This window comes from Streptomyces sp. NPDC087270 (assembly GCF_044744625.1).
Classification (GTDB): Bacteria; Actinomycetota; Actinomycetes; order Streptomycetales; family Streptomycetaceae; genus Actinacidiphila.
This window is the reverse complement of the sequence record NZ_JBIUYR010000021.1, coordinates 1-113,667: the sequence shown is the minus strand read 5'-3', so window position 1 is coordinate 113,667 and position 113,667 is coordinate 1. Positions and strand designations below refer to the sequence as shown.

General features: G+C 73.1%; 93 protein-coding genes, 2 pseudogenes and 1 riboswitch (1 of these 96 only partly in view). Of the genes and pseudogenes, 58 read left to right on the top strand and 37 right to left on the bottom strand.

The features are described from left to right. Window positions 1-906, bottom strand: the 5' portion of a protein-coding gene (locus ACIPAE_RS33050; protein WP_402450337.1) for a trehalose-6-phosphate synthase. The gene continues 519 nt to the left of window position 1, outside the view; the window shows 906 of its 1,425 coding nt (coding positions 1-906); the start codon lies at window positions 904-906; its stop codon lies beyond the left edge, outside the window. 71 nt (window positions 907-977) lie between these two features. After that, on the bottom strand, window positions 978-1,943 hold the full coding sequence (locus tag ACIPAE_RS33045) for a glucosyl-3-phosphoglycerate synthase (protein ID WP_402450334.1): 966 nt from the start codon (window positions 1,941-1,943) through the stop codon (window positions 978-980). A 184-nt stretch (window positions 1,944-2,127) separates the two neighbouring features. Next, a riboswitch (SAM riboswitch) is annotated at window positions 2,128-2,259 on the top strand. Window positions 2,260-2,277: 18 nt separating this feature from the next. On the opposite strand from ACIPAE_RS33045, the gene thrC reads away from it, so the two are divergent. The 4 genes from thrC (at window position 2,278) to groL (ending at window position 6,789) form a co-directional block, all read left to right on the top strand. Continuing rightward, a complete protein-coding gene (thrC, locus tag ACIPAE_RS33040) occupies window positions 2,278-3,606 on the top strand; it encodes a threonine synthase (RefSeq protein ID WP_328465218.1) in 1,329 nt (442 codons plus the stop codon). Beyond that, window positions 3,603-3,878, top strand: coding sequence for a MoaD/ThiS family protein (locus ACIPAE_RS33035; RefSeq protein ID WP_329368185.1), 276 nt, complete (start codon window positions 3,603-3,605; stop codon window positions 3,876-3,878). Before thrC ends, ACIPAE_RS33035 begins: the two co-directional genes overlap by 4 nt. Before the next feature lie 501 nt (window positions 3,879-4,379). Continuing rightward, window positions 4,380-4,583 (top strand): cold-shock protein, encoded by a 204-nt coding sequence (locus ACIPAE_RS33030; RefSeq protein ID WP_009339379.1) that lies wholly within the window; start codon window positions 4,380-4,382, stop codon window positions 4,581-4,583. 580 nt (window positions 4,584-5,163) lie between these two features. Continuing rightward, window positions 5,164-6,789, top strand: a complete 1,626-nt coding sequence (groL, locus tag ACIPAE_RS33025; protein WP_328465213.1) for a chaperonin GroEL — start codon at window positions 5,164-5,166, stop codon at window positions 6,787-6,789. Between the two features lie 96 nt (window positions 6,790-6,885). On the opposite strand, the gene ACIPAE_RS33020 is transcribed toward groL, so the two are convergent. The 3 genes from ACIPAE_RS33020 to ACIPAE_RS33010 form a co-directional block, all read right to left on the bottom strand. Beyond that, window positions 6,886-7,380 carry a glutathione peroxidase gene (locus ACIPAE_RS33020; RefSeq protein WP_328465211.1) on the bottom strand — a complete coding sequence of 165 codons (495 nt, stop codon included), beginning with the start codon at window positions 7,378-7,380 and terminating at the stop codon, window positions 6,886-6,888. 245 nt (window positions 7,381-7,625) lie between these two features. After that, window positions 7,626-8,555 (bottom strand): N-acetylmuramic acid 6-phosphate etherase, encoded by a 930-nt coding sequence (gene murQ, locus ACIPAE_RS33015; RefSeq protein ID WP_329368188.1) that lies wholly within the window; start codon window positions 8,553-8,555, stop codon window positions 7,626-7,628. A gap of 168 nt (window positions 8,556-8,723) precedes the next feature. Continuing rightward, window positions 8,724-9,692 carry a MurR/RpiR family transcriptional regulator gene (locus ACIPAE_RS33010; RefSeq protein ID WP_402450328.1) on the bottom strand — a complete coding sequence of 323 codons (969 nt, stop codon included), beginning with the start codon at window positions 9,690-9,692 and terminating at the stop codon, window positions 8,724-8,726. Between the two features lie 177 nt (window positions 9,693-9,869). On the opposite strand from ACIPAE_RS33010, the gene ACIPAE_RS33005 reads away from it, so the two are divergent. The 3 genes from ACIPAE_RS33005 to ACIPAE_RS32995 all read left to right on the top strand — a co-directional run bounded on the left by ACIPAE_RS33005 (window position 9,870) and on the right by ACIPAE_RS32995 (window position 11,500). Beyond that, window positions 9,870-10,214, top strand: coding sequence for a hypothetical protein (locus ACIPAE_RS33005; RefSeq protein ID WP_402450325.1), 345 nt, complete (start codon window positions 9,870-9,872; stop codon window positions 10,212-10,214). Window positions 10,215-10,221: 7 nt separating this feature from the next. Next, the gene (locus tag ACIPAE_RS33000; protein ID WP_329368193.1) at window positions 10,222-10,506 is read left to right on the top strand and encodes a DUF4031 domain-containing protein; all 285 of its coding nucleotides are present in this window, start codon (window positions 10,222-10,224) and stop codon (window positions 10,504-10,506) included. Window positions 10,507-10,840: 334 nt separating this feature from the next. Further along, a complete protein-coding gene (locus ACIPAE_RS32995; protein ID WP_402450322.1) occupies window positions 10,841-11,500 on the top strand; it encodes a hemerythrin domain-containing protein in 660 nt (219 codons plus the stop codon). 232 nt (window positions 11,501-11,732) lie between these two features. Here the strand turns inward: ACIPAE_RS32995 and ACIPAE_RS32990 are convergent, their stop codons facing one another. From ACIPAE_RS32990 to ACIPAE_RS32980, 3 genes are all read right to left on the bottom strand, one after another. Then, window positions 11,733-14,339: an ABC transporter gene (locus ACIPAE_RS32990; protein ID WP_402450319.1), complete on the bottom strand. Its 2,607-nt coding sequence runs from the start codon at window positions 14,337-14,339 to the stop codon at window positions 11,733-11,735. 27 nt (window positions 14,340-14,366) lie between these two features. Next, entirely contained in the window at window positions 14,367-14,804 is a 438-nt protein-coding gene (locus ACIPAE_RS32985) for a nuclear transport factor 2 family protein (RefSeq protein WP_402450317.1), read from the bottom strand. 88 nt (window positions 14,805-14,892) lie between these two features. After that, window positions 14,893-16,095: an MFS transporter gene (locus tag ACIPAE_RS32980; protein ID WP_402450315.1), complete on the bottom strand. Its 1,203-nt coding sequence runs from the start codon at window positions 16,093-16,095 to the stop codon at window positions 14,893-14,895. Between the two features lie 54 nt (window positions 16,096-16,149). On the opposite strand from ACIPAE_RS32980, the gene ACIPAE_RS32975 reads away from it, so the two are divergent. From ACIPAE_RS32975 to ACIPAE_RS32965, 3 genes are all read left to right on the top strand, one after another. Then, complete coding sequence (locus ACIPAE_RS32975) at window positions 16,150-16,974, top strand: helix-turn-helix transcriptional regulator (protein ID WP_366409822.1); 825 nt, start codon at window positions 16,150-16,152, stop codon at window positions 16,972-16,974. Between the two features lie 252 nt (window positions 16,975-17,226). Next, window positions 17,227-18,234 (top strand): dihydroxyacetone kinase subunit DhaK, encoded by a 1,008-nt coding sequence (locus ACIPAE_RS32970; protein ID WP_329368205.1) that lies wholly within the window; start codon window positions 17,227-17,229, stop codon window positions 18,232-18,234. Between the two features lie 73 nt (window positions 18,235-18,307). Continuing rightward, entirely contained in the window at window positions 18,308-19,027 is a 720-nt protein-coding gene (locus tag ACIPAE_RS32965; RefSeq protein ID WP_366409824.1) for a DAK2 domain-containing protein, read from the top strand. A gap of 99 nt (window positions 19,028-19,126) precedes the next feature. Here ACIPAE_RS32965 and ACIPAE_RS32960 read toward each other — a convergent pair whose 3' ends face one another. Next, a complete protein-coding gene (locus ACIPAE_RS32960) occupies window positions 19,127-19,795 on the bottom strand; it encodes an HAD family phosphatase (protein ID WP_329368209.1) in 669 nt (222 codons plus the stop codon). Between the two features lie 219 nt (window positions 19,796-20,014). Next, a complete protein-coding gene (locus tag ACIPAE_RS32955; RefSeq protein ID WP_402450312.1) occupies window positions 20,015-21,031 on the bottom strand; it encodes a ScbA/BarX family gamma-butyrolactone biosynthesis protein in 1,017 nt (338 codons plus the stop codon). A gap of 157 nt (window positions 21,032-21,188) precedes the next feature. On the opposite strand from ACIPAE_RS32955, the gene ACIPAE_RS32950 reads away from it, so the two are divergent. From ACIPAE_RS32950 to ACIPAE_RS32940, 3 genes are all read left to right on the top strand, one after another. Then, window positions 21,189-21,794: a ScbR family autoregulator-binding transcription factor gene (locus ACIPAE_RS32950; RefSeq protein ID WP_402450310.1), complete on the top strand. Its 606-nt coding sequence runs from the start codon at window positions 21,189-21,191 to the stop codon at window positions 21,792-21,794. Between the two features lie 91 nt (window positions 21,795-21,885). Continuing rightward, window positions 21,886-22,557, top strand: a complete 672-nt coding sequence (locus ACIPAE_RS32945) for a hypothetical protein (RefSeq protein ID WP_329368214.1) — start codon at window positions 21,886-21,888, stop codon at window positions 22,555-22,557. Window positions 22,558-22,641: 84 nt separating this feature from the next. Next, the gene (locus ACIPAE_RS32940) at window positions 22,642-23,352 is read left to right on the top strand and encodes a copper homeostasis protein CutC (protein ID WP_402450308.1); all 711 of its coding nucleotides are present in this window, start codon (window positions 22,642-22,644) and stop codon (window positions 23,350-23,352) included. 36 nt (window positions 23,353-23,388) lie between these two features. Here the strand turns inward: ACIPAE_RS32940 and ACIPAE_RS32935 are convergent, their stop codons facing one another. Further along, the gene (locus ACIPAE_RS32935) at window positions 23,389-25,422 is read right to left on the bottom strand and encodes an AAA family ATPase (RefSeq protein WP_366409918.1); all 2,034 of its coding nucleotides are present in this window, start codon (window positions 25,420-25,422) and stop codon (window positions 23,389-23,391) included. A 395-nt stretch (window positions 25,423-25,817) separates the two neighbouring features. Between ACIPAE_RS32935 and ACIPAE_RS32930 the strand changes: the two genes are divergently transcribed. Both ACIPAE_RS32930 and ACIPAE_RS32925 read left to right on the top strand, forming a co-directional pair. Beyond that, complete coding sequence (locus ACIPAE_RS32930) at window positions 25,818-25,988, top strand: hypothetical protein (protein WP_328465175.1); 171 nt, start codon at window positions 25,818-25,820, stop codon at window positions 25,986-25,988. Between the two features lie 93 nt (window positions 25,989-26,081). Further along, on the top strand, window positions 26,082-26,621 hold the full coding sequence (locus ACIPAE_RS32925; RefSeq protein ID WP_402450304.1) for a hypothetical protein: 540 nt from the start codon (window positions 26,082-26,084) through the stop codon (window positions 26,619-26,621). A 72-nt stretch (window positions 26,622-26,693) separates the two neighbouring features. Here ACIPAE_RS32925 and ACIPAE_RS32920 read toward each other — a convergent pair whose 3' ends face one another. Beyond that, a complete protein-coding gene (locus tag ACIPAE_RS32920; RefSeq protein WP_329368223.1) occupies window positions 26,694-28,352 on the bottom strand; it encodes a DNA repair helicase XPB in 1,659 nt (552 codons plus the stop codon). Between the two features lie 198 nt (window positions 28,353-28,550). On the opposite strand from ACIPAE_RS32920, the gene ACIPAE_RS32915 reads away from it, so the two are divergent. The 4 genes from ACIPAE_RS32915 (at window position 28,551) to ACIPAE_RS32900 (ending at window position 34,000) form a co-directional block, all read left to right on the top strand. Next, on the top strand, window positions 28,551-29,654 hold the full coding sequence (locus ACIPAE_RS32915) for an LPXTG cell wall anchor domain-containing protein (protein WP_402450301.1): 1,104 nt from the start codon (window positions 28,551-28,553) through the stop codon (window positions 29,652-29,654). A 135-nt stretch (window positions 29,655-29,789) separates the two neighbouring features. Then, a complete protein-coding gene (locus ACIPAE_RS32910) occupies window positions 29,790-30,725 on the top strand; it encodes a VanZ family protein (protein WP_402450300.1) in 936 nt (311 codons plus the stop codon). 165 nt (window positions 30,726-30,890) lie between these two features. Continuing rightward, a complete protein-coding gene (locus tag ACIPAE_RS32905; protein WP_402450297.1) occupies window positions 30,891-31,316 on the top strand; it encodes a hypothetical protein in 426 nt (141 codons plus the stop codon). A gap of 5 nt (window positions 31,317-31,321) precedes the next feature. Further along, a complete protein-coding gene (locus tag ACIPAE_RS32900; RefSeq protein WP_402450294.1) occupies window positions 31,322-34,000 on the top strand; it encodes a caspase family protein in 2,679 nt (892 codons plus the stop codon). 63 nt (window positions 34,001-34,063) lie between these two features. Here ACIPAE_RS32900 and ACIPAE_RS32895 read toward each other — a convergent pair whose 3' ends face one another. After that, on the bottom strand, window positions 34,064-36,529 hold the full coding sequence (locus ACIPAE_RS32895) for a helicase C-terminal domain-containing protein (RefSeq protein WP_402450292.1): 2,466 nt from the start codon (window positions 36,527-36,529) through the stop codon (window positions 34,064-34,066). Between the two features lie 89 nt (window positions 36,530-36,618). Here ACIPAE_RS32895 and ACIPAE_RS32890 point away from each other — a divergent pair, with 89 nt between their 5' ends. Then, window positions 36,619-37,728 carry an HAAS signaling domain-containing protein gene (locus tag ACIPAE_RS32890; RefSeq protein ID WP_402450290.1) on the top strand — a complete coding sequence of 370 codons (1,110 nt, stop codon included), beginning with the start codon at window positions 36,619-36,621 and terminating at the stop codon, window positions 37,726-37,728. Between the two features lie 145 nt (window positions 37,729-37,873). Beyond that, the gene (locus ACIPAE_RS32885; protein WP_329368240.1) at window positions 37,874-38,503 is read left to right on the top strand and encodes a haloacid dehalogenase-like hydrolase; all 630 of its coding nucleotides are present in this window, start codon (window positions 37,874-37,876) and stop codon (window positions 38,501-38,503) included. On the opposite strand, the gene ACIPAE_RS32880 is transcribed toward ACIPAE_RS32885, so the two are convergent. After that, the gene (locus ACIPAE_RS32880; protein WP_402450287.1) at window positions 38,482-38,835 is read right to left on the bottom strand and encodes a hypothetical protein; all 354 of its coding nucleotides are present in this window, start codon (window positions 38,833-38,835) and stop codon (window positions 38,482-38,484) included. The two genes, ACIPAE_RS32885 and ACIPAE_RS32880, sit on opposite strands and share 22 nt — an antisense overlap. Before the next feature lie 301 nt (window positions 38,836-39,136). Here ACIPAE_RS32880 and ACIPAE_RS32875 point away from each other — a divergent pair, with 301 nt between their 5' ends. Further along, on the top strand, window positions 39,137-39,520 hold the full coding sequence (locus tag ACIPAE_RS32875) for a cold-shock protein (protein WP_103885605.1): 384 nt from the start codon (window positions 39,137-39,139) through the stop codon (window positions 39,518-39,520). 105 nt (window positions 39,521-39,625) lie between these two features. Here the strand turns inward: ACIPAE_RS32875 and ACIPAE_RS32870 are convergent, their stop codons facing one another. From ACIPAE_RS32870 to ACIPAE_RS32855, 4 genes are all read right to left on the bottom strand, one after another. Next, entirely contained in the window at window positions 39,626-40,540 is a 915-nt protein-coding gene (locus ACIPAE_RS32870) for a 1,4-dihydroxy-6-naphthoate synthase (RefSeq protein WP_329368244.1), read from the bottom strand. After that, the gene (locus tag ACIPAE_RS32865) at window positions 40,533-41,288 is read right to left on the bottom strand and encodes a futalosine hydrolase (RefSeq protein ID WP_402450284.1); all 756 of its coding nucleotides are present in this window, start codon (window positions 41,286-41,288) and stop codon (window positions 40,533-40,535) included. Before ACIPAE_RS32865 ends, ACIPAE_RS32870 begins: the two co-directional genes overlap by 8 nt. A gap of 154 nt (window positions 41,289-41,442) precedes the next feature. After that, complete coding sequence (locus ACIPAE_RS32860; protein ID WP_329368248.1) at window positions 41,443-41,934, bottom strand: hypothetical protein; 492 nt, start codon at window positions 41,932-41,934, stop codon at window positions 41,443-41,445. A 223-nt stretch (window positions 41,935-42,157) separates the two neighbouring features. Next, the gene (locus ACIPAE_RS32855) at window positions 42,158-43,534 is read right to left on the bottom strand and encodes an MFS transporter (protein ID WP_402450281.1); all 1,377 of its coding nucleotides are present in this window, start codon (window positions 43,532-43,534) and stop codon (window positions 42,158-42,160) included. Window positions 43,535-43,795: 261 nt separating this feature from the next. On the opposite strand from ACIPAE_RS32855, the gene ACIPAE_RS32850 reads away from it, so the two are divergent. Together ACIPAE_RS32850 and ACIPAE_RS32845 are read left to right on the top strand one after the other, a co-directional pair. Then, window positions 43,796-44,719, top strand: a complete 924-nt coding sequence (locus tag ACIPAE_RS32850; RefSeq protein ID WP_329368251.1) for a DUF3027 domain-containing protein — start codon at window positions 43,796-43,798, stop codon at window positions 44,717-44,719. Window positions 44,720-45,090: 371 nt separating this feature from the next. Beyond that, entirely contained in the window at window positions 45,091-48,447 is a 3,357-nt protein-coding gene (locus ACIPAE_RS32845) for a sacsin N-terminal ATP-binding-like domain-containing protein (RefSeq protein ID WP_402450279.1), read from the top strand. Between the two features lie 124 nt (window positions 48,448-48,571). Here the strand turns inward: ACIPAE_RS32845 and ACIPAE_RS32840 are convergent, their stop codons facing one another. Further along, the gene (locus ACIPAE_RS32840) at window positions 48,572-50,962 is read right to left on the bottom strand and encodes an HAD-IC family P-type ATPase (protein WP_366409842.1); all 2,391 of its coding nucleotides are present in this window, start codon (window positions 50,960-50,962) and stop codon (window positions 48,572-48,574) included. Between the two features lie 37 nt (window positions 50,963-50,999). Further along, window positions 51,000-51,338 (bottom strand): DUF2530 domain-containing protein, encoded by a 339-nt coding sequence (locus ACIPAE_RS32835; protein ID WP_366409843.1) that lies wholly within the window; start codon window positions 51,336-51,338, stop codon window positions 51,000-51,002. Between the two features lie 183 nt (window positions 51,339-51,521). On the opposite strand from ACIPAE_RS32835, the gene ACIPAE_RS32830 reads away from it, so the two are divergent. Next, entirely contained in the window at window positions 51,522-52,976 is a 1,455-nt protein-coding gene (locus ACIPAE_RS32830) for an NCS2 family permease (protein ID WP_328465137.1), read from the top strand. Here the strand turns inward: ACIPAE_RS32830 and ACIPAE_RS32825 are convergent. Then, the gene (locus tag ACIPAE_RS32825; RefSeq protein WP_329368257.1) at window positions 52,946-53,242 is read right to left on the bottom strand and encodes a hypothetical protein; all 297 of its coding nucleotides are present in this window, start codon (window positions 53,240-53,242) and stop codon (window positions 52,946-52,948) included. The genes ACIPAE_RS32830 and ACIPAE_RS32825 overlap by 31 nt on opposite strands. A gap of 217 nt (window positions 53,243-53,459) precedes the next feature. Between ACIPAE_RS32825 and ACIPAE_RS32820 the strand changes: the two genes are divergently transcribed. The 3 genes and pseudogenes from ACIPAE_RS32820 (at window position 53,460) to thpR (ending at window position 56,153) form a co-directional block, all read left to right on the top strand. Continuing rightward, window positions 53,460-53,837, top strand: coding sequence for a MarR family transcriptional regulator (locus tag ACIPAE_RS32820; RefSeq protein ID WP_328474191.1), 378 nt, complete (start codon window positions 53,460-53,462; stop codon window positions 53,835-53,837). A 70-nt stretch (window positions 53,838-53,907) separates the two neighbouring features. Further along, window positions 53,908-55,257: pseudogene (locus tag ACIPAE_RS32815) on the top strand (MFS transporter); the annotation flags it as partial. Window positions 55,258-55,541: 284 nt separating this feature from the next. After that, window positions 55,542-56,153, top strand: a complete 612-nt coding sequence (gene thpR / locus ACIPAE_RS32810; RefSeq protein ID WP_402450274.1) for an RNA 2',3'-cyclic phosphodiesterase — start codon at window positions 55,542-55,544, stop codon at window positions 56,151-56,153. 171 nt (window positions 56,154-56,324) lie between these two features. Here thpR and ACIPAE_RS32805 read toward each other — a convergent pair whose 3' ends face one another. Further along, a complete protein-coding gene (locus tag ACIPAE_RS32805; RefSeq protein ID WP_329368261.1) occupies window positions 56,325-57,320 on the bottom strand; it encodes an aldo/keto reductase in 996 nt (331 codons plus the stop codon). A gap of 88 nt (window positions 57,321-57,408) precedes the next feature. On the opposite strand from ACIPAE_RS32805, the gene ACIPAE_RS32800 reads away from it, so the two are divergent. After that, the gene (locus tag ACIPAE_RS32800) at window positions 57,409-58,464 is read left to right on the top strand and encodes a hypothetical protein (RefSeq protein WP_402450271.1); all 1,056 of its coding nucleotides are present in this window, start codon (window positions 57,409-57,411) and stop codon (window positions 58,462-58,464) included. An 87-nt stretch (window positions 58,465-58,551) separates the two neighbouring features. On the opposite strand, the gene serC is transcribed toward ACIPAE_RS32800, so the two are convergent. Continuing rightward, window positions 58,552-59,670: a phosphoserine transaminase gene (gene serC, locus ACIPAE_RS32795; protein WP_366409847.1), complete on the bottom strand. Its 1,119-nt coding sequence runs from the start codon at window positions 59,668-59,670 to the stop codon at window positions 58,552-58,554. 156 nt (window positions 59,671-59,826) lie between these two features. Between serC and ACIPAE_RS32790 the strand changes: the two genes are divergently transcribed. Then, the gene (locus tag ACIPAE_RS32790) at window positions 59,827-62,757 is read left to right on the top strand and encodes an FAD-linked oxidase C-terminal domain-containing protein (protein ID WP_402450269.1); all 2,931 of its coding nucleotides are present in this window, start codon (window positions 59,827-59,829) and stop codon (window positions 62,755-62,757) included. Window positions 62,758-62,860: 103 nt separating this feature from the next. On the opposite strand, the gene ACIPAE_RS32785 is transcribed toward ACIPAE_RS32790, so the two are convergent. Then, window positions 62,861-63,961 carry a citrate synthase 2 gene (locus tag ACIPAE_RS32785; RefSeq protein WP_329368269.1) on the bottom strand — a complete coding sequence of 367 codons (1,101 nt, stop codon included), beginning with the start codon at window positions 63,959-63,961 and terminating at the stop codon, window positions 62,861-62,863. 223 nt (window positions 63,962-64,184) lie between these two features. On the opposite strand from ACIPAE_RS32785, the gene pdxH reads away from it, so the two are divergent. Then, on the top strand, window positions 64,185-64,823 hold the full coding sequence (pdxH, locus tag ACIPAE_RS32780; protein ID WP_402450416.1) for a pyridoxamine 5'-phosphate oxidase: 639 nt from the start codon (window positions 64,185-64,187) through the stop codon (window positions 64,821-64,823). 342 nt (window positions 64,824-65,165) lie between these two features. Continuing rightward, window positions 65,166-66,560: a PAS domain-containing protein gene (locus ACIPAE_RS32775; RefSeq protein ID WP_402450267.1), complete on the top strand. Its 1,395-nt coding sequence runs from the start codon at window positions 65,166-65,168 to the stop codon at window positions 66,558-66,560. A 94-nt stretch (window positions 66,561-66,654) separates the two neighbouring features. Here the strand turns inward: ACIPAE_RS32775 and ACIPAE_RS32770 are convergent, their stop codons facing one another. After that, window positions 66,655-67,416, bottom strand: a complete 762-nt coding sequence (locus ACIPAE_RS32770; RefSeq protein ID WP_366409850.1) for an SIS domain-containing protein — start codon at window positions 67,414-67,416, stop codon at window positions 66,655-66,657. Window positions 67,417-67,557: 141 nt separating this feature from the next. Here ACIPAE_RS32770 and ACIPAE_RS32765 point away from each other — a divergent pair, with 141 nt between their 5' ends. From ACIPAE_RS32765 to ACIPAE_RS32750, 4 genes are all read left to right on the top strand, one after another. Beyond that, complete coding sequence (locus ACIPAE_RS32765) at window positions 67,558-68,250, top strand: metal-dependent transcriptional regulator (protein WP_329368274.1); 693 nt, start codon at window positions 67,558-67,560, stop codon at window positions 68,248-68,250. A gap of 418 nt (window positions 68,251-68,668) precedes the next feature. After that, on the top strand, window positions 68,669-69,667 hold the full coding sequence (locus ACIPAE_RS32760; RefSeq protein ID WP_402450263.1) for an alpha/beta fold hydrolase: 999 nt from the start codon (window positions 68,669-68,671) through the stop codon (window positions 69,665-69,667). A 368-nt stretch (window positions 69,668-70,035) separates the two neighbouring features. After that, a complete protein-coding gene (locus ACIPAE_RS32755; protein ID WP_329368278.1) occupies window positions 70,036-70,638 on the top strand; it encodes a hypothetical protein in 603 nt (200 codons plus the stop codon). Between the two features lie 208 nt (window positions 70,639-70,846). Continuing rightward, the gene (locus tag ACIPAE_RS32750) at window positions 70,847-71,116 is read left to right on the top strand and encodes a WXG100 family type VII secretion target (protein ID WP_328465108.1); all 270 of its coding nucleotides are present in this window, start codon (window positions 70,847-70,849) and stop codon (window positions 71,114-71,116) included. Window positions 71,117-71,380: 264 nt separating this feature from the next. On the opposite strand, the gene ACIPAE_RS32745 is transcribed toward ACIPAE_RS32750, so the two are convergent. Further along, a complete protein-coding gene (locus ACIPAE_RS32745) occupies window positions 71,381-75,946 on the bottom strand; it encodes an FtsK/SpoIIIE domain-containing protein (RefSeq protein ID WP_402450259.1) in 4,566 nt (1,521 codons plus the stop codon). Window positions 75,947-76,259: 313 nt separating this feature from the next. Here ACIPAE_RS32745 and ACIPAE_RS32740 point away from each other — a divergent pair, with 313 nt between their 5' ends. Next, window positions 76,260-78,341, top strand: coding sequence for a hypothetical protein (locus tag ACIPAE_RS32740; RefSeq protein WP_366409854.1), 2,082 nt, complete (start codon window positions 76,260-76,262; stop codon window positions 78,339-78,341). 67 nt (window positions 78,342-78,408) lie between these two features. Here ACIPAE_RS32740 and ACIPAE_RS32735 read toward each other — a convergent pair whose 3' ends face one another. Then, entirely contained in the window at window positions 78,409-79,074 is a 666-nt protein-coding gene (locus ACIPAE_RS32735) for a hypothetical protein (protein ID WP_402450258.1), read from the bottom strand. A 208-nt stretch (window positions 79,075-79,282) separates the two neighbouring features. Between ACIPAE_RS32735 and ACIPAE_RS32730 the strand changes: the two genes are divergently transcribed. The 11 genes from ACIPAE_RS32730 (at window position 79,283) to ACIPAE_RS32680 (ending at window position 89,763) form a co-directional block, all read left to right on the top strand. After that, entirely contained in the window at window positions 79,283-79,606 is a 324-nt protein-coding gene (locus ACIPAE_RS32730; RefSeq protein ID WP_328465100.1) for a hypothetical protein, read from the top strand. Between the two features lie 355 nt (window positions 79,607-79,961). Continuing rightward, complete coding sequence (locus tag ACIPAE_RS32725) at window positions 79,962-80,714, top strand: hypothetical protein (RefSeq protein ID WP_366409856.1); 753 nt, start codon at window positions 79,962-79,964, stop codon at window positions 80,712-80,714. Between the two features lie 27 nt (window positions 80,715-80,741). Then, window positions 80,742-81,542: a hypothetical protein gene (locus tag ACIPAE_RS32720; RefSeq protein ID WP_402450255.1), complete on the top strand. Its 801-nt coding sequence runs from the start codon at window positions 80,742-80,744 to the stop codon at window positions 81,540-81,542. Then, window positions 81,539-82,849 carry an ATPase, T2SS/T4P/T4SS family gene (locus tag ACIPAE_RS32715; protein ID WP_329368291.1) on the top strand — a complete coding sequence of 437 codons (1,311 nt, stop codon included), beginning with the start codon at window positions 81,539-81,541 and terminating at the stop codon, window positions 82,847-82,849. Before ACIPAE_RS32720 ends, ACIPAE_RS32715 begins: the two co-directional genes overlap by 4 nt. Then, window positions 82,849-83,883 carry a type II secretion system F family protein gene (locus tag ACIPAE_RS32710; protein ID WP_402450253.1) on the top strand — a complete coding sequence of 345 codons (1,035 nt, stop codon included), beginning with the start codon at window positions 82,849-82,851 and terminating at the stop codon, window positions 83,881-83,883. Before ACIPAE_RS32715 ends, ACIPAE_RS32710 begins: the two co-directional genes overlap by 1 nt. Then, entirely contained in the window at window positions 83,880-84,797 is a 918-nt protein-coding gene (locus tag ACIPAE_RS32705) for a type II secretion system F family protein (protein ID WP_329368295.1), read from the top strand. The genes ACIPAE_RS32710 and ACIPAE_RS32705 overlap by 4 nt, the downstream gene beginning before the upstream one ends. Before the next feature lie 58 nt (window positions 84,798-84,855). Beyond that, entirely contained in the window at window positions 84,856-85,107 is a 252-nt protein-coding gene (locus tag ACIPAE_RS32700; protein WP_329368297.1) for a hypothetical protein, read from the top strand. 25 nt (window positions 85,108-85,132) lie between these two features. After that, a complete protein-coding gene (locus ACIPAE_RS32695; RefSeq protein WP_402450251.1) occupies window positions 85,133-85,657 on the top strand; it encodes a TadE family protein in 525 nt (174 codons plus the stop codon). A gap of 5 nt (window positions 85,658-85,662) precedes the next feature. Next, window positions 85,663-86,142, top strand: a complete 480-nt coding sequence (locus ACIPAE_RS32690; protein WP_329368299.1) for a TadE/TadG family type IV pilus assembly protein — start codon at window positions 85,663-85,665, stop codon at window positions 86,140-86,142. Beyond that, window positions 86,139-86,789 (top strand): TadE/TadG family type IV pilus assembly protein, encoded by a 651-nt coding sequence (locus ACIPAE_RS32685; protein WP_402450248.1) that lies wholly within the window; start codon window positions 86,139-86,141, stop codon window positions 86,787-86,789. The genes ACIPAE_RS32690 and ACIPAE_RS32685 overlap by 4 nt, the downstream gene beginning before the upstream one ends. 58 nt (window positions 86,790-86,847) lie before the next feature. Continuing rightward, entirely contained in the window at window positions 86,848-89,763 is a 2,916-nt protein-coding gene (locus ACIPAE_RS32680; RefSeq protein WP_402450245.1) for a BTAD domain-containing putative transcriptional regulator, read from the top strand. Between the two features lie 127 nt (window positions 89,764-89,890). Here the strand turns inward: ACIPAE_RS32680 and ACIPAE_RS32675 are convergent, their stop codons facing one another. The 3 genes and pseudogenes from ACIPAE_RS32675 to ACIPAE_RS32665 all read right to left on the bottom strand — a co-directional run bounded on the left by ACIPAE_RS32675 (window position 89,891) and on the right by ACIPAE_RS32665 (window position 93,259). After that, entirely contained in the window at window positions 89,891-91,570 is a 1,680-nt protein-coding gene (locus tag ACIPAE_RS32675) for a transporter (RefSeq protein WP_402450243.1), read from the bottom strand. Continuing rightward, complete coding sequence (locus tag ACIPAE_RS32670; protein ID WP_402450240.1) at window positions 91,567-92,454, bottom strand: ABC transporter ATP-binding protein; 888 nt, start codon at window positions 92,452-92,454, stop codon at window positions 91,567-91,569. The genes ACIPAE_RS32675 and ACIPAE_RS32670 overlap by 4 nt, the downstream gene beginning before the upstream one ends. A gap of 219 nt (window positions 92,455-92,673) precedes the next feature. Further along, a pseudogene (locus ACIPAE_RS32665) lies at window positions 92,674-93,259 on the bottom strand (bifunctional DNA primase/polymerase). A gap of 360 nt (window positions 93,260-93,619) precedes the next feature. On the opposite strand from ACIPAE_RS32665, the gene ACIPAE_RS32660 reads away from it, so the two are divergent. Both ACIPAE_RS32660 and ACIPAE_RS32655 read left to right on the top strand, forming a co-directional pair. Then, on the top strand, window positions 93,620-94,999 hold the full coding sequence (locus tag ACIPAE_RS32660; protein ID WP_328465079.1) for a transcriptional regulator: 1,380 nt from the start codon (window positions 93,620-93,622) through the stop codon (window positions 94,997-94,999). A gap of 242 nt (window positions 95,000-95,241) precedes the next feature. Continuing rightward, on the top strand, window positions 95,242-96,684 hold the full coding sequence (locus ACIPAE_RS32655; protein ID WP_402450237.1) for a hypothetical protein: 1,443 nt from the start codon (window positions 95,242-95,244) through the stop codon (window positions 96,682-96,684). Between the two features lie 42 nt (window positions 96,685-96,726). Here ACIPAE_RS32655 and ACIPAE_RS32650 read toward each other — a convergent pair whose 3' ends face one another. Beyond that, window positions 96,727-97,878 (bottom strand): ABC transporter substrate-binding protein, encoded by a 1,152-nt coding sequence (locus tag ACIPAE_RS32650; RefSeq protein WP_402450414.1) that lies wholly within the window; start codon window positions 97,876-97,878, stop codon window positions 96,727-96,729. Window positions 97,879-98,173: 295 nt separating this feature from the next. Between ACIPAE_RS32650 and ACIPAE_RS32645 the strand changes: the two genes are divergently transcribed. Together ACIPAE_RS32645 and purU are read left to right on the top strand one after the other, a co-directional pair. Continuing rightward, window positions 98,174-98,611 carry a hypothetical protein gene (locus ACIPAE_RS32645; RefSeq protein ID WP_329368314.1) on the top strand — a complete coding sequence of 146 codons (438 nt, stop codon included), beginning with the start codon at window positions 98,174-98,176 and terminating at the stop codon, window positions 98,609-98,611. 116 nt (window positions 98,612-98,727) lie between these two features. Continuing rightward, window positions 98,728-99,597, top strand: coding sequence for a formyltetrahydrofolate deformylase (gene purU / locus ACIPAE_RS32640; RefSeq protein ID WP_402450236.1), 870 nt, complete (start codon window positions 98,728-98,730; stop codon window positions 99,595-99,597). Between the two features lie 75 nt (window positions 99,598-99,672). On the opposite strand, the gene ACIPAE_RS32635 is transcribed toward purU, so the two are convergent. After that, complete coding sequence (locus ACIPAE_RS32635) at window positions 99,673-101,226, bottom strand: hypothetical protein (protein WP_402450234.1); 1,554 nt, start codon at window positions 101,224-101,226, stop codon at window positions 99,673-99,675. After that, entirely contained in the window at window positions 101,223-101,798 is a 576-nt protein-coding gene (locus ACIPAE_RS32630) for a sigma-70 family RNA polymerase sigma factor (protein WP_329368317.1), read from the bottom strand. The genes ACIPAE_RS32635 and ACIPAE_RS32630 overlap by 4 nt, the downstream gene beginning before the upstream one ends. A 279-nt stretch (window positions 101,799-102,077) precedes the next feature. Here ACIPAE_RS32630 and ACIPAE_RS32625 point away from each other — a divergent pair, with 279 nt between their 5' ends. From ACIPAE_RS32625 to ACIPAE_RS32615, 3 genes are all read left to right on the top strand, one after another. After that, window positions 102,078-102,467, top strand: coding sequence for an STAS domain-containing protein (locus ACIPAE_RS32625; RefSeq protein WP_402450412.1), 390 nt, complete (start codon window positions 102,078-102,080; stop codon window positions 102,465-102,467). A gap of 86 nt (window positions 102,468-102,553) precedes the next feature. Further along, complete coding sequence (locus ACIPAE_RS32620) at window positions 102,554-103,060, top strand: O-acetyl-ADP-ribose deacetylase (protein WP_329368319.1); 507 nt, start codon at window positions 102,554-102,556, stop codon at window positions 103,058-103,060. A 356-nt stretch (window positions 103,061-103,416) separates the two neighbouring features. Continuing rightward, on the top strand, window positions 103,417-103,833 hold the full coding sequence (locus ACIPAE_RS32615; protein ID WP_328465065.1) for an ATP-binding protein: 417 nt from the start codon (window positions 103,417-103,419) through the stop codon (window positions 103,831-103,833). A gap of 38 nt (window positions 103,834-103,871) precedes the next feature. Here the strand turns inward: ACIPAE_RS32615 and ACIPAE_RS32610 are convergent, their stop codons facing one another. Continuing rightward, window positions 103,872-104,903: a GlxA family transcriptional regulator gene (locus tag ACIPAE_RS32610; RefSeq protein ID WP_402450230.1), complete on the bottom strand. Its 1,032-nt coding sequence runs from the start codon at window positions 104,901-104,903 to the stop codon at window positions 103,872-103,874. A 71-nt stretch (window positions 104,904-104,974) separates the two neighbouring features. Here ACIPAE_RS32610 and ACIPAE_RS32605 point away from each other — a divergent pair, with 71 nt between their 5' ends. Further along, on the top strand, window positions 104,975-106,327 hold the full coding sequence (locus tag ACIPAE_RS32605) for an MFS transporter (protein WP_402450228.1): 1,353 nt from the start codon (window positions 104,975-104,977) through the stop codon (window positions 106,325-106,327). A 401-nt stretch (window positions 106,328-106,728) separates the two neighbouring features. On the opposite strand, the gene ACIPAE_RS32600 is transcribed toward ACIPAE_RS32605, so the two are convergent. Then, on the bottom strand, window positions 106,729-107,898 hold the full coding sequence (locus tag ACIPAE_RS32600; RefSeq protein ID WP_402450225.1) for a flavin-containing monooxygenase: 1,170 nt from the start codon (window positions 107,896-107,898) through the stop codon (window positions 106,729-106,731). Window positions 107,899-108,284: 386 nt separating this feature from the next. Further along, window positions 108,285-108,932, bottom strand: a complete 648-nt coding sequence (locus ACIPAE_RS32595) for a TetR/AcrR family transcriptional regulator (RefSeq protein ID WP_328465059.1) — start codon at window positions 108,930-108,932, stop codon at window positions 108,285-108,287. A 300-nt stretch (window positions 108,933-109,232) separates the two neighbouring features. Between ACIPAE_RS32595 and ACIPAE_RS32590 the strand changes: the two genes are divergently transcribed. Both ACIPAE_RS32590 and ACIPAE_RS32585 read left to right on the top strand, forming a co-directional pair. After that, window positions 109,233-110,021 (top strand): VOC family protein, encoded by a 789-nt coding sequence (locus ACIPAE_RS32590; RefSeq protein ID WP_402450223.1) that lies wholly within the window; start codon window positions 109,233-109,235, stop codon window positions 110,019-110,021. Between the two features lie 241 nt (window positions 110,022-110,262). Further along, complete coding sequence (locus ACIPAE_RS32585; protein ID WP_366409871.1) at window positions 110,263-112,695, top strand: PQQ-binding-like beta-propeller repeat protein; 2,433 nt, start codon at window positions 110,263-110,265, stop codon at window positions 112,693-112,695. A 78-nt stretch (window positions 112,696-112,773) separates the two neighbouring features. Here the strand turns inward: ACIPAE_RS32585 and ACIPAE_RS32580 are convergent, their stop codons facing one another. Beyond that, entirely contained in the window at window positions 112,774-113,331 is a 558-nt protein-coding gene (locus tag ACIPAE_RS32580; protein WP_366409872.1) for a hypothetical protein, read from the bottom strand. Window positions 113,332-113,667 lie beyond the last annotated feature (336 nt).

Genomic DNA, 113,667 nt, shown 5'->3' with positions numbered 1-113,667 from the left:
CTGCCGGTAGGCGTGCAGGCCGCGCACGATGTTCTTCGACAGCTCGGTGCGGTCCACCCGGACGATCAGCCGCCGCCCCGGCCCGGCCTCCGCGCGCAGCGCCGCCATCCGCTCGTCGACATCGGGCCGCTGCGAGCGCTCGCGCAGGAACTCCCCGTCGGCGCCCAGTCCGTGCACGCCCAGCCGGGTGGTCCGGCCGCGGTACGTGACCGCGTCGCCGTCGGCGGACACCTCGGCGCCCAGCACGTCGGCGCAGCACGCGGCGAACGCGGCGGCCCAGCGGCGGGTGAGGAACGCGGCCCGGTCGGCACCGAGGATGCCTTCGAGCAGGCGCGCGGCCACGTCGTCGGGCAGCAGGCGGAAGTAGTCCGGCGGGGCCCACGGCGTGTGCGAGAAGTGGCCGATCCGCAGGTCGGGGCGGCGCTCGCGGAGCAGCGCGGGCACCAGCGCGAGGTGGTAGTCCTGCACGAGGACGGCGGCGCCCTCGGCGGCCTCCTGGGCGAGCGCGTCGGCGAACGCCTCGTTGTACGCCTCGTAGGCGGCCCACTGGCCGCGGAACTCCTCGTCGAAGACCGGCTCGAACGGGGTCTGGTAGAGCAGGTGGTGCACGAACCACAGCACCGAGTTCGCGATGTCGTTGTACGCCGAGTGGAACACCTCCGGCGGCACCGCGATCATCCGCACCCCGGGCTCGGCGACGCCGCGCCGCACCGCCTCCCGGTCACCCTCCGAGAGCGCCGCGCACACCCACACGGCGCCCGCGTCCGGGCCGATCGCGCTCAGCCCCGAGACGACGCCGCCGCCACCGCGACGGCTCCCCAGGGTGCCGTCGGGTGCCACGGTGTACGACACCGGGCCGCGGTTCGACGCGACCAGAATCCGGGCACCCTGCGAAGATCCCTCCATGCCGCGAGCCTAGCCATTTACCGTGCAGCTCAAACGTGTATTCGGTGCCCTTCGCCCGTCGCGACGCCGCGCTACGCCGCCCGGCGGGCGAGGTATTCCGGCAGGACACTCATGGGGGGCCGCTCCTCCGTGTCGACCGGGTGGGTGCTGGGGACGAAGGCGGCGCCGGAGCGGCCGAACTGCGTGAGCCGCGGCCGTACCAGCTGCCCCCGGGCGAGCCGGACCTGCGCGGTCCGGTAGATCGCCGCCGCCATCCGCCCGAGCGCCTGGCCGTCCTGGTGCCGGTGATGGCGCACCCCGACGTCGACCTGCCCGAGCGCGTCCAGCCCGACCAGGCCCAACGCATCGATGAGCATGCCGAGTTCGACGCCGTACCCGACCGGGAACGGGAGCCGTTCGAGCAGCGAGCGGCGGGCCGCGTACTCCCCGCCGAGCGGCTGGACGAAGCCGGCCAGCTGCGGCCAGTGCAGGTTGAGCAGGGGGCGGGCGACGAGTTCGGTGACGCGGCCGCCGCCCGCGGGCACCACGGTCCCGCCGGTCTCCAGCGGGCGGTCGTACATCGCCTTGACCAGCTGCACGGCGGGCTCGGTGAGCAGCGGCCCGACGATCCCGGAGACGAAGCGGGCGTCGAACCCGCGCAGGTCCGCGTCGACGAAGCAGACGATCTCGCCGCTGGTCACCAGCAGCGACCGCCACAGCACCTCGCCCTTGCCGGGCACGGCCGGCAGCCGCGGCAGGATCGCGTCCCGGTCGACCACGCGGGCGCCCGCCGCGGCGGCGACCTCGGCCGTACGGTCGGTCGAGCCGGAGTCGACGACGACCAGCTCGTCCACCAGCGGCACTTGCGCGGACATCAGGTCCCGGCGGATCGCGGCCACGATGGCACCGACGGTGGCCTCCTCGTCCAGCGCCGGCAGCACCACGCTGACCGTGCCCTGGCTGCCGGCCGCGCGTTTGGCGGCGAGCAGCAGGTCAAGCGGCCGGTCGGCGGCCGACCACGACCTCCCGCGCAGCCAGCGCTCCACCTCGTCGAGCACGTGAGTCCTCTCCCTCGGACACGCCCTGATGCCGGGCGTGTGATCCATCTCGCGGTGCGGACGACTATCTCAACCGCCGCCCGTGTCGGTTACAGTCTTGAACAACGCGTGACGCCACCGCATGCCGGGGGCGTGGCGCGTGACAAACGCGACGGGTGCGGTCCGTACCGCCCGGTCGCCATACCGCTCATCCAGAGGGGCAGAGGGAACGGCCCGTAGAAGCCCCGGCAACCCTCCCGCCGACCGCGAGGTCAAGCACGGTGGGGAAGGTGCCAATTCCGTCTCGTGACGCGCCCGCGTGCGAGGAAGATGAGGAGAAAGGGCCTCGCCTGTCATGGCTGCGCAAACCGTCGCAAGTACCACCACCACCGACTCCGCCCTCGGCGCCCAGGGTGCCCAGGACGCCGGAGCACCCGCACCGTTCGGACCGGCCGCCGCGCTGTCCTGCCGGGAGTGCGGCACCCGCTACCCGCTGAGCCCGGTCTTCGCCTGCCTGGAGTGTTTCGGGCCGCTCGAAGTGGCCTACGACCTGCCGACCGGCGACCCCGAGGCGCTGCGCGCGCGGATCGAGGCCGGGCCGACCAACATCTGGCGGTACGCCCCGCTGCTGCCGGTGCCGGTCGACGTCGCCACCAAGCCGAACCTCAACCCCGGCTGGACCAAGCTCGTCAAGGCCGACAACCTCGCCCGCGAACTGGGCATCACCGGCGGCCTGCACGTCAAGGACGACTCCGGCAACCCCACCCACTCCTTCAAGGACCGGGTGGTCGCGATCGCGCTGGAGGCCGCCCGCACCTTCGGCCTCACCACGCTGTCCTGCTCCTCCACCGGCAACCTGGCCGGCGCGGTCGGCGCCGCGGCCGCCCGGGCGGGCTTCCGCTCCTGCGTGTTCATCCCGCACGACCTGGAGGCCGGCAAGGTCGTGATGGCCGCGGTCTACGGCGGCGAACTGGTCGGCATCGAGGGCTCCTACGACGACGTGAACCGCTTCTGCTCCGAGCTGATCGGCGACCCGATCGGCGAGGGCTGGGGCTTCGTCAACGTCAACCTGCGGCCGTACTACGGCGAGGGCTCCAAGACGCTCGCCTACGAGATCGCCGAGCAGCTCGGCTGGCGGCTGCCGGACAACCTGGTCATCCCGATCGCGTCCGGCTCGCAGCTCACCAAGATCGACAAGGGCCTCAAGGAGCTGATCGCGCTCGGCCTGGTCGAGGAGAAGCCCTACAAGATCTACGGTGCCCAGGCCGAGGGATGCTCTCCGGTGTCGGCGGCCTTCAAGGCCGGGCACGACGTCGTGCGGCCGGTGAAGCCGGACACCATCGCCAAGTCGCTGGCGATCGGCAACCCGGCGGACGGCCCGTACGTCCTGGACATCGCCCGGCGCACCGGCGGGGCCGTGGAGGACGTGAACGACGAGCAGATCGTGGACGCGATCAAGCTGCTCGCGCGGACCGAGGGCATCTTCGCCGAGACCGCGGGCGGTGTGACCGTCGGCGTGCTGAAGAAGCTGATCGAGTCCGGGCAGCTCGACCCGGCCGCCGAGACCGTCGTGCTCAACACCGGCGACGGACTGAAGACCCTGGACGCGGTGGCGCCGACCACCGGACCGACCGCGACCATTCGCCCGACCCTTGCCGCATTCCGAGAGGCTGGCCTCGCATGAGTGCTTCCGTACGTATCCCCACCATTCTCCGCACCTACACCGGCGGCCAGGCCGAGGTGCCCGCCGAGGGTTCGACCCTCGCCGAGGTGATCGGCTCGCTCGAGCGCGATCACAAGGGCATTTCGGCGCGCGTGCTGGATGACGCAGGAAAGCTGCGGCGCTTTGTGAACGTGTATGTCAACGACGACGACGTGCGGTTTTCCCAAGGGCTGGAGACGGCCGTGCCGGATGGCGCGAGCGTCTCGATCATTCCCGCGGTAGCCGGCGGCTGAACCTCGCGGACGGACTTCGTCTCGGCGACCGAACCGGCCGTCGCCCAGCGGGAGTTGGTCCGCCAGTGCGGGTTCTGGCGGTTTGTGCCCCGTTCACCCCTTCGGGTGGACGGGGCATCCGCGTCACAGGGCGGTAGTTGAAAAGTTGTACAGTTGCCGGGGGCAATCTCGCAGCGCGGACACCCGGTCGAGCCGGCTGCGGCGATTTATCGCCAAATTCACGAACGAATTCTCCCTTTCGCCCTTTATGTCCGGCCCGGGTTGCCCTGGCTTATCGTTTTTTCTCGGGCTATTTCCGATGGGTCGCGCCCAGAATTCTCGTCCGATTGACCTGTTGCAGACGGCATCCGTGCAGATACATTCAGCCGCGGTCGACGCGTTCCGGCGCACGCCCCCCAGGACCCCCACCTGTCGACGGTAAGGGGCGAACGGGTGGGTGAGGTCTGACCCGGGCCCGTGAAGTGCGGGGCCGCGATAGGGCCAGCAATAGGGGAGTTAGGAATGGCTCAGGGCACCGTCAAGTGGTTCAACGCGGAGAAGGGCTACGGCTTCATCGCGGTCGACGGTGGTGCGGATGTCTTCGTCCACTACAGCGCGATTCAAATGGACGGGTACCGCACCCTCGAAGAAGGCCAGCGGGTCGAGTTCGAGATCTCGCAGGGTCAGAAGGGGCCGCAGGCGGACATGGTCCGTCTCGCCGGCTGACTTCACGGCGCGTTCGGCCATCGACGCGACCTTTCACACGGAGGAGCCGCACCCCACGGGGTGCGGCTCCCCCTTTTTTCCCGCCCGCGGGGCTCCTCGCTGGAAGGCGTGCGCCTTCCAGGGGGCGCTGGGGGCGCTCCCAGGCGAAGCGCTGGGGGAGGGGGTACCTCCCGGCGAGGCCGGCGGGAGAACCGCGCGAGCGACCGCCCACGGGCAGGTGGCCCGGCAACTCGCCGCGGGGGCCGGGCCGGCGGGCGCGGCGCGCCCCGCAAGCGGCCGAACGCGCAGGTCCGCGTGGGTGCGGCCCACGCCGCAAGGACGCCCCTGCCGACGGGGGTGGGCGCCGCCCGTCCGCCAGGGCACCCCTCCCACGGGGGGTGGGCACCCAAGGACCGCTTGCACTCGCACAGGGAGAGTGCTAATCATTGGCGTTAGCACTCTCCCTGTGAGAGTGACAGCAGGGCCGGGTCGGTGAGGGTCGTACGGGTGCCGGGAAGGAACCGGTGGCCGGCGGTCCGTCCGTCGCGGGCACCACACGGTCCCGAGCGCAAACAACCCAGTCCGCGGAGGACACTTCACCATGGCCAAGATCATCGCGTTCGACGAGGAGGCACGGCGCGGCCTTGAGCGCGGGATGAACCAGCTCGCCGACGCCGTCAAGGTCACCCTGGGCCCCAAGGGCCGGAACGTGGTCCTCGAAAAGAAGTGGGGCGCCCCCACGATCACCAACGATGGTGTCTCCATCGCCAAGGAGATCGAACTCGAGGACCCGTACGAGAAGATCGGCGCCGAGCTGGTCAAGGAAGTCGCGAAGAAGACCGACGACGTGGCCGGTGACGGCACGACGACCGCGACCGTCCTGGCCCAGGCCCTGGTCAAGGAGGGCCTGCGCAACGTCGCCGCGGGCGCCAACCCGATGGCCCTCAAGCGCGGGATCGAGAAGGCCGTCGAGGCCGTCTCCGCCGCGCTGCTGGAGCAGGCGAAGGATGTGGAGACCAAGGAGCAGATCGCCTCCACCGCCTCCATCTCGGCCGCCGACACCCAGATCGGCGAGCTGATCGCCGAGGCCATGGACAAGGTCGGCAAGGAAGGCGTCATCACCGTCGAGGAGTCGCAGACCTTCGGGCTCGAGCTCGAGCTCACCGAGGGCATGCGCTTCGACAAGGGCTTCATCTCCGCCTACTTCGCCACCGACCTGGAGCGGATGGAGGCGTCGCTCGACGACCCCTACATCCTGATCGTCAACTCCAAGATCTCCGCGGTGAAGGACCTGCTTCCGCTGCTGGAGAAGGTCATGCAGTCCGGCAAGCCGCTGCTGATCATCGCCGAGGACGTCGAGGGCGAGGCCCTCTCCACCCTGGTGGTCAACAAGATCCGCGGCACCTTCAAGTCCGTCGCCGTCAAGGCCCCGGGCTTCGGTGACCGCCGCAAGGCCATGCTCGGCGACATCGCCATCCTCACCGGTGGCACCGTCATCTCCGAGGAGGTCGGCCTCAAGCTGGAGAACGCGGGCCTCGACCTGCTCGGCCGCGCCCGCAAGGTCGTCATCACCAAGGACGAGACGACCATCGTCGACGGCGCCGGTGACACCGAGCAGGTGGCCGGCCGGGTCAACCAGATCCGCGCCGAGATCGAGAACAGCGACTCGGACTACGACCGCGAGAAGCTCCAGGAGCGCCTGGCGAAGCTGGCCGGCGGCGTGGCCGTCATCAAGGCCGGTGCCGCCACCGAGGTCGAGCTCAAGGAGCGCAAGCACCGCATCGAGGACGCGGTGCGCAACGCCAAGGCCGCCGTCGAGGAGGGCATCGTCGCCGGTGGTGGCGTGGCCCTGCTCCAGGCGTCCGCCGTCTTCGAGAAGCTGGAGCTGGAGGGTGACGAGGCGACCGGCGCTGCCGCCGTCAAGATCGCCCTCGAGGCCCCGCTGAAGCAGATCGCGGTCAACGCCGGCCTCGAAGGCGGCGTCGTGGTGGAGAAGGTGCGCAACCTCACCCCCGGCCACGGTCTGAACGCGGCCACCGGTGAGTACGTCGACCTCGTCGCCGAGGGCATCATCGACCCGGCGAAGGTGACGCGCTCCGCGCTGCAGAACGCGGCCTCCATCGCCGCGCTCTTCCTCACCACCGAGGCGGTCATCGCCGACAAGCCCGAGAAGGCGGCCCCCGCGGGCGCCCCGGGTGGCATGCCCGGCGGTGACATGGACTTCTGATCCCCCCGGATCGGCGTCCAGCACACGCGTGACGACGGCGCCCCCTCCCTTCGAAGGGAGGGGGCGCCGTCGCGCGTGCGGGAAGGCGTGCGCGGATCAGCCCTGGAGCACGGACTCGACCGCGGCGCGCAGTTCGGGGTCCTGCGGGGTGATGCCCGGACGGAAGCGGGCGACGACCTGGCCGGCCGGGTCGACCAGGAACTTCTCGAAGTTCCACTGCACGTCGCCGGCCTCGCCCTCGGCGTCCGCCTGGCCGGTCAGCGTCCGGTAGACGGGGTGCCGGTCGGGGCCGTTGACCTCGACCTTGTCCGTCATGGGGAAGGTCACACCGTAGGTCGTGGAGCAGAACTCCTGGATCTCCGTGTTCGTGCCCGGCTCCTGCCCGCCGAACTGGTTGCAGGGGAAGCCGACGACGGTGAAGCCCCGCCCCGACAGCTCCTTGTGCAGCTCTTCCAACGCGGTGTACTGCGGGGTCAACCCGCACTGGCTGGCGACGTTCACCACGAGTGCGGCTTTTCCGCCGGTCAGTCGGCCGAAGGTGGTCTCCTCGCCTGCCAGTGTGGTCAGGCCCAGCTCATTCAGATCGCTCATGCCCCCATCATGCTCCCTCCCTCCCGGGGGGAAGCGACCCACCGGGGTGCCTCGCGCTGCCGGCCGAGGGACCACCTGCCGGTGGGGGCCGGGTACCTCCCGGGCGAGGCTCCGGGGGAGTGCCGTTCTCCGCGCCTCTGCGCACCTGCGGCTTCTTCCGCGAAAGGAGCCGCACAGAACCAGGCGCGCGCCACCACCCGCCGGCAGGTGGTCCCCGAACCGGCGGAACGAGGCACCCCGACGGGTCAGTTCACCGCGTCGAGCGCTTCGCGGAGGTGGCCGCCGGAGGCGGCGAGGAGGCGGAGGGCGGTCGGGGCGTCCACCTTCGCCAGGAGGGCCAGGATCGCCGGCTTGACCTCGCCGTCGGTCGCGCTGAGCGCCTCCTCGATGGCGGCGTCGGCCGCACCCGTGGCGAGGGCGACGATACGGCGCGAGCGTGCCCGGAGCTTCTCGTTGGACGCCCGCACGTCGACCATCAGGCTGCCGTAGGTCTTGCCGAGCCGGATCATCGTGATCGTCGAGAGCATGTTGAGCACGAGCTTCTGGGCGGTGCCGGCCTTCAACCGGGTGGAGCCGACCACGAGTTCGGGCCCGACCACCACCTCGATGCCGTGGTCGGCGGCCGCGGCCAGCGGCGACCCGGCGTTGCAGGACAGCCCGACGGTCAGTGCCCCGGTCCGGCGGGCGGCCTCGACCGCGCCGAGGGCGTACGGCGTGCGCCCGGACGCGGAGATTCCCACCACGCTGTCGGCTTCGGTGAGGTCCAGCGCGGCCAGGTCCGCCGCCGCGAGTTCCTTGCTGTCCTCGGCGCCCTCGATCGAGGTGACCATGGCCGCCGGGCCGCCCGCGATCAGTCCGACCACCTCGCGTCCCGGCGTGGTGTTGAAGGTCGGCGGGCACTCGCTCGCGTCGAGTACGCCCAGCCGTCCGGCAGTGCCGGCGCCGGCGTAGACCAACCGGCCGCCGCGGCCCATGCGTTCGGCGATGCCGTCGATGGCGGTCGCGATCAGCGGCAGCTGCTGGGCGACGGCGGCCGGCACGGTGAGGTCCTCGCCGTTCATGATCCGCGCGATCTCCAGTGTGGACAGCCGGTCGATCTCGGCGAGTTCGGGTCGGAACGCCTCCGTGGTGAGCGTCTCCAACTCCCGGCGCAACTCGGTGTACTGGTCGGTCATGTGCGGCTCGTTCGTCCTTCTCGGGTGGCTGGCGCGATGCGGGGGGATGGGTGAAGCACGGTGGGTGCGGCGAGCACGGCGCCAAAGGGGTGAGGGTCGGGTCGATCGGGTCGGTCGGGTCGCCGGCGGCGGGTGGAGCGCGGGCCGGCGGCGGGAGGGGCGTCGCGGTCAGCTGGGGCGCGGCGCGCGGTGGGTGTGCCGGTGGGCCAGGGCCTCGTAGGAGGCGGACAGCGCGGGTGCGGCCTCGTCGTAGGTGCGCTGCGCCACGCCTATGAACAGGCAGTCCACCACCAGGAGCTGGCTGGTGCGGCTGGACATCGCGGCCGGTCTCAGCTCGCTCTCCCGCGAGCAGGAGGTGGTGAGCACCACGTCGGCGTACTGCGTGACCGGGCCGTCGGCACGGCCGCTGATCGCGATGGTGGTGGCGCCGCGGTCGAAGGCGACCCGCAGCGGTTCGATGACGTCCTGCGTGGTGCCGGAGTGCGTGATCGCCAACGCCACGTCGCCGGGCCGTAGTTGTACGGCGTTGGTGACCGCCAGGTGCGGGTCGATGTGGGCGTGCGCGATCAGCCCGATCCGCAGCAGCTTCTGCGCCAGGTCCTGGCCGACCAGTCCCGACGCGGCGATTCCGTACACGTCGATCCGCCGGGCGACCGCCAACGCGGCCACCGCGGCCTCCAGTTGGGCGGTGTCGAGCTGGGACGCGGTGTCGGCGAGGGTCTGCTGCTCCTCCAGCGCGAGCTTGGTGACCACGTCGCCGAGCGGGTCGTCGACGGCGATGTCGGCGGTGACGGCGGGTGCGGCGCCGGTGGCCTGGTGGGCGGCGAGCGCGGCGAGCGCGAGCCGCAGGTCGCGGTAGCCGGGGTAGCCGAGCAGGCGCGCGGTGCGGACGACGGTCGCCTCGCTGGTCCCGGTGCGGACCGCCAGCGCGGTGACGGTGAGGTGCGAGCAGCCGGCCGGGTCGCTCGCGACGGCTTCGGCGACCCGCTGCATGGAGCGGGTCATCGAGGGCGCGAGAGTGCGGACCTTGGCGGCGAGGGCCCCGGGGTCGGGGGCCGTGACTGGTGCGGGCGCGCCGGGTACGCCCCGGAGGGCGCGGACGCTCGGGGAGAAAGTTTCCTTCACGCTATAGGTCACCCTCTGAAAGGTATTTTCACCTCCGCTGCCGCGTCAACCCCGCAGCGCCGGGTGGCGTCGAGGAGCCGTCCAGGAGCGTGGTAGACGGGCGCGCGGACCGCGACCCCCGGGCGTCTCGAACGGGCCGGCCGCGGTGGCCATGGCGGGGTCGCGCGCCGCCGGTTGCACAATGGACGGATGGAAGCCGCCCTCCACGACGCCCGCGCGCGCGTCCTCGCCGACATGAAAGCCCGCGACGTCGCCGACGCCGAGATCGTCTCGCTGCTGGAGGACGCGCTGAGCAAGCGCCGGTGGTGGCTGGAGCAGTGGCCGCAGGGCGCCGAGTTCGTGCCGGGGCTGCTCGCGCAGGACGTGCAGGACGCGCTGCTGGAGACGCACGGCCGGTGGCCGCTGTGCCCGCTGTGCGACGACCCGCACGCCCTGGCGGTCGAGCCGGAGCTGGGCGCGGACCCGCACTGGGTGTGCGAGGTCCGGGGCGAGGCGGTCGCCGCCGTCGGGGCGCTGGGCGCGCTGGGCGGGTGAGGCGCGGATGACCGTCTACATCGATCCGCCGACCTGGCCGGGCCACGGCCGGGTCTGGTCGCACCTGGTGAGCGACAGCTCCTACGCCGAACTGCACGCGTTCGCACGGCGGTTGGGTGCGCCGCAGCGCGCGTTCGAGCGGGACCACTACGACATCCCGTCGGCCGACTACCCCGAGGCGGTGCGGCTGGGCGCGGTCGAGATCGGCAGCAAGGAACTGGTGCGGCGGCTGACGGAGGCGGGCCTGCGCCGCAGGAAGCCGCCGCCGGGCGGACCCGCGCCCGCCCGCTGAGCCGAGGCGCGCCACCGCACTGGCGCCGGCTCCGGGCGCCCCGCCCATGCGGTGACGGTCGGCCTCGTCACGGTTCCGGCGGGCACCGCGGCCTGCCTGCCTGCTCGCGCTGCGCCTGCTGCCGCGCAGGGCCTGGCGGACGCGTTTGGCCACTACGGCTGACCCGCCCGGCGAAAAGGGCGCAGTTCCCCGCCCCCGGGGGCGGTCGCCGGACTCCCGTAATCGGCCCCTATTCGGCGTGTGAATTCCGAATGAACAGGGCCGCCGGCCGTGCCCGCGGGAATGGGGAATCCTCTTGTCCCGCGGTGCGCGCGCTGGCTACGATCGCTGCTCTATGTCCTCCGCACCCGCAGAACCCCGCGAGCCCGACGACAGACACCACCCTTCCCACGAAGCCGAGCCGGCGCGACCGCCACAACCAGCGGCGTCGACCCTCCCGGCCGGGCCGGCGGAATCCCCGGAATCCGCGGAATCCGCCGCCGCGACCTCCCGGCCGGCCGCGCTGGGCCGCGAACTCGTCGAGATCCACGACTGGTTGCGTACCGAACTGGCCCAACTCCGCGCCGAGGTCGAACTCCACCTCGACGGTCGCCCTTCGCCCGGCCGCCAACCGTCCCGGCCGCTCACCGCGCACTGCCTCTACTTCTGCGCCGCCCTGACCGGACACCACCGCGCCGAAGACGCCGGCGCCTTCCCGCTGTTGGCCGAGGAATTTCCCCAACTGCGGCCGACCATCGAGAAACTGGCGGAGGATCACCTGCTCGTCGGCGAGATCATGGCCCGGCTCGAAACGGTGGTCGCCGGCATTCCCGCCACCCCTTCCGACGCCGAGGCGCGCCGCGTCCGCGGCGAACTCGACGGACTCGCCGCCATCCTGGAGTCGCACTTCACGTTCGAGGAGAAGCGCATCGCCGCCGCGCTCGACGCACTTCCGGGGACCGGACGGCGGACCGCGGCGGACCTGCTCGGAACGGCGTCACCCGACAGCCGCTGACGGGCCGTCCACCGCCATTGTGGGCTCGTATGCTCCTCAAATTATCTTGACAATTTGAGGGTTTAGATGCGAAATTCGCATACCGGTGATCCGGGGGTGTGGGGGCGCCTGCGGGTCGGCGTGGTGGGAGGCGCGGAGGGGGCTCCTCCCGCCGCGCAGCCGGCCAGGTTCCGGCCCGCCGCCGGTCGGGTTCCGCCGGTCGGGTCCCGCCGGCCGGGTTCCGGCCCGCCGGTCAGGTTGCGGCCCGGGCCGCCAACCGCCGGGCGAGGTACCCCGCCGTCCGGCTGCCCTCGGCCTCGGCCACCTCGGCCGGCGGCCCGGCCGCCACCACCCGGCCGCCGTCGTCACCCGCGCCGGGCCCCAGGTCCAGCACCCAGTCCGCGCCGGCCACCACGCCCATGTCGTGCTCGACCACCACCACCGAGTTGCCCGCCTCGACCAGCCCGTGCAACTGCCGCATCAGCAGGTCGGTGTCGGCCGGATGCAGGCCGGTCGTCGGCTCGTCCAGGAGGTAGAGGGTGTGGCCGCGCCGGGCCCGCTGCAACTCGGTTGCCAGCTTGATGCGTTGCGCCTCCCCGCCGGACAACTCCGTTGCCGGCTGGCCGAGTCGCAGATAGCCGAGGCCGACGTCGCGCAGCGTGCGCAGGCTGCGCTCGGCCGCGGGCACGTCGGCGAAGAACCCCGCCGCGATGTCGACCGACATGTCCAGCACCTGCGCGATGTTCCGTCCGTGATAGGTGATCTCCAGCGTCCGCGGGTTGTAGCGGGCGCCGTGGCAGGTCGGGCAGGGCGCGTACGTGCCGGGCAGGAAGAGCAGTTCGACGGCGACGAACCCCTCGCCCTGGCAGGTCTCGCAGCGGCCCGACGCCACGTTGAACGAGAACCGCCCCGGGGTGTAGCCGCGCGCCTGCGCCTCGTCGGTGCCGGCGAAGACCCGCCGTACCGCGTCGAACAGGCCGGTGTACGTCGCCAGGTTCGAGCGCGGGGTACGGCCGATGGGCCGCTGGTCCACGCGGACGAGACGGTCCACGACCTCGATGCCCTCGACCGACCGCACCCGCGCGACAGCCGTCCCCGGACCGCCCGTCCCCGGTCCGCTCGCGCCCTCCCACGGGTCGTCCCCCTCCCCGTCCGCGGGCTCCGCCTCCTCGCCCGCGCCCCCCTCCGGGCTCAGCCGCGCCGCGACCACCTCCGCCAGCACCTGGCTGACCAGCGTGGACTTCCCCGAGCCCGACACCCCCGTGACCGCGGTGAACACCCCCCACGGCACATCGACGTCGAGGTCGTGCAGGTTGTGCCGGTTCACCCCGCGCAGCCGCAACCACCCGGCCGGCGAACGCGGTTCACGCCGCACCCCGGCCCCGGCCCCGGCCGTATCCCCGCCGCCGGCCCCGGCCGTACCACCGTCCCCGAACAGGTACTTCCGGGTGGCCGACTCCGCCACCTCCGCCAACCCCGGCACCGGCCCGCTGTAGAGCACCCGGCCGCCCTGCTCGCCCGCGCCCGGGCCCACATCGACCACCCAGTCCGCGCGGCGCACCACGTCCATGTCGTGCTCCACCACGAACAGCGTGTTGCCCTCCGCCCGCAGCCGGTCCAGCACCGCCAGCAGCGGCTCCGTGTCCGCCGGGTGCAGCCCGGCCGACGGCTCGTCGAGGACGTAGACGACACCGAACAGCCCCGCCCGCAACTGCGTGGCCAGCCGCAGCCGTTGCAGTTCACCGGGCGAGAGCGTCGGGGCCGGGCGGTCCATGCCGAGGTAGCCGAGGCCCAGGCCGACCAGCACCTCGATCCGGGCCACCAGGTCCTGGGCGAGGGAGACCGCGGCCTCGGTGGCCTCGCCGGAACCGGCCGAGGCGGTCGCCGCGCCCGGTGCCGCGAGGCCCGCGGTCTTCCGCAGCACACCGGCGAGTTCGGCCAGCGGCAGCGAGGCCAGCTCCGCGATGTCGCGGCCCGCGAAGGTGACCGCCAGCGCCTCGGGCCGCAGCCGCTTGCCACCGCACACCGGGCACACCGCGCTCTCCAGATGGCGCTGCACGCGCCGCCGGGTGGCGGGGCTCTTCGACTCGGAGAACGCGCGCATCACATACCGCCGCGCGCTCATGAACTTTCCCTCGTACGGCCGTTGGATACGCCCGGCCTCGCGCACCGGGTGCACGGTCACCACCGGCTGCTCGTCGGTGAACAGCAGCCAGTCCCGGTCCGCCTGCGGCAACTCCCGCCACGGCCGGTCGATGTCGTAGCCGAGCGCGTCCACCACGTCGCGCAGGTTCTTGCCCTGCCAGGCGCCCGGCCAGGCCGCGATCGCGTGCTCGCGGATGCTCAGCGACGGGTCGGGGACGAGCGAGGACTCGGTGACCCGGTGCACCGTTCCCAGGCCGTGGCACTCCGGGCACGCGCCGATCGCGGTGTTCGGCGAGAACGCGTCGGAGTCCAGCCGCTCGGCGGTACCCGGCGGGTACGACCCGGCGCGCGAGAAGAGCATCCGCAGCAGGTTCGACAGCGTCGTCACGGTGCCCACCGACGAGCGCGAACTCGGGGCGCCGCGCCGCTGCTGGAGCGCGACGGCCGGCGGCAGCCCGCTGATCTCCTCCACCTTCGGCGCGCCCACCTGCTGGATCAGCCGGCGGGCGTACGGCGCGACCGACTCGAAGTACCGCCGCTGGGCCTCGGCGTAGAGGGTGCCGAAGGCCAGCGACGACTTTCCGGACCCGGAGACCCCGGTGAAGACGGTCAGCGCGTCACGCGGGACGTCGACGTCCACGCCGTCCAGGTTGTGCACCCGCGCGCCCCTGACCCGCACGTACGGGTCGGAGGCGCCTTCGCGATCATTGCCCACGGCTCCACTGTCCCACCGGCGGCGCGGTCATGCCCGCGGCGGGAGGTGCGGGGGCTCACCGTCGGTCCACACCGGGGTGATGGACAGGTCGCCGAACCGCCAGCCGTCGGCCGTACGGCGAAGCGCCGCGCGGCACCGCCCGCCGACCGTGAAGATCCGGCCGTCCGGGTGGAGGTGCGTCATCAGCGCGTTCCACGACGCGTCGGCGGTCGCGCCGTCCGCGGCGGCCGTCACCAGCACGTCCGTCGACATGTGCTGGGTCCGGTCGAACCGGCGCAGGGCCTCCTCCGCCTGCGCGGCGATCGCCTCCCTTCCGCGTACGGCGCCCACGGGGGCCCGGACCGCCGCGTCCTCGGTGAAGAACGCGGCGGTCCACCCGGCCTCGAACGCCCGCTCGTCGAGGGCGCGGAAGTAGCGGCTCACGAGGGTGCTGACGGCGGTCTGCGGTTCCAGGGGGGTGTCCATGCGGACGATCCTGCGACCTCAAGCGGGCTTGAGGTCAAGGGGACGCGCGGGTCGAGGGGAGGCGCGGGTCGAGGGGACGCGCGGGCCGTCACGCCGTACGGGACGGCTCGGGGAGGAGGAGGCCCAGTGCCAGGGCGACGGGCGGGACGACGAGGAGGGCGGTGAGGGCGCCGCGCGGACCGTGGGCGTCGGCGATGAGGCCGAGGATCGGGGAGAGCAGCCCGCCGATGCTGACGCCGAGCCCGAGGGTGACGCCGGCCGCGGTGCCGGGGCGGGTGGGCAGGTAGTCCTGGCCGAGCTTGACGAGGACGGCGAAGGGGAGGTTGAGGCAGACACCGGTGAGGACCGCGAAGAGCAGCGGCGCGATGCTGCCCGGCGTGAGCACGAGCCCGGCGAGCATGGGCAGCGCGAGCGCGCCGCCGAGCTGCACGGTGCGCACCATGCCGATCCGGTCCGCGATCCGCCCGCCCAGCAGGGTCCCGCCGACCCCGCCGGCGAGGAAGACGGTGAGCGCGGCCCCGGCCAGCCCCCGGGAGGCGTGCAGATGCCTGATCCAGTACAGCTCGATGAACGTGTTCACCCCGAAGAAGGCCACGGAGCGCACCACTTCGAGGCAGGTCAGCGCGGCGAACGGCCCCCAGCGGTCCTTTCCGGCGCGGGCCGCCGCCGACGTGGGAACCGCGTGCCGCCGGCGGCGGCGCAGCAGGACGTACCCGGTGAGGACGGCGGGCGGGATGAACAGGGCGGTGGCGCCGACGCCCCACGCGATCAGCGCGGGGGTGGCGAGGACCGGCGCGAGGAAGAAGCCGACGCTGCCGCCGGCCGCGAAGACGCTCATCGCGGCGGCGCTGTCCCCGGCGTCCTCGCGGGCGGACTTCCCGGCGGCCGGGTGGAACATGGCGATGCCGAGCCCGGAGAGCATGATCAGGCACCACACGGCGGCGTACGACGGGACCAGTCCCGACAGGCCGAGGCTGATCCCGGCGATGGCGACGCCGACTCCCGCGAGCCAGCCCAGCCGCATCCGGTCCACCGCCAGCCCGATGAACGGCTGCGGCACCGAACTGCCCAGCGTGGCGGCGAGGGTGAGGCCGGACGCGGCGACGTAGCCGTAGTGCCGGTCGAGGACGAAGTACGGCACGGTCGCCGGGACCAGGCCCTGGTAGAGGTCGTCGACGGCGTGGGCGATGCCCCACACGCGCATCCGCTGCCAGGTGGTGCGGGCGGGGGCCGGCCCCGGGGGGCCGGAGGAGTCCGGTCGAGGTGTTGCCGTGTCGGCGGTCTGGGTCATATCCGCAGCCTGCCGAGTGGGCACACTGGTCGACTACCGATACTCTGTCTACTTATGCCGACAACCCGCCAATCGGCCGGGGAGCCGCCCCGCCGGCCCGGACCGCCGGTTCCCGACGCGCCCGGGCCGCGCCCGCTGGACGCCGCCACCCGCCAGAAGCTGGTCCACCGCGAGCGGATCGACTGGCACCACCACGCCGTGCACCAGCTCATCCACCCCAGCCGCGGCGTCCTGCGGGTGTCCACGCCGCTCGGGGCGTGGGTGGTGCCGCCGTACCGCGCGGTGTGGATTCCGGCCGGGGTGCCGCACGCCCACGAGGCGCACGGCCCGACGGACATGCGGACGCTGTCGTTCGCGCCCCGGCTCGGCCCGCTCGGCGGCGACCGGCCGACGGTCGTGGCGGTCACGCCGCTGCTGCGCGAGCTCGTGGTGGCCCTCAGCGACACGCCCGGCCCCGCGGACCCGCCCTACACCGCGGCTCAGCGGGCCGACCTCGAACGGGTCACCCTCGATCAGCTGCGGCGGGTGGACGCGCTGCCGCTGCATCTTCCGGCGCCCTCCGACGATCGGCTGCGCGCCGTGGCGAGGCTGCTGCACGCCGATCCGGCGGATGATCGCTCGCTGGCGCGGCTGGGGGCCGCGGTGGGGGCCGGTGAGCGGACGCTCAGCCGGCTGTTCCGGCGCGAACTGGGGATGACGTTTCCGCAGTGGCGGACGCAGTTGCGGCTCCACCACTCGCTGATGCTTCTCGCGGCCGGGCAGTCCGTCACCTCGGCGGCCACGGCTTGCGGGTACGCCAACCCGAGCGCGTTCATCGAGGCCTTCCGGCACGCCTTCGGGGTCACTCCCGGCCGCCACGCGTCCCCTGACCGGGGGTGACAGGACCCGGGCTGGGTTGTCCTGCCGCCCCCGGGACCACCCGCCGGTGGGCCGGTCGCGCCGCTCCCCGCGCCCCTGGGTTCGTGCGGCTCCTTTCGCGGAGGAACCCGCAGCCGCTCAGGGGCATGGAGGCCGGGGCCGGCGGCCCTCCACCGGGAGGTGGGCCCTGAGCAGGGAGGACAGGGGCGTTCGGGGGGTCCGGTTGCCGCCATCCGCAGGACCGCTCAGCATGAGGGGACAGGAGGTCGTCTCATGGGCCTTTACTTCGTGAACGTGGCCGACGAACTGGTGGGGGACGCGCTGGCCGGCTTCGCCCGGGCGCACGCGGAAGACGTGCGCTGGGACGAGCGGGACGGCTTTGTACGGGCGCTGAAGCCGGCGCCGACCCGCAGGGTCGGCCTCGTCTCCGGCGGCGGTTCGGGCCATGAACCGCTGCACATCGGATACGTCGGCACCGGAATGCTGGACGCCGCCTGCCCTGGCCGCGTCTTCGCCTCACCGCACAACCGCCAGATCTTCGCCGCGTCGCGCGCCGTCGCGGGCGAGGGCGGGGTGCTGCACGTGGTGAAGAACTACACCGGCGACAAGATCAACTTCGGGATCGCCGCGGAACGCCTCGCCCGGGAGGGCATCGCCTGCGGCCGGGTGCTGATCGACGACGACGTGGCGACCGAGTCGGACGAGGTCGCCACGGGCCGGCGCGGCACCGGCGCGACCGTGCTGGTCGAGAAGATCCTCGGCGCGGCCGCGGACACCGGGATGGGCCTGGCCGAACTGGTCGCGCTGGGCACGGACGTGGCCGGCCGGTGCCGCAGCCTCGCGGTCGCCTCGGGCGCGCACACCTCGCCCGCGACCGGCCGCCCCGCCTTCGACCTGCCGCCGGGCGCCATCGAGTACGGCGTCGGCATCCACGGCGAGCGGGCCCGCCGCACCCTCGGGGAGATGTCGCTGCGCGACCTCGCCGAGGACATGGTCGCCGCCCTCGCCGACTCCCTGGACCTGGGCCCCCGGGCGCAGGTCGTGCTCCTCGTCAACGGACTGGGCGGGGTCACCCGTCTGGAGCTGTACGCGGTGCTGGGCGAGGTGACGCGGCTGCTGGACAAGCGCGGCGCCACCACCGTACGGACCCTCGTCGGCGACTTCGTGACGGCGCTGGACATGCGGGGCTTCTCGCTCACGCTGCTGGCCGCCGACGACGCGACGCTCGCGTACTACGACGCGCCGGCCTCGGCACCCGCGTGGTGCGGGCGGGCGGGCTGACGGCGGCCGCGACCGGGTGCCCACCACGGTGCTCACCACGACCAGCGGGCAGGCAACGACGGGAGATGCAGCGATGCTCACATCAACCGACACCGAGTTCTCCGAGCCCTTCCGGCCCATCGACTTCACCGGGTTCACCGACGCGTGGGTGCGCCGGTTCGCGGCCTCCGCGACCGCGACCGAGGCCGAACTGACCGCGCTCGACCAGCAGGTCGGCGACGGTGACTTCGGCGCGAACCTGGTGGCCGGGCTGCAGGCCGCGCTGCGGCGGCTCGACGCGTCCGACGTACCGGTGCTGCCCGCGGTTCCACCGGCGCCCGCCTGGCCGTTGGAGGCGGCCGCCTCCGCGTTCCTCGACGAGGTCGGGGGCACCAGCGGCCCGCTGTTCGGCCTTCTGCTCCAGGAGGTCGCGGTCGCCGTCGCCGCTGCCCGGGACGGGGCGCCCGCCGCCGCGCTGGCGGTCGGCGCGGGCAACGGCCTCGCCGCGATCCAGCGGGTGGGGGAGGCGGCGGTCGGTGACAAGACGCTGGTCGACGCGCTGGTGCCGGCCTGCGAGGCGCTGGCCGCGCGGGCTCGTACGGTGCCGGGTGATCCCGGCGCCGCGGTCGCCGGCGCGGCGGACGCCGCGTGGGGCGGGGTGCGGAGCACCGCTCGACTCACCGCGCGGCGGGGGCGGGCGAGTTACCTCGGCGAGCGGGCGGCGGGCGTGCCCGACCCGGGGGCGGTCGGGATCGCCCTGCTCTTCGCCTCCGCGGGCACCACGGTTCCCTCTCTCACGCCGTACCTGGCCTGATCGGCCCGGCCCGGCCTTCCGGGGCGGGTGGCGCTGGTCTCAACTCCAGGACCACCCGCCGGTGGTGGGCTGGTCGTACGGTTCCCGGCTCCTTACCGGTCAGCGTGACGACCAGGAGAAGATGTTGGGGTCGTCGAGGGAGGCGACCCAGATGTCGACGGTGGCGGCGAGGTCCTCCCCGGGCCAGGGGCCGACGCCCATGGTGCGCAGGCCGGCGCGGGTGGCGGCCTCGATGCCGCACGCGGAGTCCTCGACGGCGAGGGAGTCGGTGGGCGCGGAGCCGCACAGGCGGGCGGCGGTGAGGTAGACGTCGGGGTAGGGCTTGGGGCGGATGCCGGGTCCCGGCACCACGATGTGGTCGAAGTGCTGCCGCAGCCCTGCGGTGCGCAGGCACGTTTCGACGACGTCCAGCGGGCAGTTGCTGGCGACCGCCAGAGGCGCGAACTTCGCTGCGTTGGCGACGAGTTCGCCCGCGCCGGGCATCGTCTGCGGGTCCGCGGCGACGAGCGTGCGGAAATGGCCGAGCAGCCGTTCGGTGAGTTCGCCGCCGAGTTCTGGCCGCCCGGATTCGTCGGCCATGAGCTGACCGCATTCGGTGTAGTGCAGGCCCTTGCTGCGTTCGGCGAATCCGTCTTCCGTCACGAGCTGGAAATCGCGCAGGGTCAGATCGCGGGCGTCCTGCCAGTGCCGCTCGGTGTCCATCAAGGTGCCGTCGCAGTCGAAGACAATCGCCGCCGGGGTCCAGGAAAAGAGGGGGTGAGGGGTCATGGGGGCAAGTCCGTTCGAGAATGCCTGAACGCGCTGAGGGTGGTCGCCGGGAATGCGGGCGACGGACGGCTGTGCGCTGTTTCGTCAGGCAGGCGCGGGCTCTCGGCGAAGGCGTCCGGAAATCCCGCGGACGGCGCGGAATTCGGAGGGCACCACCGAGAACATATCGATCGTTACGTTATGGACGACCGCGTAAGGTAGTCAAGCGAATGCAATAAGTCACACCGCGTGTCGGCCGTATCCGAGCACCCCGTATGCGGTGCAGGCGGGTCCTTGCCGGACCCGGAAGACGCAGGTGCGGTGGTGCGGCACCGGCTCGATCCGGGCGGCCGGCGCGTGCTCGGTGAAGCGGGTGGCCACCAGCCGTCCGGAGACCGGCCGCAGCAGCGCGCCGCCGCTGGCCTCGGCCGCGGCCTGCCGGGCCGCCTCCAGCAGCACCATCCCGGGCACGTGGTCGCTGGCGTGGTCGAAGAAGAACGGGTGCCGAGGGTCGGCCGGTTCGATCGCGAGGCCGCCGTGGCGGCGGGCGATCACCACGTCGCCGTGCCCGGTGACCGCGAGCGCGGAAGGCTCGGGGCGGCCGTCCGGAGCGGGGCGCGAGGCCCGGTTCGCGGCCGGGTTCGCGGCCGGGTCGGGAGCCCGGCCGGGAGCCGGGAGCCGAGCCGGGTCCGCGCGCTCGGCGTCGTCGTCGTACCGGTTCCGTACGGCGCGGTAGCCGTCCGGGTCGACGAAGCGGGCGCCGCCGCCGGCCCGGGCGAAGTCCGTCCCGGCGCAGGCGTAGCGGACGTCCAGCCGCAGCCCGGTGACCGCGCCGTCGGCGTCCCGGCGCACCTTGCGCACCGCGATCGCGCAGGTCACCTCGGTGCCGCCATGGCCGACCCGCGGTTCCCGGTCCGGGGCGAGCGCGAAGTACAGATCGCCGATGAGCAGATGCGCGGTCGGCGCGACGCCGAAGTAGCGCAGCGGCAGGTAGATGCCCAGTTGCCGCAGTGTCTCGACCACCAGCAGCGGGCTGTGCAGGTCAGAGCCGTCGCGCGGGAAGGTGGCGTGCGAGCGCGGCCAGCACGCCGCCGCCTCGAACCCCCCAGTGCCGTCCGGCCGTACGTCCGTCAGCAGCACCTCGGCGACGGACGACCGGTGCACCATTTCCCTGGCGACCGTGCGGGACCAGCTCAAGCCCGGTGAATCGTCCTGCCCGGAGTTCCGTCCGGACCCATCCCCGACCGAATGATTCATACCATAAGAAGAACTCACGTCCGGCTGATTCGCATGTGCGTCATCCGGAACCCGGTAGGGATCGGTCTTCGCGACGCGCTAGATTGCCGGGGTCGGCGACGAAGCGGCTACCGGGGTGATCGTGCAGGGACGGGCGGAGACGACGCGCAGGTGTCTCGTGGAGGCCGCGGCGCGGCTGTTCGAGGAACGCGGTTATGCCGGCACCAGTATCAGCGACATCAGCGCGCTCTCCGGGCGCACCAGCGGGGCGATCTACTTCCATTTCGGCAACAAGGAGCAGCTGGCGCTCGCTGTCGTCGAGGCGCACTTCGCGACCTGGCCGGAGATGATCTCCGGAATTCACCGGTCATACGAATCCGCGCTGGAGAGGCTGGTGGCGCTGAGTTTCTCGGTCGCCCGCGCCTTCCGCGACGATGTCGTGGTGCGGGCCGGGTCGCGGCTGTGGACCGAGCGCCGCGCCATCGACACGCCGCTGCCCGCGCCGTTCCTCGGGTGGATCGACACGGTGGGGTCGCTGCTGCGGGAGGCGGCCGAACAGGGCGAACTGGCGGGCGGGCTCGCCCCGGAGACGGCCGCGGTCGGTGTCGTCTACGCGTTCTTCGGGATGCACACGGTCTCCGACGCGCTCGACGGGCGCGACCAGATCGAGGACCGGCTCTACGACCTGTGGCTGCTGCTGCTCGCCGGGCTCCAGGCGAAGCCCGACGCCCGGGAGCTGTTGACGCGGGTGGGCGCGCCCGGCCCGTCCTGCCTGGTGCCGTAGGGCCCGGCGCCCGGCGCACTCGGGTGGGGGAGGGGAACCCGCGTCGGGGGGCACCCGTGCTCTCCCGGGAGCGCGGTGGACAATGATCCGCATGCCCGAGAGCCGAGCCGAAGCCCATCCCCGTTACGCCGCTCTGCTCGCGGAGTGGTGCGAGCTGTTGCGCCGCTGCCGGAACGGAGCGGCGGACGAGCCCGATCCGGCCGTGTACGGGCGGGAGTTGCTGGCCCGCTGGGCGGAGCCGCAGCGCCGCTACCACACGCTGGACCACCTGGTCGCGGTACTGGCACGGGTGACGGAGCTGACGGTGTACGCGCAGGACCCGGACACGGTGGCGCTGGCCGCGTGGTTCCACGACGTGGTCTACCGCCCGGAGCGCAGCGAGAACGAGGAGCGCAGCGCCGCGCTCGCCGAACGGGCGCTGACCGAGGCCGGGGTGGACCCGGAGCGCGTCGCGCAGGTCGCCCGGCTGGTACTGCTGACCGTGGACCACGACCCGGCCGAGGGCGACGCCGACGGCGAGGTGCTGTGCGACGCGGACCTGGCGGTGCTGGCCGGCGACCCGGCGGCGTACGCGGGGTACGCCGCCGCCGTCCGGGAGGAGTACGCCTTCGTGCCGGACGAGGACTTCCGGACCGGCCGCGCCGAGGTGCTGCGACGGCTGCTGGCGCTGCCGAACCTGTTCCGCACGGCGTACGGACGCGAGCACTGGGAGCCGGTGGCCCGCCGCAACGTCGGCACCGAACTGGAGTTGCTGGAGGCATAGTCCGCCCGCCCGGCCGGTTTTTCCGGGCCGTGGCGCGGGACCCGGCCCTCGCGCGGGAGGGGCTGGTGTGGCACCCTTGCTCATATGTCTAGACCAATCTTCGAGGTGATCGCCCTCGGCGCGGAGGATGCCGTTGCGGCCCAGGACGGCGGGGCCGACCGCCTCGAACTGGTCACCGATATGGCCGCGGACGGGCTGACGCCCTCCCGGGAGACGTTCGGCGCGATCAGGGCGGCGGTGCGGATTCCGCTGCGCGTCATGCTGCGGCTGTCCGACGGGTTCAGCGCCGCCGACGCCCGCGAGCTGGACGTGCTGTGCGAGACCGCGCAGGGCCTGCGGGCCGAGGGCGCCGACGAGTTCGTGCTCGGTTTCCTCGACGCGCGGGGCCGGGCCGACCTCGACGCGATCCACGCGCTGGTCGACGTGATCGACGGCTGCCGCTGGACGTTCCACCGCGCCATGGACCGGGCCGCCGACCGCGACGCGCTGCGCCTGCAACTCGCCGGGCTGCCCGGCCTGGACACCTACCTCACCGCCGGATCGGCGGACGGTGTGGCGGCCGGGCTGCCGGTCCTGTGCGACGAGTCGGCGCGGGCCGGCGAGCCCGGATACGAGCCGGAGCTGCTGGTCGGCGGCGGCCTGCTCCTGGACCACGTGCCGACCCTGCGCGCGGCCGGACTCAGCGGCTTCCACGTCGGCGGCGCGGTGCGGCCCGGCGGATGGGCCGCCCCCGTCGACGTCGCCGCCGTCCGCACCTGGCGCGAGGCCCTCGACTCAGCGGTGGCCGTCGGGTAGGGGCGCGCGGCTGGAGTTGCCGGGCGCGGCGCGGGGTCAGCCGACTTCCGCCAGGGCGCCCGGCAGCGGGGCGGCGTGCAGCACCGTCAGGCCCGACACCGCGCGGGTGAGGCAGACGTACAGCCGGCGCAGACCGGTCCGTTCGTCGGGCTCGGCCGCCACGATCGCGGCGGGGTCGTCCATGACCACGTAGTCGTACTCCAGGCCCTTGGCGAGGGACGCGGGGACCAGGGTGAGCCGGGCGGTCGCCGAGGTCTCCTCGCCGGGAGAGAGGTACGGCAGGCCGGCCGCGTCGAGCGCGGCGGCCAGTGCCGGGATTCGGGGGTCGGCCGCGATGAGGCCGATGGAGCCCTCGTAGCCGAGCGACTCGCGGCAGGCGGCCAGCACGGCCGCGTCGAGCCCGTCCTCGGCCGTCGGCCGTACGAACAGGGCGCCGGGCGACTCACGGACGGAGGTCGCCGGCGCGAGCCCGGGAGCGATGGCCGGCAGCAGCCTGGACGCGTACGCGATCACCTCCCGCGGTACGCGGAAGCCGCGGGTCAGCTCCTCGACCCGGGCGTCCGGCTTGCCCAGGTGGGACAGCGCCTCGGCCCAGGAGGCGGTCGCCCAGGGCGTGGTGCCCTGCGCGAGGTCGCCGAGGATCGTCGCCGACCCGGTGGAGCAGCGCCGCCCGACCGCGCGGTACTGCATCGGCGAGAGGTCCTGCGCCTCGTCGAGCACCACATGCCCGAGCGAACCGGTGCGCTGCACCAGGTCGGTGGCCTCGTCGATCAGCACCGCGTCGGCCGCCGACCACTTCGCCGAGGCCGGTCCGCGGGCCGGCTTCGCCCACAGCACCTCCCGCTGCTCCTCCGGCGAGAGCAGCCCGTCGGCGCACGAGGCCAGGAACTCCGGGTCGGACAGCAGCCGCAGCACCGTCTTGGCCGGGTCGACCGGCGGCCAGCACGCCTTGACCGCGGCCTTGACCGCGGGGTTGCGGGCGACCGCGTCCTGCACCCGGTCGTCGGGCGCCTCGCCGGACCGCTCCATCTGCACCAGCACCGCGTGCGCGATCCGCTGCGGCAGCGCGTCCCTGGCGGCGCCGTACCGGATGTCGCGGCCGGCCATCTCCCGGACGATCTCCTCCAGTTCGTACGCCGGCACCCGCCAGCGCCGGGAGCCGCGCACCACCACGACCGGCTCCTTCGGCATGGTGATGCCCGAGCGCACCGCGCGCCGCAGCACCTCCGCCATGCGCGCGTCGCCCTTGAGCCGCGCGGTGGCCGCCGAGTCGGTGCCGCGCACCTCGACATGGGCCACCAGGTCGTCCACGGTCGCCTGCTTGACCTGGAGTTCGCCGAGCGCGGGCAGCACCTGCTCGATGTACTGGAGGAAGGACGCGTTCGGCCCGATCACCAGGGTGCCGGTGCGGGCCAGCCGCTCCCGGTGCGCGTACAGCAGGTAGGCCACCCGGTGCAGGCCGACCGCGGTCTTCCCGGTGCCCGGCGCACCCTGCACGCAGACGCTGCCGCCCACCCCGGCACGCACGATCTCGTCCTGCTCGGGCTGGATGGTGGCCACGATGTCGCGCATCGGCCCGACGCGCGGCCGCTCGATCTCCGACTGGAGCAGCTTGCTGGAACGGTCCTCCTCGGTGGCGTCCGTCAGGTGCTCGTCCTCGTACGCGGTCAGCTCGCCGCCGGTGTAGCCGAAGCGGCGGCGCAGCGCCACGTCCATCGGCTCGGCGCGGGAGGCGCGGTAGAACGGCTGCGAGACAGGGGCGCGCCAGTCGATGACCATCGGGTCGCCGTCGGCGTCGTGCACATGGCGCCGCCCGATGTAGAAGCTCTCTCCCGCACCCCCTTCGGCCGCCTCGACGCCCGGCGCGCGCAGGTAGTCGAGGCGGCCGAAGAAGAGCGGGGTGCCGGCGAGGTCGGCGAGCGCCTTGATGCGCACCTCGATCTCGCCGGCGAGGATCTTGGCGTTGACCCAGTTCCCGGTGACATCGCTGATGTCGAGCGCCTCGACGTCCTCCCGCATGGCGCGCAGCGCGGACCGGGAGGAGGCGAGGTGGGCGCGCTCGTGGCCCAGCGGGTCGGCCGGCGCCGGGTCCGCGGGCGGGGCGGAGGAAGGGGCCGCGGCTGTCGGCGAGGCGGACTGGTTGCGGGCGTGCGAGGGCACGGCTTTGCCTCCGGCTGATACGTGGGAGCGTACGGCGTCGCGTACGCACGCGGTGGTGATCACGAAGGGCCGGCCGGTTTCCGTCCGGGCGGCGGCACTCCCGTCAGGGAGGCGGCAAGACGCGGAACTATACGCCCCGGGTCGCGGCGATGCTAACCGTTTTCCGCCCGGGTGCCCGCCGCCGGACTCGGGGGGACCCCGAGGGGCCCGTCAGGGTCGGGGGTCCGCCCGAAGTCGCACACGCCCGGTGCGATATCCGCCCATGGCCCGACGTACGCCGTGCGCGTGATGCCTACCGTGGAGACATGGCCTCCACCACACTTCCCCCAGGTCCCAGCGTCCATGGCGGCACCGCGATCGGTGCCCGCTCCGGCAACCCCCGACACCGCGTGGGCAACGCGCTGCGCGCGGTCAAGGTGTACGTCACCACCGCCGTCGAGGTCGTCCTCCTCGGCACCGAGAGCAAGCGTTACTGAGCACCCGGAGCGCTACCGGTGAGTAGCCTCCCCGCGCCGAGGTGAGTACGGCGGCGCATGTGCGAGACCGCCCTGGGCGCTGTGATGGGACCCATGGCGACACACACCGCAGGGCACTGCCACGGGGCCGACGATCCGGACCCCGCCCGGCCCCACCCGCCTGACCGGCGCGGCCCCGACGCGAGTCCTTCGTCCGGCCCGCCCCTCCGGCCCGGCCCGCCTCTTCCGCCCGGTCCGCCCCGCCCCGCGCTGCCGCCCACCGCGGCCGGCCGGCCGCCGGAGCCCTGGCCGTACGCCGTCCACCTCACGGGCACCGACTCCCCGCGGGAGCCCCGCGAGATCTTCGTCCCGGTGCTGTGCAGCGTCCTGTGCGCCCCGCTCCTGGCGATCGGCGCGCTCTTCTTCATGCTCTCGCCGCTCGCGACCGACTCGTGCGAGCCGGACGGCTGCCACGCGCTCTTCCGGGCGATGGAGGTCGACCCTTGCGTGCTGGCGCTCGCGGCGGTCCTGCTGGCCGGTTGCTGGGCCGTGCCGAACCGCTGGCACGCCGTGCGGCCGCTGCTGGGTGTCGGGGCACTGGCGGCCGCGCTGACCGGCGTCTACCTCTACGTGCACCTGCCGCTGCCGAACTGAGGGCGGGCCGAAGCCGTACTCGGGCGGGCCGAAGCCGTACGGGGGCGGTGCGGCCGTGCACCGGACGGCTGCTCAGACGTCCTCCGCCTCCGCGGAGCCGGTGAGCAGGTCGTCGGCGTCCACGATGCGGTAGGCGTACCCCTGCTCGGCGAGGAACCGCTGGCGGTGGGCCGCGAAGTCCTGGTCGATCGTGTCGCGGGCCACCACCGAGTAGAAGCGCGCCTCGTGGCCGTCGGCCTTCGGCCGCAGCACCCGGCCGAGCCGCTGCGCCTCCTCCTGGCGGGAGCCGAAGGTGCCCGACACCTGGATCGCGACCGTCGCCTCGGGCAGGTCGATGGAGAAGTTCGCCACCTTGGAGACGACCAGCACCGACAGCTCGCCCTGCCGGAACGCCTCGAAGAGCTTCTCGCGCTGCGCGTTCGTCGTCTCCCCCTTGATCACCGGCGCGTCGAGGTGCTCGCCCAGCTCGTCGAGCTGGTCGATGTACTGCCCGATGACGAGGGTCTGCTGCCCCGCGTGCTTGGCCACCAGCGCCTCCGTGACCTTCCGCTTGGTCGCGGTGGTCGCGCAGTAGCGGTACTTCTCCTCGGTCTCGGCCGTCGCGTACGCCAGCCGCTCGGTCTCGGTGAGGTTGACCCGGACCTCGACGCAGTCGGCGGGCGCGATGTACCCCTGCGCCTCGATCTCCTTCCACGGCGCGTCGAACCGCTTCGGCCCGATCAGCGAGAACACGTCGGACTCGCGGCCGTCCTCGCGCACCAGCGTCGCGGTCAGGCCGAGCCGGCGGCGGGCCTGGAGGTCGGCGGTGAACTTGAAGACCGGCGCGGGCAGCAGGTGCACCTCGTCGTAGACGATCAGCCCCCAGTCGCGGGAGTCGAACAGCTCCAGGTGCGGGTAGACACCCTTCCGCTTCGTGGTGAGCACCTGGTACGTGGCGATGGTGACCGGGCGGATCTCCTTGCGGGTGCCGCTGTACTCGCCGATCTCCTCCTCGGTGAGGGAGGTGCGCTTCACCAGTTCGTGCTTCCACTGGCGGGCCGAGACGGTGTTCGTCACCAGGATCAGCGTGGTGGCCTTCGCCTGCGCCATCGCGCCCGCGCCGACCAGCGTCTTTCCCGCGCCGCAGGGCAGCACGACCACCCCGGAGCCGCCGTGCCAGAAGCCCTCCACGGCCTGCTGCTGGTACGGGCGCAGCCCCCAGCCGTTCTCGTCCAGCTCGATCGGGTGCGCCTCGCCGTCGACGTATCCGGCGAAGTCCTCGGCCGGCCAGCCCAGCTTCAGCAGCACCTGCTTGATCTGGCCGCGCTCGGAGGGGTGCACGGCGACGGTGTCCGCGTCGATCCGCGCGCCGACCAGCGGCTGCACCCGCTTCGAGCGCAGGATCTCCTCCAGCACCGGGCGGTCGGTGGTGGTCAGCACCAGGCCGTGCGCCGGGTCCTTGCTCAGCCGCAGCCGCCCGTAGCGGTCCATCGTCTCGGCCACGTCGACCAGCAGCGCGTGCGGCACCGGGTACCGGGAGTACTCGACGAGCGCGTCCACCACCTGCTCGGCGTCGTGTCCGGCCGCCCGGGCGTTCCACAGGCCCAGCGGCGTCAGCCGGTAGGTGTGGATGTGCTCGGGGGCCCGCTCCAGTTCGGCGAACGGGGCGATCGCACGGCGGCAGGCGTCGGCCTGCTCGTGGTCGACCTCCAGGAGGAGCGTTTTGTCGCTCTGGACGATCAAGCAGGACAAGGGGGCCTCCGACGGATGGCGGGCGAACAGACAACTGTACTTCGCCGCGCGGTTCGGTCGGAGCGCGGCGGGAGGGGGCGGGGGTGAGGCGGGGTGGGACGGGGGTGAGGCGGGGGCGTGCGTCCGGACAGGGGAATCTGCGCGCGGCATGTGCTCTGCATACAAGATGAACAGTCGTATTTGATGTTTTCTGCCCCCATGGATCACCAGCAGACGAATCCCCCCACCGCGTCGCGCCGCCGGGGGCCGTTCCGTGCCGCCGCGGCGTCCACGGCAGTCGTCGGCGCGGCAGTCATGGCCGCGGCCGGCCTGCTGCTGCCCGGCTCGCCGGCCGGTGCCGCCACCTCGGACGACGGCGGGACGACCGCCGCGCTCGGGACCGCCGCCGCTCCGTCGGACACGTCCTGGCCGAACGGCAGCGAGTGGCCGCCGAACACTGCCGCGCCGTCGTCGTCGCCCAGCGGCGACAACGCGTCGTGGCCGAACGGCAGCCAGTGGCCGAACAGTGCGGCGCCCTCCGGCGCGGCACCCTCCAGCTCCGCCCCTTCCAGTTCCGCCCCCTCCAGTGCGGCTCCCTCCAGCGCTGTCCCCTCCAGCGCGCCGCCTGCCGAACAGCACACCACGGCGCCGGACGGGTACGGGTCCACGCCGCCCGACGACGGCTACGGCTCCACGGCGCCGGACCACGGGTACGGCTCCACGCCGCCCGACGACGGCTACGGCTCCACGCCGCCCGACGACGGCTACGGCTCCACGGCCCCGGGCTACGGGGACACGTGGCCGAGCGGGAGCCCGTCGCCCAGCGACAGCACCAGCTGCCCGCCCACGACTCCGCCCACGACACCTCCGACCAAGCCTCCGACCACTCCGCCCACCAAGCCCCCGACCGCCCCGCCGTCCCACCACCCGTCCCATCACCCCTCGCACCACCCGAGCCACCACCCGTCGCACCACCCCAGCCACCCGCCGACGACGCCGCCCACCAAGCCGCCGACGACCCCTCCGACGAAGCCGCCCACGACGCCCCCCACGACGCCTCCGACCACCCCTCCCACGACTCCGCCGTCCCACCACCCGAGTCACCACCCGTCCCATCACCCGAGTCACCACCCGTCGCACCACCCCAGCCACCCGCCGACCACCCCGCCCACGACGCCGACCACGCCCACCACGACCCCGCCGACCCTTCCGCACACCGGTGCGTCGGCCCAGGTCGAGTGGGCCGCCGCGGCGGCCGTCGGGGTGCTGGGCGCCGGCGGTGCGCTGGTGGTGTTCAGCCGCAGGCGCGGGCGCCACAACTGACGCCACGCGTATGACCGTTCGTACGATCCGTACGACCGCCGCCGGTCCGGCCGCCGCACGCCTTCCCACGGCGTACGGCGGCCGGTCGGGGGTAAGCGCCGCAGGGACAGTGCCTATTCGAGGGGGCCGCGTTCCATGGCGCTACGAGTCCCGCTCTTCCGTGCCGGCCCGTCCTCCGGGTCGAGCGGGGCGGCCACACCGGGGGCGGCGCGGAAGGCCGCGCCCAAGTCCGTTCCGAAGTCGAAGCCCGAGCCGAAGCCCAAGTCGAAGCCGGGGCCGAAGCAGGGGCCGAAGCCCAAGTCCGCGCGCAAGCCGGGCTCTTCGCCGAAGCAGGCGGCCGGGCGGCCCCGCAAGGCCACGGCCGGCCAGGCGCCGAAGTCCCGCCGTACGTTGCCCGGTTGGTGGCCGCGCTCTGGCGGCGACGTACCGGCGAAGTCGGCGAAGTCGGCCAAGGTGGCAGGGCCCACCAAGTCCGCCAAGCCCGCCAACTCCGCCGCGTCCGCCAAGTCCGCCGCGCGCCGCGACGCCCCGCCCGCCCCGCTGCTCCAGCGCCGTTCCGCGGTCGCGCTGGCGGCCCGGGCGCTGGTGCTCGCGGTGCTCGTGGTCGCGATGGTGGCCTTCGCGGTGGCGCTGGCCCGGGTGACCCTCGTGCCGTCGCCCGCCTCGGACGCCCTCGTGCACACCAACCTGCGGCCGGGCGCGTCGATCCGGGCCTACCTCGACCAGCCGGACACCCGCGACACCGTCAAGCAGATCGGCGGCAACATCCTGCTCGGCGTGCCCTTCGGCATCCTGCTGCCCACCCTCTTCCCGCGCACCCGCGGGCTGATCCGGGTCGTCGTCGTCACCGCCCTCGTGATGCTCATGGTCGAGACCACCCAGGGAGCGATCGTGGAGGGCCGCGCGTTCGACATCGACGACGTCATCCTCAACACCGCCGGCTCCCTGCTCGGTTACCTCGCCCTCGGCCTCCGCCTCGGCCGCGCCCTCCACCCCCGCCGCCCCCACTGGTACCACCGCTACGGCATCGGCAAGGCTCCGGACCCCGCCCCCGCCGATCCCGAGCGCTGACCGGGCACCCGCCGGCGGGCGGTGCGCGTTCGCGGTGCGCCGTACCGGAGCGGGGCGTTCCCCTATGGCGAGAACGTGTGCACCCCCTGCGCCCCTGTGGCACCATCACTTCGAGCTGGGCCGGCCCAGGGGCCGCGCGGTGTGCCAGGAGGCGGAGAGTTCCAGATGCGGGTGGAGATCCGGGCGACGAACGACGACGAGGTTCCTGCCCTGCACGACTTCTTCCGCTGGCTGAGGGACGACCAGGACGGGCCCGAGTCGGTCCGTCTGGAGAACGCCGCCACCGGCCGCCCCGGGGCGATGGGAGCCCTGGAGGTCATCCAGGTCGTCCTCGCCGAGTCGACGACCATCGCGAGCCTGGCGATGCAGTACGTCTCCTGGCGCCGCTCGCGAGCCGGCGGCGGGCGCGGCGCGGGATTCACCTTCACCCGCGCCTCGGACGGCCTGTCCGTCAGCGTCGAGAACGGCACCGACGACGAGGTGCGCCGGGTCCTGGCGGTGCTCGCGGCGCTGCCGGAGCCACTTCCCGGGCCCGACCAGCCCGCCCCCGACCAGCCCGCGCCCGACCCTGACGACCAGGTCCCTGAGTAGCCCGCATGGCCATCCAGGGGGACAGGGAACTCGCCGATCCGCACCGCTCGTACGCGGTCCTCGTCGGAGCCGCGTCGTACGACCACGCCTCCCTCGACGAACTGCCCGCGGTCGCGAACAACCTCGGCAGGCTGGCCGAGTTGTTCACCGACGCCACGATCTGGGGCCTGCCGCAAGGGAACTGCGTACGGCTGCCGCAGCCGGAATCCCGGGAGGAGGTCCTCGACGCGATCCACGACGCGGCGCGCAAGGCCGAGGACACGCTGCTGGTCTACTTTGCCGGGCACGGTCTGGCCCATCCGGACGTCAACGGCCTCCTGCTCGCCCTGCCCGGCACCGATCCCGAACGGGCCTACACCGCCCTGGACTTCGACGCCGTACGCGGCGAGGTGCTCCGTACCCGGCGCGACGTCAACCGGGTCGTGATCCTGGACTGCTGCTACGGCGGGCGGGCGTTCGAGGGGGGCATGGGCGGCGCCGGCCGGGCGGTGCAGATGGCCGAGCAGACGCGCATCGCGGGGTCCTACCTCCTCACCGCGAGTTCCGCGACCCGGCAGTCGCAGTCGCCGCCCGGCGAGACGTACACGGCGTTCACCGGAGAGCTGATCCGTCTGCTGGAGAGCGGGCTGCCCGACGCCGGCGAACTGATCGAGGCCACCCACGTCTACGAGCACCTGTACGGCGAACTGCGAGCCAAGGGACGCCCGTTGCCGCAGCAGCGGCTCAGCAACACCGGCCGCACCCTCGTCTTCGCCAGGAACCGGCACCTGGCGGAGAGCGCACCGGTGGACGACGAGGAGCAGGGCGCGAGCCCGTCCGGCACCCCCCACGTGGTGACCGGGCCGGCCCGGACGCCACGCGAACTCGTCCAGGAGGTCGCGAGGTCGAGGACCGCGGACGGCGGTGCTGCCGCCGACGCGCTGCTGCGGGAATGGGCGGCGCGCCGTCCGGTCCAGGAAGTGGCCGCCCTCGCGGCGCTTTTGAGCGCGGCGGACGACCGGGCCGCCTCCGGTGTGGTGAACGCGGCCCTGTCCGATCGCGGCCCGCAGGCCGTCGCCGACTACCTCGACGCCCTGTACGCCGTCGATGACGAGCCGGCGGACGCCGCACGCGTCCTGCACCATGCCGCCGGCCAATCCGTCGATGTCGTCGCGGCCACCTACAAGTCCCTGCGCTCCAACGGCCGTTCGGCCGAGGCGGACCGCCTGCTGTCCCTGCGGACCGAGCGTCTGAGCAGTACCGACGACGTCCTCGAACTGGCGGGAGCGCTCTGGTCCGCCGGTCTCGAGCCGGAGGCCGACCGGGTCCTCACGGCCGCCACCACGGACTCCCCGGAGGAATCAGGACGCCTGGCCGACGCCCTCCTGGCCATCGGCCAGCAGGACCGGGCGTTCGCGCTCTACCTGCGGACCCAGGAGACGGTGACACGGCGTCCCGTGCCCGCGTTCGTGCAGCTCCTGCGGAAGATGCACGAGGCGGAACACGAGGACGACGCCGCCACGATCCTCGAAGGGTGGATCGCCGGCGCCGTTCCCCCGTCAGCGTCGTCGGTGCGTCCCGATCTGCGGACCATCGCCGAACTCTGCGCGGAACTGCGTTCGGCGGGCCTCGGCCCCGACGCCTCGACCGTGCTGCGGCGGTGCGCTGCCGCGATGTCTCCGGCGGACCTGACGGCACTCGCCAAGACGCTGTACCGGCAGGGCCGAGGTGAGGACTCCGTCCTGCTGTTGTCGATGGCGACCCGCACCGGCCCGGTCGAGGCCGCGGTGGACTTCGTCGACAGCCTGCGCGAGATGGGCCGCCCCGTGGACGCGAACGCCCTGCTCGACGAGGTCGGCCAGTCGTCCGCGCAGGACGTCGCGCGGCTGCTGGAGGGGTTGGAGGAGCGGGGCCGGACCCGTGACCGTGACCGGCTGCTGTCCGCGATCGCTGCTCAACCTGCACCTGCGCGGCTCGCGTTGCTCAGAGAGCCGTTCCTGGCGGACGGGCGCTACGACGAGGTGTTCACCTCGTTCGGCACCGCGTCGGGCGAGGCGTTCGCCGAGGTGCTGGAACAACTGCGGGACACCGGAAGCCATCTGGACCTCCTCGCGCTGTTCGGCTACGGCGCCCGCAGGGCTCCGGCGGACCTCGCCGCACGGCTCGCGTGGCTGGAACGCGGAGGATTCCCCGAAGCCCTCGCGCTGCGGGCCTGCTTGTCCGACCGCGGGATCTCGGCCGGCGGACGTGTCCCGACCCTGGACAAGGGCAACCTGGAGGCCGTGGCCGACCGCCTCCGGTCTCCCACCGGGCTGGCGCTGGCGCTGGCGGCCTTGCGGGCCCTCGGCCGCGAGGAAGCGGTCCGGTACGCGGCCCGGCGGGCGGCGGGGGCGTGGTTCGACTCCGCGCGGCGGCTGGAGTTGACGCTGTCCCTGCGCCGCAGGGGACTGCACGGCACCGCCCGGGTCGTGATCAAGGGGGGATCGTGGGACGCGATCGGCCACCTGCGCGCCACGGTCACCGGGTTGCACGGCGCGGGGTTCCCCGACGACGCCGCGTACGCGCTGCGCTGCTACGCCGTCCGGCTGGGCGGCCGGGCGAAGAAGCTCGCGGTCTCGCTCGGCCTGGAACCGCCTCCCGGCCCGGCGTACTTCCCGCTCCTGCGGCGCTCCGTGCTCGACGACGGTGACGGCACGGCGAGCTGACCGTTTCGGAACGGCCGGGTTTCACGTGCGGCCGGGTCAGGACGGGTGCCGGAACAGGACGGGTCAGGACGGGTCTTCGGCGAGGGTGGAGACGCCGGTGATGCGGTGCAGGGCGAAGGTGCGGTTCTCGTCGGCGGTGTGGTCGTAGGCCGTGACGTAGCCGCCTTCGACGCGGAGCGGGGCGATCACGCGCTGGGTGGCGGCGCCCTCGGCGTTGACGTAGCCGATCCAGAGGGACTCGCCGGTGAGGGCGGCGGCCTGCACGGTGGCGAGGGTGTCGGCGGCGGGGGTGCGGGGCAGGCCGCCGTCGCGGGCGGCGGGGGCGCTGCGGGTGACGGTGGCGGCGCGGTCGCCGGCCCGGATCGCCTTGACCGCGAGGCCGAGCAGCGCGTCGTCGGGCGCGGGCGGCCCGTCGGTGACGGGCAGCGGCGGGGTGCGCGGCGGGGTGCGGCGGGCGTCGGGGCGGGTGATCAGGACGTCGCCGTCGGGCGATTCCGCGGCCGGGGCGAGGCCCATCGCGCGCAGCCGCTCCAGGAGGGTGGCCGGGTCGGCCTGCGCGGCCAGCACGGTCGGGGCGAGCCGGCGCAGCCCGAGGCCGCCTGCCCGGCGGTCGGCGAGGAGTTCGGTGAGCACGGCGTCGTCGTCGCAGCGCAGGTACGCGGCGGCCACGCCGACCCGCAGCGCGCCGTGCCGGCGCGCCACGTCGTCGATGAGATAGCTCAGCGGCTGCGGCACGGGCGTACGCGAGTGGGTGGTCAGGAAGGACTGCAACTCGGCGGCGCTGCGGCCCGCGTCCAGGGCGCGCCGCACCGACTCGGGGGTGAAGCGGTAGACCGTGGCGCCGCCCTTGGACTCGATGTCGGCCAGCATGCCCAGCATCTCCGCGAGCGGCGCGACCAGCGGACCCGGGGCGACGGCCGTCAGGTCGGCCTGGAGCAGCACGTGGTCGAGTGGTTCCGGCAGCAGCGGGGCGAGCGCGGCGGCGGCCGCGTCCGGGTCGCCGGCCAGCAGCGGCCGGGCGTGCGCGGCGAGCGCGCCGCGCCCGGTGACGCCCAGTGTCTCGGCGTCCATGAGGGTCCAGTCGAGCAGGTCGGTGCGCAGCGCGTCGGCGCCCGGCCGCAGCGGGCGGTCCCAGCGCAGCCGGGCCAGCAGCGCGTCCCGGTCCGCGGCGGTGCCGGGCGGCGGCTCGGCGAGCAAGTCGAGGGCGGCGCGCCGTACTTGGGGGGCGAGCGGGCGGTCCAGGTCGGGGCCGAGCGCGGCCAGTGCCCGCCCCTTCGGGTCCCGGCTGCCGACCAGCCCTGCGGTGCGGGTCGCGGTCAGCCAGGCGGCGGCCAGTACCGACCACTGCTGCTGGGACGGGAGTTGGGCCCATCCGTCGGCCGCGGGGGTCGGGGCGTACGCCTCCTCGACCTCGCCGTCCGCGGCCACCAGCCCCGCGGCGTAGGAGAGTTCGACCCAGAAGGCGGCCTGCGGCTCGGGCAGGTCGAGGGTCGCCGCGGTCCGTTTGAGGTCGCGCACGCTGATCCCGCCGGCCCGCAGCACGGCCGGCCCGCCGGTCTCCCACGCGGCGAGCAGTTCGGCGACGGTGCGTACGGCGGTCAGCGCCTGGCCGGCCGCGGTGAGGTCGACGGTGCGCGGGGTGCGCGGCACCGGGGCGATCGGCGGCGGAGCCGGCTGCGGGGAGCGGTGCGCGCGGCCACCGCGCAGCGCGAGCGCCGCCTCGCGGGGCAGCGCGACGTTGTGCGGGCCGGCCGGCAGCAGCAGGCCGCGGGCGAGCAGCCACTGCACGGCGGTCGAGGCGTCCTTCGCCCGTACGGGTGCGGTCGCGTCCCGCACCTCGCCGTACGGCGGTCCCCACACCAGGCGGTCGAGCACGGTGCGCACGCCCTCGGGCGCGGAGTCGAGCAGCGGGCCCAACCCGCCCGGATCGGCGAAGAGTCCGGCCAGCGCGCGGGTGGCGCTCACCGGGTCGTGGGTGGCCGGCAGGCCCGCGTCGGCCACGATCTCCTGGAGCCGGGCGGGCGACATGCCCGAGGTGGCCTCGCCGACGGACGGGCCGAGCCCGGTCGCGGACGCCACCGCGGGCGACGGCGCCAGCACGTCGCGGGCCGCGCGCACCAGCCGCAGCCGGTCCTCGCCGCCCCACACCACGCCCCGGGTGCGCAGCCGCTCCACCGCGCCGGGCAGGGCGGCGGTGACCGCCGCGGCGAGGTCGGCGGGCAGCGGCTCGCCGAGCGGGGCGGCGCCGCCCCCGGCCGGGTCCGCGCCGGCCATCAGCACGCGCAACGCGTCGTACGGGCACGGGTCGGCGGCCACCGCGAGCGCCTCCGCGACCTGGCGGGTGAACGCGTCGACCTGGTCCAGCGCGCGCAGCACCGACGCGCGGGTGGCGGCGCGGGTGGCGAGCTGGGTGAGGTCGTTCGGGACCGGGGTGAGCAGGTCGGGCCGGGCGCGCAGGAGGCGGGCCAGCGCGTCGTCGTCACGTGCGCGCAGGTCCTCCGCGAGGGTGCGCGGCTCTGCCGTATCCATCCGTCCCACATTAGCCGCATGGAGGTAAGCGGACGGGTACGGTCGTCGTGGCGGGCGGCGGTGCGGCGGACGGCGGAAGGAGCCCGGCGGTGGGCGTGGAGAGCGACCGGCTGGTGTTCGACTACCTCAGCCGGGTCGGTGACCTGGCGCAGACCGCGCTTCCGGCGGCCGACCGGATGCGGCTGGTGGCGCAGTTGCGGACCGACATCGACCGGGCCAGGGGCGAGGGGGACAACGCGGCGGCGGTGCAGCGCATCCTCGGGCGGTTCGGCAGCCCGGACGAGGTGGTCGAGGCGGCGGCGGGCACCCGCGGGTCGGGCCGGTCCGCTGCCGGCGCCGCGTCGGGGGCTGCCTCCGGGTCCGGTGCGGGCGAGCCGCCCGCCGGGGAGCCCGCGCCGGGGACGTACGGGCCGTACGCGAAGCCGCGCGGGGCGGCGGTGCCGAAGTCGCGGGAGAGGTCGCCGGAGGAGCCGTCCGACGGGTCGCGTGACGAGTCGCGCGAGGAGCGGCGGGCCTCCCGCCGGGAGAAGCCGCGGTCGCGCGGCGAGCGGGAGCCGGAGTGGTGGGGCGGCGGGCTGGGGGAGGGGCGGCTGCGGGCCGGGGACGAGCTGGCCGGGCTGCCGGGGATGACCGGGGGGATCTTCATCCCGTTCGACGACGAGGACCTGGCGGGGAAGGAGGCGGGGGACGAGCTGCGGCCGCTCCCGGGTGCCCTCGCGGGGGGAGGGGGCGGTGGCCCCGGGGAAGGCGAGGGGGCGGCGGGCGGCGGGCCGGCCGAGGCGGGGCCGACGGGGCGGAAGGGGCTGCGCGGGCTGCTGCGGCCGGGCGCCGGCGCGGGCGGGGGTGCCCGTGCCCGCGTGAAGCGGTGGGGCAGCCCGCTGCTGCTGTGCGCCGCCGCGCTCCTGGTCGCCGGTGTGGTGATCGGCTCATGGATACCGCTCGGGCTCGGCTGGCTGGCCGGATACCTCTCGCGCACCCTCACCCGTACCCAGGCCAAGATCGCGGTGTTCGGGGTGCCCGGGGCCACGGCCGTGGGCTACGCGGTCTGGCTCTGGGGCCGTGACAAGGGCCGCTGGGGTTCGCCCGTCGCCCAGGGGCAGATGGGCCACGTGATCCGGGACGACCTCCCCGTCGCGGTCCGCGTCGCCGCCGTCGGCTCCGCCCTCTACTTCCTCTGGCGGGCGCGCAGGTCCGCGTAGCGCTCGGCCCGGGCGGACCCTCCGGGTCACCCGGTGCTGTCGGTGCCGGGAGCACCTTCCGGTGCCTCCGGTCCCCCGGAGGACGGAACGGGACGGGAACGGGGGCACCGGGGTGGGTCCGGTCGCCGTCGGGGACAATGGGCGGGTGACCAAGGACCTCGCCGCCCCGTTGACCGTCGGGTTCGACCTCGACATGACCCTGATCGACTCCCGCCCGGGGATCAAGGCGGTGTACGACCGGCTGGCCGCGGAGACGGGCACCTTCATCGACTCGGCGCTGGCCGTCACCCGCCTCGGCCCGCCGCTGGAGGACGAGCTGGCGAACTGGTTCGCGCCCGAGCTCATCGCGGAGATGGGCGACCGCTACCGCGCGCTCTACGTCGACCACGCGATCCTCCCGACCCCGGCGATGCCCGGCGCGGTGGCCGCGGTGGAGGCGGTACGGGCAGCGGGCGGCCGGCCGCTGGTCGTCACGGCGAAGCACGCCCCGAACGCCCGGCTGCACCTGGACCACGTCGGCATCGAGGCGGAACTGCGCGGCTGGCTGTGGGCGGAGGCGAAGGCCGAGGCGCTGGTCGAGTACGGCGCGTCGGTCTACGTCGGCGACCACGTCGGGGACGTGCGCGGGGCGCGTGCCGCCGGCGCGCTGTCGGTGGCTGTGGCGACCGGGCCGTGCGGGGAGAAGGAACTGCTGGCGGCGGGCGCCGACGTGGTGCTGGCCGACCTGACGGAGTTCCCCGCCTGGTTCGCGGACTACCGCTCCGCGGCGGCCTGATCCGCGGCGGCCTGCCCGGCGGCCGCCTGCTGCCCGATCCCGGACTGCCCGAGCACGGACTTCCCGACCACGGACTGCCCGAGCACGGCCGTTCCCCCCGCACCGCCCGCCGTCGCGTGCCGCTGGGCCAGCGCGGACTTCAGCAGCCCGACCAGGGCCAGCGCGAGGCCCAGCCCCATCAGCATCGACACGAAGTACGCAGGGGTGGGCAGCCGCTTGGTGTGCAGCAGCAGCGGCGCGACCGTCACCACGGTGCCAACGGTCCCGACCAGGAACGTGATGGCGCCGGTGCGGACCAGCAGGTCACCGGGGCCCAGGGTTTGTTTGCTCACCCGACAAGGGTAGGTCCGTGGGGTGGACGGAGTGGAACGGAGTCAGGGCCGCCGGGCGTCCTGTCGTACGGTGGCGGGCCGTCGGCGCGCTGCCGGCGACTGTTCGGACGGGTCCGCGGACGGGTCTGCCGACGGGTCCTCGGACGGGTCCGGAGCGGTCCGCTGACGACCTGCCGGGAGCGGTTTCCAGCTGCTCTCGGGTAATTCTCCAGCAGCCCCCGGCGGGTTCGGGTAATTTCGAGTAACTTCCATCAGCTCCGAGAACTTCGGGCGACACCGAGCAATGAGGACGAGGTCGGACGTGCCTACCGGCAAGGTCAAATGGTTCAACAGCGAGAAGGGCTTCGGCTTCCTCTCCCGCGATGACGGCGGCGACGTCTTCGTGCACTCGTCGGTGCTGCCCGAAGGGGTGGCGGCCCTCAAGCCCGGCCAGCGCGTGGAGTTCGGCGTGGTCGCGGGCCAACGCGGTGACCAGGCGCTTTCGGTGACGCTGCTCGATCCGGCACCGTCCGTCGCGGCCGCCCAGCGGCGCAAGCCGGATGAGCTGCTGCCGATCGTGCAGGACCTCACCTCGCTGCTGGAGGACGTCGCGCGCTCGCTCCAGCGCGGCCGCTATCCGGACAAGGCGCACGGCCACAAGATCGCCTCGGTGCTGCGCGTCGTCGCCGACCAGCTCGACGTCTGACCCTTCGGCGGCGAGCGCCCCCTTTTAACCGGGCTTTACCGGAACCGTGGATTCCGGTAAAGCCCGGTGCGGTAATTCAGGTCACATCCGTCACAAATCCGCCGGTTATCCGAAAGCCAGCGCGCCGGCCGGCAGCGGCGGCACCAGACCCTCGGCCGCGGCCCGGGTGAGCAACCCGCGCACCGCCGCGTAGCCGTCCTCGCCGAGGTCGGCGGTGAACTCGTTGACGTACAGCGCGATGTGCTGGTCGGCGACCGCGGGGTCCATCTCCTGGGAGTGCGCGAGGACGTACTCCCGGGACAGCTCGGGCTCGTCCCAGGCGCGCCGCACCGACGCCCGCGCCGCATCTGCCAGCGCGCGCAGCCGCTCGCCGCCCAGCGACCGCTTGGCGATGATCGCGCCCAGCGGGATCGGCAGCCCGGTGGTGGCCTCCCAGTGCTCGCCCATGTCCGCGAGCTTGTGCAGGCCGTAGTTCTGGTACGTGAAGCGCGCCTCGTGGATCACCAGGCCCGCGTCCACCCGGCCGTCCCGCACCGCGGGCATGATCTCGTGGAACGGCAGCACCACGATCTTCCCGACGCCGCCGCTCACCTCGGCCGCCGCCCACAGCCGGAAGAGCAGGTACGCCGTCGACCGCTCGCTCGGCACCGCGACCGTCTTCCCCGCCAGGTCGGTGCCGGCCTCCTTCGTCAGCACCAGCGGCCCGCACCCCCGGCCGAGCGCCCCGCCGCAGGGCAGCAGCGCGTACTCCTCCAGCACCCACGGCAGCACCGCGTACGACACCTTCAGGATGTCGAACTCGCCGCGCTCCGCCATGCCGTTGGTGATGTCGATGTCGGCGAACGACACGTCCAGCGGCGGGGCCTGTTCGACCAGGCCGTGCGCCCAGGCGTGGAAGACGAAGGTGTCGTTCGGGCACGGGGAGTACGCGATGCGCAACGCCGACTCCCGTTCGGCCGACCCGTCCTGTCCGGCCCGCTGATCCGGCCGCTGCTGTTCTGTCTTCTGCTCGTCACCCATGATGTGCCTCAACTCCCAGTACGGCCGGCAGCTTCCCGAACGCGGCCGTCAGGGCCGCCAGCGCCTCCCCGATCCGCCAGGCGGCCCGGTCGCGGGGACCGACGGCGTTGGACACCGTACGGATCTCCAGCACCGGCAGGCCCGCCGCCGCGGCCGCCTCGGCCACTCCGAAACCCTCCATCGCCTCCGCCACCGCGCCCGGGTGACGGCCCGCCAGTTCGGCCGCCCGCTCGGCGCTGCCGGTCACCGTGGACACCGTCAGCACCGGCCCGTACGCCGCCGCGAGGCCGTCGGCCACCGCCCGGCTCAGCTCCGGTGGCGGGAGGTGGCGGGAGGTGCCGAAGCCCAACTCGGCGACCGGCACGAAGCCGTCGGGCGTCTGCGCGCCGAGGTCCGCCGCCGTGATCGCGCTCGCCACGGCCACCGAGCCGACCGGTGCGGTGGGCGCGAAGCCGCCGGCGATGCCCGCGCTGAGCACCAGGTCGTACGGCTGCCCGGCCGCCTCCGCGCGGGCCAGCGCGGTCGCGGTGGCGGCGGCAGCGGCGCCGGGGCCGACGCCGCCGGCCAGGACGGTGGCGCGGAGTGCGGGCGCGGGCCCGGAGTCAGGGGCGGTGGCGGGGTCGGGGGCGCCCGTGGTCACGGCGCCCGGGGGGAGGACCGCGGCCAGGCCCGCGGCTGCCGCGTCGCGCTCGGCGGCCACCGCGGTCACCACCAGCAGGCGGTTCGCGGGGGCTGTCGTACCGCTCATCCGTTCAACCGCCCATCCGTACGGCGACGGACCGGGGCGCGGCCGACCGTCGCTCAGCCGTCGTTCACTTGCCGCTCAGCGGTGGCTGGGCAGCGGGCCTCAGCCGTCGCTCGGTTGCCGCTCAGCCGGCGTTCAGTGGTCGCTCAGTGGTCGCTCAGTGGTCGCGCCGCAGCTCGAAGGAGATCACCCGGGTGACCTTGGCGCCGCTGGTGTCCGCGGACTCCACGATGTTCAGCGTCACGCTGTCCACCGGGGTGGTCTGGCCGGTCTGCGGGTCCTGCACGTGGAACAGCTCCGCGCTGTCCACCGTGAAGTAGGTCTTGTTCTTGAGCACCTCGTCGTTGGCGAGCGAGGTGTTCTGCACGATCAGCCAGCCCTTGTCGCCGATCGAGGGGTCCACGCCGATCCGTACCTGGTCGCCGACCGGGACGGTGATGTGGTGGGTCGGCTTCGCCTGGAGGCACTTGGCGAAGATCGCCTGCGGCAGCAGCGCGCCCTTGGCGTAGCAGGCCTTGCTCGCCGACGCCATCACTGACTTGCTGCCCACGGTCACCGTCGCCTCGGCGGTCGGCTTCGTGCAGGCGGTGAGGGAGATCAACCCGAGGGAGATGGCACCGAGGGCGGTGGCGGCGCGGCGAATGCTCATGGCAGGAGGCTACCGGGCGGTCGCCTCCACTCCGCGCGCGGGTAGGCCGTGTCCCCCGAGATCGGGCCGGTGGCGCGGGCCGGGCGGCCGCCGGGAGTTGTGCGGACGGGGCGCCCTCAGGCGACGCGGGCCTTGGTCGGCGAGCCGTGCTCTCAGGCGACGCGGGCCTTCATGGACGAGCCGCGCCCTCAGCGACGGGGGCCTTCGTCGGCGAGCCGTGCCGTCAGGCGACGCGGGCCTTGGTCGACGAGCCGCGCCGGGCGGCGCCCAGCAGCCCGCGCACCGCGACCAGGAACGCCGTCAGCACCAGGCAGGCCGCCGTCGCCATGCCCAGCGAGCCGTTCAGCGGCAGCACGATGCCGATGCCGCCGCCGACCACCCAGGACAGCTGGAGCACCGTCTCGGAGCGGGCGAAGGCCGACGTACGGACCGCCTCGGGCACGTCGCGCTGGATCAGCGCGTCCAGCGACAGCTTCGACAGCGCCTGCGCGATGCCCGCGACCGCGGTCACCGCGGCCACCGTGATCAGGCCGAACCAGCCCGCCGCCACGGACGCCACCGACAGCGCGCACACCAGTGCCGTCGCGATGATCACCTCGGGGCCGCGGGCCTTGAGCCAGGCGCCCAGCGCGGTGCCCAGCGCGTTGCCCGCGCCGGCCGCGACAACGGCCACCCCCAGCGACAGCTCCGGCGACAGCCCGCCGATCGGATGCTCGCGCAGCATGAACGCCAGGAACATCGTCAGGAAGCCGGACAGCGCGCGCAGCCCGCAGTTGCCCTGCAACGCGTGCAGCACCGACGAACCGACACCCAGCAGACCCGGCTTGCGGCCCGGGACGCCGGACGGCTCCGCCGGCGCCTCCTCGTCGGCGGTCAGCCTGGCCCTGCGCTCGCCGCGGGCGGAGTCCACCTTGTTCGGCAGCGCCATGCACAGCACCGCGCCGCACATGAAGATCGCGAAGGCCCCGTACAGCGGCCACTGCGGGCCGATCTTGTGCAACCCCGCGCCGACCGGGGCCGCCACCGTGGTGGCCAGCAGACCCGAGAGGGTGACCCGGGAATTCGCCTTGACCAGGGTGGTGCGATCCGGCAGCAGCCGCGGCACCACCGCGCTGCGCACCACGCCGTACGCCTTGGAGCCGACCAGGCTGCCCAGCGCCGCCGGATACAGCCCGAGGCCGGCGTGCGAGACCATCCCGGCCATCATCCAGGCGAGCACCGCGCGGGCCACCATGGACATCGCCATCGCGGCCCGGCGGCCGTGCTGAAGGCGGTCCAGCAGCGGGCCGACCACCGGCGCGAGCAGGGCGAACGGCGCCATCGTGATCAGCAGGTAGAGCCCCACGCGGTTGCGGGCCTCGCCGCTGGGGACCGAGAAGAACACGGTGCTGGCGAGCGCGACGGTGATCATCATGTCGCCGGCCGAGTTGACCGCGTGCAACTCGATCAGTTTCGCCAGGCCCGACTCGCCCGCACCGCCCGCGTGTGTCGTGCGCCGGATACGACGGCGCAGCGCTCCCGCCGACCGCCCCACGCCGCTCGCGAGGGCGCGCCCGGCCCTGCGTGCGGGCCCTGGGCCCGCGGTCACGGTTCGTGCCACGACGCAATCCTGCCCCAATTGGAAGACGGCGCACCCCCTCCTTTGCGCGCATGGTGCGCACCGGTAGCGTGCGATCGCGCAGAATGGGTGACAACAGGTGCGCCCGATGACGCTCGGGCAGGGCCGGGGAAGCGGTGAACTCAGGCGTTGAAGCGGTCCGTCGGTCCGCTCCGCCGAGGTTCATCGCGCCTCGGGTCCGCCCGCCCGCGAGCGCACACGTGAGACGGCGTAGAGAGAGAAACGATTTCTGTGAGTCCTGCGATGCGAAGCCGTACCCCTGATCGCCTGTGCGCCGAGGCGGTCGATGTCGCGCTGGCCGTGACGAGGGAGGCGGTGGGCGCGGCATCGGTCGGCGAGCACCTCGGCGTCGTCGCCGAGGGCGACCGCGTGGTCACCCATCTGTTCGCCTGCACCGAGCCCGCCTACCGGGGCTGGCGGTGGGCGACCACCCTCACCAGGGCGTCCCGGGCGAAGGCGGTGACGATCGACGAAACGGTGCTGCTGCCCGGTCCGGACTCCGTACTGGCACCCGAGTGGGTGCCCTGGAGCGAACGGCTGCGGCCGGGCGACATGGGCCCGGGCGACCTGCTGCCCACCGAGGCGGACGACCTGCGGCTCGAACCGGGATGGACCGGGGACGGCGCCGCGGCGGTGTCGGCAGCGGCGGATGTCGCGGGGGCCGTGGAGATCGAGGAGGCCGTCGAGGCGGCGGAGGCCGGGGATGCCGGTGGGGCCGCCGAGGGCGAAGCGTCCGGTGGGGCCGGAGCGGCCGGAGTGACCGCGCCGGGGTCCGGAGCGTCGACGGCCGGTGACGTGGTCACCGGGGTTCCGAGCATCGCCGAGATCCGCTCGGTCGCGCGCCAGCTCGGCCTCGGCCGGCCCCGGGTGCTGTCCCGGTACGGCCTGCACACCGCCGCCGACCGCTGGGAGGAGCAGTTCGGCCCGAAGACGGCGATGGCCCAGGCCGCGCCCGCGAACTGCGTGAGCTGCGGCTTCCTCGTGCCGATCGGCGGCTCCCTCGGGCAGGCGTTCGGCATCTGCGCGAACGAGTACTCCCCGGCCGACGGCAACCTCGTCTCCCTCGCGTACGGCTGCGGCGGCCACTCCGAGGCCGCCGTGATGCCCAAGACGCCCGAGCCCGCGCCCATGGTCCTCGACGACCTCGACGACGACGAGACCCCCTGAGGGGCACTGCCTGAGGGGCCCTGCCCGCCGCGGAGCGGGCCGAGCCGGCGACGGCGGACGGGGCGGCGTAGGGACGCGTGGGGGAGACCCTCAGGCGCGGTCCTGAGCGCGGTCCCGAGCGCGGTCTTGAGCGCGGTCCTGAGTGCTGCCCGCGCACTGCCCCAGGCGCGGCCCCGGGGAAGCCCTGGCGGACGGACGGCTCGGGCGGACCGGAACGGACCGTTCGGGCCCTGGTGGACAGAACCGACCACTTCAGGGGGTCGGAGCACCCATGGGACGCAGTGGAGTACGGTCGGGCTGAAAGGGGCCCGGAGCGGCCGGAACCCGAAGCGCACAGTGCATGACGAAAGGTCCAAGTGACCCGCCCAGGCGTGATCCGCACGACCCCGGAAGGCCAGCCGGACCCCTTCCGTACCGCTTCCCTGCGCCAGGCCGTGCTGACCGCGTGGTCCGCGTCCGCCGCGCGGTTCCGCGAGGACGCCAACGCCGAGGAGGACCTCGCGCTCGGCGGTCACCGCGACCGGCTGATCGTGGAACTCGCCCAGAACGCCGCTGATGCCGCGACCCGCGCCGGCGTCCCCGGACGGCTCCGGCTCACCCTGCACGACGCCGACCCCGGCGCCGCCGACGGCACCGGTTCCTCCTTCGCCTGCCTCGCCGCCGCCAACACCGGCGCCCCGCTGGACCCGGCCGCCGTCGAGTCGCTGTCCACGCTGCGCGCCTCCGCCAAGCGGGACGACGCCGCGGAGGCGGTCGTCGGCCGCTTCGGTATCGGCTTCGCCGCGGTCCTCGCGGTCAGCGACGAGCCCGCCGTGCTCAGCCGCAGCGGCGGAGTGCGCTGGTCGCTCGGCGAGGCCCGCGCGCTCACCGCCGACATCCCCGACCTGGTCGAGGAGTTGCGCCGCCGCGACGGCCATGTCCCGCTGCTGCGGCTGCCGTTCCCCGCCGAGGGCAGCGCCCCGGACCCGTACGACACCGTGGTGGTGCTGCCGCTGCGGGACGGCTCCGCCGAGGATCTGACGAACCGTCTGCTCGCCGCCGTGGACGACGCGTTGCTGCTCGCGCTGCCCGGTCTGGCCGAGGTCGTCATCGACACGCCGTCGGGCGTACGGACGTTGACCCGGCGTCAACTCGACGGCGGTGACGTGCTGATCGAGGACAGCTCCCGCGACGCGCCCGCCCGCTGGCGGGTCGACGCGAGTGGCGGCGAGCTGACCCCCGAACTGCTCGCGGACCGCCCGGTGGAGGAACGCCTGCGCCCGGTCTGGTCGGTGACGTGGGCGGTGCCGGTGGACCCCGAGGGCGCCCCGGCCGCGCCGCGTACCGCGGGCGTCGTGCACGCCCCCACCCCGACCGACGAGCCGCTCGGCCTGCCCGCGCTGCTGCTGGCCACCTTCCCGCTCGACCCGACTCGGCGGCACACCGCGCCCGGCCCGCTCACCGACTTCCTGCTGGACCGCGCCGCGGAGGCGTATGTCCGGCTGCTCGCGGGGTGGCGGCCGACCGGCGCCGGCGTGGTGGACCTGGTGCCCGGACCGCTCGGCAAGGGCGGCCTGGACGCCGAACTGCGCCGCCGGGTCCTGGACGCGCTGCCGCGGACCCCGTTCCTGCCGCGCGCCGTGGAGGCCGGTGCGGCCGCGCCCGAGGCGGGCGGCCCCGCGCCGGACCCGGACGCCTGGGACGACGGCGGCCGGCTCGCGGGGGAGGGGCACGCGCTGCGGCCGGTGGAGGCCGAGATCGTGGAGGGCGCCACCGCCGAGGCGGTCCGGGTACTCGCCGAGGTACTGCCCACGCTACTGCCCGCGAGTCTCGAACGACGTCCCGCACTGCGCCAGTTGGGCGTCTCCCGGCTCTCGCTCGCCGACGTGGTGGACCGGCTGGCGGGTGCCGAACGCCCCGCCGACTGGTGGTGGCGGCTCTACGACGCCCTCGCCGGCACCGACCCCGACGTGCTCAGCGGCCTGCCCGTCCCGCTCGCCGACGGCCGTACGGTGGTCGGCCCGCGTCAGGTGCTGCTGCCGGTGCCCGGTGGCGGCGACGAGGACGCCGCCGGCGGTTCGGGCCGGGGCGAAGACGCTTACGGCGTGGGCGACTTCGACGGCTCCGGTTCCGGCTCCGGTTCCGGTTCCGGCTCCGGCTCCGGCTACGGTTCGGGTTCCGGTGCCGGCGCCGGCGAGCGCGCCGGCGGTGTGGACCCGGCGGTGCTCGCCCGGCTCGGCCTGCGGGTCGCCCACGCGGACGCCGCCCACCCGCTGCTGGAGAAGCTGGGCGCCGCCCCCGCCACGCCGCGCGCCATCCTGACCAGCCCGCAGGTACGGGCCGCGGTGGCCGCCTCCCTCGACGACGACCGGGTCGCCTGGGACGACGAAACGGGCCTGGACGCGGAGGAGTTGGCCGACGCGGTGCTCGCACTGGCCCGGGACGCGGGCCTCTCGCCCGGTGACGAGCCGTGGCTGGCCGGGCTCGCGCTGCCCGACGAGGACGGCGAACTGGCCCCCGCGGGCGAGCTGGTGCTGCCCGGCAGCCCGCTGGAGTCCGTGCTGCGCGAAGGCGAACTCGCCGCCGTGGACGCCGACCTGGCCGACCGCTGGGGCGAACAGCCGCTCACCGCGGTGGGCGTGCTCGCCACCTTCGCGCTGGTCCGCGCCGAGGACGTGGTGCTCGACCCCGACGACCTCGACCCGCGTGACACCGACTGGGCGGAACCCGACGACGTCGGGCTGCTCGACGCCGTCGACGTGTGGTGCGAGGACGTCCTCGACCAGCTTCCGGAGGCCGACGTGCCACCGGTCGCCACCGAGGTGATCGGAGTCCGCGACCTCGACCTGGTGGACGACGACGCCTGGCCGCAGGCGCTCGCGCTGCTCTCCCGGCCGCCGCTGCGCGACGCGGTGACGGCGCAGGTCCGGGTCCTGCTGCCGGACGGCACCACCGAGTCCGTACGGCCTTACGCGGCCTGGTGGTTGCGCGATCACCCGGTGCTGGGCGGGCGGCGCCCGGTCGGCCTGCGCGCCGCCGGCGGCGACCGGCTGCTGGCCGGGCTCTACGACGAGGCCGAGACCGACACGGCCGTGGACGCGCAGGTGCTGCGCGCGCTCGGCGTGCGCACCACGGTCGACGCGCTGCTCGCCGAACCGGGTGGCGGCGCCGAGCTGCTCACCCGCCTCGCCGACCCCGACCGCCCCGTCACCGCGGCCCAACTCCACGGCCTTTATGCCGCGTTGGCCGAGCTCGATCCCGAACAGGTCACCCTGCCGGATGAGTTGCGGGCGGTGCGGGACGGCGAGGTCGTGGTGGTGGACGCCGCCGACGCGCTCGTCGCCGACGCGCCCGACCTGCTGCCGCTGGCCGGCGGGCTGCCGCTGCTGCCCGTACCGCCGCGGCTGGCCGCCGAGTTGGCCGAGCTGTTCCAGGTCCGCCGGCTGAGCGAGGCGGTCGAGGCGGCGGTGATCTCGGACGGCGAGCCGCACGACGTCCTGCCCGCCGTGCACGACCTGCTGCCCGGCGCTCCGACCGGCTACGTCGAGCACGAGGAGCTGCTGCTCACCGGCGACGTCGAGGTCGACTGGCGCTGGGTGGACGGGGTGCTGCACGGCGCCACCGTGGAAGGTGTCGCGGCCGGGCTGGCCTGGGCGGCGGGCCACTGGGAGCGCCGCTTCGAGCTGGCCGCGCTGCTGGAGGACCCGACCCGTACCGAGGAACTGGCCCGGGCCCGCTGGTTCGACTAGGCCGTCGCCGCCACCGCCGCACGGCCGCCGACGCCCGTGCTTTCGTGACGGCGCCGCGACCCGTACGTCCGTGACGGCGCCGACCCGTACGGCCCCGGCGCCGTACGGGTGTTCAGGCGGGTGTTCAGGCTTGGGCGCGGGTGTCCCGGCGGCGGACCCACGCCCAGCAGAACTCCAGCACCACCCCGCCGGCCGCGGCGATGCCGACCGCCGACCACGGCACCTCGTCGCCGATGAGCTTCAGCGCGAAGAACCGCTGCAGCCACGGCACGACCAGCACCACCAGGAAGCCCAGCACCATCGCGAACACCAGCGCGACCCGCCACCAGGTGTAGGGCCGGGCGACGATCGCCAGCACCCACACCTCCATCAGGAACAGCGTCAGCGTCGCCGCGCTGGTCTGCGCGTCCAACGCGCCGGCGCCGGAGTAGTGGTGGCGGGCGAACAGGTACGTGGCGAAGGCCGTGAGGCCGCAGATCACGCCGGCCGGGGTGGCGTAGCGCATCACCCGGCGGACGAAGTTCGGCCGGGCCCGCTCCTTGTTCGGCGCGAGCGCCAGGAAGAACGCCGGCACCCCGATGGTCAGCGTGGACAGCAGCGTCAGGTGCCGCGGCAGGAACGGGTACGGGATCTGCCAGAACACCACCAGCAGCGCCAGCAGCACCGAGAACACCGTCTTGGTGAGGAACAGCGTGGCGACCCGGGTGATGTTGCCGATCACCCGCCGCCCCTCCGCGACCACGTAGGGCAGCGTGGAGAAGCTGTTGTCGAGCAGCACGATCTGGGCGACCGCGCGGGTGGCCTCGGACCCGGAGCCCATCGAGACGCCGATGTCCGCGTCCTTGAGGGCGAGCACGTCGTTGACGCCGTCGCCGGTCATCGCCACGTTGTGCCCGCGGGACTGCAGCGCGCCGACCATGTCCCGCTTCTGCTGCGGGGTGACCCGGCCGAAGACGGCGCCCTCGTCCAGCACCTGGGCCATCTCCTCCCGGCCGGCCGGCAGCCGCCGGGCGTCGACCGGCCGCTGGGCGCCGGGCAGCCCGAGCTTCGCGGCGACCGCGCCGACCGACACCGCGTTGTCGCCGGAGATCACCTTGGCGTGCACGTCCTGCTCGGCGAAGTACCGCAGGGTGTCGGCCGCGTCGGGCCGCAGCCGCTGCTCCAGGACCACCAGGGCCGTCGGGACGACCGCCTGTGCGGCGAGCGGGTCGTCCAGCTCCCGGTCGGTGCGGGACAGCAGCAGCACCCGCAGTCCCTCGTCGTTCAGCCGGTCCACCTCGGCCAGTGCCTCGTGCCCCTCGGGCAGCAGCACGTCGGGCGCGCCGAGCAGCCAGCGGCTGGTGGTGCCGTCGGGCTCGGTGAAGGCGGCGCCGCTGTACTTGCGGGCCGAACTGAACGGCAGGGTGCCGGTGCCCCGCCAGTCCTCGGCGGACTCCGGCGGGTAGGCGTCGATGATCGCCTGGAGGCTGGCGTTGGGGTGCGGGTCGGACCGGCCGAGGGCGGCCAGCACCCGGCCGGTGTGCTCCTCGTCGGCGCCGTCGAGCATCCGCAGCTCGGTGACGTCCATGCCGCCCTCGGTGAGGGTGCCGGTCTTGTCCAGGCAGACCACGTCCACCCGGGCCAGGCCCTCGATCGCGGGCAACTCCTGCACCAGGCACTGGCGTCGGCCCAGCCGGACCACGCCGATCGCGAACGCCACCGAGGTGAGCAGCACCAGGCCCTCGGGCACCATCGGGGTGATGCCGCCGACCGTACGGCGCACCGCCTCGCGCCAGTTGTGGTCCTCCACCGTGAACTGGCTGATGATCAGGCCGATCGCGGTCGGCGCCATCATCCAGGTCACCCACTTGAGGATGCGGCTGATGCCGTTGCGCAGTTCGGAGTTGACGAGGGTGAAGCGGGACGCCTCGTCCGCCAGTTGCGCCGCGTACGCCTCCCGGCCGACCTTGGTGGCGGTGAAGGCCCCGCCGCCGGCGACCACGAAGCTGCCGGACCGCACCTCGTCGCCGGCGTGCTTGAGCACCGGGTCGGCCTCGCCGGTCAGCAGTGACTCGTCGATCTCCAGGCCGTCCGCCTCAGCGAGCCGGCCGTCCACCACGACCTTGTCGCCGGGGCTCAACTCGATCAGGTCGCCGAGCACGATCTGCGAGGTGCCGATCTCCGCGGCCGTGCCGTCCCTGCGCACCATCGGCTTGGCCTCGCCGATCACCGCGAGGCTGTCGAGGGTGTGCTTGGCGCGCAGCTCCTGGAAGATGCCGATCGCGGTGTTCGCCACGATCACGAATCCGAACAGGCCGTCCTGGATCGGCCCGACCACCAGGATCACCAGGAAGAGCCCGCCGATGATCGCGTTGAACCGGGTGAAGACGTTGGCCCTGACGATCTCGCTGACCGACCTGGACGAACGCACCGGAACGTCGTTGACCTCGCCCCGCTCCACCCGCCGCGCCACCTCGGCGCTGCTCAGCCCGGGCTCGCGGGCGGGTGCGATGCCGGGGTCCGTACGTTCCGTCATGGCTCGACGGTACGTGGCGGGCCCGGCTTCCACCCGTTCACCCGTGTTGCGGCTTCTCCGGGTCGGTGGTGTCCGATGCGGCCGGGGCCTGGCCGGAGGCGTCGGGGGAGGCGGGGGCACCGGGGCCCGCGGCCCGCGCCCTGGCGATGGCGTCGCGCCGGGCCCGTACGTACATCAGGCCCAGCAGCCCGCAGGCGCCGCCGGCCAGGCAGGTCCAGATGAACCAGGTGTGCCCGTGGTCGGAGTACCAGCCGTAGAAGGGCAGCTGCACGAAGAAGAGCACGAACCAGACGATCACGCCCACCGTGATCGTCGCGACGTCGTTGGCCTCCAGGGGCTCGGGGGCCTCGCGCAGAGGGGTCCGCTCCTTGCTCATGGGGTCATCGTATGCGGCCCGGCAGGGGGCGGGGACGGGCGGGGTCGGCCCGAGTCCATGGGCTTCTACGCGCGGAGATAGCGTCCGGTTTCCTGTTTGTTCATACTGAAACGGTCACTGGTTGACCGAAAACACTCGTACGATCGCCCAATTCGTGGCGATAAAAGCACCCTGAGGACCCGCATGTCCCCCACGGCCCCCGCTCCGGTCGACGCGCGCCCGCCCATCGGTACCCCGCCCGCCACCGGCCTGGACCGCTACTTCCGCATCTCCGAGCGTGGCTCCTCCATCCCCCGGGAGATCCGCGGCGGGCTGGCCACGTTCTTCGCGATGGCGTACATCATCGTGTTGAACCCGATCATCCTGGGCTCGGGCACCGACAAGTTCCACCACCACCTCCAGGGCGGGCAGCTCGTCACCGCCACCGCGGTGACCGCGGCCTTCACCACCCTGCTGATGGGCGTGATCGGCAACGTGCCGGTCGCGCTCGCCGCCGGTCTCGGCGTCAACACGGTGGTCGCCCTTCAGCTCGCGCCCCGGATGAGCTGGGCCGACGCGATGGGCATGGTGGTCCTGGCCGGCCTGGCGATCATGCTGCTGGTGGCGACCGGCCTGCGGGAACGGGTGATGAGCGCGGTGCCGCTGGGCCTGCGCAAGGGCATCGCGATCGGCATCGGCCTGTTCATCCTGCTGATCGGGCTGGTCGACTCCGGCTTCGTCACCCGCATCCCGGACGCCGCCCACACCACGGTGCCGCTGCAGCTCGGCGGCAACGGCCACCTCACCGGCTGGCCGGTGCTGATCTTCGTGCTCGGCACCCTGCTGACGCTGTCGCTGATCATCCGCAAGGTCTCCGGCGCCATCCTGATCTCGATCGTCTCGATGACGGTGCTCGCGGTGGTGGTCGACCTGATCGCCGACGTGCCCGCCGCGAGCTGGGGACTGACCGTCCCCAAGTGGCCCGGCAACCCGGTGGCCACCCCCGACTTCGGCCTGGTCGGCAAGGTCAGCCTCTTCGGCGGCTTTCACCAGGTCGGCGTGCTCACCGGCATCCTGTTCGTCTTCACGGTGCTGCTGTCCTGCTTCTTCGACGCCATGGGCACGATCCTGGGCGTCAGCGACGAGGCCGGGCTGCTGGACAAGAAGGGCGACCTGCCCGGCATGAGCAAGGTGCTGATGATCGACGGCATCGCCACCGCCGCGGGCGGCGCGACCTCCTCCTCGGCGAACACCTGCTTCGTGGAGTCGACGGCCGGCGTCGGCGAGGGCGCCAGGACCGGTCTGGCCAGCGTCGTGACCGGCCTGATGTTCGTGTTCGCGCTCTTCCTGGCGCCACTCGCGGAGATGGTGCCGGCGCAGGCCGCCACCCCCGCGCTGGTCGCCGTCGGCTTCCTGATCCTGTCCGGCTCGATCCGGGAGATCGACTGGAGCGACTTCACCATCGCGGTGCCGGCGTTCCTGACCATGGTGCTGATGCCGTTCACCTACTCCATCACCAACGGCATCGGCATCGGCTTCATCACCTTCTGCCTGCTGCGCACCGTGGCCGGCCGGTGGCGCGAGGTGCCGATCGCGCTGTACGCGGTGGCCGCGGTCTTCACCTTCTACTACCTGATGCCCGCGCTCGGCCTGGTCTGAGGCCGGCCCTGGGAGCGGGCCCGCCGTGCCGCCGGGTCGCGGGCGGCGGGGCCCGGCCCGGCGGGCGGTGCCTGCCCGGGCCGGGGTGCGGCGGCGTAGAAGCGGTCGGTCTCCTCGACCGCCGTCTTGAAGCGTTCGTCGAAGTCGTCGCGAATGAGCGTCCGGACCACGTAGTCCTGGGCGCTCATTCCGCGTCGGGCGGCATGGTCATTGATCCGGTCCCACAGCTCTGCGTCTATCCGGAGGCTGAGCACTCTCGATGCCATGCGACCACCGTCGCCGCACAGCGCGGCCGCGCGTGTCGCTTTCGGCGCGAATCTCACCCGTACGGGTGAGTTGCGGGAGCTGCGGGGTTCGGGCCGTGAGTGACGGGCATCATTCGCACGCAGGTGTACTTAGCCAAAGTAATGAGCTAGGCTAACGACCGTGACCGAACTGTCCGAGGACGACCGCGCCGCGGTGAGCGAAGTGCGGGGCGCGGTGATGCGGCTGTCGCGCCGGCTGCGCCACCAGCGTGTCGACGAGTCGCTGAGCCCCACCGAGATGTCGGTGCTGGCCACCCTGGCCCGCTGCGGCTCCGCCACCCCCGGGGAGCTGGCCCGCAAGGAACATGTGCAGCCGCCGTCGATGACCCGCATCGTGGCGATGCTGGAGGGCAAGGGGCTGGTCCGCCGGGAGCCGCATCCCGACGACCGGCGCCAGGTGGTGGTGAGCCGCACCTCGCAGGCCGAGGCGATGCTCGCCGAGAGCCGCGACAAGCGGAACGCCTGGCTCTCCGAGCTGGCCGAAGGACTCACCGACGAGGAGCTGGCGATCCTGCGCCAGGCCGCCCCCGTCCTGGAGAAGTTGGCACACCTGTGAACCGCAGGTCACCGCGCGACCCGCGCGTGACCGCCTGCGCGGCGTGCCCTCAAGGGCCCGCCGCGCTCGAATGACCCAAGGAAGGGCAGGCGAGTACCGATTGAGTTCGGCAGCCGGACCAGATACCGCAACCGAACCTGACCGTCCCGCCGCTAAGACGGGCACTTTCAGCTCCCTCAAGATCCGCAACTACCGGCTCTTCGCGACCGGCGCCGTGATATCCAACACCGGCACCTGGATGTCGCGGATCGCCCAGGACTGGCTGGTGCTGAGCATCACCGGCTCATCCTTCGCGGTGGGCATCACCACCGCGCTGCAGTTCCTGCCGATGCTGCTGTTCGGCCTGTACGGCGGCGTCATCGCCGACCGCTACCCGAAGCGCAAGATCCTGCTGGCCACCCAGCTCGCCCTCGGCCTGCTCGGTCTGCTGCTCGCCACCCTCACCCTGTCCGGCGTCGTCCAGGTGTGGCACGTCTACGCCATCGCCTTCCTGCTCGGCATGGTCACCGTCGTCGACAACCCCACCCGGCAGACCTTCGTGGTGGAGATGGTCGGCCCCGACGTGGTCCGCAACGCCGTCTCCCTCAACGCCGCGAACTTCCAGGCCGCCCGCCTCGTCGGCCCCGCCGTCGCCGGTGTGCTGATCACCGCCGTGGGCAGCGGCTGGGCCTTCCTCATCAACGGCCTGTCCTTCCTCGCCCCGCTCACCGGCCTGCTGCTGATGCGCACCTCCGAGCTGCACAAGATCGAACGTGCTCCCCGCGGCAAGGGCCAGCTCCGCGAGGGCCTGCGCTACGTGGCGGGCAAGCCGGAGCTGATCTGGCCGATCGTGCTGGTCGGCTTCATCGGCACCTTCGGCTTCAACTTCCCGATCTGGCTGTCCGCCTTCGCCAACAAGGTGTTCAACGCGGGCGCCGGCACCTACGGCCTGTTCAACACCTTGATGGCCGCCGGCTCCCTGATCGGCGCCCTGCTCGCCGCGCGCCGCACCCGCACCCGGCTGCGGATGCTGGTCGCCGCCGCCCTGCTCTTCGGCCTGCTGGAGATGGTGGCCTCGGTCGCCCCGGCCTTCTGGCTCTTCGCCATCCTCCTGGTGCCGATCGGCGTGTTCGGCCTCACCTTCAACACCACCGCGAACGCCACCGTCCAGCTCGCCACCGACCCGGTCATGCGCGGCCGGGTGATGAGCCTGTACATGATGGTCTTCGTGGGCGGCACCCCGATCGGCGGCCCGGTCATGGGCTGGGTCACCGACACCTTCGGCGCCAGGATCGGCTTCCTGTCCGGCGGTCTGGTCTCCGCCGCCGGCGCGGCCGGTGTCGGGCTGGTGCTCGCCCGGGCCGGTGGACTGAGGCTGCGGGTGAACCTGCGGGCCAGCCGCGACAAGAGCCGCCCGCTGATCGCCTTCGTGCCCCGGGAACCGCTCCCCGATGTGCCGGCCGAGGCGGGCACCGCGACGGCGGGTCCGGCGCCGGACGACCCGGCGGGCTCCGACCCGGCGGGCTCCGACCCGGCGGGCGCTGCCAGTGCCGGTGCCGGTGCCGAAGACTCTCCCGGGCAGAGCACCTCGACGCCGGGCTCCTCGGAGCGAGGCGCCCCCGAACGAGGCGCCCCCGAACGAGGCGCCCCCGAACGAGGCGCCGGCGACCAGGGCACGCCCGGCACGGACCCGAGCCCGTCCGGCAACCGGCTGACCTCCGCGGCGTGAGGCTCTTCACGGCGGTCCTGCCGCCCGCCGCCGCGGTGGCCGAACTCACCGCCGCGCTCGCACCCCTGCGGCGCCTGCCCGGCGCCCAGGACCTGCGGTGGACCGTCGCCGGGGGCTGGCACCTCACCCTCGCCTTCCTCGGTGAGGTGCCCGACGGCGTACGTCCCGAACTCGACGAACGTCTCGCCCGCGCCGCCCGCCGGCACGATCCGCTCACCCTGCGGCTCGCCGGCGGCGGCCACTTCGGCGGCAGCGCCCTGTGGATCGGCGCCGAGGGCGACCTGCCGGCCCTGTCCCACCTCGCCGCGTCGGTCCAGGCCGCGGGCCGCCGCGCCGGGGTGCCCCACGACGCCGAGCGGCACGCCTTCCGCGCCCACCTGACGCTCGCCCGTGTCCCGCGCTCCACCACGGTGCCGCTGCGGCCCTTCGCGGACGCCCTGGCCGCCTTCCGCGGCTCGCCCTGGACCGTCGGCACCCTCGCCCTGGTCGCCAGCGTCCTTCCGAGCTCCGGCGTACCGGGCGAGCAGCCCCGCTACGACACCGTGGCCACCTGGCCGCTCGGCCGTACCCCGGGCCCGGGCGGCGGACCGGCTCCCACGGACGGCTAACCTCGAAGCGTGGACCCCAAGACCCGTACCCGTGTGATGACCGCCGCCTTCGTCCTGATGCTGGCGGTGGTGGTCGTGGCCGCCGCGGTCCACTGACCCCGGCGGCCCACGCACACTCCTGGGGCGAGTCCGCGAGCGCCGCCCGCGCGCCCGCTTCCTTCGCCCTCAGGGCTACCAGGCGAAGGACTCCGGGGACGGCCCGGGGCCGGGGAAGATCTCGTCCAGGGACGCCAGGAACTCCTCCGACAGCTCCAACTCCACCGCCCGCAGCGCCGAGTCGAGCTGCGCCTGCACCCGCGGACCCACGATCGGCCCGGTCACGCCCGGCCGGGTCAGCAGCCACGCCAGGCCCACGTCGCCGGGGTCGACGCCGTGCTTGTCGCAGAGGTCCTCGTACGCCTGGATCTGGTCGCGCTGCTGCGGCGACTTCAGGGCGTCCGCGCTGCGGCCCGCGGTGGAGCGCGCCCCACCGCCCTCGCGCTGCTTGCGCAGCGCCCCGCCGAGCAGGCCGCCGTGCAGCGGCGACCACGGGATCACCCCGAGGCCGTAGTGCTGCGCGGAGGGGATGACCTCCATCTCCGCGTCCCGCACCGCCAGGTTGTACAGGCACTGCTCGCTGACCAGGCCGAGCGAGTTGCGCCGGGCCGCTGCTTCGTTGGCCTGGGCGATGTGCCAGCCGGCGAAGTTGCTGGACCCGGCGTAGAGGATCTTGCCCTGCTGCACCAGGACGTCGATCGCCTGCCAGATCTCCTCCCACGGCGTGTTCCGGTCCACGTGGTGGAACTGGTAGATGTCGATGTAGTCGGTGCCGAGCCGCTTGAGGCTGGCCTCCACCGCGCGGCGGATGTTCAGCGCGGAGAGCCGGTCGTAGTTGGGCCAGTCGGCGTCCTCGGCCGCCATGTTGCCGTAGACCTTGGTGGCCAGCACGACCTTGTCCCGGCGGCCGCCGCCCTGCGCGAACCAGCTGCCGATGATCTCCTCGGTGCGGCCCTTGTCCGCGCCCCAGCCGTAGACGTTGGCGGTGTCGAAGTAGTTGATCCCGGCGGCGAGAGCCGAGTCCATGATGGCGTGGCTGTCCGCCTCGTCGGTCTGCGGACCGAAGTTCATCGTGCCGAGAACCAGGCGGCTGACCTTGAGGCCGGAACGTCCGAGCTGTGTGTACTCCATAGCCTCAAGCCAAGCTCTTGGAGTGCGCTCGAATCAAGAGGGGCACTCGGCCGCGGGACCGTCTGTGACCGGATGGCACGCTTGGCCCATGCGTACGTACCTGCCGGCCGCCGCCGCCGGTGCCGCCGTCGTCCTGAGCTGCGCCTGGGCCGTGCCCGCGAGTGCCGACAGCGGGCCGGCGGTGGCCTTCCGGATCAGCGACCCGCGGATCACCGAGTCCAGCGGCCTCGCCGCCAGCCGGCTGCACCCGGGGGTGTACTGGACGCACAACGACAGCGGCGACGGGCCCTACGTCTACGGCGTCGACGCGGCCACCGGGAAGACCGTCGCCACCCTCACCATGCGCGGGGTCCACGCCCGCGACGTGGAGGCGATCTCGCTGGGCCCCGACGGCGACCTGTACGTCGCGGACACCGGCGACAACCTCAACTCCTGGCCCGAGGTGTGGATCTACCGCTTCCCCGAACCGCGCGACCTGACCAGCCGGACCGTCGACGTCACCCGCTTCACCGTCCGGTACGAGGACGGCCCCCGCGACGCCGAGGCACTGATGGTGCAGCCCACCACCGGCCGGGTCTACATCGCCAGCAAGAACCAGAAGGGCGGTCACCTCTACGAGGGCCCCGCCGCACTGAGCGCCCGCGGGGTGAACGTCTTCCACCGGATCGGCGATGTCCCCTGGGTGACCGACGGCGCCTTCTCCCCGGACGGCAGCCGCCTGGTGCTGCGCGGGTACCTCTGGTCCGCCGTCTACCGCTGGGCCGACGGCCGGCCGCACAGGATCGACTCCCTCACCGTGCCGATACAGCCGCAGGGCGAGTCCGTCACCTTCACCCGCGACGGACGCTCGCTGCTGTACGGCAGCGAGGGGAAGGACAGCAAGGTGTGGAAGGCGACGCTCGGTGGCGAGGAACTGCCCGACGACGTCGCACAGTCCGCCGGCGCCACCGCGCGGACGGACACCTCCCCGACCGTGACCGGCTCGCCTGGGGGCAGCCCGTCGCGGCGTCCCACTGCCGGCACCGGCGCCAACAAGGCCGAGAACTCCGGCGGGAGGACGGTCGGTTTCGTCCTGCTCGCCGTGATCGCCGCCGCCGGGTACGGCCTGCGCAGGCTGGGGCGCCTGCGCCGCAGGCGGGACTGACCCTCCGTCATACCCCGCCGGCGTCCCGCCGACGGGGCCGCCCGCCGTGCGGCGGCCCCGGGACGGATCAGCAGGTCACCGCAGCGGTCAGAGCTGCTCGATGACGTAGTCGACGCACGCGGTGAGCGCCTCGACGTCGGACGGCTCGACGGCCGGGAACATCGCGATCCGCAGCTGGTTGCGGCCCAGCTTGCGGTAGGGCTCGGTGTCCACGATGCCGTTGGCCCGCAGCACCTTCGCCACCGCGGCGGCGTCGATGCCGTCCTCGAAGTCGATGGTGCCGACGACCTGGGAACGCTGCGCCGGGTCGGCCACGAACGGCGTCGCGTACGACGCCTTCTCCGCCCAGCCGTACAGCCGCGAGGAGGAGTCGGCAGTGCGCTTGACCGCCCAGTCCAGACCGCCCTGGCCGTTGATCCACTCGAGCTGCTCCTTGAGCAGGAACAGCGTGGACAGCGCGGGGGTGTTGTACGTCTGGTTCTTCAGCGAGTTGTCGATCGCGGTCGGCAGGTCGAAGAACGCGGGGATGTGCCGTCCCGACTCCGCGATCGACGCGGCGCGCTCCAGGGCGGCCGGCGAGAACACCGCCAGCCACAGGCCGCCGTCGGCCGCGAAGGACTTCTGCGGCGCGAAGTAGTACACGTCGGTCTCGGTGATGTCGACCGGCAGGCCGCCCGCACCGGAGGTGGCGTCCACCACGACGAGCGCGTCGTCGTCCGCGCCCGCGACCCGGCGGATCGGCGCCGCGACGCCCGTGGACGTCTCGTTGTGGGTCAGGGCGTACACGTCGACGCCCGCCTCCGCCACCGGCTCCGGGTGGGTGCCCGGCTCGGACTTCACGACCGTCGGGTCCGCCAGCCACGGCGCCTGGAGGGACGCCTTCGCGAACTTCGAGGAGAACTCGCCGAACGACAGGTGCTGCGACTTCGCGCTGATCAGCCCGTGAGTGGCGACGTCCCAGAAGGCGGTGGACCCGCCGTTGCCGAGCACCACTTCGTAGCCTTCAGGGAGCGAGAACAGCGCGCGCACGCCGTCCCGGACCTGCCCGACCAGGTTCTTCACCGGCGCTTGGCGGTGAGAGGTGCCCAGCAGGGACGTCCCGGTGGCGGCCAGCGCGTCGAGCGCCTGCGTCCGCACCTTGGAGGGGCCCGACCCGAACCGTCCGTCGGCGGGCTTGATGTCAGCGGGGATCTCAATATCGGCCACGTCCGCAGCGTAGTCCGTTACGGGCGGGTTGCCGCCGGCGTTCCATCCGATGAGACGGTGCGTCCCCCACCTGTGATAGCGGCGGACGGGGGCGCCGTTACGCCCCGCCGGATCGCCGCGCACCCCCGCCGGGCCGCAGCGCGGCAAGCTGGACCCATGACGGTTGCCATGCCCCCCGGGGCCGAGCGGGCACTGCGCGCGGCGGTACGCGGCGAGGTCGCCTGCGACGCCGGTACACGCGCGCTGATGACGATGGACGCGTCCAACTACCGCCGGGTGCCGTTGGCGGTGGTCGCGCCCCGGGACGCCGACGACGTGGCCGCGGCACTGGCGGTGTGCCGCGAACACGGCCTGCCGGTGGTGCCGCGCGGCGGGGGCACCTCCATCGCCGGGCAGGCCACCGGCACCGGCGTCGTGCTGGACTTCACCCGTCACATGAACCGGGTCCTCGCGCTGGACCCCGAGGCGGGCACCGCCCGCGTGCAGCCGGGTGTGGTGCTGGACGATCTGCGGGCCGCGGCCGGCCGGCACGGACTCACCTTCGGCCCCGACCCGTCCACCCACAGCCGCTGCACCCTGGGCGGCATGATCGGCAACAACGCCTGCGGGGCGCACTCGGTGGCCTGGGGCACCACCGCCGACAACGTGCGCGCACTGGACGTGCTCACCTACCGGAGCGAGCGGGTCCGGCTCGACGGCGCCCTCACCGCCGACGCGCCGCCCCGGCTGCGCGACGGCCTGCGGACCCTGGCCGACGAGCACCTGGCGCTGCTGCGTACCGGATTCCCGCAACTGCCCCGCCGGATCTCCGGCTACGCCCTCGACCGGCTGCTGCCCGAGCACGGCCGCGACGCGGCCCGGGCCTTCACCGGGAGCGAGGGCACCCTCGGGGTGCTCACCGAGGCGACGGTGCGGCTGGTCCGGGCCCCGGCCGCCCGTGTGCTCGCCGTCCTCGGCTACCCCGACGAGTCCGCCGCCGCGGACGCCGCGCATCTCCTGCTGCCGCACGGCCCGTTGACGGTGGAGGGGATGGCCGCAGACCTGGTCGGGGAGGCCGGCCGGACCCTGCCGCGCGGCGGGGCCTGGCTCTTCGTCGAGGTCGGCGGCGACGACCCGGACGACGCGCTGGCCCACGCGCGGGAGTTGTGCGGCGCGGCCGAGGGCATGACCGGTCATGCCCTGGTGGCCGACCCGGTCCGGCAGCGCTCCCTGTGGCGGATCAGGGAGGACGCCGCCGGCACCGCCACCCGGATGCCCGACGGCACCGAGGCGTGGCCGGGCTGGGAGGACTGCGCGGTGCCTCCGGCCCGACTGGGCGCGTATCTGCGGGACTTCCGCGCCCTGCTGGCCGAACACGGGCTGCGCGGCACGCCCTACGGCCACTTCGGCGACGGCTGCGTCCACGCGCGCATCGACTTCGACCTGGTGGACAAGGCCGGGGTCGCGCGCTTCCGTCGCTTCTCCGAGGCCGCCGCGGACCTGGTCGTCTCGCACGGCGGCTCGCTCTCCGGCGAACACGGCGACGGGCAGGCGCGCGCCGAGTTCCTGCCGAAGATGTACGGCCCGGAGTTGATCGCTCTCTTTGCAGTTTTCAAGGACCTCTGGGACCCCGACGCCGGGATGAATCCGGGGATGCTCGTGCGTCCCGCGACAAGTGTCAGCAATCTGCGGTTCTCGGTGCTACCCCCTTCGAATGACCGGAGGGTCGCCATGGAATTCACGCGAACAGGTGATGGAGATGATTTTCCGGCCGCGGTCCGGCGCTGTGTCGGCGTCGGAAAATGCCGTACGGCGACGCTTCCGGAGGGCGGTTCCGACGTCATGTGCCCGTCATTCCGGGCGACCGGAGAGGAGCGCCACTCCACGCGCGGCCGGGCCCGGCTGCTGCACGAAATGCTCGCCGGCGAGCTGATCGAGGACGGCTGGCGCTCCACGGAAGTGCGCGACGCGCTCGATCTTTGCTTGTCCTGCAAGGGCTGTCGCAGTGACTGCCCGGTCGAAGTCGACATGGCCACGTACAAAGCGGAGTTCCTGCACCGCCACTACCGGGGGCGGCTGAGGCCGCGCTCGCACTACGCGATGGGATGGCTCCCGGTGTGGTTGCGGTGGGCCGCGCCGTTTGCCGGGCCGCTCAATCTCCTTGGCAGAGCGCGGTCAACGAGCTGGCTCGCGAAGCGCCTCGCGGGAGTCGCCGCCGAGCGGAAAATGCCCGAACTCGCGTCCGAGACATTCACTCGATGGTGGCATGGGTCCGACACGGACGGGCTAACCGACGGGCCTCCCGACGGCCCCGCCGAGCTCCGCGGAGCGGCCGGAACCGTCCGGCCCGAGCCCTCCGCGGACACCCGGGTCACGCCCGCGGGCCCCGCCGTCGTCCTGTGGCCGGACACGTTCACCGACCACCTCGCGCCCGAGGTCGGCCGGGCCGCGGTCCGCGTGCTGCGGGCCGCGGGGCTGCGGGTGCGGATTCCCGACGCGCCGGTCTGCTGCGGCCTGACCTGGGTGTCCACCGGCCAGCTCACCCGCGCCAAGGCCGTCATGCGCCGCACCCTCGACCGGCTCGCACCGCTCCTCGACGCCGGTCTGCCGCTGGTCGTCCTCGAACCGAGCTGCGCCGCCGCGCTCCGCGCCGACCTGCCCGAACTCCTCGGCGCCGACGACCCGCGCGCCCACCGCCTCGCCGCGTCCGTGCGCACCTTCGCGGAAGCACTGGAGGAGTACGCGCCGAACTGGGAGCCGCCGCGGCTGGACCGGGCCGCCACCGGCCAGACGCACTGCCACCAGCACGCCGTGCTCGGTGACGCGGCCGACCGCAGGCTGCGCGAGCGGGCCGGACTGACCGGCGCCATGGTCGGCGGCTGCTGCGGTCTGGCCGGCAACTTCGGCTTCGAGGAAGGCCACTACGAGGTCTCGGTGGCCTGCGCGGAGGAAGCGCTGCTGCCCGCGGTCCGGTCGGCCGGCCCCGGCACCGCCGTCCTCGCGGACGGGTTCTCCTGCCGCACCCAGATCGCCCAACTCGCCGGCGTCGAGGCCCGCCACCTCGCGGAACTCCTCGCCGACGCGCTGCCTCCGGAGACCCGTCGCTGACGCCCGACCGACCCCGACCCGACGGTGTCCCCAGGGGGCGCGGGTGACTGCGTTCCGGAGACGGGCGGGGCCGAACTTGCCGGTCCCGCCCGCCCCCGGCGGGTCAGTGAGCCACGTCGGGGAAGCCCTCGACGTCCTTGACGCTGCGGGTGCCGGGCCCGATGTAGCGGGCCGAGGGCCGCACCAGCCGGCCGGTGCGCTTCTGCTCCAGGATGTGGGCCGACCAACCGGCCGTGCGGGCGCAGGTGAACATCGAGGTGAACATGTGCGCGGGCACCTCCGCGAAGTCCAGCATGATCGCGGCCCAGAACTCGACGTTCGTGGCCAGCACCCGGTCCGGCCGCCTGGCGTGCAGCTCGGCGAGTGCCGCCTTCTCGAGGGCTTCGGCGACTTCGTAGCGCGGCGCGCCCAACTCACGGGCGGTGCGCCGAAGCACCCGGGCCCGCGGGTCCTCCGCGCGGTAGACGCGGTGGCCGAAGCCCATCAGCCGCTCGCCCCGGTCCAGCGCGGCCTTCACGTAGCCCTCCGCGTCGCCGGTGCGCTCGATCTCCTCGATCATGCCGAGCACGCGGGACGGCGCCCCGCCGTGCAGCGGCCCGGACATGGCGCCCACCGCGCCGGACAGCGCGGCGGCCACGTCGGCGCCGGTCGAGGCGATCACCCGGGCGGTGAACGTCGAGGCGTTCATGCCGTGCTCGGCCGCCGACGTCCAGTACGCGTCCACCGCCGCGACGTGCTTGGGGTCCGGCTCGCCGCGCCAGCGGATCATGAAACGCTCGGTGATCGACTGCGCCTTGTCGATCTCCCGCTGCGGCACCATCGGCAGCCCCTGGCCGCGGGCGGACTGGGCGACGTACGACAGCGCCATCACCGCCGCGCGGGCGAGGTTGTCCCTGGCCGCCTCCGCGTCGATGTCGAGCAGGGGTTTGAGGCCCCACACGGGCGCCAGCATGGCCAGCGCGGACTGCACGTCGACCCGGATGTCCCCGGAGTGCACCGGGATCGGGAACGGCTCGGCGGGCGGCAGGCCGGGGTTGAAGCGGCCGTCGACCAGCAGGCCCCACACGTTCCCGAACGAGACGTGGCCGACCAGTTCCTCGATGTCGACCCCGCGGTAGCGCAGCGAGCCGCCTTCCTTGTCCGGTTCTGCGATCTCCGTCTCGAACGCGACGACTCCTTCGAGTCCCGGTACGAAGTCGGACATGGGGCGGCTCCTTCACGATCACGGCTCTGTGCTTGTCTCCCCGTCATGCCCCGTAGCCGGTCAGGTCACCCCGCCGAGCGGGGTTCCGCGGCTGGTGACATCCGGCACACGGGGTCACCATGGGACCGCCCGCGCCGCGGTCCTGCAAGATGTGCGCGTGCACGAACCTCTCCGGCAAGATGACCAGACCGCTCCGCGTCCGGGTGACGACGACCCCGCGGCCATGCGCAAGCAGTACCGCGCGGCAGGGCTCACCGAGGCCGAGCTGGCCGCCGATCCCTACCGGCAGTTCGCCCGGTGGTTCGCCGACGCCGTGCGGGCCGCGGCACGCGGGGAACTCGCGGAGCCCAACGCCATGGTCGTCTCGACGGCCGGACCGGACGGGGTGCCCAGCTCCCGCACGGTGCTGCTCAAGGGCTACGACGAGGGTGGATTCGTCTTCTTCAGCAACCACGGCTCGCGCAAGGGCCGTGAGCTGGCCGCCAACCCGTACGTCTCGCTGCTCTTCCCCTGGCACCCCATTGCCCGCCAGGTGATCGTCAGCGGCACCGCGGTAAGGACCACCGCCCAGGAGACCGAGGCTTACTTCCACAGCCGTCCGCACGGCTCGCAGATCGGTGCCCACGCCAGCCGGCAGTCCTCCGTCGTCGCCTCCCGCGCCACGTTGGAGGAGAGGTACGCCGAGCTGGCCGGGCGCTGGCCGGAAGGCAGCGAGGTACCGGTGCCGCCGTACTGGGGCGGATACCGGGTACGCGCCCGCGCCGTCGAGTTCTGGCAGGGCCGGGAGAACCGGCTGCACGACCGGCTGCGGTACGTGTCCGGCGCCGACGGCGGGTGGTCCGTGGAGCGCCTGGAACCCTAGGCGCTCAGCACCCCAGCGCCCGGTCCCTGACGCCAGGGCGCTCAGGGAGCGAAAAAACGGAACGACCCGCGGGCTGCTCCCCGGAGCCGGATGGCTCCGGGCACCGGCCGGACAAGTCCGACGAGCCCGCGGGTCGGGTGAACTGCGTGGGATTGGCGAGCATCACGCACGCCCAAGTGCGCGGAGCTAGCCCGCAGTCACCTCACGTGTCCGAGTGCAACTCATGCTTCAGACCACCTCCCTTCGTGTGTGCCGCAACAGTAAGAACCTCACGGGGGAAGGCACAAGCCATTTATCCAAACGGCCTGTGACGCGGCCCACACGAGGGTTGAATGTTGTGACGTGCAGCCTTTCGATGCGCAATCCAAGGGTGACGAGCAGCTTCTCGCGGCGCTTCTCGACGGTATGGAGGCGGGCTTGTGCGCCTTCGACCGCAAGGGGGTCGTCACCCACTGGAACGCCGAGGCCACCCGCATTCTCGGCTGGAGCGCGGCGGACGCCATAGGAAGGCGCGGATTCGACGGCTGGGCGGCCCGAGCCCCGGACGCCAGGCAGGCGGAGCAGCGGCTGCTGGCAGCCATGAGCGCGGACGGACGCCGGGTGCACGAGTTCGCGCTGGTCACCAAGGACGGCAGGCGCGTCCTGGTCCGCACCCAGTCGGCGGCCGTCCTGGGGCCCGACGGGCAGCCCAACGGCGTGTACTGCGCCTTCTCCGAGGTCGACGCCCAGATCGACCTGGAACGCTCCGTCGCCCTGAGCGAGTCGCTCTTCGACGACGCTTCCTGGGGCGTGGTGCTCGTCGACGCCGACCTGCGGCCCGCCCAGGTCAACGCCCACGCCGTCCGGATGCTGCGGGCGGGCCGGGAGGGCGTGCTCGGCCGTCCGCTGGGCGACCTGCTCGGCCAGGGCGCGGAGCAACTGGAGAGCACGCTCCAGCACGTGCTCGCGGAGGGCGCGCCGCCCGCCTCCACCGACCTGTGGGTGAGCCTGCGGGGTGACAGTGCCGGCACCCGGCACTGCTGGCGCAGCGGCTTCGTGCGGCTGGGGTCGCCGCTGGGGGAGGAGCCGGTGCCCTTGGGCGTCGGGTGGCTGTTCGCCGACATCACCGAGCAGAAGAGCGCCGAGCACGAGAGCGCCCGGGTCCGCTTCCGCTACCAGCAGTTGCATCGCGCGGACCGGGCCGCCGCGGAGTGCGAGGGCGCCCTGGAGGCGGCGGTGCTCCACCTGGACTTCGCGCTCGCCGGGTTCGCCGACCACGCGCTGGTGGACCGGGCCGACGGTGCCGGACGGCTGGTGCGGATCATCGCCACCCCGGAGGCGGAGCCGGGCCCCGGGCGCCCTGCCGAGGGCAATGTCGTCCCCGTCGGCTACCGGCGCGACCACCCCGCCTGCCAGGCCGTCGAACGGCTGGGCACCGTACGCACCAGCTTCGGGGCACCCGACGCCGAGCGGGCCGCGCCCCGGGACCGTACCGACGCGTGGGCCGAGGCCAGGCAGTGGCCGACGGGCACCGTGCACGGGCTGGCCACGGTGCTGCGCAGCAGGGGCCGTACGGTCGGCGCGCTGACGTTTCTGCGGGGCGCCGGGCGCCGGCTGTTCGACCGGGCGGACGCCGCATATGCCGAGGACGTCGCCGCCAGGGTCGCGATGGCGCTGGACCTGGCGGGGGTGGCGGGCCCGGCGGAGCGGCCGGACGTCGCGGCGGACGGGGACCGGGACGGGCCCGGTGGGCGCTGAGCGCGCCGCGAGCCCGGCTCCTCGGTCCGGCGCCGGCGGGCGGGCAGCGCGGCCCGCGCACCGGGCCGGCGGCTCTCAGCGCCGCCGGCGGGCCTCAGCGTCGGAAGAAGATCCGGTCGCGGTACTCCTCGAAGACGCGGCCGTTCCACTCGTGGCCGCCGTCCACGTTGCCCGAGCGGATCATCGGGGGGACCGCGCCGCGGGCGGCGAGGTCGGTGGCGGCGGTCGCCATCACGGCCTGCATCAGGGCGCTGGTGACGACGGTGGAGGCCGGAGCGAAGGGCGCGGGAATCCGGTCGTCGGCCAGTTCGGCGTCGCCGACCGGGATCTTGGAGTCCACCACGATGTCGCAGTGGTCCTTCAGGAAAGTGCCGGTCGAGTGCCGGGAACCGGTCTCCCGGGCGTATGCGAGCGAGGTCACACCGATGACGGTCATGCCCAGGGCGCGGGCGTTCTGCGCCATCTCGATCGGCAGGGTGTTGCGGCCGGACAGCGAGATCACGAAGAGCACGTCGCCCGCGCGGGCCGGACTGGTGTCCAGGGCGGCACCCGCCAGCCCCTCGACGCGCTCCAGGGCGCTGCCCAGGGTGGCGGGGACCACATCGACGCCGACGACACCGGGGACGGAGAGTAGGTTGACCAGGGCGAGGCCGCCCGCACGGTACACCACGTCCTGGGCGGGCAGCGAGGAGTGGCCTGCCCCGAAGGCGAAGATCCGGCCGCCCGCGGTGATCGCGTCAGCGACCGCGGCGGCGGCCTGCCGGACGGATTCGCCCTCCTCGTCGCGGGCCCGGCGAAGTAGTGCGATCGCGGCGTCGAAATAGCGCTCGGCCGGTTCCTGGCGGGGGTCGGTCATGCGGATCACCGTGCTGCCAGGCCCTGGCCGGTGTCAAGAAAACCAGCGTGCGGCGGAGCTGTCCGGTCGGCGCGGAGTCCGATGTCCGTGGGATGAGTCAGAATTGTGGCGGGGCCACGCACGAGTAAATGAGGGGCGCGCATGTCCGGACTGATCGACACGACGGAGATGTATCTCCGCACCATTTTGGAGCTGGAGGAGGAAGGTGTGGTTCCGATGCGCGCTCGGATCGCCGAGCGGCTCGACCAGAGCGGGCCCACGGTCTCCCAGACCGTGGCACGCATGGAACGCGACGGGCTGCTGCACGTCGCGGGGGACCGGCACCTGGAACTCACCGACGAGGGGCGCCGCACGGCGACGCGGGTGATGCGCAAGCACCGCATCGCCGAATGCCTGCTGGTCGACGTGATCGGCCTGGAGTGGGAGCAGGTGCACGCCGAGGCGTGCCGCTGGGAGCACGTGATGAGCGAGGCCGTGGAGCGGCGGGTGCTGGAGATCCTGCGGCACCCCACCGAGTCGCCGTACGGCAACCCGATCCCGGGCCTTGAGGAGCTGGGCGAGGCCACGGAGGCGGACCCCTTCCTTGAGGAGGGCATGGTCAGCCTCAGCGAACTCAACCCCGGCAGCGCCGGCGCGAGCGTGGTGGTCCGCAGGATCGGGGAGCCGATCCAGACCGACGCGCAGGTCATGCACACGCTGCGGCGGGCCGGCGTGCAGCCGGGCGCCGTGGTGAGCGTGACGGGTTCGGCGGGCGGCGTCCTGGTCGGCAGCGGCGGCGAGGCCGCCGAGCTGGACCCCGAGATCGCCTCGTACGTCTTCGTCGCCAAGCGGTAGGGCGCGTCACACACCAGGACGCGCCATCTGTGCGGTGCGCCGGGTGGTGCGTCCGGTGCGCCGCGGGACAAGGCGAGGCCCCGGTGCCGCGTGCGGCACCGGGGCTCTTCCCTCCCCTCGCCCCTCCCCTGCGATCCCCGAAGGACCCGGGACCCCGAGCTTCCCGAGACCTCCCCGCGACCCGCTTCCCCTGCACGCCGCGTCCCGTTCAAGTCCTCCCCTCGGCCCACACGGCCAATCCTTGAGCGCTGTCACTCGAACGAGCGGTGTTGGGCGCGTGAGCCCCATGTTCGAATAGAAGTTCGATAGCGTTGCCGGTGCAAGGGATCAGCGCGGCGCGGAAGAACCGTGACCGAGCGGCCGGCGGGCGCCCCTCTGCACCCGCCGGTGTCGGACGAGGAGCGGAAGGGGGTGCGGGATGGCCACACGGCATGAGGTCACGGGAGCGGGCGGTCTGCGGCTCGCGGCGTGGGAGTACGGCGGGCCGGTCGCGGCCGGGCCGGGCGCACCCGCGGGTGCGGGCCCGCCGGCCGGTGCGGGTAGGGACAGGGCCGTACGGGCCGACGCGCGCGCGGCGAGCGGCGTGGCTCTGGCCGCCGGGCGCCCGGCGGCGGACGGGGCCGCCGAGCCCCGCCCCGGAATGCTGCTGCTGCACGGCCTGCTCGGCCGCGCCTCGCACTGGGCCGCCACCGCCCGGCGGCTCGCCCCGCACTATCGAGCGCTCGCCCTCGACCAGCGCGGCCACGGCCACAGCGGCAAGCCCGACGGCCCCTACACCCCTGAGGCGTACGTGCGCGACGCCATCGCCGCCATCGAGCAACTCGACCTCGGTCCGGTCACCCTCGTCGGCCACTCGATGGGCGCGCTGACCGCCTGGCAGTGCGCGGCGCGGCGGCCCGACCTCGTGGCGGCCGTCGTCATCTGCGACATGCGCGCCTCGGCCCTGGGGGAGGCGGGACAGCGGGAGTGGGCGGAGTGGCTGGCCTCCTGGCCACTGCCCTTCGCCACGCTCGGCGACGTACGCCAGTGGTTCGGCGTCGCCGACCCGTGGGCCGATCCGCCCGATCCGGTTCGCGGCGACTTCTTCGCCGAGGTGATGAGCGAACGGGAGGACGGCTGGCGCCCGATGTACGAACCCGCGCATCTGCTCGGCTCCCGCGACCCCTGGATACGTGACGCCCACTGGGACGAGTTGGCCCGGGTGCACTGCCCGGCGCTCGTCGTCCGCGGGCCGGCCGGTGAGTTGGGCCGCGCCGAGGCGCAGGAGATGGTCCGTGTCCTGCCGCGCGGGCGCTACGCCGAGATAGCCGACGCCGGTCATCTCGCCCCGTGGGACCAACCCGAGGTCTGGGTCGAGACGTTGGAGCGTTTCGTCGGTGAGGCCCTCGCCGAACGGGAGGCCGCGGGCTCGGCATGACCCGGTCGGGAGCGCCCAGCCGGGGGCGGAGACGCGCGCCGGCCGGGACGCGGACCGACGTGGCCGCGCGCTCGCCGGGCCGCGTACCGACGACCGGGACAGGCCCGAGCGAGACGGGTGCCCACGCCGTCATCACCCGTACGGCGTCGGCCCGTAGCTGTGTCGCGGCGGTAAGGCTGCTGTGAGGCGGGAGCGGGTGGTTGTGGTGCCTGTGTGTGGCGAATGTGGAGCCGTGCGTGGCTGTCGGGGTGAGGTGCGGGCGGGACGGGGGTTCGGACTGCGCGTAGTCGTTCGGCTGCTGGTAGCTTGCGTGTCCGCTGGGTTCCACATCGCGACATGGGGGAGTGCGGATGCGCTGTCGGAGTCGTTTGAGCCGTCGAAGTCGCAGTCGAAGTCGAAGCCGCCGGGACGGGCAGAGCGGGCCCGGTGCCGCGGGCCTGCGCGGCCGCGCCACGGCGGCCGGATACGCGGGTACGGCGACCGCCGCCGCGGTGGTCGCTGCCGCACTCCTGCTGACCGGGTGCGGGGGCAGCGGTCGCGGCACCGACGCCAGGAAGGAACCGAGCGCGAGCCGGACGGCCACGCTGCCGCCGGCGCCGTCGGTCTCCGCCGCGAGCACCGTCACGCCGAGCGCGACCGGTTCGGCCACCGACACCGCGGAGGGCGGCGACACCGGTGGGGCGTCCACGGACTCCACACAGACCGTCGAGGGTGTCTGGCTCGCCACTGTCGACGGGGTGAAGGTGCAACTCGTGCTCGGCAAGGGGAAGGCCGCCTTGACCAGCGACCACCTGTGCGGCGGCAGTTTCACCGACCGGGACGGCGTCCACCTGACCATGACCTGCATGGACGGTGACAAGGAACGGACCTCCGGACACGGCGTGATGGCCGCGGACGGCAAGACGCTCACCGTGCAGTGGACCGACGGACCCACCGACACGTTCACCCGAACCGGCTTGCCCAGCAGCTGAATAACGCGGCTCGCGCGGAACGGCGGCGCGCACCGAACAGTGGGCGGACCGCGTCCCGTGGGTGACGTTCCCGTGGGGATGTCCACGTTCGGCAACAAACGGGCGGGGCGTCTGGGACGGGGGCTGCATTCACGGCCCCCGTTTGCTAGCGTCCCGTATGGCGGATGAGGTGTCCGCCACGTTTTCCTACTAACGGGGAGGGACGCACATGGCGGGTATGCAGGGCGCCGATATCGCCCAACTGACTGCACTGGCGGGAAAGTTCGGAACCGAGGCCGGTAACCTCGCGACGCTGATCAACCACCTTCACTCTGCGACCAGCAGCAGTGCGGACTACTGGAAGGGCCCGCGCGCCAACCAGTTCCGCAGCGAGTGGGAGCAGCTGAAGCCGACCTTCGAGAAGTTCGTGTCGACGCTGCACGAGGCCCAGAACTCCGCCAAGACCAACGCGACCAACATCGAGCACGCCACCAGCTGACGCTGGTCCGGTCACGTTCGAGGCCGCGCGGTACCGCAAGGGCCGGGCTTCGGAGCATCGCTCCGACCGCCCGGCCCTTCCGCATGCCCCGCCCTTCCACCCGCCCGGCCCTTCCACCCGCCCGGGCGCCTGCCCGCCGTGCCCGCGCCTGCCCCAGCCGTCCGGTCAGCCGGTCAGCCGGCCGGAGACGTCAGCGGGGCCGCGCCCTTGAACGGCGCGGCCCCGCAGGCCAGTTGCACGCAGGCCCCGTCAAGCGAACCCCGACTACACCGGCTCCGCCGCCTGCACCTGCATCACCGTGCCCCCGCGGATCAGCAGACCGCGGCCGAGCGGGCCGCCGCCCACGTCCCGCGGCAGCCGCACGTTGAACAGGTCGCCCTCGGAACCGCCCTGCGGCGACAGCAGCATGCCGTTGCGCGACTTCCGCGCCTCCACCACGAAACCGCGGTACTGCGAGCCCATCGAGTCCGCCGACCCGGCCGCGATCAGCGCGTGGTCGCCGTCCATGCCGCTCTTGACGACCTCCTCCAGCGCCGTCTCCAGCGTGGTGTCGTAGAGGAGTTCGCTGTCGTCCACGAGGACCACGAACTTCTCGCCGCCCGCCTTGCCGGTCAGCTCCGTCAGGTCCTCCGCGCTCGCGTCGGTGCCCATCAGCAGTCCCAGCACGCCGGGTTGACCGGCCAGGTCGCGCAGCGGGGAACGGCGCGGGGTGACCAGCACCACCGGCGTACCGGCGGCGAGCAGCGACCGTGCCGCCGTGATCAGCGCCGTCGAGCGGCCCGACTTCGGCGGCCCGGCGATCACGAACCCGGGCCCGGCGTCCTGCAGATCGATCCCGACCGGTGCCAACTCGTCTCCGCCCACGCCCATCAGCGCCCACAGCGGTGACGACGGCGTGAAGTCCGGGTCGAGCGCCATCGCGTCGGTCAGCGTGACCCGCGGCGGCAGCGCGTCCACCCGCATCGGCCGCTGCGGCTTGGGCAGCCGCCCCACCCGCCCGATCCGCTCGGTGGACTGCCGTCCGATCCGCTGCAGCACCTCCACCTGCGCCTGGCCGGCCGGGTCCGCGGCCAGCAGCGCCACCTGGTTCTCCTGGACGCCGTGGTCGGTGGGGCGCAGCGCCCGTCCGGACGGCATGTTCTTCGGCACGTCACGCGGGCCCAGGCCGCCGTTGACGTAGTCGTTCGGGTCGGCCATCCGCAGGATCAGCTTGTCCGCGAAGACCGACGAGATCGCTCCGAGGAAACCGGACCGGTCCGACGTCATGACGACCTTCAGCCCGGCCGAACCGCCTTCCCGGAACAGCCGCATGGCCCCCTCGATCAACTTGCCGTAGTTGTACGACTCGAACGTCGAGGTGTAGCCCTCCCAGTTGTCGAGCAGCAGCACCATCCACGGCAGCCGCTCCTCCGGGGTGGCGGCCATCGCCCGCTGCTCGGCGGCACTGGACGCGCCCTTGACGGCGAGGAGTTGCTGCCGCCGGGACACCTCGCCGGAGAGCCGGTCCAGCAGTCGCGACAGCCGCTCCGGCTGGTCGCGGGTGACGACCGCGCCGCAGTGCGGCAGCGCGACCAGTGGCAGCAGCGCGTTGGCGCCGCAGTCGATGGCGTAGAGGTGCACGTCGCTGGGCGCGGTGTCGCGGGCGAGCGAGCCGGCGATCGTCCGCAGCGCGGTGGAGCGGCCCGAGCGCGGGCCACCGGCGATCAGGACGTGCTCGCCGTGCACCAGGTCGACCGAGAGCCGGGCGCGGGCCTGCTGCGCGGGCAGGTCGGTCAGACCGTAGCCGATGGGCGAGACGTCGCCGGTCGGGGTCGCGCCGGCGTCCGCCGGCAGGTCCTCGGCGACGATGTGCTCGGGCAGCGGGTCCAGCCACGGCTTGCGCGGCGCCGGGAAGCCGAGCAGGTCGGAGGCTTCCCTGATCGCGTCCACCAGCACCGCGAGGTCGGTCACCATGGTGCCGTCGTCGCCGTCGCCCTGCGCGCCGCGCGGTATCGGCCGGCCCAGCGACCTCCAACCCAGCGGCGCCACCTCGGCCTTGGTGCGCTCCTGGCCGACCGCCGGGCGGCGGCCACCGATACGCGCGGACTGCACGCCGACCAGCGACTGGGCGCCGGAGCGGACATAGGCACGGCCCGGCGTGGATTTGGCGATCGCCCCCGAGTCGGGCGCGTCGATGACGTCCCGCGACTCGTCGGCGTCGGTGACCCGAAGCGCGATCCTCAGGTTGGTGTTGGCGCGGATGTCGGCGCTGACCACACCGGCGGGCCGCTGCGTCGCCAGCACCAGGTGCACACCCAGCGAACGGCCGCGGCGGGCGATGTCGACCAGACCGGCGATGAAGTCCGGAAGTTCGGCCACCAGGGAGGCGAACTCGTCGATGATCAGCACGAGTCGGGGCATCGGCTCCAACTCCGGCCGCATCCGCCGCGCGTCGTTGTAGTCCTCGATGTCCTTGGTGCCCGCGTTGAACAGGATCGTCTCGCGGTGGTGCAACTCCGCGGCGAGCGAGGCGAGTGCGCGCTCGGTCAGGTGCGCGTCCAGGTCGCTGACCATGCCGACGGTGTGCGGCAGCCGCGCACAGTCCTGGAAGGCGCTGCCGCCCTTGTAGTCGATCAGGACGAAGTTGAGCGCGTCGGGGCGGTTGGCCACCGCGAGCGAGGCGATGATCGTCTGCAGCAGTTCGGACTTGCCCGCGCCGGTGGTCCCCGCGACCAGCGCGTGCGGGCCGTCCTTGCGGATGTCCAGGACGAAGGTGCCGTCCGCGCCGACGCCGATCGGTGCAGCGGTCGTCGAGCCGCCGCGCTGCCAGATCCCGGCGACCTGCTCGCCCACCGGGTCGGGCATGCCCAGCAGGTCCAGCAGCCGTGCGGACGTGGGCAGCGCGCTGTCCGCGTCGTCGCGGCTGACGTCGCGCACCGGCGCCAACGAGCGGGCCACCAACTCGCACCAGTCGGGACCGACCTGGTCGGCGAGGACCTCGCCGAGCCGTTCCAGACCCGCGCCGCGCAGGTGCAGCCGGCTGGCCGCGTGCTGCGACCAGCACACCGCGAGCCGCACCTCCTCGGGCAGCAGCCGCTCGTCCTCGTCGACGCACAGCGCGAACATCCCGAACTGCGGCCCCTCCTGGAGGAGTTGCGGCAGGCCGGGCATCCGGCGCAGCAGCCGCGCACCGTCCAGCACCACCAGGACGTACGGGTCCGGGCGCAGCCGGCCGCTCTGGTTGGCGGCGGAGTCCGCCTTGCGCCGGGCCAGTTCCTGGAGGAGCTCGTTGATCCGGCGGCCGGCCGCCTCCTGGTCGGTGCCGATCAACGAGACGCAGTCCTGGCCCTGTTGGGGAGCCAGATGCGGCAGCCAGTGCGCCCAGCTCCACGACTGCTCGGCGTCAGGGGCGGAGGAGAGCACCACGATCGACAGGTCGCGCGGGCTGTGCAGCACTGCGGCCTGCGAGACCAGCCAGCGGGTGGTGGCCAGTGCCCTGGCCCGTTCGCCCGCGACACCGATCACGCCGATCTCCGGGAACGGCAGCGGCAGCGGCACGTCGTAGACCAGCGGGACTTCCAGCGGCGGCGCGCCCTCGGGCATGTTGCCCTTGGGCTGCAACTCGATGTCGGCGGGCAGGTCGGCGACGCCGATCCGCAGCCGCATCGCGTCCGGGTCGGTCAGCCGCCGCTCCCACAGCCGGCGGCGCGGGCCGGTCGCGAAGAGCAGGATCTCGGCGGCGTCAGGGTAGTTGGAGCGCCGCTCCCGCTGGTCGAAGAGCCGGGCGGCCTCCAGGTCCTGTTCGTGCTCGGCCATCGCGGCCTTGAAGCTCTTCGCGGCGTCCTGGTTCTTGCGCTTGCCCTGGCGGTTCTCGCTGACCCACTGGCCGACCATCATCACCGGGCTCATCACGCAGAAAAGCAGCATGTAGACCTGGTGGACCATGAAGTACATCATCACGCCGAAGAGCAGCGGGACGACCAGGGTGAGCACCTGGAACCGGGCGCGGTCGTTCTTCTCGCCCTTCTGCGGGACGTACAGCCGCGGCCGCGGCGACAGCGCGTTCAGCCGGGGCGGCCGGTTGTAGGCGAGGCCGCCCTCGCCCATCGGGGACAGGTGCGCGTCCGGCGTGCTCGGCTCGTCCAGCACGAGCACCGACTCACCCGCCTTCACCTGCGCGCGCAGCGGCCACTGCCGCTCCGACTCCACCGGTTCGTTCTCCAGCGTGAGGCCGGAACCCGGCGCGCCGATCAGCGTCACGGTGCCGTCCATGGCCACCGAGACGCGCGCGGCGGTCGGCGCCATCGCCGGGTCCTGCACGGTGACGGTGCAGCCCACCGCGGAGCCGATGGTCGCGGTGCCGACACCGAGCCGGGCCACCCGGCCGGCGCCCGGCCCCGCGCACACCCGCAGTTCGTAGCGCCCGGACGGCTCGCCGGTGCGCATGAACGGCCCGATCGAGTCGTCGACGGTGACCCGCATGCCGTCGCGCAGCACCGTCGACGCCTGCGCCTGCGGGTCGCAGGGCACGCCGTCGGCCCACAACACCGGAGCGGTGATGACCGGTTGGGCGGGCCACGCCCTCGATCCGCCCGGCTGGCCGAGCGGTTGCCGGGCCGATTGGCCGCCCGGTATTCCGCCCGGTTGTCCGCCCGCCCGGGTGCCGCCCTGGTGCTGCCCGGGGAACTGCACGACCACGCCCCCGACCTGCCCGGCCGGCTCCTGCGCCACCGCGCCGACCGCCCGCCCCAGCGCCAGCGCCACGTCCTCCGCGCTCGCGGAGTCGTCGGCGGTCACCAGTACGTCCTGCGCGTCGACGCCCTGCTGTACGACCGTCACGGTCACGCGCATGGCTGTGTCCCTCCCCGTGGGCCCGCACCGGGCCCCGCATCCACTGTGCCTGTGTCCATTAACCATCCCGGTGTTCCCACGAGGCTATAGGCCCGCGGAAACCGCCGGTAAGTCCCGTCACGGGCCCGGCGGGGCCGACGGCTCCGGCGTCCGCCACCGGAACCGCCGTTGAGGGCGGAACCGTTTCTCGCGGCTATGCGATCCTCGTCTACAACACGGGGCCGGCCGGGTGCGCCTTGTCGCGGGGAAGACGACGTCCTCACGAAGCGGAAGCTCGGCAAAAGGCACAAACGGACAACGGGAGGAGAAGCGGATGGGTGAGTTTTCCGGGATAGATCCGGACGGCCTGCAGAAGATGACGAGTTCGTTCAAGGGCGACAAGGACCAGTTGCGGACCACTGCGACGTCGTACAAGTCGCAGTTCGCCGAAAAGGGGCTGGATACCTCGTCTCTCTCCCAACTGGTCGGCATATGCGGCTGGTTGGACGATCAGATGCCGATGCTCACCCGTCGCTACCACCTGGCGATCGCCACCGAGAAGCCGTATCCGGGGCACAAGGGCATGGTCACCATCGACGACAGCATGGTGAACACCACGGCCCAGTCGCAGAAGGACGGCAAGGCACTCGCGGACAAGTACAAGGACGCGATCAAGAACGGCGACGACCCGTCCGAGGACCTCTTCTCGGATCTGAGCGCCCACGGGGACGACCCGGACTATCTCAAGTCGTTCTACAACGAGTTGGGTCCGCAGAACCTGATGGTTCTGACCAACGACATGGCCGACGACAACATGTACAGCCGGTACGGCGACCACCCGGACCAGGCCAAGCACGACCGTGACGTCATCGCCAAGACCTTCGGCACCTTCACCAAGGTCGCCTACGAGGGGCAGACCGCCGCCCAGAAGCAGGCGAGCTGGGACAAGTGGTTCGACAAGTTCAAGGACCCCCGGGGCGTCTTCCGCGCCGACTACCTCACCGGGCTGCTGCCGGGCGGCTCGCAGGACAAGGACTACCTGGTCGCGCTGGGCAACCGCGTCTTCGACAAGGACAGTTCGAAGAACGGCAGCGAGTTCATGAACAGCTCGGGCATGGAGAAGGGCGTCTTCGGTGACGACCACTACACCCAGCTCTTCAACGCGATCAGCAAGAACCCCGAGGCGTCGGGTGAGTGGATGGACCACAACTACGACACCATGCAGACCATCATCTACCCGCACGGCCCCTGGGACCTCGGCCAGCCGCCTGCCCGGGCGAAGGCGTTCGCGGACATGATGTCGGCCGGCACGATCGACCTGAAGACGACCAACCGGCCGCTCGCCGAGAAGCTCACCGGCCGCATCATGATGGACAACTACCGCCATCAGAGCGGTGATTCGAGCAAGATCCACCCCTACGACCCGATCGACGTCTACTACGGCAAGCTGATCACGGCCAACTGGAGCGACATGGTCTACGGGATCACGTCGCCGACCGGCAACACGCTGTGGGGCGCCGACGCCACCTCGGGCGGCTTCACCGAGAAGATGTCGCAGTGGGACCAGAAGGCGTTCCTGGCCGGCCAGGACCCGAACCGCCCCGGCCTGGAGGTGGGCGCTCCGCTGTGGCAGGCGCTGCTCAACGAGTCGGCACGGAACCCGACCGTCGCCGGCCAGGAGAGCGCGCTCTTCGACTCCTTCCGCACCCAGATCACCAACGAGGTCGGCAGCGCGAAGAAGGACACCACGGAGCACGCGCAGGACTACCGGGCCATGCAGCGCGGGATGATGATGAAGGCGTACAGCACTGCCTTCGAGTACGCCAAGGGCTCGATCGAGACGGACGCCGACGACTGGGCGGAGAGCGTCAACAGTGCGCGAACCGCGCTGATCTCGACCGCGAAGGACCTGGCGGTGGGGGCAGCCACCGGTGGTACGGCCGCGATCACCGAACTCGGCACGGAGAAGGCCACCGAGCTGGGTGGGACCGCGACCGACCTGCTCACGGACTACATCGCCAGCAAGGTGTCGGTGTCCCCGGAGGACGCCCCCGGCCTCGCCGCCAAGTACAAGCAGATCAACGACTCCGAGCTCGACGTGAGTTGGCAGCACGAGTACCAGAGCGAGGCCAACTCGCAGCTCAGCGGCGGCGGTTTCTCGTCCGACGTGACGGCGCCGGTCACGATCCACCCCAGGAACGGCGAGCCGAAGACGTACACCGGCAACCCCAAGGACTACATCAAGGCGCCGGCCGACAACTTCATCACGTCCGACGGCACCGTCATGGACATCGACAAGATGAGCCCCCGCCAGCGCACCGCCTACAACAGCTGGCTCATGGACCCCGCGATCGTCAACCACGTGGACTCACGCGGCTTCACGCAGGGGCAGCAGCTCCAGCACCTGGCGGAGTGAGGAAAGCGGTTCGCCGGGCGGCTACCCGGACGCGGGTGGCCGCCAGCCGGACCGGACCGGACCGCGGTCAGTCCTGGGCCTTCGGCTCGATCTTCAGGGCGTCGAGGAAGGAACGCAGGACGTCGGCGGCGTCGTGGTCCACGATCGTGTGCTGGTCCAGACCGGGCGAGAGCGTGACCGTGGCGGCCTTGCTCTGCCAGGCACACCGCGAGATGGTGCGCCCCGCCGCGGAGATGTCGGCGCACTGGATCGTGCCGCCTTGCTTGCCGGCCGGAGAGCTGGTGATCTTCTCTTTCCCGTCGGTCCCCAGGAGTTCCGCGGTCATCGATGCGGAACCGGGTCCGTGGTCGGTCTGGTCGCTCTTGTAGTCCGGCGGGTCGAGAGACACGTCGACCAGTGCGGCGCGGCCGCCCGACCCCAGGTAGATGAGGTCGACGTCGCCCTTGGTGATGTCCGTGTTGTGGGGTGTGAGCCCGGCCCACCCGGTCCCGTCCTTCGCCTCCGTGTACGCCCCGAACGCCTTCGGGATCGCCGCGGTGTGCTTGGTCGGCTTGGAGTCACCGCTGTTCGCGGCCACGGCCCACCAGCTGATGCCGCCGGCCACCACGACCACCGCTCCCACGAGCGCGATGACCTTCCTGCGGCGTTTGGCGCGGTCGCGGTCGGTGGGGTCGGGCACGGAGATCGGGGTGAGCGCGATGGCGTTGTCGTTGTCGGCGGCGTTGTTCGTCACGTGGTCCTCGTCCTCCTGCGGGGGCTAGCAGATACCATAGGGGCAGGTGCGCCGCGCGCACACGGGGACAGCGGGCCGAAAGCGGAAGCCGGGACATCCGGCCCGGAGCTTTCAGCTCCGGCGCCTGCTCCCGTTCCCGTGCAGTCGGCGCTTCGTGCAAGCGCGGATATTCTCGTTGTGATCGTGTTCGGCTACGGGGGACAACTCGATGGGTGACAGCAGCACCAGCAACCTCGCGCCACAGGCGACAGTGCCGAATCCGGCGATCGAGGATCTGCAGGCTCTCAAGCGCAGACTGATGCAGGATCTCGGCGCGCTCAAGGAGCCGTTGAAGACGACGGTTTCGGACATGGGCGGCGGCAAGGTGTGGGTCGGCAAGACAGCGGACTCCTGGGGCGCCGATGTGAAGGGCCGCCACGGCACCATCCAGACGCTGCTCGGCAAACTCGTGCCGGTGATCGACGCGGAGATCGGCAAGCTCCCGGAGAAGGTCACCCCGGGCGAGGCCAAGATGTACCACATGCCGTACTAGCGGAGCGGAGGGCGCCGCGCGGGCCTGGGCCCGTACCGCCCCGCAATCCAGCGTGATCGCGGTATCGAAGTATCGCCGTATCGGTGCGGTGGCCCGGATTTCCGGGCAATTGCCGTACGTGCGGGGGTTCATGGCGGGATCGGAGTGGTTGACCGGTCCGGGCGGGCGTCGTTTCGTTCTGTTGCAATGATGTGTGCGGGTTGTCACCGGCCACGCCTTGAGGGCGTTTGTTTGGCGCTGATAGCGTGCGGTGACTTGACATCGGCCTGTGGGGTCGTCGCCGGACAGGAGAGCGACGGACTCGCCGCACGGGGCCGAAAAAGCTGATGCGATGCGCCGGCTCGGGGGCAGTGAAGTGAAGACCAGGGAACGTTCCGCCGCGGGCGGCGGCAGTGGCCGCCAGTCCGTTCCCGCACCGCACTTGAACGGACCGGGCGCCGGGCGGTTGCCGGTCGCGCCGCGCGAACGCAAGCCCGCGCTGGCCGCGCTCGCCGTGCTGCTGATCCTGGTGGGCGCGCTCGGCGCCACCGTGATGGTGCTGCGCGCGGGCAACAAGGTGTCTGTCATCGAGGTCATGTCCGACGTCGCGGTCGGCGACAAGATCCCGGCCAAGGCGATGCAGGAAGTGATGGTCGCCGACGGCACCGCCGTCGACTACATCCGGTGGGACCAGCGTGAACAGGTGATCTCGCAGTGGCGCGCGGCCACCAACCTGACCAAGGGGTCCGTCCTGGTCCGCTCGATGATCACCCAGAACTCCGACGTGCTCGCGCCCGGCAAGACCCTGGTGGGTATGTCACTGAAGGCAGGCCAGTACCCCAACGGCCTGGCCAACGGCCTCACCGTGGCGGCGTACCTGGTCGGCAACGACGCCAAGTCCTCCAGCGACTCGGGGACGTCGACGAGTGGTGCCAATGGCACCGGCGGCGCCAGCAACCTCATCAGCGACAACCTGGTCATCAAACACTTCGACGCCACCAGCGGCGGTAACTTCGGCGACGGCTCCGCGAGCGTCACGGTCGTCGCGGACGTCGCCGACGCCGGCCCGCTGGCGGTCGCCTCCGCGGCGGGCAACGTCTCCCTCGTGCTCGTCCCCAGCAAGCACTGATCGAGCGGCGCGGACGAGGCAGACGAGATGGCACTGATCGCAATCGCAGCGGACAAGGGCTCCCCCGGCGTCACCACGACCGCGGTGGCGCTCGCCGCCGTATGGCCGCGCCGCGTCCTGCTCGCCGAGGCCGACCCGGCCGGCGGTGACCTCGTCTACCGCTCGACGGGCGCCCACGGCGGGGTGCTCAACCCCAACTCCGGCCTGCTGTCGCTGGCCGCGACCGCCCGGCACGGCCTGGCCGCCGAACAGTTGTGGGACCATGCCCAGCCGCTGGTCGGCGGCCTTGACGTGCTGGTGGGCCTTGCCGCAGCCGAACAGGCCGCGGGGCTCGCCGGGTTGTGGCCGATGCTCGGGCAGGCGTTCGCCACGCTCGCCGAGTCACCCAACGGCGCCGCCGACGTGATCGCCGACTGCGGCCGGATCGGTCCCGACTCGCCGAGCCTCGAACTGCTCCCGCACGCCGCCCTGGTGCTGCTGGTCGCCCGTACCGAGCCGGAGAACCTGGCCCGGGTCAGGGACCGGGCCGGCGCGCTGTCCGCGAAGCTGCACGGCTCGCAGCGCGGTGCCGCCGCGCTCGGCTACCCGCCGATCGGCGTGCTGCTGATCGCCGACACCGGGCGCAGCGCCCGGCTCGCCGCCCAGGTCAACGAGATGCTGGTGGCCTCGCAGATCTCCGCCCGGGTGGTCGGCACCCTCGCCGACGACGCGGCCGGCGCCGAGATGCTCAGCGGCCGGCGCCGCGGCCGCCTCGACAAGTCCCTGCTGATCCGCTCCGCCCGCCAGGTCACCGCCGACGTACCGCAGCGGTACGGGGTCCTGCGATGAGCGAGGTGGACCACTCGCTCGTCAAACGCTTCCGGCAGGAGGCGGGCGACCGCATCGCCGAGCAGCGGCGGCTGGACCAGGTCGCGGCCCGCACCGCGATGTCGCCGGAGGACGAACGGCACTTCGCCCGCGCGATCATCGCCCAGATACTCGAGGACTACGCGCGCGCCGAGATCGCCGTCGGCCGCACCCCGCCGGACGCCCACGGCGAGGAGGCGTACGCCGCCGCGGTGCACGCCGCGCTGTTCGGCGTCGGCCGGCTCCAGCCGCTGCTGGACGACCCCGAGGTCGAGAACATCGACATCAACGGCTGCGACCAGGTCTTCGTCGGCTACTCCGACGGCCGTGAACTGCAGGCCGAACCGGTCGCCGAGACCGACGAGGAACTGATCGAGCTGATCCAGGTGCTCGGCGCCTACTCCGGCCTGTCCTCGCGCCCGTTCGACACCGCCAACCCGCAACTCGACCTGCGGCTGCCCGACGGCTCCCGGCTCTCGGCGGTCATGGACGTCACCCGCCGCCCCGCGCTGTCCATCCGGCGCGCCCGCCTGGGCAAGGTCTTCCTCGCCGACCTGGTCGGCAACCACACGATCACCCCCGAGGTCGGGTCGTTCCTGTCCTCGGCGGTGCTCGCCCGCAAGAACCTGATGATCGCCGGGGCCACCAACGCCGGGAAGACCACGCTGCTGCGTGCGATGGCCAACGTGATCCCGGCGCACGAGCGCCTCATCACCGTCGAGCGCGCCCTGGAACTCGGCCTCGACCAGTTCCCCGAACTCCACCCCAACGTCGTGGCGTTCGAGGAGCGGCTGCCCAACTCCGAGGGCCTGGGCGCCATCTCCATGGCCGAACTCGTCCGCCGCTCGCTGCGTATGAACCCCTCCCGCGTCATCGTCGGCGAGGTGCTCGGCGACGAGATCGTCACCATGCTCAACGCCATGTCGCAGGGCAACGACGGCTCGCTGTCGACGATCCACGCCAACGGCTCCGCCGAGGTCTTCAACCGCATCTCCACCTACGCGCTGCAGGCACAGGAGCGGCTGCCGGTGGAAGCGTCGCAGATGCTGGTGGCCGGCGCCATCGACTTCGTGGTCTTCATCCAGCGCCGCAACGACTTCCAGCGCGGCGGCACCCTGCGCCGCGTCGTCACCTCCATCCGCGAGGTGAACGGCGTGGACGGCCGCGTCCTTTCCAGCGAGATCTTCGCCGAGCACCCGGACGCGGCGGTGGCCCTGCCCCACGCGCCCATCTCCTGCCTCGACGAGTTGCTCGCCAACGGCTACCAGCCCACGGGGGTGTGGCGGTAATGTCCGGCTTCTTCTCGATGACCACGCTCTACGGTCTGCTGGCCGGGGCGGTGGGCGGCGGCGGCATCGCGCTGTTCATCGTCGCGATGCGCGGCTGGGCGCCCAAGCCGGTGGCCCCCGGGCAGTCCGGCGCCGAACGCGCCTCGGAGATCGGCCGGTTCCTCACCCAGCGCGGTTCGATCGCCATCGTGGTCGGCCTCGCGGTGCTCGCCCTGACCCGGTGGCTGGTGCTCGGCGCGGCCACCGCACTGCTCGTCTTCGCCTGGGACCGGCTCTTCGGCGGAGCCTCCGACGAACGCGCGGCGATGAAGCGGGTCGAGGCGCTGGCCGGTTGGACCGAGTCGCTGCGCGACACCATCGCCGGCGCCGTCGGCCTGGAGCAGGCCATACCGGCCTCCGCCCGGGCCGCCGCGCCCGCGCTGCGGGTCCATCTCGACGCCCTCGTCGACCGGTTGCGGGCCCGCTGGCCGCTGCCGGACGCGCTCCAGATGCTCGCCGACGAGATCGACGACGCCTCGGCCGACATCATCATCGCCGCCCTCATCCTCAACGCCCGGCTGCGCGGCCCCGGTCTGCGGGACGTGCTCGGCGCCCTGGCCAAGTCCGCCCGCGAGGAAGTGGACATGCGGCAGCGCGTGATGGCGCAGCGGGCCAGCACCCGGCGCAGCGTGCAGATCGTGGTCGTGGTCTCCGTGGTGTTCGTGCTGGGACTGGCCATCTTCAACCGCGGCTTCGTCCAGCCGTACAGCAGCGCGGTGGGCCAACTCGTGCTCGCCATCGTGTGCCTGCTGTTCGCGGCCGGGTTCTGGTGGCTGCGCAAGTTGTCGAAGATCGAGACGCCGGACCGCTTCCTCGTGCACGGACCCGAGCGGACCGGGCAACAGCCCTTCGCGGCCGGACAGTTCCCGGCCGGCCGGCAGGGCGGACCGTACGGCGGCACGGCGCAGCAGGCGCCCGGCGCGGCACAGGGCGTCCCGGGCTACGGAGCGCAGGGCCGTCCGGCCGTGCCGGGACAGGGGGCAGGCAACCGATGAACACCATCGTCTTCGCGTGCCTGGTCGGCGCCGTCTTCGGCCTGGGCGTCTTCGCACTGATCCGGGCGCTGATGCCGAGCCGGCGCAGCGCGGTGTCCACCATCGCGCAGATCGACGCGCTGCGCGCCACCGGCGCCACCACCGCCGACACCACCGCCAACTCCGTCAAGGCCGAGGGCTGGCGCGCCCAACTCGGTCGGCGGGTCGCCGCCTTCTACCTGCAGCAGGGCTGGGAGCTGCGCTCGCTGCGTTCCGACCTCGCGGTGCTCGACCGCAGTTGGGAGACGTTCCTCGCCACCAAGACGGCGCTGGCCGCGGCCGGTGTGGTCTTCGGCCCGGCGCTCTTCGCGGTGGGCGCGGAAGTGGGCTTCGGCGTCAGCCCGATCATCCCCGTCTGGCTGGCGCTGCTCTTCGCCGGGGTGTTCTTCCTGCTGCCCGACCTCGAGGTGCGGCGGGACGCCGCGGCCAAGCGCAAGGACCTGCGGCGGGTGATCGGCGCCTATCTCGACCTGGTGTCGATGAACCTGGCCGGCGGCCGCGGTCTGCCCGAGGCGCTGATGGCGGCCGCGGAGATCAGTGACGGCTGGGCGCTGATGCGCATCCGCAACTGCCTTGCCGACGCGCGGATCACCGGCACCAGCCAGTGGGTCGCCCTCGGCCGGCTCGGCGACGAACTGGGCATCGAGGAGTTGCAGGACCTCGGCGTCACGCTCGCGCTGGTCGCGGACGACGGCGCGAAGATCCGCGAGTCGCTGGCCTCGCGCGCGGAGACGATGCGCCACCGGGAACTGTCCGAGATCGAGGGCCAGGCCGGCGAGCAGTCCCAGTCCATGCTGGTCGCGCAGATGCTGCTCGCCGCCGGCTTCCTGGTCTTCCTGATCTACCCCGCCGCGATGCGGGTCTTCCAGGTCTGATCACCATCGTGCAGCTCCGACGACGACCGTCCACCGAGAGGACCGAGCCATGAACCGCATGGACCGACTGACATCCTTCGACCCGAAACTGAGTTTCCTCTACGTCTACCTGCGTGGGCGGATCGACCGGGTCCGCACCGAGGAGGACATGTCCCGCGGCGCCTCCGCCGTCGAGTGGGTGGTGATCTCCGCGATCGTGGTGGCCATCGTCGCGGCGGTCGGGTTCATCATCAAGAACGCCCTGAACAGCAAGGCGACCGGCGTCAGCAACTGCATCGCCGGCGCGGACGGCAGCAAGAACGGCTGCTGACCGGCCTGTCAGGGGGAGAGCAGCCATGGGACGGACGACCCGTACTCTGCGCCGCGCCGTACGCCGCCGGCTCGACGCGGCGCACGGCGACAGCGGCGTGGGCAGCCGCGCGCCCGCGGCGCCGGGACGTGCTCCGGCACGCCCCGGCGGCGACCGCGGCATGACCGCGATCGAGTTCGTCTTCCTCACCCCGGTGCTGTTCTTCATGATCTTCGCGACCGTGCAGTTCGGGATGTACTACTTCGCCGACCATGTCGCGCAGGCGGCGGCGCGAGCCGGCGCCCGCAAGGCGAGGGACGAGGCGTCGACCGGCCAGGACTGGTCCGGGGACGCGAGCCAGACCGCGAGCGACTACATCCGGCAACTCGGGCCCGAGCTCCTGATCGACCCGCACGTCGTCCCGAGCAGGGACGCGAACGACGCCAACACCGTCCGCGTCCAGGTGACGGCGAAGGTGCCCACGGTCTTCCCGCTGGCGGGCTTCTCCTTCAAGGTGAACGAGACGTCGTCGGGTCCGGTCGAGCGGTTCGTGCCGGACAACGGGGGATGAGGGACATGGAGTTCGCGCTCAGAGCGCGCGCCGCCGCGGTAGGCGGAGTACGCGCGGCGGCCGGCCGGTGCCGTACCGGGCGCCGCGACGGGGACCGGGGGCTGTCCACCATCGAGGTGGTCATCCTCGCCCCGGTGATCATCATGTTCGTGCTGATGCTGGTCGCGTTCGGCCAACTCGTCGACGGGCGTGGGGCGGTGGACGGTGCGGCTCGCGACGCCGCCCGGGCCGGCTCGATCGAGCACAGCCGCTCGGAGGCGATCCAGCAGGCGGTCCAGGCGGCGCACGAGGACCTGGCGGGCACCTGCACCAAGCCGGCGACGGTCACCCCGGTCGGCGACACCAGCTTCCGTCCCGACACCCTCTTCACGATCGAAGTCACCTGCACGGTGCGCGGGTTGAGCTTCCTCGGGCTGCCCATCACCAAGACCGTGACCTCCACGTCGGCCTCGCCGCTCGACCCGTACCGCAGGTCGGCGACATGAGGGCGGCGACGAAGGCGAAGGCGCCGACGAACGCGGTGGAAGCGGCCGCGGGCGAGGCGCTGGGCAACGTGGTGGACGACGTGATGGACGACGTGGTGGCGTTCCCGAAGCGGACGGCCCCCGCGAGGCGCACCGCCCCCGGCGGCCGCACCGCCGGCGACGGCAGCCAGCCCGCCGGCCGTACCCTGACCGCCCGGCTGCGCGCCCTGCGCGGCGACGACCGGGGCTCCGGCGCCGCCGCCGTGGTGATCTTCGCGCTGGTGTTCATGGCCCTCGCCGCCTTCGTGGTGGACGGCGGGCTGTCCATCGCCAAGCGCGAACGCGCCGCCGACATCGCCGAACAGGCCGCGCGCTACGCCGCTCAGGACATCGACGTGGAGGCGCTGCGCAACGCCGGGAGCGGCGCCCAGCCGGTGATCGACTACCAGCAGTGCACCGCCCGGGTGCAGCAGTTCGCGCGGGACGTCAACCTGCCGGCCAGCGACTGGCGCCGGGCCGGCTGCCCGACCCCGCCGACCGGGCCCGACCGGGTCGAGGTGGTGGTGTACGTGACCTACAAACCGATCCTCAGCGGCTTCTTCTACAAGAACTCGATCACCGTCGAGGGCAAGGCCGACGCGGTGTCGATCACCGGCCCCGGCAACTGACAGCGGCACGCGAACCGTACGACAAGGACCCGTACCACCGAAGGCAGAGGAAGCAGCCATGGCACGCACGACCGCCACGGGACGTAACCGCCCGCAGCAGGGCGGGGGAGCGGCCCAACCACCGCGCAGGCAGCGGACGTTCGGCGACATCGTGCGGGCGTTCGGGGCGTTCCTGGCGCTCGCGGTGCTGGTGGTGGCGGTGCCGGCCGCGCTGCTGATGTACATCGGGTCGCCGTTCCCGCACCACTTCAACTCCGACGTGCTCCAGCAGCCGATCACCTCGGAGACGTTCGTCAACACGCTGGCGGTGCTGGTGTGGGTGGCGTGGGCGCAGTTCACCGCGTGCGTGCTGGTGGAGGCGAAGGCGGCGGTGTCCGGGGTCGGCATGCCCACCCGGGTGCCGGGCAGCGGCCCGAGCCAGTTGCTGGCACGGCAGTTGATCGCGGCGCTGCTGCTGGTCGGCGTGAGCACCGCGGGCCTGGTTCCGGGCCTCGCCCAACTCGGCCAGCAGCACTCGATGGAGAGCCAGGCCCGGCCCGGTGTGGCCGCGACCGCGCAGGCCACCCCCGGGCAGCAGGCGGCGGCCCATCAGGCCGCCGTGCAGCACCAGTCGGGGCCGAGCGCGTCCACCGCGCAGGGCGGCGGCCAGTCCACCCAGCAGGCGACGAAGTTCTACCGGATCAACCCGCCCGAGGGGCGGCACCACGACTCGCTGTGGGAGATAGCGCAGCGGCACCTCGGCGACGGCCGCCGCTACAAGGAGATCTACCAGCTCAACAAGGACCGCGTGCAGCCCGACGGTTCGCAGCTGTCGCAGGCCAGCCTGATCCGGCCCGGCTGGGTGCTGGAGATGCCCGCCGACGCGCACGGCGGCGACCTCGTCGAGATGCCCGTCGCGTCCCCGCACACCGCGCCCGACATCCTGCACTACGCCCAGCACGGCGGCGCGAAGGACACCACGGCTGAGGGCGCGCACGCCGCGCACCAGACCCCGGCGGGCGAGCAGGGCGGTTCCGGCGGCTCGGGCGGTTCCGGCGGCGGTGCGCACGAGAGCGTCGCGGGCGGCGCCAGCGAGGTGGTCACCGGGCTTTCCGCGTCGCACGGCTTCGACCTGTCCGACGCGCTGATCGGCGCGCCGCTGCTGGCCGCGGGCCTGCTCGCCGCGCTGGGCCGGCGGCGGCGCACCGCGCTGTGGCAGTCGCTGTCCGCGGGCGCGCTGCGCAGCCCGCGTACCCCGACCGGCGCGGAGGCCGACGTCGCCGACGCGCTGCGGATCGGTGCCGACCAGGACGCCGTCAACTTCCTTGACCGGGCGCTGCGTTCGCTGTCGGTCCGGCTCGACGCGGACGGCCGCAAGCTTCCCGTGGTGTACGCGGCCTGGCTCACCGAGGACGCGCTGCACCTGCAACTGGCCTGGCCGGACGGTCAGCCGCCGGCGCCCTGGCAGACCGGGCAGGACGAGACCTTCTGGCAGGTGGAGCGGGCCCGGCTGGTCGAGGACATCGACACCTCGGCGGCGGCCCCGTACCCGGGCCTGGCGGTGCTGGGCACCCTGGACGGCGCGCGGCTGCTGCTCAACCTCGAAGCGGTGCCCGGGATCGTGTCGCTGAGCGGCGCCAAGGCCGACCGCGAGGCCGTACTCGCCTCGGTCGCGGCCGAGTTGGCGACCAACGGCTGGTCGGACCGGATGACGGTCACGCTGGTCGGCTTCGCCCAGGACCTGACCGCGCTGGCGCCCGCGCGGGTGCGGCACATCGGCACGGTCGCCGAGGTCGTGGAGATCATGGCCGCGGAGACCGCGCAGCGCTCCGGGGCGCTGCGCACCGCGGGCCAGGACAGCGTGCTCACCGGCCGTACCGGCCGCGCCCAGCACACCCAGTGGGCGCCGCACCTGGTGCTGCTGGCCGCCGAGCCCTCGCCGGAGGAGGCGCAGCGGCTGGCCGAACTCGCCGCGGACGCCGGGCGGTTGGGCATCGGCTACCTGGTCGGCTCGGGCCGCACCGATCTGCCGGGCGCCGCATGGGAGTTGGAGATCACCCCGGCGGGACGGCTGCTCGCGCCGCTGCTCGGCCTGGACATGAAGGCCCAGCTGCTGCCCAAGGCGCAGTACGAGTCGGTGCTGCGGCTGTTCGCCGAGGCGGACGGCGACGGCCCCGGCCCGGAGGCGCCGCCGTTCCTGGTCGACCTCAGCGACCAGGGCCGCCCAGGGGTGTACGCGCGGCTGCTCGGCCCGTTCGAGGTGGTCGGCGTCGACGCGCCCGACCGGGAGCGCAGCGGCCTGCTGCACGAGGCGCTGGCGCTGCTGCTGCTGCACCGCGAGGGCGTGCACCCGCGGGTGCTGGCGTCCGCGCTGTGGCCGCGCGGGGTCACCGAGGACGTACGGGACGCGCTCATCGCCCGGCTGCGGGACTGGCTGGGCACCGACCCCGACGGCGGGGAGCGCCTCACCCTCGACAGCACCGGGCGGATCGTGCTCAGCACCACGGTCGTGTCGGACTGGGACGTCCTCCAGACGCTCCACCACGAGGCCACCGAGGGCCGGGCGGCGGGCGATCCGGCGGCCCGGCGCCGCCTGCTCACCGACGCCCTCTCGCTCGCCCGCGGCCGGCTCTTCGAGGACCGGGCGCCGGGCCGCTACGGCTGGCTCGGCCACGAGATCGTCGACGCGCAGCACCCGGTGCTGGTGGCGGAGATCGCGCTCGCGCTCGCCTCGCTCCACCTCGACGCGCACAAGCCGAAGGCTGCCGTCGCGGCGATCGAGACCGGCATGGCGATCTCGCCCGACGACGAACGCCTCTGGCTGGCCTACCTGCGCTCCGCCAACGCGACCGGCGATCCGGGACGGCTCGAGGCGGCTGCCTCGGCGCTCTTCGCCCGCGCCTCCGCCAACGGCCCGTCCAGGGGACTGCCGCCACGGGTCGAGGCCCTCCTGGACGAACTGCTGCCCGCCTGGCGCGGCAGCATCGCCAACTGAAGTCCGTCGCGCACGGGAGTCCGCCGGCCGGGGTCGCCGCCGGCTGAGTTCGCGGCCGACCGCAACCTCAGCCGGTCGCTGCCGACCGGCCGCCGGGTGCCCCTGTTCGCAGGGGCGCCCGGGCGGTTCAGGGGCGGGCGACGGCGGCGAGGATCTCCGGCAGCCGGTCGAGCAGCCGGGGCGCGGTGAACCGCAGGCTCGCCACCGACAGCGCGGCCGCGTACACCGCGCCGACCGGCAGCACCGTCCACAGCAGGGCGTGGTGGCCGGTCAGGTGCAAGGCGAGGTCCAGGCCCAGCACCGGCAGGCAGAAGGCGGAGGCGATCACGGACCCGCCCAGCGCGTTGAACGCCACCATGGAGCCGTTGCCGGGCGCGGCGTTCCCGAAGGCGTTGTCCTGCGCGACCGCGTACGGGAAGCGGACGCTCGCGTAGCCGCCGGTGGAGATCAGCGCGCCGAGGAACGCGAAGGCCATCCCGAGGACTTCGGGCAGCGCCCCGGCCCGCCCCAGCAGCAGGGCGGTCGCGCAGGTCACCACGGTGACGTAGGGGAGGGCGACCACCGCGAGCATCAGGGCCCGGCCGCGCAGCTCGGACTCCGCGTCCTTGCGGGTGGTGATGGTCGCGACGACGGTCCAGAACGCGGAGTTGTCCATCCCGAACTGGTTGTACATCTGCATGCCGAGCAGGCCCGCGGTCCACAGGCACTGGTAGACCGAGCCGTGCTGGACGACCGCGACCAGCGGCAGCAGCAGGCCCACCGCGAGCCCGGTCGCCCAGGACGCGCGCAGTTTGGGATCGCGCGCGGCGTAGCGGAACTGGCGCTCCATCACGGTCGCGGTCCGGCCGGCCAGCGCCCGTTCGGGCAGCAGGCGCGGGAGCAGCGGCGCGCGGCCGCCGCCCCTGCGCACGGTGCTGTCGGGGACGGGCTGGAGGGTGGAGGAGTCCGGCGACATCATCAGCCGGTACAGGGTGCGGTACCACCAGCGCAGCACCACGGCCAGCAGCGCGACGGCGAGCGCGAGTTGGGCCGCCGCCTGCCCGTACGCACCGTCGGAGACCGACCGCACCGCGTCGACCGCGGAGGCCGGCGGGACCCAGCGCAGCACGGAGGTGACCGAAGTGACCCGGTGCAGGCCGTGGTTGGAGGACAGGGAGCTGAGCCCGAGGTTGACCAGCTGGGCGCCGACGGCCACGATCAGCCCGCTGAGCAGCGCGAGGTCGCGGCCTTTACGGCTGGTCAGCAGCCGGGTGTTGGCCGCCGCGACGCCCCGGGAGGCGGCCGCGCAGATCGCCAGCAGCAGCGCCACCGCCGGCACCGCGACGACCGCGGCCGCCGCGCCGTGCGCCACCGCCACCACCGAACCGGTGCCCACCAGCAGCGTGAACAGCGGGCCGGCGCCGATCAGCGACGACGTCAGCAGGGCGGTGATCAGCGGGCGGGGGCGCAGCGGCAGCATCGCCAGCCGGGTCGGGTCCAGGGTGTCGTCGCCGCCGAAGAAGAACAGCGGCATCACCGCCCAGCCGATGGCCAGCACCGCCGCCATGGTGACGGCGGCGGCCGGCGCGTACTCGTTTCCGCGCAGGGCGATCATCCCGGCGCCGTTGCCCAGCGCGTAGAGCATCGCGAGGCCGACGCCGATGCACCAGCTCACGGTGCGGCCGCGGGACTGCCGGACTCCGTTGCGCAGCACGGCCAGTTTGAGGCGGACGAACGTCGCCGTCACCGGGGCGGCCCGGTCCGCGGCGGGCGGCGCGGGCGAAGGGGGCGGCGGCGACTCGGCGGTGAGCGGGCCCGCGCCGGTCATTTCGGGCCCCCGCCCAGCCAGTCCAGGTCACCGCCGGAGCGCCGGTCGGCGCCCACCAGCGACAGGAAGGCGTCCTGGAGGGTCGCCGCCTCGCCGCGCACCTCGGCGAGCGGGCCGTGCGCCACGATCCGTCCGGCCGCCATCACCGCGACCCAGTCGCACAGGCTCTCCACCAGCTCCATCACGTGGGAGGAGAACACCACGGTGCCGCCGGTGGCCGTGTACCGCTCCAGCACGCCGCGGATGACCTGCGCGGACACCGGGTCGACCCCCTCGAACGGCTCGTCCAGGAAGAGGACCTCGGGGTTGTGCAGCAGGGCCGCGGCGAGCCCGATCTTCTTGCGCATGCCCGTCGAGTAGTCCACGACGAGCTTGTGCTGCGAGCCGGACAGGTCCAGCACGTCCAGCAGTTGGGTGGCGCGCAGGTCCACGTCCCTGACCGGCAGGCCGCGCAGCCGACCGGTGAAGGTGAGCAGTTCGCGGCCCGACAGCCGCTCGAACAGCCGCAGCCCTTCCGGCAGCACGCCGATCCGGGACTTCACCTCGACCGGGTCGCTCCACACGTCGCGACCGACGATCTGCACCAGGCCCTCGTCGGGGCGCAGCAGCCCGGTCACCATCGACAGGGTCGTGGTCTTCCCCGCCCCGTTGGGCCCCACCAGGCCGGCGAAGCGGCCGGCCGGCAGCTCCAGGTCGATGCCCGCGACGGCCTCCTGCTCGCCGAACCGCTTGCGCAGGCCGCGCACCCGCAGCGCCGGCGGCACGCCCGACGGCTGCCGCGGCGGCTGCTCCAGCCCGGACCCGGCCGGGCCCGTCCGATCCCCGTAGTACGACGGGAGCCGCCGGCTGTCCGGCTCCCGCTCCGCACCGCGCGCCTCACCCATCGCACCGCACCTCTCCCCGATCCCCGTCCACGCTCACCGCGACGCTTCTCCGGCCGCGTTCACCACGCGTGCGGCCACCCTATGTGCGACCACTGACAGTGACGGAAAGCCCGGGTGACTTCCGGGAAGGACGGAGAAAACCGCTCGTGCGGGCGGTGTTGGGTTTGACGGCGAACGCGGGGGGTAACACAACGTCATCGGCTCGGTGCCGGGTCCTGCTCAGCGTACGGCGCGGGCCTCCGCCGCCTCGCGCCCGCACGCGTACGCCAGCGGGCTCAGCACCTCGCCGACGTCCGGCAGCCACCGATTCGCCGCGGTCGGCCGGCCGGCCCGCCCACTGCGCGCACCCTCCCGTGCCCATCCGGGTCGGCAGGGCGGCCACCCAGTCGCCTTCGCCGCGCGCGGTGAGGTCCAGCGCGTCCGGCGGCCGGCCGAGCGCGCCCCGCAGCCGGGGCACCTTCGCGCATGCCCCGGGCAGCACGAAGAACGCCATCCGGTGGGTGGGCGGGGAGATCACCGGGCCGAGCCGCACCTCCAGCCGCTCGATCCTGGCGAGCGCGTGGAAGCCCGCGCTCTCCGGGACCTCCGGCACATCGAAGGTGCGCCCCGTGGGCAGCAGCACCGACGAACGCGACCGCCCGGTCCACATCCGCCGCACCTCCGAGCCGTTGCCGCTCGCTCGGGTCGCCCGGGTCGCCCAGTCCGCGCTGGTCGGAGGGGCGCCGGGGGCGGGGCACGCCGCCGAGGCGCACGAACAGCGCGGTGCGCCCCCCGCGCTCATCTCCAGCCACGTGCCGGGCAGCACCTCCCAGTGCCGCTCCTGCGCGTACGAGACCGCCGTGTCGAGCAGTCGGGCACCGCTGAGCTGCCGCGGAACCGCAGGGGTGTCGTCCACGCGCTGCACAACCGTCCACGTGGGCGGGGGATACGGGCATCCGGCGCGGCCCGTCACCGCGCACCGCCGCTCATCGCCGGGCGCACGGAAGCATCTGCGGGGGCGCGTACGGGCACCTCGTCAGGAATCGGGTAGGAACCGGACGAGCGCCCGCCGGCCCGGCCGGCCCGGCGCCGCCAACGGCCTGGTACGGGTGAATTGCCGTCAATAAGGGGTTTATCCACCGGGGTTGGGGAAGGAAGACCCACGAAGAACGACAAGGGGGGATCGATGGCCGCACGACCACTCGTGGCGCGGCAGCCGAACGAGAGGCTCCAAGCACTGATCCAGGAGGCCGGCTGCTCCAACGCCGGCCTCGCACGCAGGGTGAACATGTGCGGGAGCGAACACGGCCTCGACCTGCGATACGACAAGACATCCGTGGCCCGCTGGCTGCGCGGGCAGCAGCCGCGCGGGCGCGCCCCGGGCATCGTCGCCGAGGCGCTGGGCCGCAAGCTCGGCCGCGCGGTGTCCATCGACGAGATCGGTATGGCCAACGGGCGGAACCTCGCCACCGGCATCGGGCTGCACTTCGCGCCCACCGTGCTCGGCGCGATCGAGCAGGTCTGCGAGTTGTGGCGCAGTGACGTCGGCCGGCGCGACTTCCTCACCGGCTCCACCGTCGCCGCCTCCGCACTCGTCGAGCCCAGCAGGGACTGGCTGATCACCCGCCCCGACCAGGGCGTGGCGCGCAACGGCGGGGCCAGGGTGGGGATGTCCGACGTCGAGGCGGTCAAGGCCACCACCCAGGCGCTCACCGACCTCGACCACCGCTTCGGCAGCGGCCATTGCCGCCCGGTCGTCGTGCACTACCTCAACAGCGTGGTCTCCGGACTGCTCGCCGGCAGTTACCGCGAGTCGGTCGGGCGCGAACTCTTCTCCGCCGTCGCCCGGTTGACCGAGCTGGCCGGATACATGGCGGTCGACACCGGCCAACCCGGCCTCGCCCAGCGGTATTACATCCAGGCGCTGCGGCTGGCCCAGGCGGCCGGCGACCGCGCCTACGGCGGATACATCCTGGCCGCGAGCATGAGCCATCTCGCCGCCTCGCTCGGCAACCCCCGCGAGATCGCCCAACTCGCCCGCGCCGCCCAGGAAGGCGCGCGCGGTCAGGTCACCGCCACGGTCGAGGCGATGTTCCACGCCGCCGAGGCACGCGGCCACGCCCTGCTCGGCGATGCCCGCACCTTCGCCACCGTCGCCGGGCTCGCGCTCGACGCGATGGACCGTTCGGAGCCGGACCAGGACCCGCCGTGGATCGCCCACTTCGACCACGCCTACCTGGCCGACGAGTTGGCGCACTGCCACCGCGACCTCGGCCAGGCCGAGCCCGCCGCCCGCCGTGCCGAGGAGGCGCTGGCCGCCCACCCGGCCACCCGCGCCCGCCGCCGCGCGATCGACCTGCTGCTGCTCGCCGACACCCAGGTGCAGCAGCGCGAACTGGACGCGGCCTGCCAGACCGGCGAGGAGGCCGTCGTCCTGCTGTCCGGGCTGCGCTCCAACCGCGGCGCCGAGTATCTGGACGACTTCCGCCGTCGCCTGGAGCCGTTCGCCGGTGAGCCGGTGGTGCGCGCCTTCCACGCCCGGCTGGACGAACGGGAGGCGGCCTGAAGGTGACATAGGGGTGCCGCCCGCCCCCGCACGCCGAATCGTTACCGGACCGACACTCCGCGCCCACATCGCGGTCAAAGCGCTGCGCAGACCCGCCGAGCCCAGCGCCCGCGCCAGTAGCCGCCCCGTCGCCCAAGTGTGAGGTGACGCTCACCTGTTCATGAGCGGGGGCGGCGCTCAGCGGGACCCGGTAGCGTTGGCCGACGGTTTGCACGGTAGGCCAGAGTCAGGAGTGGGCGGCGATGCACAGCAGCGGACGCGGCGAGGATTCGCCCGAAGCGTACCGGGGCGTCGTGCTCCCCTCGGGCCGGCAGCAGCAGCCGCTGCAGTACGGCGAGCACGTCCAGCCGGCCGGCGGCACCCCGTGGGGCGCGCCCGACGGCCCGCCGGCCGCCGAGCCGGCCGACGCCACGCAGATGCTGCCGCCCTACCCCGGTGCCGACCCGCTCGGGCCGCCCGCGCAGCCCCCCGCGCCGCTGCCCACGCCCCCGGTAGCCGACGCCACGCAGATGCTGCCGCCCTACCCCGGCGACGCCCCGGCACCACCGCTGCCGCCGGTGCCGCCGCAGGCCCCGCCGCCCTCGTACATACCCGACCCCTCTCCGGCAGAGGCGACCCAGGCGCTGCCCTTCTTCCAGGACCGGCAGGACCACCCGGGCGGCTACGACCAGCAGACCGGCTACGACCAGCAGGGGTACGGCCAGGCGCCGTACGAACAGCCCGGCGGCTACGACCAGTACCCGAACCAGGGCGGCCCGTCGTACGGCGGCCAGGAGCAGCACCCCGGCCAGTACGGCGGTTTCGAGGAGGAGGAGCCGCAGCCCGGCCCCGGGCACGACAGCGACTACGACCACCTCTTCCGGCATGACGTGCCGAGCCCGGCGCCGATGCGGCCGCGCATCATCCAGCCGCCGGACCGCCGGCAGCCCGCCCAGCAGCCCTACCCGCAGGGCCCCGGCGGCGGTCCCCAGGAGCCCGGCTACGGCCCGGAGCGGGACTACGGCTACGACGGCGGCGGCGAAGGCGGGCGCCGGATGTCGCCGAAGGCGCTGATCGGCATCGTGGTCGGCGGCTGCGTGGTGGCCGGCCTGGTGGTCGGCGCGCTGCTCAACTCCGGTGGCGGTGGCGGCGGCAAGACCGGCACCGTGGCCGACTCGTCGAGCGCCTCGCCCGCGCCCGGCACCTCCGCGGGCGCCCAGCCCGGCCCCTCCGACGGCGCCGACGACGCCGCCAAGCAGCAGGCGTCCGCACTGGACTCGCTGCTCAACACCAGTGACGCCAGCCGCAGTTCCGTGGTGAGCGCGGTCGCGTCCATCAGGAGCTGCAGCAACCTGCCCGGCGCCGCCGGCGACCTGAACACCGCCGCCGACCGGCGCAAGTCCCTGGTCACCCAGCTCGCCAAGCTGCCCCTGGACCAGCTGCCCGACCACGACGCCCTGAGCGCCGCGCTCACCAAGGCGTGGCAGGCGTCCTCCGCCGCCGACACCCACTACGCGAACTGGGCCGGCCAGGCGCAGAAGAGCCACAAGGTCTGCCACGGCGGCCACGCCAAGAACACCAGCGAGACGCAGGCCGGCGACCGGGAGAGCGGCACCGCCACCACCGAGAAGAAGAAGGCGGTCAAGCTCTGGAACGCGATCGCCAAGAAGTACGGCCTCACCCAGCGGCAGTACTCCCAGCTCTGACGGCTCAGCCCTGACGGCCCAGCTCTGACGTCTGCCGGCCGGCTACTGGCCGTCCCGCTTGAGCGGGGCGTACGACGCCGGCTTGAGCGTCTTGGTCACGTTCACGAAGCCGGGCTGCGCCTGGACCAGGCGGCCCTGCCGCACCTTCTGGTAGACGATGTCGGCGTTGACCATCCGCGGGTGGTCGGGGATGTTCAGCAGGTCGGTGTCGGTCCAGCCGAGGTCGGGGGTGAGGCCGCCGGTCGACAGCTTCGTGGTCGCGTCCATCGCCCGCCGCACGCTGTCCGCGGTGATCTTCGTCCTGGCGTCCATCGCGCGCACCACCTTGGCGAACACGGAGTACGCGATCCACGTGGTCTGCACCCCGGGGTCGGCCACGTCGATCGTGTCGTCGCCGAACGCGTACTTGCTGATCACCGACTTCATCTCGTCCCACTTCGGGTCCGAGGCCGGCGGGTACCAGTCGGCGATCTTCGCGCCCTCCAGTGGGCTCTTCGCGCCGCCGCTCGCGTCCACCACGGACTGCTGCACGCTGCCGATCACCGAGGAGAGCTGCACCTTCGGCTGCACGTCGCCGATCCGGCGCAAGGAGTCGAAGAAGGTGCTGGTGTGGTCGCCGAGCACCGCGGACACGCAGGTGGACGTCTTGTCGTCGCCGACCGCCTGGGTCGCGACGTCGGTGTAGTCGGTCGAGTCGTCCTTGGCGAGGATGTCCTCCACCGGGCGCTTGCCCTCCTCCTTCAGCCCCTGGTCGAGGAAGATCGGGAACTGGTCGCCGGTGATCGAGTCCGGCCGCACCAGCGCGACCTTCTTGCAGCTCTGCGCGAGTTGCAGCCCGCTGCCGGCCAGCAGCGCCGGCAGCCCGCCGTTGATCGGGTACGACATCAGGGACTGGTACTCGTCCTCGGTGATCCCGTAGCCGCCGATGTACGGGATGTCGTCGCCCTCCAGCGCGGAGATGAAGCTGCTGCCCTCCTCGCTGTACGACCCGACGACGGCGACCGCGCCCGCGTCGACGGCCTGCTTGGCGCATTCGGTGACCGTGACCGCGTCGTCGCGCTCGTTGCAGGTGAGCACCTTCAGCTTGCGTCCGTGCAGCCCGCCCTGGTCGTTGACGTAGCTCTCGACGGCCTTGGCCATCCCCAGCATGCCGGGCATGTTGGTGGCGTTGGTGCCCACCGGCGCCCATGTCATCACCACGATCGGCCCCGGAGAGCCCCCCGCGCTCCCCGGAAGGACACCACACCCGCTGACCAGCGCGGATACGGCGAGTAGTGGGACGGCGGCACGCCGGAGCGCGCCCCTGCGGCGGTCAGTCATATCAATGGAAGATTCCGCTTCCGGCTCAACGGCCGGGTGACCGGATGCCAACGCCCGGTCACGTTCGGGTGAATTACAGGTGTCGCCGATCGGGTGCGTACGATCGTGCGCTGTGCAAGGTTCGGAGAAGTCTTCCCGTCGCGGCCGTCACTCCTCCACGATGGGTGGCATGCCCCTCAATGACATGCCGTGGTGGCGCTGGCGCAGCAATGTGCGCTCCGCGCTGCACATGATCAGCGACCCCGTCTTCCAGATGGAGGTGTGGCGGACCGGCCGCGAGGGATACGGCGATGTCACCGACGCCGTCTACCGCCTGGTCGAGGACACCTGGCTCGACAACTGGTCCGCCGAGAAGTACGTCGGCACCATCTTCCGCGACGCGCAGGAGGCGGCGCTGGTCGACGTGGCCGTGCTGCGCGTGCTGAAGATCCTGCACCAGGTGGGCGCCGACGCCCCCGCGGTCGCCTACCTCGACCACTCGGCCTGGCCGGAGGCGGTGCACGCGGCCCGCGAGGCGCACGTGCGGATGGCGTCGGCCGACGGCGAGGACCCGGACGTCCCGCCGCGCTCGCTCGAGGTGCTGGCGATCTACAACCGGACGGCGTGACCCCGGCGAGTGTCGTGACCACGTGCACGCGTGACCACGCGGTCGTGGCGGCGTGATCGGGTCCGTGTGCCGGACACCCGCGCCCTCGGCTGCCTGCTTGTGCCAGGCTGGCGCCTGTGAACGAACAGCAGTCGCAGCCCCCGCAGTACGTCCTCACGCTGTCGTGCCCCGACAAGCAGGGCATCGTGCACGCGGTCTCCAGCTACCTCTTCATGACCGGGTGCAACATCGTCGACAGCCAGCAGTTCGGCGACCAGGGCACCGGGCTGTTCTTCATGCGGGTGCACTTCTCCGCCGAGTCCGAGGTGACCGTCGACAAGCTGCGGGCCAGCTTCGCCGCGGTGGGCGACGCCTACCACATGGACTGGCACATCCACCCGTCCGCGGAGCGGATGCGGATCGTGCTGATGGTCAGCAGGTTCGGCCACTGCCTCAACGACCTGCTCTTCCGCGCCAGCACCGGCGCGCTGCCGGTCGAGGTCGCCGCCGTGGTCTCCAACCACACCGACTTCCGCGCCCTCGTCGAGTCCTACCACGTGCCCTTCCACCACATCCCGGTCACCAAGGACACCAAGTCCGACGCCGAGGCGCGGCTGCTGGAGATCGTGGCGGCGGAGAACGTCGAACTGGTGGTGCTCGCCCGCTACATGCAGGTCCTCTCGGACGACCTGTGCCGGAAGCTGTCCGGCCGGATCATCAACATCCACCACTCCTTCCTGCCGAGCTTCAAGGGCGCCAAGCCGTATCACCAGGCGCATGACCGCGGCGTGAAGCTGATCGGCGCGACCGCGCACTACGTGACGGCGGATCTCGACGAGGGCCCGATCATCGAGCAGGAGGTCGAGCGGGTCGGCCACGGGGTCACCCCGGAGCAACTCGTCGCGATCGGCCGGGACGTGGAGTGCCAGGCGCTGGCGCGGGCGGTGAAGTGGCACAGCGAGCACCGGGTGCTGCTCAACGGCGGCCGGACCGTGGTGTTCGGGTAGCGGCTGGCGGGTAACAGGTGGCGGGGGCGGGGCCCGCAACTCCTCAGGCCCGCACGTCTTCGGGGCGAGGCGACCTCAGAGCCGGGACAGCGCCGCGGTCGCGTACAGCACGTCCCGGATCGCCGCCCGGTCACCGGCCTTGCCCGCCGCCACGCGCTCCGGCACCACGTGCCCCGTGGCGAGCTGGCAGAACTCCAGGCTGTCCATCGCCACATGCGCCACCTGGTGGTCGGGCGAGGCCACCGCGCCCGGCGAGTCGAGCGCCAGCAGCCACTCGCCGCCACCGTCGCCCTCGATCTCCAGCTTGAGCGAACGCCCGGGCGAGCCCGCGGCCACCAGCCGTGCCGGCGACGTGGCCAGCCCGGCCCGGCGCCGTGCGGCGAGCGCCCGGGTCAGCTTGCCGGCGGTCAGCCCGACGATCTGCCGCATGTGGCCCTCGGCGGGCGTGTCGTACGGGTAGTCCACCGCCTCGGCGATGTCCGTGGCGTGCGTCCAGCACGCGAAGGCGCGGTCCACGAACGCGTCCTGGAAGGGCAGTTCGAAGTCGCCGTGGTCCACCGGGAGGCCCGCGACCCCCTCGCCCGCGAACGCGATCGTCCGCACCAGCCGGTGGCTCTGCTCGCGCCACAGCAGGCGGAGCGTCGCGCCCGGCAGGTCCTGGTGAGCGGCCCAGTGCGCCGCCGTGCGCGCCGCGGGTGAGCGCGGCAACTCGATCTCCTCGGCGGCATGGCTCAGGCGTACCGGCCGCGGCCGGTCGAGACCGTAGCGTTCGGTGGCGTCGTCGGCCGCCGTCTCGATGCTCTGCTGCGGCAGCCCGAGGGCCCGGCCGACCAGGCCGTCGACGGCGATCAGGTGGGCGATGACCTGTCCGACGGTGAACTCCCGTGTCACCGGGGCGCCGTCGAACCACTGCAACCGCACCGGCGCGCTCCAGTAGCCGTCACCCAGATCGCGCAGCAGCGCGTCCAGCCGGGCGGCCTCCGCGTCGTAGGGCCCGGCCCACTCCGGTACCGGGATGCGCGCCGGACGCCGCCCGAGGCACCCTTCGAGCACCCGCGCCCGCAGCAGCGGGTCGAGGTCCAGCGAGTCCTCCTGGTGCAGCAGGCCGACCGCGTCGCGCAGCCGCAGCGCCTCCTCGGCGCAGCTCGCGCAGTCCGTGAGGTGCACCTCGACGGCGAGGGTCTCGTCGCGGGAGCAGGCCGCCAGTGCCCAGGCACCCAGCAGCGACTTGAGGGTGCCGTGGTCGTACGGCGGCACGCGGACGGTGGTCACGGCCGAGGCCGTCGCCGAGCTGACGCGGGGCAGGTGGGGCTGGTGCGGCACAGGCGGGTCCGCCCCGTCGGTCGGTTCGGTCGGTTCGGGAGATACGGGGGACTCGGGGGACTCGGAGGAGCCGGAGGAGCCGGTCGGCCGCGGCGCGCCGAGGGCGGCAGGCGCGGTTTCGGCCGGGGAGCCGGTGGTGGGCCCGGCAGGCGTACCGGGGCCGGGCGACTGCGGGCCGAAGGAGCCGAAGGGCACGTCATCGGGCGCGTCGTGCTGTTCGCGCTGGGCGGGGACGCGGGCACGGCGCCCGTCTCCTCGGCCGTCGTCGGACGGGCCGTCGCCGTTGTGGTACGTCGGGCCGCTCACCGCTCGCCTCGCTTGGTGTTCTGCTCGAACGACGCCTCGGCCTGCTCGTCGGGCTCCATCGCGGTGGACAGCAGTTGCAGGCCCAACCGCAGCCTGCGGCGGGCCTCGTCCTCGCTGACCCCGAGATCGGCCGCCGCGGCGCGGTAGTCCAGCCGTTCCCGGTAGGCGAGTTCGAGGGCGGCGCGCAGCGGAGCCGGCATCGATGTCACGATGAAGTCGGCGCGCGCCGCGGTGTTGGCCTCGCGCACGCGTGCCTCCAGCACGTCGGGGTTGGTCCGGCCGCGGTTCGCGTACTGGCGCAACCGGTGCACCGCGTGCCGCTGGGTGAGCGCGGCGATCCACGACCGCAGCGAACCGTACTTCGGCTCGTAGGCGTCCGGGTTCTCCCAGACGTAGCCGAACACTTCGCGGGTGATCTGGTCCGCCGCGTCGTCGTCGTCGGTCACCCGGTGCGCGAGACCGTGGACCAGGGAGGCGTAGCGGTCGTACAGCTCACCGAGTGCCGCCTCCTCGCCCCGCGCCAGCCGCTGCTGCATCTTGCGGTCCCAGCGCGGCGGTGCGGGTGTCGCCATCTCCCGGCCCCCTTGCGTCGTCCGGCCCGTGCCTGCGTCCCCGACGTTACCGGGCACCCATGAGGGTGTACGCGGCTTTGCACCAACCTGACACCGGATGCGACCGCTTCTGTCGGTCTGTTATGCGGGTGTGACCAGAAGATTGCGGGGTTGCGACCGGGAGCGGGCATAGGGTCGTAGGACGGGAGAATCCAAGTCGACGGCGAGGCGAGGTGGGAACCGGTGCTGGTGACCCAGGCCGAGCGGGACGGCTGGGCGGTGGTCACGGTCGCGGGGGAGATGGACCTGATCTCCTCGCCCGCGGTCCGGCAGAAGGTGCATGAAGCGGTCGCCGACGGGCGGCGCAGCCTGGTGCTCGACCTCGCCGGGGTGCGGTTCTGCGACTCCAGCGGGGTGGGCGTGCTGATCGGCGCCCGACGGCTGATGCGGTCCTGCGCGGGGCGGCTGCGGATCGTGCTGCCTCGGGAGGACGACGAGGGTGCGCCGCACGGGTCGTCAGGCTCGTCCGGATCATCCGGCTCGTCCGGGGCGTCCGGGCAGATCGCCGGCCACGGCGGGGAAGCGCACGTCAACCGGGTACTGGCCGCGCTCGGGGTGCGCCGGCTTTTCGAGGTCTACCCGGACCTGGACGCGGCCACCGACGACACCGCCAGGCCGCTGTCCGCCTGAGCGCAGCGCTTCGCGGGCGGGCGCCCGCAACGCCGGGCCCGCGTTGTCCCGTACGTGGCCGGCGCGGGGTGACCGAGAATGGCCCCATGACCCTTCTCACCTTCGTGCGCGGCGACATCACCGAGGAACCGGTCGACGCGGTGGTCAACGCCGCGAACTCCTCCCTGCTCGGCGGTGGCGGCGTGGACGGCGCCATCCACCGCAAGGGCGGCCCCGAGATCCTCTCCGCCTGCCGCGACCTGCGGGCGTCGCACTACGGTCGCGGGCTGCCCACCGGCCAGGCCGTCGCCACCACCGCGGGGCGGCTGCCGGCACATTGGGTCATCCACACCGTCGGCCCGGTCTGGCGGGCGGGGGAGGACCGTTCCGAACTCCTCGCTTCCTGCTACCGGGAGTCGCTGCGCGTAGCCGACGAACTGGGCGCCGCCACCGTCGCCTTCCCCGCCATCTCGACCGGCGTCTACGGCTGGCCGATCGACGACGGCGCCCGCATCGCCGTACAGACCGTGCGCGCGGCCTCCACCTCCGTCACGGAGGTGCGCTTCGTCCTCTTCGACGATGTCGCTTATGAGGCATTTACGGCTTACGGGTAAACCACTTGCGGGGTGCTCGGCGTGGTCACGGAGCGTCCGCGGCGGGTTGTGTCCGATGCGTGACTTGTTACGCGGTGGAGTCGGGGTGGTCCTCAGGTACGCTCCATCGGGTGCGCGTACGTTCCAGGCTTCCCCAGGGAGCCGCTCGGCTGGTCCGAAGCGGTTCCGTGCCTGGCTGCGCGATCCCTGACCGGACGCGGCGCACAGTATGCGGTACGCCCGCTCCGTTGCGAGGGAATATGCCCGAAGCGCTTGTTGGAGTACCAGTCGGTCGACCAGGCTATGTGACGTCTGTGTCACATACGGTGACGGGCAGGCGTGAGACGTCGGGTCAGCCGGTTCGGATGGTGTGAGCAGTGCAGATGCTTCAGATGCAACTGGAGGTCGGTGTCGACCCGGCGGAGGTCGGACGCGCCCGCCGCTGGGCGAGGTCGCGACTGGTGGGTTCCGGGATAGGAGCCGACGAACCGGTCGCCGAGACGCTGCTCCTGCTCATCTCCGAACTCGTCACCAACGCCGTCGTACACACCGGCTGTCCGGCCGTGCTGCGCATGCTCTTCCCTGCCGCGCCGGCCGCTCCGGTACGGGTCGAGGTCGCCGACGCCAGCGTCCTGCCGCCCGCCCCGCGCCATGCCAACCGTGACGAGACCGGTGGCCGCGGCCTGGAACTGGTCGACGGCCTCGCCGACCGCTGGGGCTGGCACCCGGAAGGCGCGGGCAAGCAGATCTGGTGCGAGGTCGACCGAGGCGCGGCCACCGCGGTCCTGACCTGACCCTTTCGCCTCATCCGGACCGCCGGGCCGGCCGCGCCCTAACCGCGCGCCGACGTCTGGAACGTCCGCCGGTACACCGTCGGTGACACACCCAGCGCGCTCTGGATGTGCTGCCGCAGCGAGGCACCCGTACCGAACCCCGCCTCCCGCGCGATCTGGTCCACCCCGAGATCGGTCGACTCCAGCAACTGCCGCGCCCGCTCGATCCGCTGCTGCGTCAGCCACTGCCCCGGACTCAGCCCCACCTCCTCCCGGAACCGCCGCGTGAACGTCCGTACGCTCATCGCCTCCCGCTCCGCGAGCTGCCGCAACGTCACCGGCTGCTCCAGCCGCTCCAACGCCCACGCCCTGGCCCGCTCGGTGCCCGCCAACTGCGGCTCGGGCAGCGGCCGCCGGACGTACTGCGCCTGACCGCCCTCCCGATGCGGCGGCACCACCGTCCGGCGGGCCACCCCGTTCGCCACCGCGGTGCCGAAGTCCCGCCGCACGATGTGCAGACACACGTCGATCCCCGCCGCCACCCCCGCCGAGGTGAGCACGTCGCCGTCGTCCACATACAGCACGTCCGGGTCCACCCGCACCCGCGGGAAGAGCCGTTGGAAGTGGTCCGCGCTGCGCCAGTGCGTGGTCGCCGGCCGCCCGTCCAGCAACCCCGCCGCCGCCAGCAGGAACGATCCCGTGCAGATCGACACCACCCGCGTACCCGGCCGGATCGCGTCGAACGCCGCCCTCAGCTCCGCGCTGAGCCGACCCTCCTCGTAGACGTCCTCCATCTCGTGTGACGCGGGCACCACCACCGTGTCCGCCTCGGCCAGCGCTTCCATGCCGTGCTCGACCGTGATCGTGAAGTCCGCGTCCGTCCGCACCGGACCCGGGCGCACGCTGCACGTCACCACCTCGTACAGCGCGGGGCCGCCCTCTTCCCGCTCCTGGCTCCTCGCGGCCCCGAAAATCCGCAGCGGGATGCCGAGTTCGAACGGGATCACCCCGTCGAGCACGAACACCGCCACCCGGTGCCGCCCACCGCCGCCGAACACCCGGGCCCGCGGGGGAATCCGAGAATCTGCCATGGCCCGATTCTTTCACACCATGGCCCTCGGGCCACTCGTCACCGGGGAACTCTCCTCGGAGACTGAGCACCGTGACGCAGACATCTCGCACTCCCGCGCCCGCCGACGGCCCAGCCGCGCCCACCGGCTCCGCCACACCCGGCGACGCCACCGGGACGCGCCGGCACCCGCGCCCGCACCGCGCCTGGGCGGTTGCCGCCGTCACGTTCGTGACCATCATCGGATCTGCCGCATTCGCCTCCCTTCCCGGACTTCTGATCGACCCGCTGCACAGCGAGTTCGGCTGGTCGCGCGCGATGATCGGTTTCGCCGTCTCCATCAACCTCGCGCTGTACGGGCTGACGGCGCCGTTCGCCGCCGCGCTGATGGACCGCTTCGGCATCCGGCGCGTCGTCGCCTGCGCGTTGCTGACGATCGCACTCGGCGCCGGACTCACCGTCTACATGACCCAGGTCTGGCAACTGGTGCTCTGCTGGGGCGTCTTGGTGGGTCTGGGCAGCGGTTCGATGGCGCTCGCGTTCGCCGCGACCGTCGCCAACCGCTGGTTCGTCGCCCGCCGCGGCCTGGTCACCGGCATCCTCACCGCCGGTGGCGCCGCCGGGCAGTTGGTCTTCCTCCCTCTCCTTTCATGGATCACCGAACATCACGGCTGGCGTCCTGCCGCCGCGACGGTCGCGTTCGCGGCACTCGCCGTCGTGCCCTTCGTCTGGCTGCTGTTGCGCGACCACCCCGCGGACGTCGGTATGGCCCCCTACGGCGCGGCGGAGTTCACGCCCAAGCCCCCGCCGGTCAGAGGGGCGGCCGGTCGTGCGCTGCGGGCTCTTCTCCAGGCGGCACGCGGCGGTACCTTCTGGCTGCTGGCCGGCAGCTTCGCGATCTGCGGTGCGTCGACCAACGGTCTGGTGAAGACCCACTTCGTGCCCGCCGCGCACGACCACGGGCTCCCGGTGACGACCGCGGCGTCCCTGCTCGCCGTCATCGGGGTGTTCGACATCGCGGGCACGGTGGCCTCCGGATGGTTCACCGACCGCCTGTCGCCGAGGCGGCTGCTCGCGATCTACTACGGACTGCGCGGACTCTCGCTGATGTTCCTCCCGATGCTCTTCTCGGACAGCATCCACCCCTCGATGGTGCTGTTCATCGTCTTCTACGGCCTCGACTGGGTGGCGACGGTGCCGCCGACCATCGCGCTGTGCCGTGAGCACTACGGCGAGAGCAGCGCGATCGTCTTCGGCTGGGTGCTCGCGGCCCACCAGATCGGTGCGGCCCTGGTCGCCTACCTCGGCGGGGTGGCGCGTGACGCGCTCGGTTCCTATGACGTCGTCTGGTACACCTCCGGTGCGTTGTGCGCGGTGGCCGCGCTGATGTCCCTGGTCGTCCGCCATCGGCCGGTCGCCGCGCCCGTGATGGCGGTTACTGGATGAACGCCCCGAATGTCTGTGCTAGTTCCGATTCGAGTGGAGTTCACTCGCCCGGGTGAACGGGACCGGCCGGAGCGGGCGGTGGGCGCCGCTCTCGCCCGGATCGGCCCTGGCAGAGCGGTCCGTACGGCCCGTTGAGAACGATTCGCGGTGAACGAGGCGGCACGCGCGGAACAGTTCGCGTGGATCGCCGTGGAGAAAGGGCCGTGCGCGTGCGCAACGGCCGGGGCGGGCGGCTCGCAGGGAACGAGCGGTGCGGATCGAACGAGCCGCGGTGACGGGGGCGTTGCACCGCCGTTCACCGCCCGCCGCCCGCCGCCCGCCGCCCGCCGCCCGCCGCCCGCCGCTCACCGCCCGAGGCAGGCCTCGCCCGCGCCCGCGCCGGTCGGCTTCCGCGTACCGCTCTACCGCGCGCGGGCGGCCGCGCGCGCGATGCGGCGCGCGTCGATCGCCATTTCGCGGAACATCCCGCTGATCGGATTGGTGAACCCGGTGAAGTACAGCCCGGGCGCGCTCGCGGGCGTCCTGGCTCCGTGCACCACCGGGCGGCCGCGGCCGTCGAGCACGCCGAGGTGGCCCACGAGCGGTTCGAGGCCCCGCCGGTAGCCGGTCGCGGTGATCACCGCTTCCGGGCTGATCTCGGAGCCGTCGGCGAGGCGCACCTTGTCTCCGTCGAACTCGGCGACGGCGGCGACGGGTTCGACCCGGCGCGAGCGGACGGCCGCGATCAGGCCGACGTCCTGCACCGGAATCGCGCCGTCCAGCACGCGCGAGTACAAGCCGGTCTCGGGGCGGGGCAGGCCGTACGCGGACAGGTCCGGTACGCCGGCCCGTTCGATGTACGGCGCGACGCGGTCCACCAGCCGCGTCGGCAGTCGGCGGCAGACGATCCCGCTTGCCTGCGCGGGCCAGCCGAGCGTCGAACGGCGCAGGATATGCGGGGGCGTCCGCACCGCGAGGCGTACTCGCGAGGCGCCGCCCTCCATCAGGTCGACGGCGATCTCCGCACCGGTGTTGCCCGCGCCGACCACGAGGACGTCCCGCCCGTTATAGGGGACGGCGTTGCGGTAGCGGGCCGCGTGCAGAAGATCGCCGGAGAAGGTGTTTCGTCCCGGCCAGTCGGGTATGTACGGACTGTGGTTGTGGCCGGTCGCCACCACGACCACGGCGGAGGAGAGCACCCGGCCTCCGGTCGCGGGCAGTTCCCAGCCCGCGCCCTTCCGTTCCACTCGTCCCACCTCGATGCCGGTGGCGATTTCGAGTTCGTGGTATTCGGCGTACTTCTCGAGGTAGCGCACCACGTCGTCCCTGCTGACCCATCGGCCGAACCGGCGCGGAATGGGCAGTCCCGGCAGCGCCGACAACCGCCGCGTGGTGTGCAGATGCAGCCGGTCGTAGTGGCCGCGCCAAGACGCTCCCACGTGTTCCGCGCGCTCCACCACGAGTGGCCTGAGTCCCCGCTCCCGCAGTGCCGCGGCCGCGGCCAGTCCGCCGGGGCCGGCGCCGATGACGATGGCGTCGGGAGCTGCGGTGGGCGGGGGGACCCGGTCGGTGGCGGTCGTGGGGTCGGCCATGGGGGCACTCCTGAGCCTGAATACGTCTGTCGCGAGCAAGGTGGTGGTAGCCGGAAGGTATTCCGACGGGCGGGTGCGAGCGTAACCCCCCATGCCGGTCGAGCGGCATGGGCCGTTGCGGGCTGCCCACTTGCCGGTCACGGTCCGCCACTTGCCGCCCACAGGCAACCGGTTGTCGGCCGATACCGATGGCCGGTCGCCCGCAGCGCCTCGCCGCCGCCGGCGGTGCGCCGCTCGCGTTGCCCGTCTGCCCGGAAACGCAGCGAAGCGGGCGCCGGCGGTCTCCCCCGAGACCTTGTGGCGCCCGCGTCGAGGCGTGGTGTTGCGGCAGGACTGGCGAGTGCGGGGCCGAACGGCCCTGCGGGTGAAGGGTGTTGGGACGGTCGCTACTTCGGTGGTTTCTTCCCGGTGACCCCGAGGTGGACGAGCAGCGCCAGGTTCGGCTTCAGGTCGGCCTGCTTGACGCCGGACCCGGTGAAACCTTTCTGGTGGGCGGCGACCGCAGCCAGCATGGCCACCAGCGAACCGGCCACGGCCGGCGCGCTGACCTGCTTGTCGACCTTGCCCTTGCTCTGAAGGTCCTTGATGGACTCGGTGAGTGAGCCCGTCACGGAGTTGAGGATGCGGGTGCGGATTCTGTTGAAGCGCTTGTCGCCTTCGGCGGCGCCGAGGTCGATCACGCGCAGGATGGCGTCGTTCCTGCGCCAGAAGGACAGGAAGCCGTCCACGAGTTGGTCTGCGGCGAGCGCGCCGGACTTGCCGACCCAGGAGCGGCCCGCGACCAGTTCGGTCAGGCTCGCCCCCTCTTTGGCCATCTCATCGGCGAGTTCAAGGACGGCGCCCTCGACGTCGGGGAAGTACTGATAGAACGTTGCGGGGGAGGTGCCCGCCATCCGGGCGACGTCAATCACCTTGACATCCCGGTACGGCGACGTGCTGAGCATCTCGCCGAGGCAGTCCAGCAGCTTCTGCCGCGTTGCCTGCCCGCGGCGGCCCGCAACACGGCCGTCGACGGTGCGAACTTGTCCTGTCATGCCGTCAGTTTACCGACCCGTGATCGGCGCGCGATTTGGCGGCGTGCAAACGGGGACGCTCTCCTTCCGCTTGGCGAACCACCAGTTCAACGGTGCTTTCTTCCGTCCCGGCGGCCCCATGGGACGGCGCGTGAAATGTGGCGAATGGGTGATTCGGCGGCGTGGAGCGGGCGACTCGAAGAATTGACCATATGTTCGAATTCCAGCGGGTGTGGTGGGGAAGATCACTGGTTACGGTGGCGATGACAGCGTGTCGCGGACACGGCGCGGGCCATCGTGAAGGTACGGGAGGATCGAGTCATGTCGGCATTCGGAGAAGGCGCCCCGTGCTGGGCGGATGTGGCACTGCCCGACCTCGCCGTCGGCCGGACCTTCTACGGCGAACTGCTCGGCTGGACCTTCGAGGACCAGGGGGAGGAGTTCGGCCACTACACGATGGCCCTGCGCGACGGCGTCAAGGTCGCGGCCCTGATGCCGAAGGCGGACCCGTCGATGCCCACCGCCTGGGGCGTCTTCCTCGCGGTCGCCGACGTGGCCCGGACCGCCGAGAAGGTCAGGGCGGCCGGCGGGCAGGTGGCCTTCGGGCCGGACGCGGTCGGCGACAGCGGAGTGATGGCCGGGGTCGTCGACCCGGGCGGCTCCTTCGTCGGCCTCTGGCAGCCCGCCGGCCACCAGGGTTTCGACCTGGTCAACAAGCCCGGCGCCTACGCCTGGTCGGAGAACCACACGCGGGATGCCGAGGCCGTGGACGCCTTCTACCAGGACGTCTTCGGATACGAGTCCCAGCAGGTCGGCGACGGCGTTCACTTCGACTACAAGGTGTGGTCCGTGCCCGGAGCCGAGGACCCCTCGCTCGGCCGGCTGAAGCTGGACGGCACCGCGGAGGACACCCCCACCGCGTACCAGGTCTACTTCGCGGTCGGTGACTGCGACGACGCGGCCGCCACGGTCCGCCGGCTCGGCGGCCAGGTGCTGGTGGGCCCCGCGGAGTCGCCGTACGGCCGCACCGCCATCGTCACCGACGACCAGGGAGCGCGGTTCGCCGTGATCGACCTCGCGCGCCGGTCCGACTCGATACCCGGTCAGTGAGGCCGGACGCCACGTTCTGACACCCGTTCCGGCGCGGCGGATGGCCGTCGGGCCCCGGGGAGCGGATGATAACGAGTTCGCTTTCCGGGCGTGTCGGGACGGCCCCGGGTTCGCAACCGGCGCTCTTCCCAGGAAGAATCGGGTCCGTACCCTGGCACGGGAGCCAGCGACCGGCCGGACGGGGCCGCGCAGCACGGGGAACGGCCGCGGACAACGCGGGCACGGGGAGGTGGCAGGGCAAGTGGTGGAGCAGCTTACGCAGCATGACCCGAGACGGATCGGCCCTTTCGAGGTGCTGGGACGGCTCGGCGCCGGCGGCATGGGGCTGGTCTATCTCGCCCGCTCGGCCTCCGGTCGGCGAGTGGCGATCAAGACCGTGCGGGCGGAACTCGCCGAGGACCAGCTCTTCCGCGTCCGCTTCACCCGTGAGGTCGAGGCGGCCCGTGCGGTGTCCGGCTTCTACACCGCCGCCGTCGTCGACGCCGACCCTCGTGCCGCCGTCCCCTGGCTCGCCACCGCCTACGTCCCGGCGCCGTCCCTGGAAGAGATCGTCAACGAGTCCGGCCCGCTGCCCGCCCAGGGAGTGCGCTGGCTCGCCGCCGGGATCGCCGAGGCCCTGCAGTCGATCCACGCCGCGGGCCTGGTGCACCGGGACATGAAGCCGTCGAACGTACTGGTGGTCGAGGACGGACCGCGGGTGATCGACTTCGGCATCGCCTCCGGGGTGTCCAACACCCGGCTGACGATGACGAACGTCGCGGTCGGCACCCCCGCCTACATGTCGCCCGAGCAGGCCCGTGACTCCCGCAGCGTGCGCGGCGCCAGCGACATCTTCTCGCTCGGGTCCACCCTGGTCTTCGCCTCGACCGGCCATGCCCCGTTCCATGGGGCCAACCCGGTCGAGACCGTCTTCATGCTGCTGCGCGAGGGCCCCGACCTGGCCGGTCTGCCCGACGAATTGCGCCCGCTGATCGAGTCGTGCATGCGGATGAAGGCCGAGGAGCGTCCCACCCCGGCCGATCTGCAGGCGCAGCTCGCCCCGCACCTGTTCTCCTCCGGCGGCGACGACACCGGCACCGCGTCGGCCTGGCTGCCCCCCGGCGCGGTCGCCCTGATCGAGGAACGCCACCGCAGCCGGATCGGCCCGGTGCAGAACGGCGGCCGCAGCGCGCGCCAGCCCGGCGCACAGGTGTCCGGCCCGCAGGTCCCCCTGCCGTCGGCCCCCGCGCCCGCACCCCAGCCGCCCATGCCGCAGGCTCCCGCGCCGCAGCCCTCCGGCCTGGTGCCGCCGCCGCCCGTGTCACCGCCCCGCCCGCAGCAGCCGCCCCGCAGCCCCGCCCCCCAGCACGCGGCCGCGTCCGTACAACTCGCCGGGTCCGCGCCGATCGGGCCCGGGCTGCGGCTGGCGCGGGCGGCCGACCTCAAGGCGACGGCCGGACCGGTTCCGGGAACCGAGTGGGTGCGCCCCCGGGGCGGCGCCCATCGGGCCGCGGAGGCCCCGCCGCCGTCCGTGGCCGCGGTACCGCGTCCGTCCGGCCCGCCGGGGGAGTGGCGGCCCTGGCGGTTCCGGATGTCGAACGACGTGTGGGGCACACCCGTGGTGGACAGCGGACTGCTGTACGTCACGTCCTTCGAGGTACACGCACTCGATGTGGCCAGCGGGCGGCGGCAGTTCAAGACCAGGGACGTGGCCTGGACGATGGCGGTGGCCGGCGGCCGTATCCACGCGTCGGACGGGCCCAGCCTGTTCGCGTTGGGCGCGACCGACGGCGGCGAGCGGTGGCGTACCCCGATCGACGGCTGGGTGTACGCCGTGCAGGCCGACGCGAGCACCGTCGTCACCGGCACCCGTGGCGGCGTGGTGCAGGCGTGGGATGCCGAGCGGGGGACGCTGCGGTGGGAGCGGGCCGGAGCGCAGACGGAGTTCGAGTCGCCGGACGCCGGACCCGCCATCGAGAACCGGACGGTGTTCTACCAGGGCGGCGGCCTGCTGCACGCGGTGGACGCGCTCAACGGATCGGAGCTGTGGTCGTATCCGGTGGGGGAGCCCGGCGCGGCCGGGTCGGTGGTGACCCGGCCGGTGGTCGCCGACGGCGTCGTCCACCTGACCGCCGGCACCCGGGTGCTGGCCCTCGACGCGCGCACCGGCGCGGAGCGATGGCACTTCGAGGCGCCCGCCGTGATGTTCGCGCCCCCCGCGCATGTACCCGGCCTGGGCGCGTCCGGCGGCGGGATCTACGTCACCGACCACCTCGGCACGGTGTACGCGCTGGACCCGGCGGACGGCCGGGACCGCTGGCGGGTCGCCACCGAGCCGCGGCAGTCGCTGGAGCCGGTGGTGGTCGCCGCCGGCGGGGTCCACCTCGGGGCGGGCAGCGCGCTGTACACGCTGGACGCCGTGAGCGGGACGCCGCGCTGGCGGTTCGCCGCGCAGGGCGAGATCGTCGGGTCGCCCGCGGTGGCGGACGGGCGGGTGCACTTCGGTTCGAAGGACCACTGCCTGTACACGGTGGACGCGCAGGGTGGCCAGTTGCGGTGGCGGCTGGAGACCGGTGGCGAGATCACCGGATCACCGGTCACCGCCGACGGTGTGGTCTACGCCTGCTCCAAGGATCGTTGCGTCTACGCCCTGGACGCGGCGAAGGGCACCGGCTCGACCTCGCGCCGGGCCTGAGCGGGAAGCAGGGAGCGGGGAGCGGGGAGCAGGGCCCTGCGGGGCGGGCCCGGACGGTAGGCCCCGGGCACCGGTGGTTCAGGGCTCCGCCGGACCGTCGGGGGAGAGCGGCTCGGAGCGCTTCGAGTACGGCGGCGGCGACGGCGGGTAGGGCGGAGGAGACTCCTGCGGCGGTTCGTCGACGTCGTCCGACGGCAGGGGTTCGGGTCGGCCGTAGCGCGGGCGGCGCAGCCCCGAGAGCAGGAAAGCCCCCGCGAACAGCAGCAGCCCGCTCGCGACCGCGACACCTACGCCCGTGTCGAGCCCGTCGCCGCCCGCGGTCAGCGACCCGGAGAACTGCGCCTGCCGGACCATCCACAGCACCGTGACGCCCAGCACCAGGCAGCCGGCCAGCGCCACCGCCGCCCATGACCGCGCCAGCACGCCCAGCAGCGTGAGCAGCGCGGCGAAGCCCATCGGCAGGAAGAGGGAGCCGAGCAGAGCCGCGTCATGATCGGTGACGCCGACGCCCGTGAAGAGGTCGTTGACCCGGATGTCGGAGCCGTGACGGCCGCCGTACCAGGCTCGGAAGGGGCACCAGACGGCGGCCGTCGCTCCGGCGAGCGCGAGCAGTGACCCCATGACGTTGCGGACCATCGGGGTGCCACCGCCTCGTGTCGCTCACTCGGCCCCCACGTGGCCGACGCTACGCCGGGCGCCGCGGCACTGCCACGCGAGCGCGGGCGCGGGAGTGACCACCGCGCTGACCAGCACTTTTACCCCACCGGCTCACCTACCGGCTCCCCTACGGGGACCGAGGCTTCATCGGTTCCACGGCCCCACCCGCTCTACCGGTTCCACCCGCTGCACTGGCAACCCGCGGGTGCGGAATCCCCGCGCACCCGCGCACCCCGCACCCCCCGCACCCCGCGCACCTCCCCCACCCTCCGCACCGCACAGGTCGGCCGCAGCGCCCCCTCCGCGCTGCGGCCG

What these genes read in the sequence shown, in the direction of transcription:
- thrC (WP_328465218.1), top strand. Translation starts at nt 2,278, where the DNA reads ATGGCTGCGCAAACCGTCGCAAGTACCACCACCACCGACTCCGCCCTC.
- ACIPAE_RS33035 (WP_329368185.1), top strand. Translation starts at nt 3,603, where the DNA reads ATGAGTGCTTCCGTACGTATCCCCACCATTCTCCGCACCTACACCGGC.
- ACIPAE_RS33030 (WP_009339379.1), top strand. Translation starts at nt 4,380, where the DNA reads ATGGCTCAGGGCACCGTCAAGTGGTTCAACGCGGAGAAGGGCTACGGC.
- groL (WP_328465213.1), top strand. Translation starts at nt 5,164, where the DNA reads ATGGCCAAGATCATCGCGTTCGACGAGGAGGCACGGCGCGGCCTTGAG.
- ACIPAE_RS33020 (WP_328465211.1), bottom strand. Translation starts at nt 7,380, where the DNA reads ATGAGCGATCTGAATGAGCTGGGCCTGACCACACTGGCAGGCGAGGAG.
- murQ (WP_329368188.1), bottom strand. Translation starts at nt 8,555, where the DNA reads ATGACCGACCAGTACACCGAGTTGCGCCGGGAGTTGGAGACGCTCACC.
- ACIPAE_RS33005 (WP_402450325.1), top strand. Translation starts at nt 9,870, where the DNA reads ATGGAAGCCGCCCTCCACGACGCCCGCGCGCGCGTCCTCGCCGACATG.
- ACIPAE_RS33000 (WP_329368193.1), top strand. Translation starts at nt 10,222, where the DNA reads ATGACCGTCTACATCGATCCGCCGACCTGGCCGGGCCACGGCCGGGTC.
- ACIPAE_RS32995 (WP_402450322.1), top strand. Translation starts at nt 10,841, where the DNA reads ATGTCCTCCGCACCCGCAGAACCCCGCGAGCCCGACGACAGACACCAC.
- ACIPAE_RS32985 (WP_402450317.1), bottom strand. Translation starts at nt 14,804, where the DNA reads ATGGACACCCCCCTGGAACCGCAGACCGCCGTCAGCACCCTCGTGAGC.
- ACIPAE_RS32980 (WP_402450315.1), bottom strand. Translation starts at nt 16,095, where the DNA reads ATGACCCAGACCGCCGACACGGCAACACCTCGACCGGACTCCTCCGGC.
- ACIPAE_RS32975 (WP_366409822.1), top strand. Translation starts at nt 16,150, where the DNA reads ATGCCGACAACCCGCCAATCGGCCGGGGAGCCGCCCCGCCGGCCCGGA.
- ACIPAE_RS32970 (WP_329368205.1), top strand. Translation starts at nt 17,227, where the DNA reads ATGGGCCTTTACTTCGTGAACGTGGCCGACGAACTGGTGGGGGACGCG.
- ACIPAE_RS32965 (WP_366409824.1), top strand. Translation starts at nt 18,308, where the DNA reads ATGCTCACATCAACCGACACCGAGTTCTCCGAGCCCTTCCGGCCCATC.
- ACIPAE_RS32960 (WP_329368209.1), bottom strand. Translation starts at nt 19,795, where the DNA reads ATGACCCCTCACCCCCTCTTTTCCTGGACCCCGGCGGCGATTGTCTTC.
- ACIPAE_RS32955 (WP_402450312.1), bottom strand. Translation starts at nt 21,031, where the DNA reads ATGAATCATTCGGTCGGGGATGGGTCCGGACGGAACTCCGGGCAGGAC.
- ACIPAE_RS32945 (WP_329368214.1), top strand. Translation starts at nt 21,886, where the DNA reads ATGCCCGAGAGCCGAGCCGAAGCCCATCCCCGTTACGCCGCTCTGCTC.
- ACIPAE_RS32940 (WP_402450308.1), top strand. Translation starts at nt 22,642, where the DNA reads ATGTCTAGACCAATCTTCGAGGTGATCGCCCTCGGCGCGGAGGATGCC.
- ACIPAE_RS32930 (WP_328465175.1), top strand. Translation starts at nt 25,818, where the DNA reads ATGGCCTCCACCACACTTCCCCCAGGTCCCAGCGTCCATGGCGGCACC.
- ACIPAE_RS32925 (WP_402450304.1), top strand. Translation starts at nt 26,082, where the DNA reads ATGGCGACACACACCGCAGGGCACTGCCACGGGGCCGACGATCCGGAC.
- ACIPAE_RS32915 (WP_402450301.1), top strand. Translation starts at nt 28,551, where the DNA reads ATGGATCACCAGCAGACGAATCCCCCCACCGCGTCGCGCCGCCGGGGG.
- ACIPAE_RS32910 (WP_402450300.1), top strand. Translation starts at nt 29,790, where the DNA reads ATGGCGCTACGAGTCCCGCTCTTCCGTGCCGGCCCGTCCTCCGGGTCG.
- ACIPAE_RS32905 (WP_402450297.1), top strand. Translation starts at nt 30,891, where the DNA reads ATGCGGGTGGAGATCCGGGCGACGAACGACGACGAGGTTCCTGCCCTG.
- ACIPAE_RS32900 (WP_402450294.1), top strand. Translation starts at nt 31,322, where the DNA reads ATGGCCATCCAGGGGGACAGGGAACTCGCCGATCCGCACCGCTCGTAC.
- ACIPAE_RS32895 (WP_402450292.1), bottom strand. Translation starts at nt 36,529, where the DNA reads ATGGATACGGCAGAGCCGCGCACCCTCGCGGAGGACCTGCGCGCACGT.
- ACIPAE_RS32870 (WP_329368244.1), bottom strand. Translation starts at nt 40,540, where the DNA reads ATGGGTGACGAGCAGAAGACAGAACAGCAGCGGCCGGATCAGCGGGCC.
- ACIPAE_RS32865 (WP_402450284.1), bottom strand. Translation starts at nt 41,288, where the DNA reads ATGAGCGGTACGACAGCCCCCGCGAACCGCCTGCTGGTGGTGACCGCG.
- ACIPAE_RS32860 (WP_329368248.1), bottom strand. Translation starts at nt 41,934, where the DNA reads ATGAGCATTCGCCGCGCCGCCACCGCCCTCGGTGCCATCTCCCTCGGG.
- ACIPAE_RS32850 (WP_329368251.1), top strand. Translation starts at nt 43,796, where the DNA reads ATGCGAAGCCGTACCCCTGATCGCCTGTGCGCCGAGGCGGTCGATGTC.
- ACIPAE_RS32840 (WP_366409842.1), bottom strand. Translation starts at nt 50,962, where the DNA reads ATGACGGAACGTACGGACCCCGGCATCGCACCCGCCCGCGAGCCCGGG.
- ACIPAE_RS32835 (WP_366409843.1), bottom strand. Translation starts at nt 51,338, where the DNA reads ATGAGCAAGGAGCGGACCCCTCTGCGCGAGGCCCCCGAGCCCCTGGAG.
- ACIPAE_RS32830 (WP_328465137.1), top strand. Translation starts at nt 51,522, where the DNA reads ATGTCCCCCACGGCCCCCGCTCCGGTCGACGCGCGCCCGCCCATCGGT.
- ACIPAE_RS32825 (WP_329368257.1), bottom strand. Translation starts at nt 53,242, where the DNA reads ATGGCATCGAGAGTGCTCAGCCTCCGGATAGACGCAGAGCTGTGGGAC.
- ACIPAE_RS32820 (WP_328474191.1), top strand. Translation starts at nt 53,460, where the DNA reads ATGCGGCTGTCGCGCCGGCTGCGCCACCAGCGTGTCGACGAGTCGCTG.
- ACIPAE_RS32805 (WP_329368261.1), bottom strand. Translation starts at nt 57,320, where the DNA reads ATGGAGTACACACAGCTCGGACGTTCCGGCCTCAAGGTCAGCCGCCTG.
- ACIPAE_RS32800 (WP_402450271.1), top strand. Translation starts at nt 57,409, where the DNA reads ATGCGTACGTACCTGCCGGCCGCCGCCGCCGGTGCCGCCGTCGTCCTG.
- ACIPAE_RS32790 (WP_402450269.1), top strand. Translation starts at nt 59,827, where the DNA reads ATGACGGTTGCCATGCCCCCCGGGGCCGAGCGGGCACTGCGCGCGGCG.
- ACIPAE_RS32785 (WP_329368269.1), bottom strand. Translation starts at nt 63,961, where the DNA reads ATGTCCGACTTCGTACCGGGACTCGAAGGAGTCGTCGCGTTCGAGACG.
- pdxH (WP_402450416.1), top strand. Translation starts at nt 64,185, where the DNA reads ATGCGCAAGCAGTACCGCGCGGCAGGGCTCACCGAGGCCGAGCTGGCC.
- ACIPAE_RS32770 (WP_366409850.1), bottom strand. Translation starts at nt 67,416, where the DNA reads ATGACCGACCCCCGCCAGGAACCGGCCGAGCGCTATTTCGACGCCGCG.
- ACIPAE_RS32765 (WP_329368274.1), top strand. Translation starts at nt 67,558, where the DNA reads ATGTCCGGACTGATCGACACGACGGAGATGTATCTCCGCACCATTTTG.
- ACIPAE_RS32760 (WP_402450263.1), top strand. Translation starts at nt 68,669, where the DNA reads ATGGCCACACGGCATGAGGTCACGGGAGCGGGCGGTCTGCGGCTCGCG.
- ACIPAE_RS32750 (WP_328465108.1), top strand. Translation starts at nt 70,847, where the DNA reads ATGGCGGGTATGCAGGGCGCCGATATCGCCCAACTGACTGCACTGGCG.
- ACIPAE_RS32745 (WP_402450259.1), bottom strand. Translation starts at nt 75,946, where the DNA reads ATGCGCGTGACCGTGACGGTCGTACAGCAGGGCGTCGACGCGCAGGAC.
- ACIPAE_RS32740 (WP_366409854.1), top strand. Translation starts at nt 76,260, where the DNA reads ATGGGTGAGTTTTCCGGGATAGATCCGGACGGCCTGCAGAAGATGACG.
- ACIPAE_RS32730 (WP_328465100.1), top strand. Translation starts at nt 79,283, where the DNA reads ATGGGTGACAGCAGCACCAGCAACCTCGCGCCACAGGCGACAGTGCCG.
- ACIPAE_RS32720 (WP_402450255.1), top strand. Translation starts at nt 80,742, where the DNA reads ATGGCACTGATCGCAATCGCAGCGGACAAGGGCTCCCCCGGCGTCACC.
- ACIPAE_RS32715 (WP_329368291.1), top strand. Translation starts at nt 81,539, where the DNA reads ATGAGCGAGGTGGACCACTCGCTCGTCAAACGCTTCCGGCAGGAGGCG.
- ACIPAE_RS32710 (WP_402450253.1), top strand. Translation starts at nt 82,849, where the DNA reads ATGTCCGGCTTCTTCTCGATGACCACGCTCTACGGTCTGCTGGCCGGG.
- ACIPAE_RS32705 (WP_329368295.1), top strand. Translation starts at nt 83,880, where the DNA reads ATGAACACCATCGTCTTCGCGTGCCTGGTCGGCGCCGTCTTCGGCCTG.
- ACIPAE_RS32700 (WP_329368297.1), top strand. Translation starts at nt 84,856, where the DNA reads ATGGACCGACTGACATCCTTCGACCCGAAACTGAGTTTCCTCTACGTC.
- ACIPAE_RS32695 (WP_402450251.1), top strand. Translation starts at nt 85,133, where the DNA reads ATGGGACGGACGACCCGTACTCTGCGCCGCGCCGTACGCCGCCGGCTC.
- ACIPAE_RS32690 (WP_329368299.1), top strand. Translation starts at nt 85,663, where the DNA reads ATGGAGTTCGCGCTCAGAGCGCGCGCCGCCGCGGTAGGCGGAGTACGC.
- ACIPAE_RS32685 (WP_402450248.1), top strand. Translation starts at nt 86,139, where the DNA reads ATGAGGGCGGCGACGAAGGCGAAGGCGCCGACGAACGCGGTGGAAGCG.
- ACIPAE_RS32680 (WP_402450245.1), top strand. Translation starts at nt 86,848, where the DNA reads ATGGCACGCACGACCGCCACGGGACGTAACCGCCCGCAGCAGGGCGGG.
- ACIPAE_RS32675 (WP_402450243.1), bottom strand. Translation starts at nt 91,570, where the DNA reads ATGACCGGCGCGGGCCCGCTCACCGCCGAGTCGCCGCCGCCCCCTTCG.
- ACIPAE_RS32670 (WP_402450240.1), bottom strand. Translation starts at nt 92,454, where the DNA reads ATGGGTGAGGCGCGCGGTGCGGAGCGGGAGCCGGACAGCCGGCGGCTC.
- ACIPAE_RS32660 (WP_328465079.1), top strand. Translation starts at nt 93,620, where the DNA reads ATGGCCGCACGACCACTCGTGGCGCGGCAGCCGAACGAGAGGCTCCAA.
- ACIPAE_RS32655 (WP_402450237.1), top strand. Translation starts at nt 95,242, where the DNA reads ATGCACAGCAGCGGACGCGGCGAGGATTCGCCCGAAGCGTACCGGGGC.
- ACIPAE_RS32650 (WP_402450414.1), bottom strand. Translation starts at nt 97,878, where the DNA reads ATGACATGGGCGCCGGTGGGCACCAACGCCACCAACATGCCCGGCATG.
- ACIPAE_RS32645 (WP_329368314.1), top strand. Translation starts at nt 98,174, where the DNA reads ATGCCCCTCAATGACATGCCGTGGTGGCGCTGGCGCAGCAATGTGCGC.
- ACIPAE_RS32630 (WP_329368317.1), bottom strand. Translation starts at nt 101,798, where the DNA reads ATGGCGACACCCGCACCGCCGCGCTGGGACCGCAAGATGCAGCAGCGG.
- ACIPAE_RS32625 (WP_402450412.1), top strand. Translation starts at nt 102,078, where the DNA reads ATGGACCTGATCTCCTCGCCCGCGGTCCGGCAGAAGGTGCATGAAGCG.
- ACIPAE_RS32620 (WP_329368319.1), top strand. Translation starts at nt 102,554, where the DNA reads ATGACCCTTCTCACCTTCGTGCGCGGCGACATCACCGAGGAACCGGTC.
- ACIPAE_RS32610 (WP_402450230.1), bottom strand. Translation starts at nt 104,903, where the DNA reads ATGGCAGATTCTCGGATTCCCCCGCGGGCCCGGGTGTTCGGCGGCGGT.
- ACIPAE_RS32600 (WP_402450225.1), bottom strand. Translation starts at nt 107,898, where the DNA reads ATGGCCGACCCCACGACCGCCACCGACCGGGTCCCCCCGCCCACCGCA.
- ACIPAE_RS32595 (WP_328465059.1), bottom strand. Translation starts at nt 108,932, where the DNA reads ATGACAGGACAAGTTCGCACCGTCGACGGCCGTGTTGCGGGCCGCCGC.
- ACIPAE_RS32590 (WP_402450223.1), top strand. Translation starts at nt 109,233, where the DNA reads ATGTCGGCATTCGGAGAAGGCGCCCCGTGCTGGGCGGATGTGGCACTG.
- ACIPAE_RS32580 (WP_366409872.1), bottom strand. Translation starts at nt 113,331, where the DNA reads ATGGTCCGCAACGTCATGGGGTCACTGCTCGCGCTCGCCGGAGCGACG.